Raw genomic sequence first — 88,435 nt, forward strand, 5'->3', positions numbered from 1 at the left:
AACTGGTGACCTACTGATTACAAGTCAGTTGCTCTACCTACTGAGCTAAGTCGGCACATAAACCGTTCTGAGCTTTCGCTCTTATTATTGATTGAAATAAATCTTTTCAATAATATTTTAAATAATGGTGCTTCGTCTCGGAATTGAACCAAGGACACGAGGATTTTCAATCCTCTGCTCTACCGACTGAGCTAACGAAGCATCTTTTTTTACTTTTCAACTCTGTCTGAATCTTTTCGACTTAGCTAATAAAGTATTGTTTCATTCTTAATTAACTCTGTCTGTTTTTTCAGACCGAGTCAATGAAGCAGGAACGAGGCGTATTAAATAGATTTTAGAGTCTATCGTCAACCTATTTTTACAGATTTATTAAGTTTTTAACGTGTTTGCTTGTGCTTTGAACGTTAAATGCTTTAAATCTGAACACCTCGTTTAAGTTTAATTAATCTTTAGGTGTGAAGCCTTCAATCTCTACATCTTTATCTTCAAACAAATAACCGACCATTGCTTCTTGAATAAGTGCACGATCTTCTGCTTTCATTAGGTTTAATTTCTTTTCATTAATCAGCATTGTTTGCTTGTGTTGCCATTTCGTCCATGCTTCTTGGCTAATGTTATCAAAAATACGTTTACCAGTTTCACCTGGAATTAATTGAAATGCTAAACCTGGCGCTTCTTTTTTTAAATAAGTACAAAATACAGTACGAGACATTATTTATTCCTTGTGCGTGATTTTAGTAACGGTGTTTAATATCTTTTTAGTCGCCGCCGCTAATCCAACTTTTTGTGGTTGTTGTAAGTTATACCAAAGCTGACCATTATGTTCCATGATTTGTTCAGTTTCTTGCTGACTAAATTCAACTAATATTGGCGATATATCAAAATGATAGTGGCTGAATGTATGGCGAAAAGTCGCAAGCTCTGTTGCTTGATAATCAGTAATTCCAATCTCTTTTAAACTATTTAATGCCGATTCACTGTCGATAAATTCGGGGAAGCACCAAAGGCCACCCCAAATCCCCGTCGGAGGACGTTGAATAAGCTGTATAGACTTCTGTTTATTTCTTAATACCAACATCACTGCCGTTTTGGTCGGGATTTTTTTCTTAGACTTAGGTGTTGGGTACGCCGTCATACTATCGTCAGCTAATGCTAAACAATCAGTAGAGACAGGGCATTGATCGCACTTCGGTTTACTGCGAGTACAAATCATTGCTCCCATATCCATCATCGCTTGGTTAAATACCTTCGTATCTGTTTTAGGCGTGAGTTTATCGGCTAATGTCCAAAGTTGGTTTTCAACTTTCTTTTCACCTGTCCAACCTTCAATTTTTTGATGGCGCGTTAACACGCGTTTTACGTTACCGTCTAAAATAGAAAAGTGTTTATTCAACGTTAATGACAAGACAGCACCCGCAGTAGAGCGTCCGATACCGGGTAATGCAATCACATCATCAAATTCTTCAGGAAACTTCCCATCAAACTGGTCACGAACGATTTGTGCCGCTTTGTGTAAGTTGCGAGCACGTGCGTAATAACCTAAACCTGTCCAATGATGTAATACTTCATCAATAGGGGCATTAGCTAAATATGAAATTGAAGGAAAAGATCGCATAAACTTATTAAAATAAGGTATTACGGTCGCTACTTGAGTTTGTTGTAACATGACTTCACTAACCCATGTTTTATACAAACTTTTATCTAACTGCCATGGTAAGGTTTTACGGCCATGTTGTTGGTGCCAATCATTGATTCTTTGGCTAAAATGCAACTCACTCACTAGAAACTCTTCGATAATAATGGGGGGGCTATAGTCTAGCAGAGTTGCACAATTAATATAACATTGCATAATGCACTGCTAATTAGCCCAATTACAGTTATAGCTGATCAATTTAAAGGTAAAAAAATGACAGAGCATGACCAGTCTGCGACAGATAATGGAACAGAAGAAAACAACATTGAAAACACGAAAGAGAAATATATTCGTAGAATTCGTTCTTTTGTTAAACGTGAAGGGCGCATGACTAAACGTCAGCAAACTGCAATTGATGATCTATGGCCAACAATGGGCGTTGATTACCAAGAAAAACAAATCAATTTTAGTGAGTTATTTGGTAATGATAACCCTGTCGTATTAGAAATTGGTTTTGGTATGGGCAAGTCATTAATTGAAATGGCACAAAGTGCGCCAGAGAAAAATTTCTTAGGCATTGAAGTACATGGTCCTGGTGTTGGAGCTTGTTTAGCCGATGCGGGTGAAGCTGGCGTAACTAATTTACGTGTAATGAATCATGATGCGGTTGAAGTGTTAGAATTCATGATCCCAGATAAAAGCTTATCTACATTCCAATTATACTTCCCTGATCCGTGGCATAAAGCGCGTCATCATAAACGCCGTATTGTGCAACCAGAGTTCATTGAAAATATGCGTCCTAAATTAGCGATTGGTGGTGTTATCCACATGGCGACTGATTGGGAAAACTACGCAGAGCACATGTTAGAAGTATTAAAAGCTGCAACAAACTTTAAAAATACTAGCACAGAAGGTGATTATGCACCTCGCCCAGATTGGCGCCCACTGACTAAATTTGAATCTCGTGGGCACCGTTTAGGTCATGGCGTGTGGGATTTACTGTTTGAGCGTGTTAGCTAAGCTATGCTCGTTGCCATTCAAGGTGCAACATTTAGCAAGCGGTGAAGTGAACTGATTCTAGGCAGAAAGAGTCAACGCAAACGACTGAATAAAGTACCTTGAACGATATCGGGTATATATATCAAAGTAATACCTATATTAATTCAGCGTTTACTTAAAAGTTGACAAGTTAAGCGAGTATTGTTCATCATCAATGCTCGCTTTTTTATTGTTTACTTTTTAGGTTGTTGAAAATGACGATGAATCATCATATTGAAAATCCGTTAATTTGGCCGTTATTAACTTTAATTAAAGAGGCTCAAGAAAGTTGTCAAATTCATCATTTAGCGAGCGAGTTACAAAAAAAAGGGTTATTAAACGATTTAGATAATGACCCGAATAAAGCCTTGTTCAAAAGAAACTTCTTGTTGATGAATGCCTTGTATCAATTACAAGAAATACTATTACCTGCACAATGGTTGCAAGTTGAAGTAATGAACATCCTGCTACTTGAACATCCCCCCACTAATATTGCTATTGCATTAGATAAAGAAGGTGCATTACGTAGGTATTATTTAGATTGGCATAATTTTGAAACAAACGCTGATGAGATAGAAGCGATGTTGACTGGTTTTTGGGATCGTTATCATCAAACCATTACTCCTGCTATCAACTCAATTGATAAAGCGAATGCATTCAAGGTATTTGGATTGAATCATGATGCCTCACCACAACAGATACGCCAACAATGGCGACGGTTAGCGCTTGAGTTACATCCTGATAGAACCAACGGAAACAAAGAAAAATTCCTGAAAGCCTGTGAAGCATGGCAAGTGTTAAAAGAATAGCTTAGTTACAAAGAATTATTTACAGGGGGACTTAATTTTTTAAAATTTCCTTTTTTTTTGCACAATTTTGGGTTTTCTTAGTGCTATGATCTACGTCTGTATAATTCGAACTAATAAGTTTTAATCGCTAGTATTACCACAGAATGCTTCATATCAAACTACCTTTACAATAAGCAAAATGACAATGGTTTCATCACTAAAATTTATTTACTTATTACGATAGCGATGGCCGTATATAAACATAAGTTTTTCGCTTTATCAGTAGATTCTTGGTTTACTCGATATGATAAAGATGTCCGTATTAGCTGAGGGTGATAAACCTTTTACTTAAGAAAGATTCAGTCAAACTCAAGGGAACTACAGAAAAAGTAAGCAATACCAATGAACTCTTAACTGAGAGCTATTAAACGTAATGAGTTCTTTTTTTTTTGCTAACATGCGCTTTATTAATAACGACTTACTGATCAAAGGTAATTAAATGTGTCATTTTTTCATGATGAACTAGACTCTTTTACCGTCCTTATATGAAACATTACATACAATGAGTAATACTACTATGGCGTTATCCACTAAAATATATTCGTTTTTTACCTGTTTAGTCAGTTTCTTATTAATATTTTCATCTCCATCTTCTGCTGAAGATAATTATCAAAGTTATTCATTAAGGTTTTCTACTGAAGTTGATAACACAACAGATACTGATAGTAGTAGTTATTCGACGAGTATTTCCACTTACATCATTGGTGGAGATGATGCTGTTCGAGAATATCCTTGGATGGTGGCGCTTTACAAATCGGGTAATTTTATTTGTGGTGGCGTATTAATTAGCTCTAATTGGGTGGCAACAGCTGCCCATTGTGTTTATGAAAGTGATGACGAAGATGGTAATGCAACGGCTTACGACGCGTCCTATTATAGCCTTGTTATTGGCGAGTCTACGCATTACTCATCAATAAGTTTAGCGGAGTCTGCGGGTGTTACAGTTCATAATTTGAGTCGTGTTGTCATTCAACCTAATTATGATGACGATACGGTTGATTATGATGTTGCATTGCTTGAATTAGATGCTTCTTATTACCAGCCTGGACCTGCCCTTACGATAGCGACTCAATTTAATGCGATTGAGGAAGGCGATTTACTGACTACGGTTGGTTACGGTGTTTTGTCGGTAGATGATAATGCAACATCAGCAGAAAAAATTCCAACAACCTTACAAGAAGCTGATTTGCCTTATGTACCTGAAAACCAATGTTATTGGAGTTCATATAATAGGACGACAGACAACATGTTTTGTGCAGGTTATTCAGACGATACGAATATTGATAGCTGTTCAGGTGACAGTGGTGGTCCTGTATTTAAAACGCTTGATGGGCAATTAAGCTTAGTGGGTTTGGTTAGTTGGGGAGCTTCAACTTGTTCAGACAATCCTGGGGTTTATACCAATATTAGTAACTTACGTAGCTGGATTTTAGAGAATATTGACGGATTGCAAGTGGTTGAAGAAGGTGTTGCTCGATACGATAGTGATCAAGGTACTTTTTCTGAAGGTTTGATCAGCGTTTATCAATACGGTTCAAATCTAGAAAGTTACTTAGATATTAATGGTTTAACGTTTGATGATGATACTTATGCAGATAGTTTAAGCGTTAGTGATCACTGCAGTAATACTTACCTCTATTCAACTGTAGATAACGAAGCAAGTTGTCAAATGACATTCGATTTAACAGATGTGATTGACGAAGATACTTTGTTTAAAGCCACCTTACTAGTGAACGACGATAGTGAACTAATAGTGGAAGATGACTCAAGTGATGATGAGGTTATTGTTTCAGGTGATAGTTCAAGTGACAGCGCAGATGATGACTCAACTGATACTGACAATACTGATGATACAACAGACAGCGATGTTACTGAGTCAACGGATGTTACGACAACGTCATCGAGCAGTTCTAGCGGTGGTAGTTTAGGTTTCATCTCTTTATTTGCATTGGGTTTGGTAGCTTGGCAGCGTAGAAAGCTGATGCTTTATAATTATATAATGAGTGATAAAAATAATGACTACGAAAAAACAATATAATGGAAATTTAGTTACCGTTTTTTAGATATTACTTTTTATGTGAGTTCGTTAGAATATAATTCTATGCTCTACAAATAATAAAACCTCCTTTATTAAATTAACTTAAATGCGCTTTATTTCAGTGTAAATAAATTGATATATTTTTAATTTAATAGATTTAAAGCTCATTTTAGGTAATTTAAATATAATATTAAATGGCTTTTAATATTATAAATTAAAGCTATTGTCGAGTGTGCTTTACCCTCTTAAAATTAATTATGTGGTCGAACTAGAATATTTATTAGCAATCTCTGCAGCTAAAATAGCTGTTTTATGTGTGATTTCAGATCGTGGATCATTTAAATATGATGCGGTAAAAAGTATATCGTTAGGTACCCATCCAGGATCAAATACTTTAATTCGTTGATCATTTATAAAACGTTGTGCAAGTTGAGCTGGCAATGCACCAATGCCAATTCCAGAAGCTATCATTTCAAAGCTCGTTGAAAGAGAATTTGAAGGAAATATTTGCCCTAAGGAGCCATAACGATGCATTAGTTCCGATACAATATCTTGATAAGGACGGGAGAGTCGAGAAAATGAAAATATAGGTGATTTAGAAAGGTCTGGTGACTCCTCATTAATACTACAAAACCAGTTTAATTTAAATTTAGGCAGTATAATATTCTCAACATTACCTTCTGGTAGTGGCCCCATCAAAAAAGCTAAATCTATATTCCTAGATAATAATTGTTCTCTTAAATTAATTGTTACATCGACTGAAAGTTCGATAACTAGTTTAGGATATAGTTTTCTTAATGCAGCTAGGAAATCGGATAGCCATGATTGTGCAACCGTTTCTGCAACCCCAATACGAATAAGGCCTTTCACTTCTTCAGTTGGTGTTAATTCTGATTTTATTAGCTCCATATAAGATTCTATTTTTTCTGCATGAGACCTTAATAAAATACCTTCTGTCGTCAAAACAACACCTGTTTTATGACGTTCAAAAAGTTGTACTCCTAACTCACTTTCTAGCGCATATATACGAGCTGAAATAGCTGGTTGAGATAAATTCATTTCATGCGCCGCTCGTCTAATTACACCAAGTTTTGCGACCCATAAAAATGTTTTTAATTGATCGAATGTCATATTTTTTTCTCATTCTTTAATTTTATTAAATATTTACGTGAAAGGTTTAAGTTATCAATAATGATAAAATAATATAGTTTGACATTATCACGTTTAAACTCGAAACTGAATTCGAGTCTTAAAGAGGTTAGAAAACACTCAGAGTAAAGTTAATATTTTAAAAAACTATTGATAAAGGAAGAGAATATTATGACCAAATGGAATTCAAAAAAAATTATAGCTGGTTCAGTTTTTAGTGCGATATTATCCATGAACGTAAGTGCAAGTGAGACACTTTCTATAGTAGGAAGCTGGAGTAGTTTACCGCTTAATAAACTTTACGAGAATCCTTTTTGGAATGAAACCATTCCAGCTGATAGTAAAGGTGAATTTAAAGTTACGATGACAACCCTTGATCAAATGGGTATTGGTGGTTCTGATGTATTTCGAATGCTTACAGATGGTGTTTTTGATATAGGTATGACTTCCGCCGATTATGCTGTCTCAGATACACCAGCTCTGGAAGGGTTAGATGTTCCGTTAATTGCAAATACTGCGTCTAAAGCGAAAGAAGTTGTCGATGCAGCTAGACCAATGATAGATGATATTTTTAAAGATACTTTCAATGCTAAAGTCTTAGCGATTGTTCCTTATCCTCCTCAAGTTGTTTTCTGTAATGCTGAAGTTAAATCATTAAGTGATCTAGCTGGTTTAAAAATTAGAGCATCCGGACGTATGACGGCAAAATTTTTAGAAGCGCTTAATGCTCAAAGTGTCAATATCGGGTTTGGGGAAGTGCCTGGAGCATTACAACGTGGTGTTATTGATTGTGCCGTAACAGGTGCTGGTTCTGGCTATAGTGCTGGCTGGTGGGAAGTAACCACACATTTGATGAATCTACCACTTGGTGGATGGGATCCTGTCGTAACTGCTATGAATCTGGATAAATGGAATTCATTAAGCGAAAAAAATCAGAACTTTATTCAAGAGTCAGTTAAAAGTAAATTTGAAAAGCCAGTCTGGGACTCTGCTCAAAGTGCTTTAAATGATGATATTGCTTGTTTAACAGGCAACGATAATTGTTCTAAAGGAGATGTTAGAAACTTAACATTAGTCGAAATATCTGAGCCAGACATGCTAAAAGCGAAAGATATTTTAGAAAGTAAAGTACTACCAGAGTGGGCTGAGCGCGCGGGAAGTGAGTGGATTCAACGATGGAATGAAACTGTCGGACAGGTAGCGGGTATAGAAATTTCAGCGAATAAGGCTCAATAGTATGATTCGCATTATTTCTTTTTTAAAGAAAATTAATAATGGGATAGCAGTTATCGCAGGTCTAGCTTTGTTAGCCTGCATTACGCTTATTATCCTTGATATTGTATTAAGAGAGATCGGAATCTCTTTTAGTGGGTCAGAAGAAATTTCTGGTTATGTAATGGCTGCTGTTACTAGTTGGGGGATATGTTATGGATTGACCGCTAAAGCGCATGTTCGAATTGATTTTTTACGTGAAAAAGGCAATTTATTAATTAGCTCCTTATTCGATTTAATCGCTTTAGCTGCACTATCTTACGTGGCAGTTTATTTAGCATATTATGCGATACCAGTATTAAGCAAAACTCTCAAATCTGGTGCGTTATCAAACACGGCAATGGAGATCCCTCTTTATTTACCTCAAAGCATTTGGTTAGCTGGATGGATCTGGTTTGCTATTTCTTCTTCTGTACTGTTAATCATATCAATAATATTAGTTATCCAAGGTAAATATGAAATTGTGGATAAGAATATCGGCACTGGAGGTGATTTATGATTTTATTTACTTCAATGGGACTGTTGGGATTATTAGCTCTTTCTATCCCAGTTGGTATTGTATTGTTTTTATTGGCTTTTGGCGTAGATACTTTTTTTAGTCCTTTTCCTTTAATGAGGGGGTTAGGGCAAATAGTCTGGTCATCATCAAATAATTCAACGTTGATAGCGATTCCTTTTTTTGTCTTAATTGGTGAGATTTTACTTCGTAGTGGGGTAGCTCAAAGAACTTATGCCGCTTTGAATACATGGGTATCTTGGTTACCGGGTGGATTGATACATGCCAATATTGCTACCGCAACAATGTTCTCAGCAACCTCTGGTTCTTCTGTCGCTACAGCCGCTACAGTCGCAACGGTCGCTACACCACAAGGTGAAAAATTAGGTTACGACCCTAGACTTTTTACTGGCTCTATAGCCGCTGGCGGGACTTTAGGTATTTTAATTCCCCCTTCGATTAATTTAATTGTTTATGGTTTCTTAACCGAAAGCTCTGTTCCTAAGTTATTTTTGGCAGGTATTGTCCCTGGTATGATGATGGCGCTGCTTTTTATGGCTATTACTATTGTGTTATGTAGTCTTTATCCTAAATTAGGCGGTCCAAAACAACATAGCTCTTGGTCTGAAAAAATTGTTGCTCTCAAATCTCTTTCACCCATTCTTTTTCTATTTTTAAGTGTTGTCGGCTCTATTTATATGGGGTGGGCAACGCCAACCGAAGCTGCTGCTATTGGTGTCGTTATTTCATTAGTGATTTCGTTTGCTTACTCAGTTATATCAACTGAAATGTTAATTAAAAGCTTAGTTGGAACGGTTAAAATAACATCAATGATTATGTTAGTCGTTATTGGTGCTTATGTACTTAACTTTGCATTAACAGCTTCAGGATTTGGGAGAGCTCTACAAGAACTGTTACAAGGATTGGGGTTAAGCCCTATCGGTACTTTATTAGTTATTATATTAACTTATATTATATTGGGATTTTTTATTGAAACGCTGTCACTAATGGTAGCGACAATTCCTATCGTTGTTCCAATCATTATTCAAATAGGCTATGACCCAATTTGGTTTGGCATATTAATGATTATTTTGGTTGAGATGGCTCTAATAACCCCTCCAGTCGGTTTGAACTTGTATGTCGTTAATTCGGCTCGTAAAAACGGTAAAATGGCAGATGTGATTATAGGCAGTATTCCTTACGTCCTAATCATGTTGTTTATGGTTTTCTTACTCATCATGTTCCCTAGTCTTGCTTTATATTTACCAAACAACTATTAAGGATTTATATGTTATTTACTATTAATGGAATTGAAAGTGATTTTAAAATTAATCATCTTGTTATTGCAGGTTGGACAGCAAGAGATCAAAAAGCTGTGCAGGAGCACATTGATGAATTAGCTGAAATAGGTGTCGCTCCACCTTCAAATGTGCCGCTTTATTACCGTGCTTCTAATTTATTAGTCACTCAGGATGATTTGGTTGAAGTGGTTGGAGAAGGGTCATCAGGAGAAGTTGAACCATTAATCATTAAATCAGGTGGTAAATTATTTTTAGGTATCGGCTCTGATCATACTGATAGAGAGTTAGAGGTACAGTCAGTTGCCTTTTCTAAACAAATTTGTCCAAAACCAGTTTCTAGCCAACTGTGGAATTTTGAAGAAGTAAAAAATCACATTGATAAGCTTGAAATGCAATCATGGTTAGATGAAGGAAAAGGCTGGACGTTGTATCAGACAGGTACATTGGCATCTATTCGACCTTTAATGGAGCTTATTGAAAAAGCAGATTTGAAAGAAAATAGTGCAATGTTATGTGGTACTTTTGCTGCAATAGGCGGAGTACGTAAAACACCAAAATTACGAATGTCTCTTTTTGATCCTGTTTTAAATCGTAAGATAGAAGCGCAATACAATACCGTCGAATTACCTTCTGTAAAATAAGTCGGCATAATATTACCTATTTCAGAGAGTTTTATAATGAAAACATTATCTAAATTTCCTTGGGAAGAACGTGATTTAGCAATGCAAATAGCTAAATCTCAAAAGCTTATTGAGAGCCAAGCTAGTAATATTTTTACCGAATTATTTGATATGTATGAAGCATCAACTTCTTCTGGTTTAACTAATAACTCGGTAGGCGAACAATATTTAAAAAATGCGATAATATCAGTTAAAGATTTATTTGATGTAAAAGGCTATAAAACAAAAGCTGGCTCTACTTTTTTAAATGATGTCGAGCCTGCAATTGAAGATGCAGATGCAGTAAAAAGCTTACGTAACGCGGGCGCTGTGTTTTTGGGTCATACTAATATGACCGAACTAGCTTATTCTGGATTAGGGGTAAATCCACATTACGGTACGCCACTAACGCCGCTTTATAAAAATGAAAAACGTATTGCAGGTGGCTCAACAAGCGGAGGGGCTGTTTCAGTTGCCTTAGGCGTTGCCGATATTGCGTTAGGCAGTGATACAGGAGGGTCGTTGCGGATCCCTTCTGCATTCTGTGGCGTTACTGGGTTTAAACCTTCTCAAAATAGTGTTTCTAGAAAAGGAAGTTTACCGCTTTCTTCAAGCTTAGATAGTATCGGACCGATAGCTAATACAGTATCTGAATGTGAAATAGCATGGGCAGTGATGTCTAATACTGTTGTGAATAATCCTGTCGCGGAACAGGCGCATTTTGTTGTACCTAGTAATTTTGGTATGGATTTACTTGATGATAAGGTAAAAAAAGCATTTCTAGAAGTCGTTAACATTTTGAAGCAGACTCCTGGAGTGCGAGTTGAAGAGAGATCTTTACCTTTTTTAGACAGTTATAAATTACTCCCTGTGTGGCAATTCTCAGCGTTCGAAGCAATGAATTATTATACTGAAAATTATAGTATCGATCTTGATGAGCTTGATCCGAGAGTCGCTAGTCGTTTAAAGCGAGCAAATGCGATTGATGAAAAGCAATTTTTAGTTACCTGTGAACAAAGAAAGTTATTAATAGAAAGGTACAAAACAGAAGAAAAAGAGGCTGTATTATTATTGCCGACTGTTGCGATATTACCTCCTAAATTAGATCAATTAATTACTGATGAAGATTATGATCGTACTAATCTTTTATGTTTACGTAATACGACTTTAGCAAATGTGCTTGATGGCTGTAGTTTATCTTTACCATATCAATATCAAGGTGATCATATTGGCGTAATGTTGACGGCTAGTAATGGAGATGATAACAATCTACTATCATTATCTAAACTGTTAGAGAGTATTATTCTTAAATCTTATTCTGATACGAAATAAAAATAACATTAAATAATATAAAGCCTCAATTGAGGCTTTATATTATCCCTATCCCTATCCCTATCCCTATCCCTAAATATCTTTATTTTTTAAATCAATATTATAAACCGCAAAACCTAGCGCATCTTTTTCATTACGTTTGGTTAATTTACGTTGTGTATTTTCTGTAATAAATCACCGTTATCAACCAGTAATGTATTGTCTACTTTGGTACGTGCAATGTTAATAAGGCTAGCCGTTCGAGCAAGGCCGATAGTGATATCTTGCTTTGTTTGATAATAATAATAATCATAATCCATGGCATTGGCATGAATATCAGATGTTTCAAGGATACGTAATGTAGCTGAGTAACTATCATTAGTGGTATCACTAACCTATCAAGTTGAAATTAAATGTTATTTTTAAACTCTTTTAAAACCATGCTTAACAGCTATTAAAAAGAACTAGGAACAGTTTAAAATAACTTAAGAATATCTAAAAATAGCTATGAGAAGTTAAAAATAATCAGGCATGTTTAAAAAGTGGCTAATAACCTTTAATAAGCAACACACATTGGTGTGTCAGCGATGGGATCTTTAATGACTTTTGCTTCAAGTGAAAATACATCGCGTAAAAGCTGCTCTGTAAATACTTCTTCAGGTTCACCTTCTGCTATCACGGCACCTTCTTTCATCACCACTAAATGATCACTATATCGGCAAGCTTGGTTAAGGTCGTGTAATACCACTATCACGGTTTTTCCTTTGTTTTTCATTGCTTGCATTAACTTCATTAATTCAATTTGATGGGATAAATCTAAATAAGTGGTTGGCTCATCAAGCATGATGATGTCAGTGTCTTGTGCGAGGATCATGGCTATCCATGCGCGTTGTCTTTGGCCACCAGAGAGTGATTCAACGGCTTGCGTGGCAAATTCACTAACTTGCGTTTCTTGCATCGCCGCATTAACGATATTCTTGTCTTGGTCGCCTAATTTTCCCCAATGAGAAATATAAGGCGAGCGTCCGTATTCAACTAAACGTTGTACCGTAATGCCTTCTGGGGTAATTAATATTTGTGGCAATAAAGACATCTGCTGCGCTAACTGTTTATCGGCATAGCTGCTTAATGGTTGGTTATTGAGTAAAACTTGCCCTGCATTAGCTTTATTAATACGAGCGAGTGCTTTTAATAAAGTAGATTTACCGCAGCCGTTAGGGCCAATTAAAGCCGTAATCTTTCCCTTTTGTAGTGTCAGGTTAAGATCGTTGATGATGACTTTATCACCGTATGCAATCGTGAGGTTTTCAGTTGAAATCATTACCAAGCCTTATAGCGTTGCAGTAAAAAAATAAAGTAGGGCGCACCGATTAAGGACGTTAATACACCTGCAGGTAATTCTAAAGGAGGTTGTAAACCGCGTGCTAACGTATCAGCAATAATCAACATTAACCCGCCAAGTAGCGCAGAACTTGGAATAAGATATTTATGATGATGTCCAAATAACATACGTGCAAGATGTGGTGCTAATAAACCAATAAAGGCGATGGTACCTGCTACTGCAACACTAATACTGGCGAGTATCACCGCAGTTAACAATGCCATTAATTGTAGTTTTGATGGGCGAATACCTAAGGACGTTGCACAATCTTCACCAAGTCCCATCACATCAAGGCGCCATGCTAGCCAAAAAGCAAAGGGGATAATAACTGCTAACGTTCCCCAAATAAGAGGAACTTGTGTCCAGTTTCGTCCCCATAAACTACCTGTTAACCACACCATGGCCGTATTAATTTCAATAGGGTTTACAATCATTAAAAAATCGATGCCGCTTGATAAAAAGGTACTGATCGCGATACCAATTAATGCCAATCTCATCGGCGTTGGGCGGGTTTTGTAAGCAATGAATAAAATGATCGCGGCGGCGATTAACCCACCTGACAGTGCCGTTAATAATAATAAATAAACCGGGGCAGCAGCATAAAAAACTAATAAAGTCGTTGCAGCTAACCCTGCACCTGCACTAATACCCATTAAGTCCGGAGAAGCGAGAGGGTTTCTAATCACACCTTGAATTAATGCGCCTGATAACCCTAACCCTGCGCCGACACCCAGGGCGAGAAAAATTCTTGGTAAACGGTATTGGTTAATAATAAAGTCATATTCACCTCGCTCGAATAAGGTGTGAATGATATCTGCCATTGAAATATCTGATGCACCAACAAATAAACTGGTGATAGCAAATAACAGAACCAATGAAGATAAAATGAAAAAATATAATGACGGTAACTTCATCGTTTTCATGACATTTTATTCCGAATGGTCAGGTACACAAAAAATGGAGTGCCAATTAAAGCAGTGATCACGCCAACCGGTGTCTCTGCAGGAAAAGCAATACCGCGCGCCAAAGAATCAGCCCAAGCAATCAGACAGCTTCCAATTAATGCACTAACAGGTATGAGTAATAGAAAGTTATTATTAACCAGTCGTCTCGCAATATGCGGCACTATTAGACCAATAAATCCAATCGGACCGACAACAGCAACGCTCGACGCAGTTAATAAAACAATCGCGATACAGGATAAAAAACGGGTTAATCTAATATTGATACCTAAACTAACGGCAATATCGTTACCTAATGCTAAGAGATTTAAGTTTTTAGCAACATAAAATGCAATTAACAAACCCAACAAGCTGGTGGGCCATAATGACTGCCAATCCTGCCAATCGATATTAGCCAGTGAACCTGATAACCAAGTAATCACACTATAAGCTCTTTCATCGGCTAAAATAACGGCGGCACGGGTGACACCAATTAATAATGCGTTAATGGCAATGCCTGCTAGTACCAATTTTAAAGGGTTAGCGCGATCAGAGAAAAAGCCACCTAATAAAATAACTAAGCCCCCACTCACCACTCCTCCAACTGCCGCAGCGAGTAAGGTCGAAACGTCCCCTAAAATATGTATACCAATGCTCGATAAAGCAATGAAACAAGCAGCGCCTGAATTGATACCTAAAACAGAAGGTGAGGCAAGAGGGTTACGTGTTAGCCCTTGCATCAAAACACCCGCGACGGCGAGATTTGTGCCAATCAACATACCTGTTAATAATCGAGGAACACGGGTTGTCGCCAGTATTTGTTGCTCGATGCTGGTGTCATCAAAGTGAAATAAGTAAGCGTATACATGTGAGAAATTTAGCGAAAAGCTTGACCATGCTATTAGTGAATAACTGAATGTTAATACTAAAAGGATAGGCACAATCAACAATGCAATGTAATGACGAGTAGAGAGGAACATGATCTGTGGTTTACCTTACATAAGATTTAATCGTCATTTATTTGTTAAGGCGCAACGATAAAAATCAGCATAACCCATAGATTGAGCATTCTATTTTAAATGAAAATAACAATCAATATCAAATAAAAGTATTATCTCAAGCAAAAAGGCTTTTGGGACTTGCAGATGATATAGCTTATCAATATCATTCGCAAATGGGGTCATCAATAAACTAAATGAACCCGAATATCTTATGTAGAAGGCCGTAAACGGATTTTCTCTCAACTTACACTATAACAATGAGCAGCCTCAATGAAATTTGCTATTAACCCTGTCACCCAAAGTCTTGTCCTGATTTTAGGATTATCATCGTACAGCTATGCTGAAGAAGTAACAGAACTCGATACCATGATTGTTGTTGGTCAGCAAAACTCTTATCTAAATCCAGAAGTTAGCACGGCGACTAAAAGCAATGTTGATCCACTAGATACGCCACTAACGGTTAACGTTATTAATCAGCAATTTTTAGAAGATATTAGAGCTGAGTCATTGGAAGATGCTTATGGTTACACTACTGGCTTAAGTCGTTCGGGGACTAACGCAAATAGTTTTACCTTACGTGGTATTGCTTCTGACCTTAACTCTATCCAAGTCAATGGTTTACCTGGTTTAGCTTCTCGTTTTGGGTCGCCTACCACAGCAAATGTTGAGCAAGTAGAAATACTAAAAGGCCCTGCATCTATTCTATATGGTCAAATTCAACCGGGTGGTTTAGTTAATATCATCACTAAAAAACCACAAGATGTTGCCTCTCTTCGTTTTGATGTCTCTAGTAACAGTTATAGCACTGGGGTAAGTGAATTCGGTGAGGATAACAGTTTTACTGGGACCGTCGATGCAACTGGGCCACTTAACGATCAAAAAACGTGGTTATATCGTTTTATTGTGAGCGCTGAAGATACTAACTCATACCGTCAAGATGTTGATACTCAAAATTACTACTTATTCCCAACATTAACCTATCGTCCGAATACCGAGACTGAAGTGACTTTCGGCTTAGAACTGCAGTCGGAAACGCGTGTACCTGATGATGGTTTAGCTGTGTTAAATCATGATATCAACCAAATTTCATCCTTTGATACACATTACCAATCCGCTGATGATACTGCTGAAGATAAAGGGTTGGTGGCTTTTGCGACTTTCAATACGATGGTCACGGATAATTTTGATGTGACCGTGGATTGGCGAAGTGTGTGGCATGAAGATACGCGTTCAGTGTATGAAACAAGAAGCGTAGATAACGATACAAATACCGTTACGCTACGTGATCGCGATAATGAAAACGAACGTCAATATCATTTTGTTGATGCAAGAACCACAGGTAGCTTATGGTGGGGTGGTGTAGAGCACCAATTACTAGCAGGTGTTAATGTTGGGTACGAAGAGCGAGATTTTAAACGTCAAACGAATCCGACAAGCGATGTTGATTTCTATGACCCAGATGATTTAACGAGCCGAACAGGTAATTACACCACTTTAAACCACCGCGTGACTGAATTTGTTAACTACGGTGCTTACCTTCAAGACACTATTTATTTAAATGAGTCTTGGACGTTAATGGCGGGTTTACGTTATTCACGTCAAGATGTGGATTTTGAAAGAGTCGATACAGGATTTACAGATTCTAGCTCAAGTGATGCATTTGTGTCGCAAGGCGGTATTGTGTATCACCTAACTGAAGCGACTTCATTGTACGCAAGTTACGGAGAAAGCTTTAACCCAAATAGCATTGAAGACAAAGATGTAAATGGTGATAACTTTGATCCAGAAGAAGGGCGTCAATATGAAGTTGGGGCTAAAACTAACCTATTTAATGATAAAACTAATCTAACCATTGCTTATTTCGATATTAAAAAGACCAACGTTGTTGAAGAAAATTTAGTGACTGGTGAAGATGAGCTATTAGGTGGCATTAAAAGTACAGGTGTGGAAGTAGAGTTGTTAATGATGCCAGTGGAAAATTGGCAGATTAAACTAGGTTATGCTTACGTCGATGCACGAATCTCTGATAATCCAGATGACAATATCGAGGGGAATCGTACTCCAGCAAGTGCATTGCATGATGCATATGTTTGGACTAAATATAACTTCCCATACCAAATTGCTAACGGGACGGTCGGCACAACATTAGGTGCTAACTATGAAAGTTCTCGTTATACCGATGAGGACTCTACTGATCGCGTTAAGCTACCTGGTTACACTACTTTTGACCTTGGTCTGCATTATGAAATTAAGCAATATCGTGCATCGTTGAATGTTGAAAATATATTTGATGAAACCTATTACATTGCAGGTTCTTCAGATAGTAGTATTTACGGAGGTGACCCACGTAATATTACCTTTAGTTTATCGGGTAAATTCTAATTATGTTGGTAGCCGTTTTTCAGCGAATAATTTTAACGTTGATACTGATTTGTAGCGTATTTTCGGTGCAAGCCAGTATTGAAGTGAAGCATGAGTTAGGCACCTTGGTATTACCTGGCGCGCCTAAACGTATTGTCGTATTAGAATATTCTTTTATTGATGCGTTAGCGGCTATTGGCATGTCACCGATCGGCGTTGCTGATGATTTAGATCCTGAGCGAATTATCCCAGAAGTACGAGATTTACTAGAACCTTGGACGTCAGTTGGGATGCGTTCACAACCTAGCTTAGAAGTGATTGCTAGGCTAAAACCAGATTTGATCATTGGTGATGTTTATCGACACCGAGTAAGTTATGAGGATCTTTCAAAAATTGCGCCGACTATTTTACTAAAAAGTCGAGGTGAAAGTTATTTAGATGCACTTAAATCAGCTGAAATTATTGGTAAAGCCGTCGGTAAAGAGCAGGAAATGCTTGATCGTATAGCGCAACATAAACAGTTAATGGATGATTATCGCCTACGATTCAATAATGCTGAGACAATGCAATTTACGACGGTTAATGAACGTGGAATGTGGATGCATGGGCCATTATCTTTTACTGGTAGTTTATTTAATTATCTCGGATTAAAAGCTGCGTTGCCTGATTTAAAAGACAGCCACTTAATTCAAGCGAACTTAGAAGTATTACTGCGTGTTAACCCAGACTGGTTGTTTTACGTAAGAAGTAAGCCAGTTACTGTACTTGAAAGCTGGGAACATAATCCATTATTTAAACTATTAAAAATTAGCAAAACCCATCAAATGGTAGAAGTCTCATCTGCACTTTGGTCTCTTAATCGCGGTATGTTGGCGGCAGAGGGGATTGCTAAAGAGTTGGATAATATCGTTAATAATAAATCTAAACCTGACTCTTAGCGTTGGACCTAGGGCATAAATAATAGGTCTAGCCTTAACGTTAGACCTTAATCCTAAATAATAAGCTTAACCTTTAATGATAGACCTAATTTTTAACGCACGCTTAGCGATTCAATGGACTATTGATTTAAATCATCCATCCCTTAAAAACCTCTAAAATTATCAAATAATGTGCTCTAAGCATGATGTTGAGGCAAGTTTTAGGACTAATATGATTAAGGTAGAGTTAACTAAGGAGAATACTGATGAGTTATAGTCATATTTTAGTTGCCGTTGATTTTGAAGAAGATAACCAACAGGTTATTGATAGAGCAGTTAAATTAGCAAAACCTTTACATGCTGATCTGTCGCTAGTGCATGTTAATGAAGTCATCAATGAAATTGGGTTCACTGGATTGATGGATTTAGATGTGGCTAATTTATCTTCTCACTATAGTGTTGATGATTTAAGCGCAAGGTTAAACAAGTTAGCAGACAGCATTGATTATAAAGTGAAACATAAATACGTAGTTAATGGTGACATAAAGCATAGTTTAGAAGGGCCTGTACAAGAGGCGGGTATTGATTTAATTATATGTGGACATCATCATCATTTTTGGAGTCGTTTAAGTCCGACAGTAGGTGGGCTTGTTAATACGTCACCCGTTGATTTATTGATTGTTGCGTTAATTGATTGATATAAAAATTTTGCTCAAAAGCTTTGCTACAAAAGTATCGTTGTAAAGGCATTGCCTCAACTTATTGGCATAAAGCCATTAATATAAACGCTATTAGATAAAAGGCATTAATAGGAATCTATTAATGCCTTTTTGTTCGCTGTTATTCGTAAGACGTTCAGTTAACGCTTACCAACCTTAACTGCCCACCACTCCGCCGTCATCTTTTGTGATTGCCACAATCGTTGAACGAGGTTTATTATCGCCACCAGCAGGGAAGTGACCGCTAGGGTGCTGAATACCCACAAACATGGTTTTTTGATCTTCTGAGAAAGTTAACCCTGTTACTTCAGAACCTATTGGCCCAGTTAAGAAGCGACGCACTTCACCGGTCATTGGGTCGCCACATAACATTTGGTTGTTACCTTGGCCTGCGAAATCACCTTCGTTTGAATAGTTACCATCAGTTTGAATCCATAAACGACCTGCTTTATCAAAGCCAATACCGTCAGGGCTGTTAAACATATTATCTTCATTGATGTTGGCACTACCTGCGTATAAATCACCTTTATGAACCGTTGGGTTACCAGCAATTAAGTATAAATCCCATTTGAACGTATTGTCTGCATGGTTACCATCAGTCGGCATCCAACGTACTATTTGTCCATAGTGGTTTTCAGCACGAGGGTTTGGCCCATCTACATCTTGACCTTCTTTAACACCGCGGTTTTTATTGTTAGTCAGTGTACAGAAAACATGTTTATTATCTGGATGAACAGCAATCCATTCAGGTCTATCCATGGTGGTTGCTGACACTTGTGTTGCGGCTTTACGTGCAAAAATCATCACTTCAGCTTGGCTATTAAAGCCATTTTCTTTGGTTAAGCCGTTTTTACCGTAAGTTAACTCAATCCACTCACCATCGCCCTCTAGTTTGTCGGCATGCATATTAAACTTAGCAACGTATAACGTACCTTCTTCCAGTAGTTGACGGTTAGCACTGTCATTGCCTGCTTGGTATTTATGCTTAGAAACAAATTTGTAGATATGCTCGCCACGTTCATCATCACCTAAATACACAACAGCGTGACCATCATCATTGATAACAAAAGCTGCATTTTCATGTTTGAAGCGACCTAATGCAGTACGTTTTAATGGCGTTGATGTTGGATCTTTAGGATCAATCTCTACGATCCAACCAAAACGGTTTGGTTCATTTGGGTTTTTTGCAAGGTCAAAACGCTCATCAAAGTTATGCCATTGATATTTACTTTGAGTTGCTTCTACACCGTAACGCTTGTAGTTGTCATCCAGTGCGACTTCTTCTTCTGCACCAAAGAAACCATTAAAGTTCTCTTCACAAGTTAAGTAAGTGCCCCATGGTGTGTGGCCATTTGAACAGTTATTAATAGTACCAAGTACTTTTTTCCCCGTTGGATCTGCTTTGGTTTTTAATAAATCATGACCTGCAGCTGGGCCTGTTACGTGCATTTCAGTATTGGCTGTAATACGACGGTTAACTTTACCTTTAGGATCCATTATCCATTTACCGTCTTTTCTCACTAGTTCAACAACAGTTACCCCTAAGGCAGCTTGTGCTTTTTTAACATCATCAGCGGTCATTGCTTTGCCTTGATGATCAAATAGGTATTCGTAGTTTGTATATTCATTATTTACAGCAAGAATGGCATGGTCTTTTGATAATGGAAATACACTCATACCATCAGTATTGTCACCAAATTGCATTGCTTGTGCTGTTGAATCTTGTTTACCATTTGCATTGAATGCAGGTGCATTGGTAAAGATTGGGTCACCCCATGACATAAGGTTGCTGATGCTGTAGCCCTTTGGAACGATGACAGTATCATTAGTAGAAGCTGGCACTTGCATGAAGTTTAATAACTTACTATCCATATTCGCAGCGATAGCTTTGGCTACAGGGTTTAACGCTAGAAATGCACCTGCACCAACCGCAGCGGTTCCCATTAGGAAGCTACGGCGTGATAAACGTGCATCAATCATGTTACTAAAATCAGTTTCTTTATCTAATAAATCCGTCATCGTATTGCCTTATTTATTGGGGGGAACAATACCAATCACACTAATTAACTTATCTATTTTACTGGTTAAAATAATTTATTTATTCACTGCTATTTTCGTAAAGGGATAGACCGTTGCGAAACTTACGCTTTAAACTAAATCATTTTTTCTGCGTAAAATGTAAAACTCTTATTAATATAATGGGTATAAGTAAAACGAGCTTTAGACTAAAGCAGAAATATGACAGGTTTATTACGTTTGATTATTTGGAGATCATTAGACATCGCTGGTGGTTTTACTTCTCTTTCATGAGCTTAATTAATTCATATAAAAATTCATATAAACAATCCATATAAATTAAAGAAGCAGTAAACCCTAATCTTGTTATTAACGTATTAGTGTTTTTAAGTGAAAACTGAATGGGATGTTGATAATGGTATTGAGTGATAGCGAAGAGTCTAGAGTGATTGAAATGGCGTGGGAAGATAGAACCCCTTTTGAAGCTATTGAAGATCAATTCGGTTTAGATGAAAAAGCCTTAATTAGCTTTATGCGTAATAAATTGAAGTTGGGAAGCTTCAAGCTATGGCGCAGTAGAGTGACGGGCAGAAAAACCAAACACTTAAAATTAAGATCACCAGATATAGACAGAGCTTATTGTTCTACTCAATACAAACACAGATAGTTAATCTTTTAGTGGTTAACCGTCTGTATTTTATCACCTGTACTTTATCATCTGTACTTTACAGGTAACCTCTAATGTATTTTAAATTGTTGGGCAGACTGACTCTCTAAAAACGCAGTCCCTATTTCATACCCCATTTTATAATCGGCCATCAGAGCCTGATCGCTACTACCTAATAGGCTGCTTGCTAATTTTTGTGGTGGCGCAATCTCAATCACTTTCGCATCTTCTGGTGGAGTATGAATAAATTTAATGGCGTCGTTGTAAGCATTTTCATGACCAGTAATAATATCTAACACCTTAGGGCATGAGTTGGTTTTACATACCCAAGATTTCAACTTGTGTGCCCAAGGTGAACGAATACTGCGGTTCGCAGGGGCTGTACGCAATACAATGATATTCTTTGCGCCACGATCATAAGCCTCTTGAATAGGAATAGGGATGGCAACGCCACCATCAACGTAATTCACATCTCCAATCGCGACCCCTTTTTTGTATAAATAAGGTAGAGCGCTTGATGCTTTTAACATAGTAAGCCAGCTGTCAGCGGTGGGTTCAAGAAACGCTGGACGAAACCCTTCCATATTGGTGGCAGAGAAAAGCAGTTGGCGACCCTGTAATTGATTTTGTGCGCAATTCATATTCAGTTGGTACTCAGGCTCGGATACGCGGTCAAAATACCAATCAAGATCCATCGCGTTACGCTTTGAAAAAGAACGCTTCATATTAAAAAAATCAGGGTGTCTCGATAACTGCATGATAGAACGTTTAGCGTATCCCGCTTGTCGTGTCATATAAGTTGATAGGTTTTGAGCGCCAGCTGACGTCCCAATGAGTAATGAAAAAGGGTTAAAGTCCTGTGCTAACCAACTATCCAATACACCGGCTGTAAAAATACCACGTTGTCCGCCACCTTCAACCACTAAGGCTGTGCCTTTAATCGGTGCAGTTGCAGGACAGTTTGGTGTATTAAATGATTTATTTTCTAGTGTTGGTTTCATGAGACTTCCCTATTTGTTTCGTACAATATACTTAAACTTTATAAATAGGTTAAATCGTTTTATTTTCTTAAATTGATAGGTCTTGGTTATTATAAAAATAAAAGTTAATTTTACCCATTAAAGTTATTGTGAGTTTGCTTATCAGAAATTAGGTAAAATCAATACAAAAGGGAGCGGGTGTTGTAATATCTCTCAATAACTTATTTACATATTAAAATCAGTTTATTGTAATTAACGCTTATTACACTTAATTTATTGAGTAATAAAAACAACCGTTTAGCCAGTTTAGACTCAATTAAAAATTTTACTTATTAAAGAAGAACAACATGACCCAATCTAAATTATTACCATACCGACTACCGTTATCTATTTTTGTTTTCTTTATTGCCTATATGGCATTAACCCATACCCCATTAGGTTATATCTCTTCGTTGACGAGTCAGTTAATCGGTTATTTTTATAGTGCGTTTGATGTGGTAAAAGAAACAGAGCAAGTCACGTTAATTTATGCACTTTTAGCGGGCGTTGTAGGGCACTTCTGGTTTAGTAAATTGTGTAAAGTAGACGTTAAAGCAAACCAGAAAACCTTACTAAAAGGATTAGGTGCCTTAGTATTAATTATCCTAGCCTATGGTTATAACTTGGTGCAACAAGCCTAAAAAATTAACATTAAAAAGTACTTCTTTTTAGCGTAATAGGGTTTATTAGTTTGTTTAATGAACCTTATTCTCCTCATCAATCTATTTACAAAATGACTTGTAGAATGACGTATAAAATAGCTTTATAAATAATGTTATTACTTACTTTTTTATTCTATTAATATTTAATCTGCTTAATTTTCTACTTTAATTATTCACTTTAATTATTATTTTAAATAATTTTTTAAAATAAATTCACCCACTTTATCATCAATTAAAAATGCCTTTTAATCTCGATTTTTCCTTTTTATATTGTCAGGTAAATACGTGTAATCGTTTGTTAATTAATAATAAATTAAATTATTTTTAGCCTATTAAAATTTGATCCCATACCACTATTTCCAATCGTCTCCCTTAAAGTTATTGTTACTTTTTGTCATTAATTGTCATATTATTTTTAAATAATTATTGACTATCTACCGATAGGTATATAAATTTATAGGCACTTAGCAAGTAAAGCACCTCCTCATAGACTGCTATTTTTGCTGATATTTTTTACATACTAAACATCAACTTTATAATTTTAAAACAGGGATTACGATAATGATTGGATATACAACGATTGGTTCAAAAGACTTAGATAAAGCAGTTTCATTTTACGATTCATTACTTGAATTAGTTGGTGGTAAAAGAGTAATGGAAATGGACCGTATTAAGTTTTACGGAACAGATGCTGGTGGCGCGATGCTAGCTGTGTGTACACCGCACGACAATAAAGAACAAAGTTGTGGTAATGGCCAACAAATTGCTATCCCTGGTGGTTCAATTGAAGGTGCACAAGCGCTTTACAATAAAGCGATTGAATTAGGCGCTACTTGTGCCGGTGAACCTGGTCAACGTTTTGACTTCTTCTATGGTTCGTATGTTTTTGACCTAGATGGAAACAAACTTTGTTTCTTCCATATGACATAAGTCAGCACTAAAGTAGCTGATATAAAGTAATTTGAGTCACTTTACATCACCTTGTACAAGGACCAATGCTCTTATAGCTTGTGTAACTATTTGATTAGTTTATATAACCGATAGGATCATCGTCCTTGTTCATTTTCTGCCTTCTCTAAGCACAGCTTTACCTCATATCTAAAACCACCTTTTTAAAGCAATATAGACTTAGCTTGTTCGCTAGAAAAAATCCCCCAACCGTGAATAACCTCAACTCTGGATAAGCAAAGCGATACAACACCGCTATTTCCGCGTATTTCTGCGTTAAATTATTTCTCAATAACCCGTTATTGCTTCAATAATTCGCCTTGAACTACGCAAAACTAACGGCACTGCATAGTAATACCAATCACACTAATTAACTGATCTATTTTACTTGTTAAAATAACTTATTTCTTCGTTGTAAATTTCGTAAAGGGAACAACCATTTAGCTCAATTTACGCCTTAAACTAAGTCATTTTTCCTGTGCAAAATTTAGATCACTTATTTAATGTAATCGGTATAAAAAATAATACCTTCTGATTTTAAATATAATGCCGCTTTCATTAACCAGAGTTGAGGTTAAATAATTAAACTCACTAAACATTATTAATCTATGCATTACTAATATAAGCAATACTTAGCCTTATTATATTAATCCAACTCTACGTAAATCTATTTCAAAGCTAACCGATATGTATGTCAACACTATAGCTGTTTTAGTCTTTATAGGAGGTGGTGTGATAACTGTTGAGCAATGGCGCAGGTGACGTTGGATTGTTGTAATCGTTGGGCTGAGATAGCTGAATTTATATCGCTGGGTTGCATAACGGAAACGGAGCGATACCAGTTTAGTTACATAGGCTTATTTGCATAGGTTTAGTTACATAAGTATAGCGGACATAACAGAATAGCAGAGCTGGTGAGCTAGTGAGTTGGGCTTTATAGCGTCGTGTGGGTAGGAAAGTAGTTGTTCTTTAACGTCATTGATTCAAACAGTTATTAACTCACCAGTTACAAACCATAAGTAAGCTATGTTGATTCGTTAAAAAGAACAACTATTTATGCGGATTAATATGGGCATTTAATTGATCTGCATACGCTGTTGTTAGGCATTTTGCACGCGTGAAATTTGATTTTCAACATCCGTAATATGACCTGATTTTACCCAAACTTTAGCGCCATTCTTACCTGATTTAATAGTTAAACTCGTCTTTTCTGGAGTACGTAACCAACTGTGTTTAAGTAAAATATCATCGCTTTCTTGGATTGAGCCTTCAAGTATAAATAATTCAGCGCCACCTAAAGCGTCTAACGTGTATTCTGATGTCATGTCGAAATGCAATAAACTCACTTCTTCAATCTCATCTTTATACAAAGGCGTTATCGACACACCTTTATGGTTAGGTAACGGTACTTGTCCCATCTTATTCATTTGTAACCGCACATGGGTTCTATCTTCAGGTTGAAACTGCCAAAGTTTTACTAACATAACGCAACCTTGCTCTGAACCAGGCTGATGTTTTGATTGTGGTGGGTTTCTTATATAAGAGCCCGCTGGAAAGCTGCCATGCTCATCTTGAAATACACCTTCTAGTACAATAAATTCTTCTCCGCCTGTATGCACATGCTCAGTAAATTCACTGCCAGGATCGTAACTTACAATCGTCGTAGCCCTTGCGACTTCTGCACCGACTCTATCCAGAGGTTTTCGGTTAACGCCTACCATTGGAGAGGCTATCCACTCTTGTGATTGACTGTGCACAACTGCACGTTGACTAAAATCCGCCGCTATTTTCATCTTGTTCCCCTAAAGTCTTACTTAATATTTTTTTAAATACACTATGTTATATATCTACCAGTAGATAGTTATATTCTCTAGCGTATAATAAGTCAACTTTGAGCATTAATTATTATTGCTTCAAGTATTCAGTGATGTGTAATAATACTTGTAAATAGCAATGCACTGCTTGATAATTTCAGGTTCATTGATAGGAAATATAACCATGTCTAAAAAAGAAGCACTACTAAAAGCTGCTGAAGATAAAGTTCGTCTTGGTGGCTATAATAATTTTAGCTTTCGAGAAATTGCTAATGAAGTTGGCATTAAAAGTGCGAGTGTTCATTACCATTTTCCTACTAAAGCAGATTTAGGCGCTGAATTGGCTCATCAATACACTAATGCCTTTTTAGGTGCGTTAGGTGATGTGGACGACATAAAGGCTAACAATCAAAATCCTATTGACGTTTACACCCAATTATTTAGAAACGCGTTATTAACCGATAACAAAATGTGTTTATGTGGTTTGCTAGGCGCACAAAATGAAAGTTTACCGGACAAAGTGCGCCTAGAAGTAAAACGATTCTTTGATTTAAACTTAGCATGGTTAGAGCAAGCACATGTTGCCAACGGTGAAAGTGAACCATCACATGCTGCTATCTTAACCGTTAGTTTGTTAGAAGGCGCAATGATGATCAGCAAAGCGCTGAATGACCATAGCTACTTTAAACTGGCGACCAAATAACCTATAAATCTCCTTTTATTTGCACTTAATGATTCGTCGATTTAATACGTTAAGTGCAACTTCCTCTAATTAAGTTTATCGACTTAACGTCTTAAAGATAGATCCTAAAAAATTAAGATTCCTCTTTTCAATATCATCATAAATTATTATTTTTTACTTAACTTTCATTTACTTACCTTTTTATTCTTTATATTGAAGAACAAACCGAAAACACTTTCTATAAAAATTAAGTTGACAGCGAACGACTAATATTGCAACCTATCTATCTAATGGTAGGTTGTATTTTATGTTATTCTGGAGAAAGGGTATGAGCGATTACATGACTGAGAAAACAAAGCTTCATTTTATTAAAGCTGAATCTACGGCGGTGCCCGTTATTAATTACTCTGGCTTCGATGAACAGCAAGAATACAGTGATGATTATATTTTTCAGGAAACAGAAGTGATTGATGCTCGCTTAGCCAACCCTGAACAAACCTTTAGTTTAGACAAAGAAGGTTTTGAACTCGCCAGCTTTACACCAAACGAAGTTGACTTCTTAACGCCAGAAATCGTTAAATCAGATTATTACCCACAGGTTGAATCGCTTATTAAAAAGCAAACTGGGGCAACCGATGTATTCGCCTTTGACCATACCGTACGCCGTGGCATTAAAAACTCTAATCGTCATCCTGCTTACCATGTTCATAACGACTACACGCATGAAACAGGGCCAATCAGGGCACAATCAGTATTAGACGAAGCCATATTAAAACGCTTTGCTGGGAAAAGAATGATCCAGATAAATGTATGGCGTTCTATTGCAGGTGTTGTAGAGAAAGATCCCTTAGCATTTTTAGACTTTTCAACGTTAGATTCAAAAGATCTAGTGAAAGCGAAAATATCATTTAACGATATGCATTCAACAGAAAAGCACCAAGGCGAGATTTTTGCCCTTAAAAAGAATAACAATCAAAAATGGTATTACTATCCAAGAATGGATGGAACAGAAGCCATTTTAATAAAAGGGTTTGATAGTGACCCTTCTTATTCACGCTTTGCCATGCATACCGCTTTTCCGTTATTAGGGCAGGGCGATAGTGGTAAACCAAGACAAAGTATTGAAACAAGAACCTATGCTTTTTTTGATATTTAAGGTTGATTGATTGTTAGTTTGAAAGCAGCTATTCATAGTCTGTGTTCTGTTTTTCGTTTAATAGAGCAACGACCATTGTAGAGTCATATCATGATAGCTCAATAGCGATTGCGATGCCAAATGATAGCATCGCTTAGACTTATGCTGAACGATATGCGACTAAATTCAAAGTACCCATCGTTAAGCAACCTTAGATGTAGATTGAATTTTAAAGTTATTGTTTTTAATAAAATATTTTCATTTATTAATGAAAAGTTCATCCAGCGCGTTGTTGCGCTGAATAAACTGACATCAAACACCTTGTTTATTACGACAAAGCTTTATCGTTTAGTGAAAACCTGAGATCTCACTTAACTTATTAAATGAAACTGACTGTTTATTGCTTGCTCGCGCAAGGGAATAATGGCTTGATATTCAGCGCTGTTATACCAGTTTTTTGCACTTTCTTTATCTGGAAATTCAATCACTGCTTTGGATTGAAATGCCGCATCTCCATGAATGACTTCAATTGCACCTTTTGCAATAAAATGACCCGAGAATGCTTGTAACGTACCTGCAGCCAATGCACTGTATTCTGCTAGTTTCGTTTTATCTAATGCAATGACGTCTACTATCATTAATGTTTTCATTGTTTTTCCTTTTAGGTTATTGGTGTTGACATAGATTAAGAAAAAAAGAGATAGTTAACAATAACCATAAAATTAACTAACTGTTTAATAATCTGAACAATCAGATAGGCAATGCGATGAATAATATAAAATTAGCACCATTAGTATTAATATTTTCAGAGGTTGCTAAAAGGCAATCTTATACTGCTGCGGCGAAGCAATTAGGACTCAGTAAGTCGGCGGTTAGTCAGCAAATAAAACGATTAGAGAAAGAAGTTGGACAGCAATTATTAGCTCGTAATACGCGTGGAATGACGTTAACACCTGTAGGCGAACGGTTATTAACACGTAGTGAGTTGTTAAGTGATCAATTAACCCTTACCTTTCAAGAATTAGAAAGTGCGAAAGAACAACCAAGTGGCCTCTTTAAAATATCAATCCCTCCTTTTTTTAAGAAAGACATTATCATCCCAGCCGTTGCTCAGTTATGTATTGAATATCCTCAAATCGAGCCTGAAATTGTGGTGACTGGAAAGTGGCAAGATTTGATTGAACATGATTTGGATGCAAGTATCTTTGGCGGCAATCTGCAAGATTGTAATTATCGCGCTTTATCAATCGGTAAAGTAGCTGAAATTTTCTGTGCATCACCTCGTTACATCAAAAAAAATGGTCAGTTGGTAGTGATGGATGATTTATTAAACCACAAATTTATTGCCACACCTTGGCAGCAAGATGTTATCAAATTTTTTGATGAGAAAAAAAATGAATTTGAATTCCCGTTACCTCATTATGCTAAAACAAATAACTTAACCACAGTCTTAGAAATGATCATTCATGACATGGGCATTGCACTGTTTCCTGAATTTCTAGCACAGTCAGAATTAGCTAATGGACAATTAATACATGTTTTACCTAAGGTACAAGGCAGGGCATGGAACTTCTATTTCTTGCATCGTTATCAAGGTGAAAAGCCAATACACGTGACACGTTTCTATCAATTGATTTGTTATTACTTTACCAAGGCAAATAGCAAGTAATATTGTTTTAATAATTGATTGAATTATCATTTTCACACGGGAACATCTGCGCTAATCAAAGTATCGCGGTTATTTTTAGCTGTGTTTTCGCCCTGTCGGCAACATCCTTTCTTTTACCAGAAAATAAAGGATACAAAGAAACTGGCCACCGGATCGCTTTCTTATCCAACCGCTAATTATACCAATGGAATTAAATAAGTGATCAGAGATTGCTCAGGAAAAATTAGCACTAATAAGGCGTGAGTTGTAGGAGATAGTTGTTCTCACTTCAAAACTCACAACGCAGTTAGGGGGGATTTTAACCAGCAAGAATGATCACCTTATTAATTCTTTTGGTATTATCTTTCTTAACGCACCAGTTCATACAGCACATCCATGTGCTGAATGAATTGACAGCAAACGTCCTGTTTGCTGTTGCTGAAAGTCATTTATCGTTTGGGAAAGCTCAACGGTGGGGGAGTTGTAGCCACATTGAGCATCGTTTTTCTTGGCATTTTGTGGAAAAGTATTTTTAAAAGGCAAAAAATCTAAGCCCGCTATTTTTTAGCCGTTTTGAGTTTTAGTTCGTCTACGCTCGTTGTGGCAGTTTGATTGTTATTAGCAGTGTTTTCACCCTGTCGGCGACACCCTTTCTTTTACCAGAAAAGAAAGGGTGCAAAGAAACTGGCCACCGAATCGCTTTCTTATCCAAACGCTAATTGCCTTTCCTAACGCACCAGTTCATACAGCACATCCATGTGCTGAATGAACTTACAGCAAACGTCCTGTTTGCTGTTGCTGAAAGTCATTTATCGCTTGGGAAAGCCCAACGGTAGGGGAGTGGTAGCCACATTGAGCTTTGTTTTTCTTATGAGTTTGGTGGAAAAGCATTTTTAAAAGGCAAAAAATACCCAATCCCATTCTTTTTTAGCCGATTTTAGTTTTGCTTCGTCTGCGCTCATCGTGTCAGTTTGACTTTTATTAGCAGTATTTTCACCCTGTCGGCGACACCCTTTCTTTTACCAGAAAAGAAAGGATGCAAAGAAACTGGCCACCGGAGCGCTTTCTTATCCAAACGCTAATTGCCTTTCTTAACGCACCAGTTCATACAGCACATCCATGTGCTGAATGAACTTACAGCAAACGTCCTGTTTGCTGTTGCTGAAAGTCATTTATCGCTTGGGAAAGCTCAACGGTAGGGGAGTTGTAGCCACATTGAGTATCGTTTTTCTTAGGGTTTTGTGGGTAAGCATTTTTAAAAGGCAAAAAAACATACCTAACTCTATTCTTTTTTAGCCAATTTTAGTTTTGCTTCGTCTGCGCTCATTCTGACAGCTAGCTATTTATTTGCAGTGTTTTCGCCCTGTCGGCGACACCCTTTCTTTTACCAGAAAAGAAAGGATGCAAAGAAACTGGCCACCGGATCGCTTTCTTATCCAAACGCACCAGTTCATACAGCACATCCATGTGCTGAATGAACTTACAGCAAACGTCCTGTTTGCTGTTGCTGAAAGTCATTTATCGCTTGGGAAAGCTCAACGGTAGAGGAGTTGTAGCCACATTGAGTATCGTTTTTCTTGGGGTTTTGTAGAAAAGTATTTTTAAAAGACAAAAAACAAGACTTGACCCCGCTAGTCTTTATATTCAGCACCAACAGAGAAGTCTAGTTACCAATACATTCAATTATAGCTTTCTATGACGTGCTTAAAAAAGTATAGATAGTAATTAGTCCAACAATAATTCCGACCCAAACACCTATTTTTTCATACCATGGTTTTTCTGAAGATGTAGATGAATTGTTAATAGTATTTGCATCATTGTTATTTACATTACCATTTAAATTTTCAATTTTATTGGGATTGATATTACCATTATTGCCGATAATTACATTTTCACTATAAATTTTATATCTTTCTCTGTCTTCACTATCGTCGTTTTCCATTCCATACTCCCCTAATAATTCATTAATACTAATATCATTGCCATTATCACACTCAATAGTTCTTTTCCCCATTTTCTTAAATTTTTGAATCTTGCTAAATAGATGAAAGCTAGTATTTCCACTTTCCTTACACTCTGAGCATATGCAAGGAATTCTTTCTTCAACTTTAGGGTGGTTTAATGATTCATGTATTACTCCAATGTCTTTTCTTATTATAGCCAGAAGTCCCTTGGGGTCTTCACCTGAAATATTTATAGTGATCGTTTTGGCAAATGGATCGCATATTATTATTGCATTTGTATCTTCGAATGCTATATATACTCCATTTTTCCAAAATTTATCTTCGTGAATAATGTCGTGCTGACGGACAGTAAATCGAGTAATAATTCCAGCAGGCATAAAAGCATAATGATATTGAAAGCAAAGATTATCTTGGTAGTTCCATTTAAAATCTACTTGCGTAGGATTCAATAATTCAGGGAGAATGAACCCTTTGTTATTAGGCAGTTCAAAACAAAGTTCAAATTTTTTCATTAATTCTATTAAAAACATATGGCTCTCATCGGCGTAGTCTTTCCATATATTAGTTAATTCTTCAAAATTAAAACTGCCATGTTTTTCTTGGATATTACAATTATCTACAACTGCATATACTGAATCAGTAGCCCATTCAGGGTTCAATACTACATACTTTTTCAGTATAGGATTATCTTCAAAATGAAGAATAACGCCTATGTCATGGTAGTATTTCGCTATACGAGCTGCTTTTTTATTATCTATATTAAAGTCCGAACAAATATTTAGGTATTCTTTATAAGTAATATAATGCAAATCTTGTTTCGACTCTAATTCGGTCCTTATTTTTACCCACTGCTTCATTAGCTTCTTTCCAATCATCGGCAGTGACCCCATCTCTTTATAGATTCTCTCTTTTAGCTCATCTATTCCAAAATCTTTTAACGCACTGACTTTATGAAATCCAATGACATTTGGAAATTCTTTTTGAATTGCAATTTCATCAATTGCTTTTTGTCGGCTATCACACTTATTCATAACAACTAGGACTGGAGAGTTATTGCTAAGTAATTTTATAATGTTTAACCAATAATCGAAATGAGTGACATCTTGGTCACTTCTTGCTTCCCAAATAAATAAGTATAGTGAACTACTAGTTAAGAAAAATTGATGAGTAGCATGGCAAATCGCTTGCCCTGCAAAATCCCAAAGGTTAATTCTAAAGTTATTAATATCGGGGGTATTTACCATCCATTGATGTATATCGATTCCTTGAGTCGAAATATTAGGAGGTGTTTTATCAAATATTAGACGATTGGCTAAATGTGTTTTTCCTACATCTCCCTCCCCAACAATTAATAATTTTCCTTCATATAGGCTGATAGAGTCTTCAGGTTTACTTTCTTTAAATTCGTCAAAATAGTCTAAAACAGCCTCTTTCCCATCGGCAACTATTTCAACGGGGGGTTCTTCAAAAGGGTTTCCATAAAGATTGATACCTACATTAGTACCTTTTCCATCCCTACCGCCCTTCCAAATAAAATTTAACTTTAACGTACATATCCAAATGGGTAATTTAGTGATTAAATTTCCATCAATAGATATCTCTTTTAATAAAGGCATATACTGAATACACTCAGGGAATTCTGAGAGTTGATTCGAGTTAAACCTTAAAACTCTCAAGTTACATAGCTGTTCTAAGGTGCTTGGTATTTGTGTAATATTATTTTTATCAAAGATTAAAGTAATTAATGATTTGATTGCACTCACCTGTTCTGGGAATATTGTAAACTGATTATTAGAACAAACTAAAGCGTGTAATTTATTTAACTTAGCTATGGATTTGGGTAATTCGAAGAGACAATTACCGTTTAATTCTAAACCTTTTAACTCTTTTAAATATGAGATTTTTTCTGATAGATTTTCTAATAGGTTATTTGCAATGGATAATCTATTCAAAAGTGGTAAGTTGTATATCGTTTCGGGTAATTTTTTTATATGATTAAAATCAGAGATAAGTTCTGTTAAAGAAGCTAAATTACCAATAGAGTTTGGAATACACTCAATACGGTTATGACTTATGTCGAGGTGATTTAGCCCCGTTAGCTCTCCGATGTTATGAGGAATATCGGTAATAATATTTGAGCTGACATCTAATTTTTTTAAAAGAGGTAAGTTGCAGATAGTAAGTGGAAGTTTTGTGATGTTATTACCACTTACCCATATTTTTTTGAGAGACACCAATTGGCCTATTTCATCAGGTAATTCCTGTAATTTATTACTTCCAAGTCCTAGTAATTCCAAACGACTTAATTTTGATAATTCTCTAGGAAGTTTCGCTATTTGATTCCCACTCAACCAAAGTTTTTGTAATGAAATCAGCTCACATATACAAGGAGGGACTGATGTTAGTTTATTTGCTGAAATTCGTAATTCTTTTAAATTTTTAAGATGTTTAATTTCTGCAGGAATTTTTTTGATGTCATTCTGGTTGAGATCTATTTTTTCTATAAACCTGAGTTTACAGATTAGAGTCATATCCGAGATGTTTTTTCTAGGGAGACCGAGCCCGATTACTCTGCCGCCTTTTAATATATAACCAATAGTGTTTTCAACATTCTTTTTTTCAGTTAGTTGTAAGCCATAATAGTGTTGAATTTCGTCTAAGATAGACTGTTCTTCAGGTAAAATGTCCACTGGCATAAAAAGTGATCCGTAAGTAAATAATTAGTGCTAATAAAGTAAAGTAAAATCCTTAATCATTCATCATTTTACTAGTAAAAATTTGATATTATTTGTCTTTTTGTATCCTCTGAAGAAAAGTACAAATAAGTAAAAATAAAATATGGGCTTTCTTCTATCAATGGTGTTAAAAAATTATAGGTTTTATAGAAAATATAACTCACTATTCTCTCCCGTTCTATTCTTGATCTTCCCCCGCTTTAATGGTGGAAAGACGGAATAGTTTAATTTGATAAATTAGATGTTACTTTAGTGTAATGAAGCTCGAGATCAAGCGATTAAATGAAAATATAAAATCTTTCTCATGTGGAAAGGCGGGAAATTCCATATTTACTGTAGAAACACGGAATAGAGTTGTTCTATAGGTAATAAAACCTTACTCAATGCGGCTACAAATCCCCGCCGTTGAGCTTTCCCAAACAATTAACTCATTTTAGTAAAGCCAAACAGGATGTTTGGATTAGTTGAGGCTAGTGCATGGATGCACGTCCGAAACGGTACGTTTAAAATGTGTTGATTGATTGGGTTAGAAAGCGATTCGGTGCCAGCTCTCTTTGCTTACTTTCTCTGCTGGTTTAGAGAAAGTAAAGTCGCCGACAGGGCGAAATACCAAGCAAAGAATAATCAAGCTGCATCAATGAGCACAGACGAGCCAATACTCATAATGGCTATAGTATTTCCGTTGAGCGCAGACGAACTAAACTCTTAATCTTCATCGAATAATATAAAAATAATCCTGTTGTTACGATAACAAAAAAAAGGCCACCTATATCACTATAGACGGCCTACTAATATATAAATTACTTTAGCTTTAAATGTTTTGGCCACCCAAAACCACACCTAAGCTATGCCCAAGTTACACCTAAACTAGGCTACCTGCTCTGCTTTAATGTAATTCACCAAATCATCAATGCTAACTACTGGCATATCGTGCTGCTGTGCAAACTTCACCACTTCTGGCAAACGTGCCATCGAACCGTCTTCATTGCTTAACTCACAAATAACACCGGCGGGAGCAAACCCTGCTAATGTCGCTAAATCAACGGCTGCTTCTGTATGTCCTCTTCGCACTAATACACCACCTTCAACTGCTTGTAGTGGAAAAACATGGCCTGGTCGAGAGAGGTCATCTGCTGTTGCGTTTGGTGCGACTGCGGTTTTAATGGTGGTGACACGATCTGCTGCAGAAACGCCTGTTGTTACGCCGTGTTTCGCTTCGATACTAACAGTATAAGCAGTGGTATTTTGGCTGGTGTTGTTGCTGACCATTTGTGGAAGTTGTAGCTTTTGAGTGGTTTTTGTTGGTAAGCATAAACACACTATGCCACTGCCTTCACGGATCATCATCGCCATTTGTGGGGTTGTTAATGTTTCAGCAGCAAAAATAAAGTCACCTTCATTTTCTCTGTCTTCATCATCTACCACTAACACGCCTGAGCCGTTTTTGATTGATTGAATTGCATTTAATACACGAGAATGTGCATCACCGAATAAACTTAATAGAGACTGACTCATGGTATTTCCTTTGAATAGTTACCAGAATCAGGGCATTGAGAATGGCATCATCCAACAATTAGATGATGTCAATTAGCACTACAAATGTAGTGCTTTGGTTTCTCTTTCATCCGGACTTTAACCGTCGGCTCTGGAATTAAACCAGATCTGCTGACCTTTATTGCTACTATTCTTACGTTTGTTATTGCGTTAAATAATCAATAAAGCGCTCGCGGGCTCACCTAATAGGTTTACCGCCGGTGGGGAATTTCGCCCCGCCCTGAGAATTGCTAAGTTAAATTAGCGGGCAGATTTTAACGCTTACTGAATAAGGAAGATAGTTGAAATAGAAGATAGTTGGAAGAATGGCATTATTCTGACTTAATAGCACAGAGATGAAGCAGATGAACCCAATTTTTAAATGAGATCGAACAAAATAAAAAGCCATAAGTTTGGGCTGACAATAAAAAAGGCCTGCTATATCGCTAAAGAAGGCCTTACGCTTAAAACTAAAACTAAAACTAACTCAATACGTTAATTTTATTTTCAATTTCAATTTCAATTTCAAGTTTAAGCTTATGTTGGATTAGCTTAATGTTAAATCTATCCAGTTCAGATTCCAATCATCATCTGTTGCTGTTAAACGTAATGTTACCTCGCCTGCTGGTAAGGTGATGCTGTCTGACTGGGTTTCCCAATTAGCCCAACCACCTGTTGATTGAAGGGTAGTTGACGTTTCTGTCACTCCATCTACTTGAACATTGACTGCGCTGTCATCAATACTCGCGATACGATATTCAATAGTGTAGGTGCCTGCTGTTGCTACGGTTATTTGATATTCCATATAATCGCCGCTATCAATCCAACCTACATTTAGGTCTCCGTCACTATCAATGGTTGTTTCTGTTTGAATACCTGACATTGCGCTGTAATCTTCAGCTTGAATACGTGCATAGCCTTGTTCATCAAAACTACTTTCAGAACTGCTAGTGGTTTCATCTAAGGTAAGATCTATCCAGTTAATGTTCCAGTTATCATCTGTTGCAAGTAAACGAAGGGTGATATCACCTGCAGGTAAGGTAAGCGTGTCTAATTGTGTTGTCCAAATGTCCCAACTCCCTGTTGATTCAAAGGTGGTGGTGAGCACTGTTTCGCCATCTACTTGAACTTCTACAGCGCCTTCAACATCAATGCTCGAGATACGGTAGGCAATGGTGTAATCACCTGCTGTGTCTATCGTCAGGCTGTATTCCATGTAATCGCCAGCGTCAATCCAGCCTACATTTAAGTCACCACTGCTGTCAGTGGTGGTTTGTGTTTGAATACCAGACATCGCGCTGTAATCTTCTGCTTGAATACGCACGGTTGTGTCATTACTGTAATCACCATCATTAACTTCAACGGTAATACTCGCTGACACAGTTCCATCATAGCTACTGACGGTGATGGTTGATGTACCTGTTGTTAGTGCTGTCACAAGACCATCTACTACTGTCGCCACTGCGGTATCACTTGATTCCCAAACGATGGCATCATTATCTACATCAGTAGGTAATAAAGTTGATTCTAGTTGTGATGTTTCGTCACTACTAAGGCTTAAGCTACTTTCAGATAAGGTAATTGATTCAGGTGCGACATAAGGGTCATCAACAAATCCACCAATAGTGATTTTTACTGATTCAGGTGTTGTGCTTTGTATTGTTGATGAGTAATCAAATACATCATCATAAGCAAAAGCATAGGTTTCACCTTCAAAGCTAATGTCTTCAGAGTGGAAGAATGCAACATATTCGTTGTGCGTTGTGGTGTCGCTAAAGTAAGTACTAAGATCTGACCATTCTAATAGTTCACCACTTTTAGCATCAAGGTCGATAGCACCACGGTTGAATGCTGCACTAAAGTGTTTTTGAATGTTTAAATCCGCATTAACATCTCCGGTACTTTCTACATCTTCAGCTAATACGCCACTGGCTTCTAAAATTTCTAGCGTGTCAGGTTTCGCGGAGATCATGCCGATGGTGCCATCACTTTCATTGGTAAAGATGAATTGATCATCAACAACAATGCCAGACCAAACGCCAGCATCACCAATGCTTAAGTACATAGGTTCATCGGTATAACGCGCCCATACAGCATCAACATAATCAGAGAAATAGCTACTGTCACTTTCTCCATCTTGGAAAGAGGTGCTTTTTGATGGGTTTAAAATAATGCCTAAGTCTTCGTCAAGCGAACCTTGAAAAGCCTCTCCGACACGTGAAGTCCATTCTTCAAGAATATCTTCGTGGGCTAATACTTCACCAACACGTTTATAAAAACCGTCTGTGCCCCAAACTTCAAGGCCCATTGGGTATTGATATGCATCTACGCGTGTTGTATTTGTCCAAAGGCCATTATCACCATAGGTTAATTCAACTAATTCATATCTGAGGTTTAGGTTAGGATCTGAATCATTTGATAATGAAGGCGCTGAATAACCACCGCCATCACCGAAAAAGTAGAGGTAAAGCGGTGACTCAAATGAGATGAAAATGCGCACTGAAGAAATAAGCGGCATGTTAATGGTTTTATCTGGGATCTCGCTGAGTAAAGTGAAAACATCTGCATACATCGCGTTTGCACCTGGACCATAATTACCATTATAAACAGGCCCTTTTAATGTGTTGTTTTCCACTGACATTTCATTCACTTCGCCAGTGGCCATATCTATCCAAACGTCGGTATCATCTACTTTACCCACAAGGGCTACATAGACTTTTTCATCGCTAAATTCTGAAATATTATTGATGACGTAGGGAAGGGGTAATGTTTGTGCGGTGACTTTACTGATGAAAAAGCTACACAGTAAAACAAGTAACATTGGTATCACGGTTTGCATTTTCTTTTTGATTATCATGTCATTTATATCCTTAGGTTATGAGTAGTTCTATCTTGAGTTTTAGGACTAGTTAGTTCCATTCAGTGGGATAATTCATGCTGATAACAATCGTAATGAGAAAATGGCTGTGATTGTTGAGTTTAGTTTTTTAATGAAATGTATGCCGCTCCAATGGCATAGATAAACCTGCATTTTAAGGTTTATTAAAAAGCTAATGATAAGCTTTATTAAACAGTTAATAACGGCAGAAAAGCACCGTTTTTTTCATAATAAAAAAGGCTGCTTATATCACTATAAGCAGCCTTCTTAATATTGAAAAGCTAAGTCATATTACAACTCAGTCGTATTGAAACTAAGTTGTATTAAAACTAAGCCAGAAATATAACGTTATGGTGTTATACCTCTATAGTAATTAGCTTAAAGCTCAATCACTACCACTTCACCATCAATCGTTAACTCTAAAGAATTACCCACTAATTTATGTGACACTTCAGTTTTAGGGCCGTTCAATTTACTTGGTACTAACAGCGTTAAAATATTGTGTTCTTTTTTCGCTTTAAACTTAGCTTCAACATGGCGGTGTACTTCAAGGTCAGCGTATTCAGCTGGGTCAACTTCACCAAAACCTTCTACGTTTTCAATTGAAAGTAGGTCGTCTTTACAATCGTTGATGAATGACACGTCTAATGTTGCGTTTTCACCAATGATTTTGAAAGAATCCGCTGCAGTTTCAGTTTTGAATGTGGTGTGCAATAACCAAGTCAGATCTTGTTCTGATTTAATCGTTGCAGCATCACGCATTACAAAGACTTTACCTTTAGCAAACCAGATTTTACGTTTGTAAGATTCAAGAGCTGGGTTGTGGAATTGGTATGAAGTTGATGCATCACCTTCAACAAATAACACGTCAGATTCTGTATCGTAATCACTGATTTTACCGCCAGCTTCAATACAGTAACGATCTTGATGTTCGCCTTCAAATTTCGTTGTTGTGTTCTCAGCGTACTGACCTTTTCCATCAAATAATGGTAGGTTTTTAGAGAAGGTACGACGACGCCATTTGATATGCATATCAACACCGAAACCACCGTAGTAACCTGTGATAGACGCTAGCGTGTCACCAAATGCATGTAATGTGTATGCGTTTTGGTCACCGTGTGAATGGCTGATTGAACCAAATGGGCTACATTTATAAACCATGTGGATATGCTCTTCACGGTTTGTCATGTTGCTGTGGAATGCTGCCCAACCAGTGATTGGGAATACTTTTAGTAGCGGCTTGTTAGAAGGCGCAACTTCAGGCATATCGTTCCATAGGTAATCAAAACGTAGATCGTCGTAACCAAAGTCCCACCAACCGAAGTTGTAGAATTTTGTATGTGCTTCAGTATCACGTGCTTTTAATTGGTTGTAGTACCAAATGTATTCAGGCTTGTTGTTTACACCAGCAAAATGTTTGATGTTGTAAGCGAGTTTTAGACCTGGGAAATCACCAATACTTGATTGGTCACAGAAGCTTGCACGTTTAGAGTGAACAGGCATACAGTACATGATGAAATCACCTGTATTTTTGTAGAACTCTTTGTTGAACATGTTGATAGAGGTGTAGCTTTTTAGTAGATCAAAAGACTCCCCCAAGAAGGCCATTTGTGTGTTCCAGTAATCTGGACCTTCAGCCCATGCACCATCTTTACCGCCCCATGGTGGGTAATGCGTTGCATAGTATTCAATACCGTATTCAATGTATTCACGTGCTTTAGGGTATTCATTGTAAAGTGCGATACACGTTGGAATAACCGCTGAACTGATACTACGAACACCGTGACTGTTTAGTGGGTTAGCTAGTAAATCGACAGTCACTTTAAGGTGATGCATGATTTCTTCTAAACGTACGATCAGTGCTTGTTTTACTGTTTCACGTTCTTCATCTGTGAAATAAGCGTGTAACCAGTCAAAACCCCACGCCATTGACGCGATAACACGGAAAGCTGCTTCATCGTTGTAACCACGAGAAGTCACACCTTCTGGATCGTAAGATGCTAAGGTTAATGTCCATGCTTTTGCTTTTGCGATGATGGCTTCATCTTCTAACACGATACCTGCGATTGACAGGTTACGAGTAGCATTGAACGCTTCTTGACAGCTAACGTACATTTGACGCCAGTAAGGACGCCATAATGAAGCCTTACCAACGGTTTCTTCTGGGTAAGCTTGTGGTTCTGCATAAGGTGCAACGTCTAAGAATTTATTCGTAGAGTTGTTCATGAACGCATCAAATTTGCAGTAGCTAGCATCGTTTTTAAGATTTGCTTTGAATGCGGGAAGATCTTTACTTTGAACTAATAGGCGAGGGTGCTCAACGCTTAAGTTATCAAGGAAAGAAAGATCAATGGTAGCTTTTTCGACTTTAACTGGCATCACATCAATCAGGTTACCTGCAGACTTATCGTTTTCTAGTTTGATCGCTTTAATGGCGTCAAAAGACTTGTTAGACATTTAAAACCTCTACTTATGAAATTAATAAACTTTTATGTGCCTTTAAATAGTGTTTTATTGAACGTCGTATTTAAAGGTATTTAAATTAAATATACAGTCTAAATGAGCGTTGAAAAGCAGGTTTTATGTGTTAAAACGCACTCTATTGTAGAGCAACAAGCTTTAGCTGTAATGATAAGACCTGTAGCAATCACGGTCTTAGCGATAGCTAATTTATATCATTTGTATTACTTAATTACAATAATGTGGGTGTTGTTCAATTCCAATTTTAGGGGTCGATCACAAGGAGGGAATAGAGATATAAAAAGCAGTTCATTAAGGTTCAATATTTGAGCTTGTTTAATCTTTTTTTGAAAGGTGTTCGGAAGTTGTTTAGAAGGGGATTTGAAAGTCGTTCGTAGCCGTTTGTAAGATGATGAGTAGGTAGAGGGGCATTTGTATATTGATGGTGGTATTTTGATAGTTTCATCCTAATGAGATAGGTGTTTTAGCTGTTACCTCAATTCTACTAAAAACAAAAAGCGAACAATTAAGTTCGCTTTTGATATTCAAAGAATCGTAATGTTAAGATTCTTTTATGATAATTTATCTAATTTGTTTTCTATTTCTTGGATCTTGTTATCTACCACTGACTGTAAGTGTTTTAAGTCCGATAGAACCTGTTGTTTTAACTCTTTTTCAGTACTTACTTGTAAGCTTAAGCTATCTAACTCTTTAATTATCTTATGTAGCGTTGGGTTGATTTCAGATAATTCAGTTGTGCCTTGGATATGTTGGTTATGTTGGCCACCACTTACTGTTTTTATTTGACGCTGAAATTTATATTTGCTGCTACGGCCTATCAACATGCCAGTACTTTTACGGAAATATACTTTTAAAATATCTTTATCGCCTTCTTTGCGTAACGAATAGCGTTTGATATTTTCTGGATTGCGGATCCCGATGTCTCTAAGATTTGGATACATGACTTCTCCTTAAGTATATTTTCGATAGTAGTTTATTTGTCTTTAGTGTGAACTATCACAAAAAAATATCAATTCTTATTCTCTAAAATCCAGAATTTATAGTGATATTTCTAATATATCCTTGTTATTAATCAATATCTAACCTTGGTCAATACAGTGGAAAGTAGAGAGAATTGAGCTGTATTGAAAGCAGAGGACTGGCTGGTAAAAGTAGGGTATTAGCCGTCGTGTTATTTTGTTGGAAGTACATCAATGTAGTTGAGTATTTTTAGTTGGGGATTAGGCCGTTTTTTGTGATTTTTTGATTGGAGGTTAAACCGTTTTGTTGCGATTTTTTAATTGGAGGTTAGGTCGCTTTTTGTGATTTTTTAATTAAAGGTTATCTGTTATCAACTAAAACCAGAGAATCCATTGCTCTGATTTTAGTTGTATTAAAAATAAAGAGGAAGGGCCGTTGCTACTTTTTAGCTTCCCATATTCCTGGCTCTATTTTTTTATCTAGTTCTGGTATTTTAGTTCGGTCGAAAGTAGGTACTTTACCTGCGGCAAGTTGTTGATTGTAATCCTTCGCTAATTTAATCACTTCATTAGACAGTAATAAAATAGCAACAAGGTTAACAATCGCCATCAAACCCATTGATACGTCAGCTAAAGACCAAATAACACTGTTGCTTTGTGTTGCGCCAAACAAAATCATACCTAGTACTGCAATACGCAAAATGATCAGACCACGTGTATTTTTATGTTGTAAAAATACGAGGTTTGTTTCTGCGTAAGAGTAATTTGCAATGATTGATGTGAAGGCAAAAAAGAGTAATGCAATCGCAACAAAAGAACCGCCCCAATCACCGACTTGGGTATCCAGTGCACGTTGTGTTATTTCAACACCACCCATTCCTGAGAATGATTCTAAACCGCCAGATAATAAGATAATCGATGCTGTTGCTGTACAGATAATAATGGTATCGATAAAAACACCGAGCATTTGTACATAACCTTGTGAAGCAGGATGTGGCGGATAAGGCGAAGCGGTTGCAGCTGCATTTGCTGCGCTACCCATACCCGCTTCATTTGAGAATAAGCCACGTTGCACACCTGTCATGATCATTGCACCAAATGCACCACCAGCGGCTTCTTGCCAACCAAAGGCTGAATCAAGAATAAGACTAAAAATACCAGGCAGTTCAGTGATGTTGATTAATACAACGTAAGCTGCGATAAGTAAGTAAACTAATGCCATTGCTGGCACAATTTTTTCAGCTACTTTTGCAATACCACGAATACCGGTAAAAATAACGGCTGCCGATATAAGCGCTAAAATAATGCCGACAGTTAATTTATCAAATTGGAATGACTCATGTAATGCGGCTGTAATTGAGTTTGCTTGCACTGCATTAAATACTAAGCCGAATGCAATGATCAGGAAAATGGCAAATAAGCTACCCATCCAACGTGCGTTTAAACCTCGTTCCATATAATAAGCAGGACCGCCTCGGAAGTTACCTTCTTCGTCGTGCACTTTATAGGCTTGAGCCAGTGTGCTTTCAGCGAAGCTTGTTGCCATTCCTAATAATGCAATTAACCACATCCAGAAAATAGCACCCGGGCCACCTACAGTAATAGCGATTGCTACACCTGCTAAGTTACCTGTGCCTACGCGTGCGGCTAAACTGGTTGATAATGCTTGGAAAGAAGAGATGCCTTCTTTGTCAGATTTTCGGCTGCCTTTCATGACAGTAAAAGTATGAAAGAAATGACGGAATTGAATAAAACCTAATCTTATTGTGAAATAAATCCCTGTTCCGATTAATAAATAAACGAGGATTTGCCCCCATAATAAACCATTCAAAGTATTGAGAAGCGTTAACATAAGGATACCTTTTTATTATATTGCGCGAGTCCCTTTAAATTATTAAAACGCAATTGGATAATGAATAAGCGCGCGATATTAGCAAATATCATGTTGTTTTGCTGATTTTTATAATTGAAAGGTAAATTACTTAATAAAGCGCTTATTATTCACTCATATTTTATAGGAAATGCAGAAGTGAAGCAGGTGTTTGCGTGGTAAAAGCATTGTGAGGGTTATATTGATGGGTGTTGATACCTGTGATGGACTTTATGTTCATATTGGTACAGAAATAGATATCGCTTAATATTTTAGCTTTTTCGTCTTAAAAGAGGGCTTTTAATCACAAATCTCTGATTAAAAAACTCATAGAGTGTTTGTTATTTAATCAATTGTATTGATGTTTAATGTATAATATCTTTTAATTGTGAATCTATATTCATTTTACTTCATTGACCCTTTACTTATATTTTATAAGTTTAGCCTCTAATGAAGCGGATACAGAATCAAGTTCAAGGATGATATGCCCCGCTTACGACATAGATTAAGCCTAAGAGTAGTGACTCTTACTATAACATTAGCAATTATGACGACGATCGTAGGGATTTCTGGCATTTTTTCATTAGAGGAGTTTCAGGAAGAGTATGGCAAAGTAAAAGATCATAACTTTGAAATGCTGCTTAATATGACCAAGTTAAAAGTTCAAAGCAATGAAGTACTGACTGCCACTACAGATATGTTTTTAGCTGAACATGAAACTGACCTACAAATACTCAATTTTTATATCGATGGAAGGATGGCTTGGATAGATAAATTATCAGAAGAGCTTGCTGATCGTGTCGATAATGTTCAAGAATTATTTATTTTTAAGTCTCGTTTATATATACAAGTGCAAGTTATTTCTGATGAGATGCTTAATAAAATGGCGTTATTAAAGTCGTTATTAATTGAATATAAAAAAGTGGAGAAGTATAAGCGCTCACAAATAAAAGAAGGTAATTCAGATATTGCGTTGGCGGTTGATAATATCATGTCGCTTTTTAATTCAATGGATCAAAAAAGCCTATTAAGTCAGGAAAAACCTAAGACAGAGGAAGTTAAACAATTTATTTCACCACTTAAACACACCATTTCAGAACAAGAATATAAACATATAACGGCATTATTTCTTGAGCAGCCTTCTCTTACTTTTGCTTATCAGCACTATTTAGCACAGCTTGAAGTGCTCAACGTGCTTAAATCAGAACATGCACAGCTAAGTAAATCGATTGCTTCTGTTACTGGTGAAGCTATTTTAATGGCGGAGAAAAACTTTTTAAATAATTTGAATAAAGCTGAAGAAAAAATATCGTTACGCAAGTCTGATTTGTATGTGCTTATGTTCATCTCTTTTGCCATTGCATTAGTCTTGGTATTTTTACAAATAGGCTTTTTACGTCGAGTGCATCTTATTCGTAAAATCATTGATGCAGGTGATGCCAAAAGTCAATTTCAAATCCCTATTAATGGAAGAGATGAAATTAGTGAAATGGCTAAGTCAGTTAAAAGCTATATCGAAGAAATATTAGAAAAAGAGCAACAAGTTTCTGAAACCAATAAAAAGTTAGAACACTTAGCGATGCATGATGGATTAACGGGTATTTATAACCGTCGTTATTTCGATGCCAAACTCGAACAGGAACACATTCGTTATTTACGATATAAAGAACCTTATTGTTTAGCTATGCTGGATTTGGATTTCTTTAAAAATATTAATGACACTTATGGCCATGATATAGGTGATAAAGTCTTAATTGACTTTACGGATAGAGTGACTAAACAATTGAGAGAGACAGATCTTTTTGCTCGTTTAGGTGGGGAAGAGTTTGGTTTGTTAATGCCACTTACCTCTGAGATCAATGCTCTCATACTGATGGAGCGAATTAGAAATCATATTCAATCTATACCGTGTGTCGTCAATAATTTTCGTATTGATTATTCTGTCAGTATTGGATTAGTTGAAGTCAAAGAAATTAATGACATGCATGATGTGTTGAAACAACTGACTTTGGCAGATAAAGCCTTGTATGAGGCGAAAAGAACAGGACGAAATAGGGTTCATGTTTATCAAGGAGAACAGTTGATTACTCCTCAAAGAGCATAGACGTTTACATCGTTATGCTTCTACTATATCCGTCATCATTCGAGGTGCAAAAATCAGCAATTCGCCAACTCGAAAACCAATACTGTGTTGTAATATTCGATAAGGGCTTGCCATTGTCATCACATTAGGCCTTATTGTTTTGGTGTCTGAGTTAACGACTGAATAATGGATCTTGATTGGTAACGGGTATATAAACTCTATCTAATGAGCCATTTAAAATCGTCATTTTAAATGGCGACTTCAAATCGCTATTTTTCTTTTAAGTTTTCTTTAAAAGCATTGAGCATTTTAAACAATAATTCAATTTTAACGACGATAGCGGGTAATTGCTTCATGTAGTGTTCTTCTGTATCTGTTTGAATCGCTTGTAAATCTGCTGCTAATTCTTCTACATACGGTAAAAACGTATCTGCATGTTTTGTAAATGGCGTATCGTCTGCAAAAATATGGGCGAAACCAGCTGTCTTTTGCTTACGCAATTCATTTAAAGCTTGGTCAGCATCTACCGCTCGGTGGTAAATGATTTTAATGTTTTCTTGAAGCTGTGCTTGCACGCTTTCTTTGCTCATCATTGTCTCCTGTGCAACTTAGTCATTTAACTTTGTCACTTAATTTAGCTACTTAACTTGGTCATTTAATAATATTGGTCATTATAACGAATGTATTAAGGTTTTGCTTTGTTGTCCTGCAATTTCTCTACTTAAGCGCGGCACTAAATAACCGGGTAGTTCGCTTTGCATGGCTTTGTGTAATTGCTGTGCTTGTTTTTCAACGATATCAAAATGTGCCGCACCTTGGACTTTATCAAGTAAAAACAGATAGTAAGGTAAGATATTGACTGAAAATAAAGCTTCACTGAGTGCGACAAGCGATTCAACATCATCATTCACACCTTTTAATAGTACGCTTTGGTTCAATAACTGGATGCCAGCTTGATGACAACGTTGCATCGCTTGTGCGAAGTCATCGTCAATCTCTTGTTGGTGATTAATATGCAGTACTAAGACGATTTTGAAGCGGCTTTGTTGTAAACGATCGGCCAGCGCTTGAGTGATACGAGAGGGGATCACGACAGGTAATCGAGTATGAATGCGTAAACGTGTTAATTGTGGTAACGCTTCTAGTTGCGTTAGTAATTCAAATAACTGTTTATCTTTACTCATTAGTGGATCGCCACCACTGAGGATCACTTCATTTACGTCAGGATGTGCTTGTATATAATTAATAATCTCGACTATCTGAGATTTGTTAATATTATTGTCAGCGTAAGGGAAATGACGTCTAAAGCAATAGCGACAATTGATCGCGCATCCTGTTTTTAAAATGAGTAAAACACGGCTTTTATATTTGTGTAATAAACCTTGTTGATTGTTATTTTGTTCTACTAACGGATCCGTTGTAAAACCCGATATTATCAATTCTTCATCGTTTATCGGTAAGACTTGTTTTAATAAAGGATCGTTAATATTGCCTTTTTGCATTTTCTTTATGAACGGTAAAGGCACCAACATTGGGAATTGTTTTCTCGCAAGTTGACTAATTAGGTCATTTTCCTGCTCAATCTCCAATATTTCCAATAGTTGTAGTGGATTTTTAACCGCATTCGCGAGTTCCTTTTGCCATGTTGGCAAGTCAGCGGTATTATTCACGTTAATTATTTCAGGCATTTTTTATCAGTTTAGTAATAGAGGTTATAATGGCAACATATAGTACCAGTGATTTTAAAGGCGGGCTAAAATTCATGCTCGATAATGAGCCATGTGTGATCATGGAAAACGAATATGTTAAACCTGGTAAAGGCCAAGCATTTAGTCGTGTTAAATATCGTAAGCTAATATCTGGCAAAGTGGTAGATAAAACATTCAAATCAAATGAATCAGTTGAATCTGCTGATGTCATGGATTTCGACTTAGCTTATCTTTATAACGATGGTGAGTTCTTCCATTTTATGGATAACGATACATTTGAACAGATTGCTGCTGATGCAAATGCAGTGGGCGATATGGACAAATGGTTAGTAGAACAAAATATTTGTACTATCACTACTTGGAACGACGCACCGATTGCTGTTATGCCACCTAACTTTGTTGAGTTAGAAGTGACTGAAACAGACCCAGGTCTTAAAGGCGATACTGCTGGTACTGGCGGTAAACCTGCTACGTTATCAACAGGCGCAGTTGTTCGTGTTCCTTTATTCATCCAAATTGGTGAAACCATTAAAGTTGATACACGCAGCGGCGAATATGTTGGTCGTGTAAAAAAATAAGTATTGAATGCATTAGCGATTGTTAATGTTTCATCGAAAAAGAAAAACCAGCATTCAGCTGGTTTTTTTATGTGTGGTGTTTTTTAATCGTCACAATATTAATGCAAAGCTACTGAGTTAGCATCTGCAATAATAAGGTAAAAACAAACACACTGACGGCGAATGCGAATCCATAGCAAATCACCTGTTGCCAATCTCGACCACGCTTAATGCCAAGGTCATGTAGTGAATGAAAAATACGATGTAACGTGTGCCATAAAGGTAATGCGACTAATACCAAGATGATAGCTGCGCCATACCAACTACTGGCAAATACGTGTAACTTATCGTAGCTTAGATGGTCAGCATCAATTATGCCTAATGGAATTAATAACCCTGTCACTAATACCATTACTGGAGTGAGAAATGCCGTTAGCATGCCGCCAGCACCAAATAGCCCCCAAAAGACAGGTTCATTTGAGCGAATATACTTTTTCTCTTGTAATGTATTGGTTGTTGGTTGAACGTTCATGGAACCTCCTTTAAAGCATGATGACGATTAAGCAAAAGATAGTAACAACAGTAAATGTTATGTAGTGACCCGCTACAATCAATTTTCCATCTAATGGTTTACCTTTGATATAAAGGTCGACTGCTTTCGGTGCTAATGAAAACCAAGTAATGGTGTGGTACAAAGCAATCAATAGCACTAGCAGATGGAAAACGATTGAAACTGGGTGTTGTAAGGCACTTAACCAAGCATTGAAGGCTTCTTCTCCTTGGCTTAAACGGAAAACTCCCCAAGCTAAGATAAGGCTATAGAGTGTGATGAAAATACTGCTACCTTCTCGAATCATATATTTGCTGTAAAATATATTTTTTAACCACCAGTCATTGTTCATTTCACGTTGATAAGGTTTACGTTTACTCATTTTATTTACTCCAAAATAACTTCACGTTAAAGCATTCGCTTCTTTATTGTCTCTAATATTAGCAATGTGCTTATCACATTAATCAGGTTTGAACATGCCAATTAAATAGTCTTTACTGCTCTCGACTTTTAATAATTGGATAGCAGCAGCGGGGTCAACTCCCTTAGGGCAAACTACTGAGCAATAACCAACAAAAGTACATGACCATACGCCTTGCTCTTGGTTTACTATTTTCATTCGTTCTGCACTACCAGCATCTCGGCTATCTCGGTTATATCGTGCTAATAAAGCTAATGCAGCAGGGCCTATGAAATTTTTATCTAGCCCATACTGTGGGCAAGCCGAATAGCATAGGCCACAGTTAATACACATGGAAAATTTTGCATATTTTTCCATTTGTTCAGGGGTTTGTTGGTAAGTGCCTTCCGATAGGCATTTATCATCGTTTGCAGGAATAATGTAAGGTGTAATTTCTTCTAGTTTTTTAATGAAATCATCCATTACCACAACAAGATCACGTTCGATCGGGAAGTTAGCTAAAGCTTCAAGTGTCACTTTTTGTGGATAATAGTCTCGTAGGAACGCCTTACAACCTAGTTTTGGTATGTTATTAACCATCAACCCGCAACTGCCGCAGATAGCCATTCTGCAAGACCATCTGAAGCTGATACTGCTATCTAAATGATCTTTAATATATTGCAGTGCCTCTAAGATTGACATATCGGGGTGGTAGGGGATTTCGAACAGTTGTAGAAACGGTTTCTCATCTTGTTCTGGACGATAACGAAGGATCTCTATTTCGATGGCTTTATCGACGACTGCTTGTTGAGCATGAGTAGCTTGAGTTGACATGATCATTTCTCCTTCGTTTCAGAAGCTGCACCGTATACTCGTTCAGCAGGCTGGCTTCTGGTGATAGTGACATCGGAGTATTTTATAATGGGTGCTTTATCCGCTTGATAGTAGGCTAATGAGTGTTTTAAGAAATGCACATCATTGCGTGTATTAAACTCATCAATACGTTGATGTGAACCACGCGATTCTTGGCGAGCAATCGCACTATGGGCAATTGCTTCTGCGGTATCTAATAAATAACCTAACTCAATGGCATATAAAAACTCTGTATTGAAGACGCTGGATTTATCATTTATTTTAATGTGTTGATAACGCACTTTTAATTCAGCTAATGTATCAATCGTTTGCTGCATTGAGGCTTGTGTTCGATAAATACCAACACCTTCCTCCATACAATCACCCATTTCTTGGCGTATATCGGCCATTTTTTCGCTGCCATTACTGTTTAATAAAGCTTCTGTTCTAGCGATGATCTTTTGTGCTTTTTCTTGTAGTGGTTTAATTGTTTGATGTTCTGTTTGCTGGGCATATTCCGCAGCTTGTTGACCCGCTAATTGTCCAAAAACAGCGAGTTCTGACAGTGAGTTTGACCCTAAGCGATTTGCACCATGTAAGCCGACTGAAGCACATTCTCCAATGGCATATAATCCCGTTAAGCTGGTGGCTGTTTTAGCATCAGTTGCAATACCGCCCATCGTATAATGCACGGTTGGTCGAACTGGGATTGGTTCATGGACAGGGTCAACACCGACATAAGCTTTAGCGAGTTCTCGAATAAAGGGTAATCGTTCATTAATTTTAGCTTCACCTAAATGACGTAAATCGAGATAAACCACATCACCTCGGTCGCCAGTGATCACATTGCCTTTTTGTTGTTCTTGCCAGAAGCATTGGCTTATTTTATCTCTTGGGCCTAATTCCATGTGTTTGTTTTTAGGCTGTCCAAGCGGCGTTTCAGGCCCTAGAGCGTAGTCTTGTAAATAGCGGTATCCATTTTTATTGATTAATACGCCGCCTTCACCACGGCAACCTTCCGTCATTAAAATACCTGAGCCAGGTAAACCAGTTGGGTGGTATTGTATGAATTCCATATCTCGCAATGCAATACCGTGTCGGTAAGCGAGAGACATTCCATCTCCAGTGACGATGCCGCCGTTGGTATTATAGGTATATACTCGACCTGCACCGCCGGTAGCCATGATCACTGATTTTGCTTGAATGAGTTTTGCTTCACCTTCTGCAATATCCAGAATGACCATGCCTTGGATTTTGTTATCTTCAACCACTAAATCAAGACAAAAGTGTTCATCAAAGCGTTTTATTTTAGGGTGTTTAAGGGAGGTTTGGAAAAGGGTATGCAGAATATGAAAGCCACTTTTATCAGCGGCAAACCAAGTCCGTTCTTTTTTCATTCCACCAAAAGCGCGAACATTAATATTACCGTCGGCTTTGCGGCTCCAAGGGCAACCCCAATGCTCTAATTGGGTTAACTGCTTCGCTGCGTTTTCTACAAAATATTGCACTACATCTTGTTCACACAACCAGTCACCGCCTGATACGGTGTCATCGAAATGTTGATCTAATGAATCACTGTCTTGTACTACACCGGCTGCACCGCCTTCAGCTGCAACAGTGTGACTACGCATGGGATATACTTTGGATATAAGCGCGACATTAAGCAGTGGGTAGTTTTCAGCGATTTCTATAGCCGCTCTTAACCCTGAACCACCTGCACCGATAATAGCGACGTCTGTTTTGATTATTTGCATAATTTTCTCCAACAAAATGACAAACTGCTTAATATTTAGTCTATCAGTTAGCTTGGAGAAAACTTTGATCGAAACAAGGTTAAGTTAAAACTCTTATGAACAACATAAATTAAGTGCTTAACTCGTTAATAAAATAGTTCAATTTTACACTTTGAATGATAGCGGGTATAGATTCCAGAAATGCCAAAGGTTAGGTAAACTAGGCTTTTAAAAAAGGAGCTCCAATGAACTGGTTACCAAGTGCTTCGCTGGCACAATTAAGTGCGCGTGCGACTATGTTAAAAACGATTCGAGATTTTTTTAGCGACTTACAAGTTTTAGAAGTTGAAACGCCTTCTCTCAGTCAAGCTGCAGTGACCGATGTACATCTTCAATGTTTTAAAACACAGTTTGTTGGTCGTAATATTAGTGATAAGCCGTTAGTCGATGGTGGTGTGCCATTATATTTACAAACCTCACCAGAGTTTCAGATGAAGCGTTTATTAGCGGCTGGTAGCGGCTCAATTTATCAAATATCAAAAGTATATCGAAATGAAGAATCGGGACGTTTTCACAACCCTGAGTTTTCTTTGTTAGAGTGGTATAAAGTCGGTTTTGACCATCATCAATTAATGGATGAAATGGCCACGTTATTAATGTTGATTCTGAAGTGTAATACGCCAACGCGGTGTAGTTACCAAGAGGCCTTTTTATCTATTTTGCAAGTTGATCCATTAACGGCAAGTATCGAAGAGCTGAAGTTAGCAGGTGCACATTTGCAGTTAGGTGGCGTGCTTGATAATGAAACAGATAAAGATACGATTTTACAGCTGTTATTTTGTATCGCGATAGAATCTAAAATAGGTCAAGACGAACCTTGTTTTGTTTATGATTTTCCTGCCTCACAAGCGGCTCTCGCTAGAATTAATACACAAGATGATCGTGTTGCTGATCGTTTTGAGGTGTATTATAAAAGTGTTGAGTTAGCGAACGGCTTTCATGAACTCAATAACAGTGAAGAGCAATTAAAGCGTTTTCAAGCGGATAATCAATTACGAGTAACGATGGGCCTGCCGGAAATGCCGATAGATTATAAATTTGTCGCTTGTTTAGATCATTTACCTGATTGTGCAGGTGTCGCTTTAGGCTTAGATAGATTGTTAATGCTCTCTACGGAACAAAAACACATTAATGATGTATTAAGCTTTAGTGTTGATAATGCGTAAACGTATTACATTAACACTGTCGATAAGATAAGGGATTAAAATGGCAAGGTTGTGGCTAACGGATAAAAGCTATCCTATTTGGAGCTATGTTTTACGTATTGCTTATTGGTTGATGGCGATTTATTTATCAAGCCTGTTTTTGCAAGCTTATCAAGATCAAAGCTGGTTTAAAGTTGGCTTGATAGTGATCAGTATTTTGTTTGTGATCATCTTTTTAGTGTTCACTCGTTTTATCGACCGATTTTTAAAGGTGCCTGTAAAGGACTGATGCTACAATGAAAATAAGCAGTTTAAGTGTTCAGTGTAAAAATGCTAATCACTTAATCATGTTTCGTATCACTATCTATTATTTAAAACTGAGGTGTGTATGCCAATCAAAAAAGTACAATCTGAATTTAAGAAATTATCTGATGTGTTATCTGAAGGTTTAGTTGCAGATGAATGTACCGCAGGTGAATTACAAAAAGTACATGACCAATTACAACAAGCCATTATGTCTGGTGATCCTGCTCAGTTAATTCGCGATAAGAAAATATCGCAACAATTATTAATGTTTGAAGAAACAAACCCAGTTGTTGGTAAAGTTGTTAAAGATTTAATGAATGCATTATCAGGAATGGGTATTTAATTGAGATCTATCTTTTGAGAAGTCTTTCTTGAAAGGTAGCTTTTTAAGGTTTGATATTTAAAGTGAATATTTAAAACTAAGTATACAACTAAATATACAAAAGAAGTAAATCTGAAAATATAGACATAAAAAAACCGACACTAGGTCGGTTTTTTAATATCTTAAATAAAAGGCAAATTCTTAAATAAGAATTAAAGCGCTTTAATTTTAGCAGAAAGACGGCTTTTCTTACGAGCAGCCATATTTTTGCTGATCAGACCTTTAGTTGCGTAAGCATCTAAAACTGATTGTAATTTAACGAACTCAGCCGTAGCTAGTTCTTTGTTTGCAGCTTCGATTGCAACAACAACTTTCTTGATGAAAGTACGCATCATTGTACGACGACTTGCATTATGTTTACGGCTTTTTTCAGATAATAAAGCACGTTTTTTAGCAGACTTGATATTAGCCAAGACCTTAACTCCTAAATTCTGTATAACAAGGGATAATCAAAGGTCGTGGAATATGCCTTGTAACACGTATATTGTCAAATGGTTTCTTATTAACCAATAAAATAACTGGTAACGAACCAGGTGGATGGTTAAACTGCGCGCATTTTATACTCAACCCATTGCAGATGCAAATGCAGAGTCGAATGTTTTGACGATATATTGCCTGTTAAATCTATTAAATTTAACTAAAGCGTGTATTTTGTCATTCTGAATCTCATCTTTTAGTGCGTTGAGTGTTATTCCATTTTAGTCTTTAGGAAATCAAGTGTGAGTAAAAAGCTAATAAAATCAGGCATGATCGTAAGTTCTATGACCTTAGTATCTCGTATTTTAGGGTTAGTTCGCGATATCGTTATTGCAAATTTGATGGGAGCAGGGGCGGCTGCAGATTTATTTTTCTTTGCTAATAAAATTCCTAACTTTTTACGTCGTTTGTTTGCAGAAGGTGCATTTGCACAAGCTTTTGTTCCTGTATTAACCGAATATGAAAAAACACAGTCTCGAGATAAGGTAAAAGAACTCATTTCTGCTGTTTCAGGTACTTTAGGTACTATTATCACCGTTATTACCATTTTAGGAGTTATTGGTTCTTCAGTGATCACTGCATTATTTGGCTTTGGCTGGTTTTTAGAGTGGTGGAATGGTGGCCCTGAAGCTTATAAATTTGTATTAGCGTCAGACATGTTAAAAATTACTTTCCCGTATTTATGGTTTATTACGTTTACTGCTTTATCAGGTGCGATTCTTAATACGTTAGGGAAGTTCGCTGTCGCTGCGTTTACACCTGTATTTTTAAATATTGCGATTATTTTCTGTGCTGTGTTTCTCTCTCCACAGCTCGCTCAACCTGAAATTGGTTTAGCGATCGGTGTTTTTATTGGTGGTTTAATACAGTTCTTATTCCAAATTCCTTTTTTGAAAAAAGAAAAATTGTTAGTGAAACCAAGTTGGCAATGGCACCACCCAGGTGTTGTTAAAATCCGTACCTTAATGATTCCTGCTTTGTTTGGGGTGTCAGTCAGCCAAATAAACTTGTTGTTAGATACTTTTATTGCCAGCTTTTTACAAACGGGCTCTATCAGCTGGTTATATTACGCTGACCGTTTATTAGAGTTTCCGTTAGGGCTGTTTGGTATTGCGATTGCGACGGTTATTTTACCAAGCTTGTCATCTTCTCATGTTAATAAGTCTGCTGAAGGTTTTTCTAAAACCTTAGATTGGGGCATTCGCAGCGTGTGTTTTTTAGGTTTTCCTGCGATGTTAGGTTTAATCGTGTTAGCAGAGCCCATGTTGCGTGTTTTATTTATGCGTGGCGAGTTTGATATGCAAGATGTCAGTATGTCGGCGATGAGTTTGTGGGCTTATGCCAGTGGCTTATTAAGCTTTATGTTAGTTAAAGTCCTCGCGCCTGGCTATTACTCGCGCCAAGATACCAAAACACCGGTTAAATTTGGTGTAATAGCGATGGTGAGTAATATGGTGTTAAATGTCATCTTTGCTGTGCCTTTTGGTTATGTTGGGTTAGCGATTGCAACTTCATTATCTGCGACTTTAAACGCTGGCTTATTATGGTTTGGCCTTTATAAAAGCGGTGTTTATCAAGTGCAAAAGGGTAGCTTGGCTGTATTAATACGCATTATTGCATCAGGTTTAGTGATGGTCGCTGCGTTGTTATATATGACGCCGAGTCTTGTTATGTGGGTTGGTTTTGGTTTACTTGAGTCAATAATGCAATTAATCGCTTTGATTTTAGGTGGTGCCGCTATTTACTTGGTGAGCAATTTTATTTTTGGATTGCGTCTACGTCACTTTAAAGTCGATCGTTAATTTAAAGTAAGTCGTTAGAATTAATGTTAAACCGTTAAAATGAAAGCTGATTACTTTGCAGCCTTAATATATAATCAGCTCTTTTATATTTTCAACGCTATTTTTGGCAATTATTTATGACATTATCATGGAATTAATACGCGGAATTCATAATCTACAACATCAACCTCAAGGTTGCGTGTTAAGTATTGGCAATTTCGATGGCATTCATCTTGGCCATCATGCCGTTTTGTCTCGCCTGCTAAAGGAAGCTAAACGCTTACAAGTGCCTGCGACGGTCATGACTTTTGAGCCTCAACCTGCTGAATTGTTTGCAGGTAAAAATGCGCCTGGTCGATTAAGCCGTTTGCGTGATAAGTTCGTACAACTTGAAAAATTAGGTTTAGATAGCTTACTTTGTGTGTCTTTCACGCATAAATTTGCCAATCTTAGTGCGAATGATTTTATTGAGCAGTTATTAATTAAAAAATTAAATGTTAAGTTCCTAGTGATTGGTGATGATTTTCACTTTGGTTACCAACGTTTAGGTGATTTTGCACTGCTAAAAGAAGCGGGCGAAAAATATGGCTTTGAAGTCGTTGATACAAAAAGCCTGTCGCAAGATGCTTGTCGTGTTAGTAGCACTCGTATACGTAGTGCATTAGCAAAAGGGCAATTACAACAAGCAGAGCAAATGCTAGGTAGAAAGTATAGTATTGCTGGCCGTGTTGGACATGGTAAGAAGTTGGGCCGTACAATAGGTGTTCCAACTGCAAATTTATTTTTAAAGCGTCGCGTTTCACCTGTTTCGGGTGTGTTTGTTGTGTCAGTACTGGGTGTTGGTGAAGAAGGTATTGATGAACAAGTTTATCGTGGCGTTGCAAATATTGGTTGTCGCCCGACCGTTAATGGTGAAAGGCAGCAATTAGAAGTACATATATTTGAGTTTGAAGGTGATTTATATGGACGCCAACTTGAAGTGTTACTTGAGAAAAAATTGCGTGATGAAGTGCGTTTTGATTCATTCGCGGAACTAAAAGTACAGATTGATAAAGATATTCAGCAAGCTAGAGAATGGCATCAGCTTAATTAATAGAACGTTAGATGGAATAAAACCGATGAGTGATTACAAAAGTACATTAAATTTACCAAAAACTGGTTTCCCGATGCGTGCAAACTTGGCTAATCGTGAGCCTAACATGCTTAAAAATTGGTACAAACAGGATCTTTACGGAAAGATTCGTGCTGCCAAAAAAGGTAAAAAAACATTTATTCTGCATGATGGTCCTCCTTATGCAAATGGCGATATTCATATCGGTCACTCGGTTAATAAAATTCTAAAAGATATTATTGTTAAATCTAAAACATTATCTGATTTTGATGCACCTTACATTCCAGGTTGGGATTGTCACGGTCTGCCTATCGAGCTTAAAGTTGAGCAAAAGCATGGTAAGCCAGGTAAAAAGTTAACCGCTGCTGAATTCCGTGTTAAGTGTCGTGAATACGCTGCGCGTCAAGTTGACGGTCAACGTAAAGACTTTAAACGTTTAGGTGTGTTAGGTGAGTGGGATAACCCATACCTAACAATGAACTTTAAAACGGAAGCAAATATTGTTCGTGCATTAGCGAATATCATTAAAAATGATCATCTACACAAAGGTTCTAAACCTGTTCATTGGTGTACAGATTGTGGTTCTGCATTAGCGGAAGCTGAAGTTGAATATGAAGATAAATTATCGCCTGCTATTGATGTTGCATTTAATGCCGTTGATAGTGAAGCACTACTTGCTTGTTTCGATAAGCAAGCTGATGACTTTGGTCAAGGTGTTATTTCTGCTGTTATCTGGACAACAACGCCTTGGACATTGCCTGCTAACCGCGCCATCGCATTAGCTGCAAAAGTTGAATACTCACTAGTAGCCGGTGGCGGACGTCGTTTCATTTTAGCAACTGATCTTGTTGCTGATTGTATGGCCCGTTACGGTATTGAAGACTTTACTACGTTAGCTATCGCAACAGGTGCTGCGTTAGAGAAACAATTATTCCAACACCCATTCTTAGAGCTACAAGTACCAACGATTGTTGCTGACCACGTGACTATCGATGCAGGTACAGGTTGTGTTCATACTGCACCGGGTCATGGTCAAGACGATTATTCTGCTGGTTTGAAATATGACTTAGAAGTGGCAAACCCTGTTGGCGATAATGGTGTGTTCCGTGACGATACTGAATTCTTTGCTGGTTTACATGTATTTAAAGCAAACGATAAAGTATTAGAAGTATTAACTGAACGTAATGCGCTAATCCATCACGTTAATATTAAGCACAGTTACCCACATTGTTGGAGACATAAAACACCAATCATCTTCCGTGCAACGCCACAATGGTTCATTTCTATGGATCAAAAAGGGCTACGAGACAGTGCATTAGCAGAGATCAAAGATGTTAAATGGATCCCAAGCTGGGGTCAAAACCGCATTGAAAAAATGATTGAAGGTCGTCCTGACTGGTGTGTTTCACGCCAACGTACATGGGGTGTGCCAATCACGTTATTTGTGAATAAAGAAACTGATGAATTGCACGAAAACTCTATTGAAATGATGGAGCTTATTGCACAAAAAATCGAAAAAGAAGGCATTCAAGCTTGGTTCGATTTAGAGCCAGAATCTATTTTAGGTTTTGAAGCAGAACAATACCGCAAAGTAACTGATACATTAGATGTTTGGTTTGACTCTGGTACAACGCACGCCTCTGTTGTTGCGGTACGTGATGAATACACTAAAGAAGATGGCACACAAGCAACTGCTGATTTGTATTTAGAAGGTTCAGATCAACATCGTGGTTGGTTCCAATCTTCACTACTAACTAGCACTGCAATCAATGGCGTTGCTCCTTACAAAGAAGTGTTAACGCATGGTTTTGTAGTGGATGGTGACGGCAAGAAAATGTCTAAATCACTCGGTAACGTTATGTCACCGCAAACAGTGATGAATGACCTAGGTGCTGATATTTTACGTTTATGGGTAGCTTCAACGGATTATACGGGTGAAATCACCGTTTCTGATGAAATCCTAAACCGTAGCGCAGACAGCTACCGTCGTATTCGTAATACGTCACGTTTCTTATTATCAAACTTAAATGGTTTTGATCCGCAAACTGATTTAGTGGCACCAGAAGAAATGGTTGCGCTAGATCGTTGGATCGTGGCGAAAGCATTAACGATGCAAAATGAAGTGATTGAAGCATACGATAACTACAATCTGCATGTTGTTTACCAAAAACTAATGCACTTCTGTTCAATTGACTTAGGTAGTTTCTACTTAGATATTATTAAAGACCGTCAATACACAGCGAAAACAGGCAGTAATGCTCACTTAAGTTGTCAGACTGCGCTTTACCATATTGTTGAATCATTAGTGCGTTTAATGGCGCCTATCCTAAGCTTTACTGCCGATGAAATCTGGGGCCGTTTACCAGGAGAGCGTAATGAGTTTGTATTCACTGAAACATGGTACGAAGGTTTATTTGGTTTAGCTGACAATGAAGTGTTAGATAACGATAAATGGGCTCAAATCATTGCGGTACGTGCAGAAGTTAATAAAACATTAGAGCTAGCACGTAAAGATGCAGTGATTGGCGGTGGATTAGAAGCTGAAGTGACTTTATATGCATCTGAAGAAATCAGTACATTATTAAGTACGTTAGATGATGAGTTACGTTTTGTCTTAATCACATCACAAGCCGCTGTTAAACCATTAGCAGATGCACCTGCTGAAGCAATCGCAACTGAACTTAAAGGTTTATCTGTACTCGTATTAAAAACTGAAGCCGCTAAATGTGACCGTTGTTGGCATCATCGTGAAGAAGTTGGCCAAGATGAGAAGCACCCAGAGTTATGTGGACGTTGTATTACTAACGTTGATGGCGAAGGTGAAACGCGTCAGTTTGCTTAATTAAGCAATGACTTTGTGAATTAGTTTGTATTAAACGCCTTAGTTATGAAAATGATTTAAGGCGTTTTTTTTAAACTTTTTATTGGAAATACTATGACTCAAACATCATCACCCGCTATCTTGAAACCTCGTTCAGGTTTACCTTGGTTATGGCTAACAATAGTGGTTTTATTGATCGATCAATTAACTAAATATTTGACGGTAGAAATGCTTGATTTATACCAGTCATACGAAGTGCTATCCTTTTTTAATTTCACCTATGCGCGTAATTATGGTGCTGCTTTTAGTTTTTTAGGTGATGCCGGCGGTTGGCAAAAATACTTGTTTAGTGGCATTGCATTTGTTGTTTCAGCTTATTTATTATATTCCATGAAAACAACCAGTGCTAAAGAACGTTGGATGAATAGTGCTTATGCATTAGTGTTATCGGGTGCTATAGGTAATGTATTAGATCGTTTAATCTTTGGTTATGTTGTCGACTTCTTAGATTTTGATTTAGGTTTTTACCGTTGGCCAACCTTTAATGTTGCAGATATTGCTATTTTTATCGGTGCGGCAATGATTATTATCGACTCATTATTTTGGGCTGAAAAGCGCGAAAAACAAAAAATTAAGGACAGTAGTAATGACAGTTAAAATGGCAAATGAAGCGGCAGTTAATAAAAATGAAAGCAAAACTATCGGTGCAGATAGTGAAGTGTTAATGCACTTTTCAATTAAATTATCTGATGGTTCTGCAGTTGATAGTACTAAAGTTGATAATAAGCCTGCTAAATTTGTAATGGGTGACGGTAGCCTAACGCCTGGTTTTGAAGAGTGTTTATTAGGTTTAGTTGAAGGAACATCTGAAAGCTTCACTTTAGCGCCAGAGTCTGCTTTTGGTTTGTCTAACCCTGATAATTTTCATTATGTAGACCTCAGTAAATTCTCAACGGACGTACCGGCAGAAATCGGCACCATCATTACCTTTAATCAACCAGACGGTACTGAACTGCCTGGTATTATTCGTGAAATTGTTGCTGATAGTGTGACGGTTGATTTCAATCATCCTTTAGCAGGCCAAACAGTTACTTTTGAAGTTGATGTGTTAGAAGTTTTACAAAAGTAGTTGTTATTCGTTATGTGCTTAAGTATTTTCTAGTGATGTGCTAGTCATATTCTTCGGTATATTATTAATAAAATCTGCCCATTACCTTATTAATCAAAATGTTATATTGAGAGTGTTATGAAAATTATTTTAGCTAACCCACGTGGCTTTTGTGCCGGTGTACATCGTGCGATCAATATTGTTGAGCGTGCATTAGAGCTATTTCCTACGCCAATTTATGTGCGACATGAAGTTGTACATAACCAATATGTCGTTGATGATTTAAAAGCGCGTGGTGCTATTTTTGTAGAAGAACTTGATGAAGTGCCTGACGATAATATTGTTATCTTCAGTGCTCATGGCGTAGCACAGAGTGTGCGAGAAGAAGCTAAACGTCGTGAATTGAAAGTATTCGATGCAACTTGTCCGTTAGTCACCAAAGTCCATATGGAAGTGACGCGTGCTAGTCGCCGTGATCAAGAATGTATTTTGATTGGTCATCATGGTCACCCTGAAGTGGTGGGCACAATGGGGCAATACGATAGTAAAAAAGGTGGTATTTACTTAGTTGAGTCAGCGGAAGATGTTGCATTGCTTGACGTTAAAAACGCTGAAAGTTTATGTTATAGCTCTCAAACAACTTTATCGGTAGATGACACTGCAAATGTTATCGATGCTTTACGTGTGAAGTTCCCTATGATTGAAGGGCCACGTAAGAACGATATTTGTTACGCGACACAAAATCGCCAAGATGCTGTTAAAGATCTTGCTGATAAAACAGATTTAGTTTTGGTTGTGGGTTCTACCAATTCATCAAACTCAAATCGTTTACGAGAGAAAGCAAATAGCGCTGGCGTGAATGCTTATTTGATCGATAATGAGTTTGATATTCAAAGTGAATGGTTTGAAAATGTAGCAAGTGTTGGTGTCACTGCTGGTGCTTCTGCTCCTGATATTTTAGTGCAAGCTGTGATTAAAAAATTACAAAAAATGGGTGGTGATGTTGTTGTTGAAAACCCAGGTGTAGAAGAAAATACTGTGTTTGAAGTGCCTGCTGAATTGCGTATTAAACAAATAGATTAATAGAGAGCTTTAAAATATTTTATTTTCAATTATATAAAGCTCTTTGTTAGCTAAGTAAAGGTAAGTCGATAACTAATGATGCCAGTATAATATTACTGGCATTTTGTTTCATGAATCACTTTGTATAGAAAAACATATCTTCTAGCAGTTCCAACATTGCTCTGAAGAAGTTGTTTCATTAACGAAACTTGCAAGAGATCCTGCCGAACTATTATTCATATCCCAACTCCTTGCACCAGTAGATCTTAAAAGAAGTACGCCATCCCCTTCCTGTGCACCATCAGGCTCAGCGCCTATTATGTAGCTAGAAATACCAGCAGAAGTTATTTTCAAGTTATAATAAGTAACTGTTCCATCAACAGGTGTTTTAGTTGAATATATTCTAGGAGCACCTGTGTCTGCGCTTCCAGCAGCCGCACTCGCGTATGTGCCAGTGGTTGTGTAATGTCTTTCCATTGCTTGTGCTAAACCTTGTAATGCTGCTTGGGCATCAGCACGACGAGATTTCTTTATAGAGTCTTGATATGAAGGGTATGCAATCGCCCCTAATATGCCAATAATTGCAATTACAATTAACAATTCTATTAAAGTAAAACCATTGTCTTTTTTCATTTCTTTCCTAGTTATATCAATTGAAGTGAATAAATGGGTTATTTTAAATAACCCATTTATCGTCATAAAATTAATACAATTAACAGCTATTTGTATTTGATGTTGCACTGCTGATTATCAATTAGAATTAAGTGATCTACTTAGTACAGTTAGTATAATAAACTCATTATACTTATTATTGGACTAATTCTTCCCATGATAAACGCCCCTCTTTTTCAGTTCTTTCAATATTTATAGCTTCTTCATTCAAATTACCATCAACATCATTGCTATAAATTGTATTGCCTAAAATAGCGATATCACCTGCAATCATTGCAGTGTTTACTTTAGTACCTGCGTGGCTTGTTAAGTCATCACCGTCAACATCACCATCATTGTCAATATCATACGTATTGGTGGTTTCATCGAAGACGTTATCATTGTTTATATCAAAAACAGTATAATCCGGTGCTTTACCCGTATTTAAATCTACTGCCATAATCCAACTTTCACTGTTAGACGTACAGATGTCACTGTTTGCGATCGTGGGAATAACCGTATTAAATAATAAAACATTATTGGTAATCAATGTATTAGAAATAACACGTTCACCAAGGTTAGTAGGGAATGAAGTTGAATTTGCTTGATCTTCAAAGTCAAAATACCAACCACGACTACTCGACCAAGGTATTGATGAACCGCTGATGACTCGTGTTGTTGAAGTTGAATATAATTCTCTTGGGGTTAAATTGGTACGAGTTTGTACGCCTGTTCCATTATCTAAAACGCCATAATAACTCATCAGGTCAGTTGAGTTTTTATCTGCTTCTTCAATATATTTACCCGTCCCAAAAAACACCAGGATATCTGGATCGCCTGATTCTGGATTTGTATTGTTAGCAACAATTGGCGCAGTGGTAATTGGTTGGGCTGTACCGCCAATTTCAGCAGTAAACAAAGGCTTAGATACACCGCTGGTATTTTGATGAGCAATTTCCCAGTTTGTATCACTACTGTTGCTTACATCAAATGCCCACATGTTACCCTGTAAATCACCTGCATAAACACGATCAATAACACTGTCACCATCAAGATCTACTGCTCGAGGTGTAGATAATCCATTTGGTGTGCCAGTACTTCCGGCGCCTGTATCTATTACTTTGTAATTGTTATTCTTAATCCATGAGCTTTCGCCATTTTTGTCGATATATATGATGAATAACTTGGCATGTCCATCACCACTATTGTTGTAGCCATTACCTACAATAGCTACCCATTCACCATTTGCCATTTTTGCAATGGTAGGTTCACCATAAATATAACCAAAGTCTGGATCATCATCACTACCAAACTCCCATAATGACAACAAATCCGCATTAGCAGGTACGCTAGCATCAAATGTAGTTGGATCTGTAATGTCTAAAGCAAATAATCCTTTTCCGCCGCTGCGCAATCCGCTAACAAGTACAGTGTGCCAAGCATCATTAAAATAAACATCGCTAACGGTTGGTGTTGAGTCAACATAAAAGCGATGTTCATAATCAGAGTTAGCTAAGTAGTGCAGGCCTTCTTCTGCATCATCAGATGCAATTAAACTTGGAATATAAGCAAATTTTTCTTCGCCATCAGCAGCATTAAAGCCATGCAACATACCATCGTTAGCACCAACATATAACATTTCAGTTCTGCTTATGTTTTTGAAATCAGAGTAATTTTGACCTGTACCATTTCCACCAAAAGGTACTGGATCTGCCGCATTATAATTAGGCCAATTTAGCTCTGGTGTACTTACATTTACAACGGTTGAGTTAACTATATCTCCAAGCCTGCTGCTGCGTTCGCGGTAGTTTGTTGAAGCAGTTCCTACATTTGTAATCATATCTCCTTTTAAATAATTAATTAAACTACTAACACCGATAAGGCCTAGAGGGCCCGTTTTAAGGTCTGCAAGGAGATTCGGAGCTGAAGCTATATTTGCGGTATTAAATACAATACCTTGTTTGGTTGATGAGTTATAACTGAATATGTTTCTTGTATTATAATCTGTTAAAGCATCCAATTTAGTGGCTGCATCCCAAGTTTCTGATTGAATTGTACCAGAGGTAGATAAGTCAAATTCTTTTAAACTTCCTGACCACTCTCCACTATCAAAACTTGCTGCATAGATTGAACTACCAGAAGTTAATTGACTTGTGTTAAAAGAGACACCAGAACCTGCTGCAAGCTTATCGACGATGCTATTTATGACATTTTGGAATGCGGCAACCAATTCATCACTATTATTAGCCGTTAAATATTCTCCGCCACCTTCTGTTGCTGCACTTCTTATAAGAGAGTTGTTAGTCACTTGTGTATCTGCAAAACCAACCATATAAGTCGTGACGTTATTTGTACCTTCAGTGAGATCTGGTCTGAGATCTATTTCATACATTGCACGTGTTACATCATCAACGATATCTCCACCATCAAAATAGTTCTTCATGTCATTACTAACACTCGTATCATTTGTAGGGATGCCATCTGTCATTGCCACTACATAACTGCTTTGGCACCAGTTTGTAATAACATCTGTCGTAGGTGAGCTTGAGTTACTAGGGGCATGTGAAAAAAAACTACTTGTATTTACAACTTTTTCTGTTTTATTAATGCCAATATTATCAGGATGAAGTGTGAGTTGACCTGATACACTTCCACCAGCTCTCTGCGCAAAATAGTGACCTAGACCAGAAAGTGCCCCTCCTAATGGTGTGCCACCACCGTTTGTAATTGTCCCTATTGCATTTTGTAATGTGGTTACATCACTGTTCGTTTCAATTGATGTTATATTTTCTTGAATCTTTGCACCGTTGCTTCCGTTATAAGTTGCTAAACCAACACGCATCCCTATTAAGTCTTCGACCATGGTTGCTGCGGAAGTTCTAGCTATTTCCATACGGGTTTTAGTGCCAGGTTTTCTATCTTCATTTCCAAAATTATCTACAGCAGTGTTCGTACTATTAGAAAAATACCAGTTTAAGTAATTGCCTGTGTATTCCGATGCTAAATAACTACTTGGCGAACCTCCTGAATCTCCAAGGAGACGAGCAGTATAAATAGTGTCATCATTAAAACATTTTTGAGTTAAATTATTAGTACCGCGGTTATTTCCTTGCCCAAAATCATAGTTTGAACCATTTCTATAGAAATAAATACGACCATCAGATCTAATGCGAATATCAATTTGTCTATTATTATCCAATTGTTTCGAAGAAGGGCAATTATAATAATCAATATTTTCATCGTAAGGGCTATCAGGAACAATATTACTCATAGAGCCTGAAGTATCTAACAATATCATCAAGTTAGGTTCTACTGATGATGATGTTATTAAAGGATCTGTTGGCAAATCTAATTCAGCTGCGGTTGCTGTAGATAAAGGGGATATAATGCTGATTGCTAGTACTACCGCTTCGGCAACTAATGTTGTGGTAAACAATTTTTTCATTCTCGTATTCCTTTACGCTATTAATAGGTTAAAAACGTTTTGCGTAATAACCTACAACCATTCTTGCGGTATTACCGTCTCTACCAGCTGAACGAGAGACAATTTTAAAACCATGAATATCACCACCACCAGTGGTTTGGCCATATCCCGTTATATTAAGTCCCGATAAATCATCATCTAATGTAAGTACTCCAAGGTACTCTACAAAATATCGCGAGACTAACCCTGTACCTGCTGTTTCAGTGGTAGCTGCAAGGGTTAAATTATTTGTCCAAACGGCATCAGAAAATAGATCGTTTGGGCCGTTGTTCTCACTATATAACCCTCCAGAATCTGTAAATGCAGCAGTGCTTGTTAAGTTTTCAATCATATTTTCTGCATCTTTTAGACCTGATTCTGCCATTTCCAAAGATATATGAGAGTTACGTATTGCCGAAGTCATTTTTTCTTGTATTAATGTTGATTGTGTCCCTGATATAACCAAAACAGTTAATATAATGAGTATGATTAAACTGACAACTAATACGGCTCCAGATTGTTTTTTTTTCATGTTTTAGGACCTATTGTAATGTTCTATTACGTATATTCGCTGTTGTATTATATGTTCTCTCTAATGATGTACCCTGCGCATTATCACCACTTTCTGCAGTAATACTTACTCTAATAGAAAGTACTTGATCAATATCAGTAGGTGTAGCGGTAAAAATGTTGATTGAACCATCTCCACTAGTATCTTCACCATACATAAGTTGTAAGTTATTGACTCCTCTAACTAACTCGTTAGCAACGCCATTATCAGCTCTATATAAAGAGTTACTACTAGAGTTATTCTCACCAATAAAATAAACTTTTGTGTATGGGCTTAATATTTGAGCATCTTCTCCGTAAGTATGAGATAAATTACTGCTTACATTATCTATACCTGTAGAAAGAGTACCTACAGCATGACCAATTTGTGCATTTGTAGAGGTAGTTTGTTCTGTATTTGAAAATAAATCAGCTTCTCTACAATCACTAATTAAAATAACGTGACCTTGAGGAATACTATTGCTTATACTTACTTGAATGGTTTCATCGGTTGCAGACATAGGAGCATTAATTTTTACTCCCGAAATACTGGTTGCCCCACGGAGTGTTAGTATATCAGTGTTATCTATAACATTAACGCTAGAAATAGTTTGTGATGTCACATCATTTTGACCATTGATCGCATGCCCTGCAGTAGGTAATATCGAAGGGTTGTAACCAGAACTAGGACTTGTATCTAAGTGATTTGAAATTTCGCTTATATCATCTATACAGCCCCAATAATCAGCACCACGAATATCGCGTACTATCAATTCAGTGGCTAATCGACCGTTTTCTTGTACTCGAGAAAAGTTATTTTGTAAATGAACGCCCTGCATACTGGCTGAAAAGATTTCGAGGACTGCTAATAAGACTAATAATCCAAGAGAAATCGATATCATTAGTTCTATGACTGAAAAACCTGATTGGGTTAATGGGTTGCGATTATGCTTTTTTAAAACCTTCATAGTTCTCTCTATCTTAAGCTCGAGTCTTATCTCTAATTACTAAATAGTGTTAATGACTTTATATCTGAACACTTAGAGTAAAACTGGCATCATCAACTTGACCACTAGAGTTTGTGCGTTGCTGTTCTTTCCATGTTATTGTTATATTGTACAAAGATCCTACTTTAGTCACTGTTCCTTTGCCTTCTGGTAGACCACCATTTATTACTGCTGATTGTATTAATCTATTCCATTCAAAACCATCAAGCTGTGCCATTAGCGTTGGAGTACAATTTGTACAACCAGGATCGGAAACCGTTGATTGGATATTATCATAACCACTTAAGCCCTCTCTATTAGAGCGAATTCGTTCACTCATATCATAGGCATAAGTTGTCGCTAAAGTTTGAAACTGAGTATTGTTAATATTTTTTAAGCTAATCATTTGAAGTGATGCTAACCCTAGTAAACCCACTGCTAGTACAAAAACAGCAACCAATATTTCTATCATTGAGCTACCAGTTTGATCTTGTTTAATTGTTTTCAAGTTATACACAAGTCACACTCTCTGAAAAAATAACACCAGAAATTAAAATTGAAATTTGCATCCCTTTTTCTCCAGTTCGATCATCACAAATTTGTAATACATCATTGTTGTTAACTTCACCTGTTGCATTAAAAGTAAAGGTCGTTTGTGTACTTGATACTGTCGTTTCACCATCAAATGCAGGCCATACACGTAGTACTTCATCATTAGACATTGTATTCACTGCATCTATATTTGCCCAAACAACAATACCTTTTGTCCAGTCTCCATTAACTTGATTTATATTGACTGGTTCACCACGTTTTATGGCTTCTGTTCGTGCATAATTGAATGCTCCAATCATGCCATTAGCATTTGATATCATATTGCTATTACTGATGGCACTTTTAAAACTTGGAACCCCAATAGCTAATAAAATAGCTAATATAGATATAGTGATTAGCATTTCAACAAGGGTAAAACCTGATTTTTTCATAAAATACTCTTCAAATAATTAAACCCTTAAATAATGAACCAAATAGCTATAAATAAACTTGTCTTGTACGATAACTATTTTATTTTTAATTTCAAAGATTTTATTTTTATGATTCTATATGAAATAACTTATTTATCATCAACCTGTGAGTTATGACGTGATTTTATTAAGTGAGGGTGTTTTTGAATTTTTCGTTAGCTTATAGTCTATTGTCTATTTATTCCAGATTTAAAATATCGGGTTTAATATTAATTAACTGATCTACTTTACTTGTTAAAATGATTTATTTCTTCGTTGTAAACGTCGTAAAGGGAACAGCCATTAAATAATTAATTTCTTTTAGTTAATTCTCTGTCAGACGATTAACGAAGTGAATCTTTGAAAGGCCTCAATTTACACACTAAATTAAGTTGTTTTTCCCATCCAAAATCTAGAATACTTATTTAATGTCATTGGTATAAGAATGCTTTTAGTTAATAATATTTTTTATTGATATACCGAACAATGATATATCTGTCAGTGATATATACGACAAACTTTTAATAATAATGATTGATACAATGAAGTAAGTTAAATTAACGATGAAAGTTTTTTTTATTGATTTGTTAATAGTGTAATATTAGAGATCATATTCAGCCTGAAGATCATGGCACAGAGTGATTTATTGAGATCTTTTCGAGATTTAGAACATTTTACTTTGAAATCAACATTAAGAGTTTATTATGAAAAAAATAGAAGCAATCATTAAACCATTTAAAATGGACGATGTACGTGAAGCACTTGCGGATATTGATATCACAGGTATGACAGTCTCAGAAGTAAAAGGCTTTGGTCGTCAGAAAGGGCATACTGAACTATATCGTGGTGCAGAGTATATGGTCGACTTCTTACCAAAAGTAAAAATCGAACTAGTAGTAAAAAAAGAATACGTAGATCGCTGCATTGAAGCAATCATGAAAACAGCACAAACAGGTAAGATTGGTGATGGTAAAATCTTCGTTACTTCTGTTGAACGTGTTATTCGTATTCGTACAGGCGAAGAAGATGGTGAAGCAGTTTAATTTTTTATGAATTGATTTTTCGCTATAAATGGACAATAAAAAAGGAGAACTCAGTTCTCCTTTTTTATTGTCCATTTATAGCGAAAGTTACTGTTGATTTTTATTTTGTATAATTACCAGTCAAAAATGCTAAATGATTCGCTTCTTCTAACCACTTTACTGTCTGGATAATTTAGTTTCAGCACTGATAATGCATTTTTCTTGGGTTCTTCTAAACCTAGCTCATCGTATGCTTGAATCATTATTTCTAATGCGTCTTGTACTGACCTAGTGTCAGGATAGTTATTTAACACTACCTTACTACGGTTAATCGCCGCTATATAAGCTTCTCGTTTAATATACCACTCTGCAATAGCTACTTCATAACGCGCAACACGATCTTTAATGTAGATCATGCGTTGCTGTGCATCTTTTGCATATTCACTTTGAGGGTAGTATTTTAAAACATGGTTGAAGTCTTTAAAGGCTCTTTGAGAATAGCTTTGATCGCGGTTGAAACGATCTATACCAAATAAGTTTTGGAAGAATTGATCATCAACCGTTAAATTAGTTAAACCACGTATATAATAGACATAATCCAAATCTTTATGTGTTGGGTTTAAACGAATAAACTTATCGATATTAGCTAATGCTAAGGCCATTTCACTACGTTTATAGTAAGTGTAAATTAAGTCTAATTGCACTTGCTCTGAGTGTGGACCAAATGGATAGCGGCTATCCAGTGCTTCAAGGATTTCAGATGCTTTTTCAAAATTAGCTGACTCTAATGCTAAGGATGCGTCTTGATATAATGCAACGGGAGGCTTATCTGCAACCTTTGGTTTACTATTTTTTTTAGATGAGCAGCCACTAATGACAATGGCGATGAAAAAACTGGTCGTTATTAGTCTAAGGATCTTATTCATAAGTGTTATAATGTCGGCCAATATTAAAAAGTACAGTATCGACTATCGTCGAAAGAAATAAAAGTAAAAAAAGATAAAATGTGACAAGATAATACTGTCAGACTAAATACTTTTTAAAAATCAATTACAATAGCACAAAATACAAAGAAGAGAGCACTATGAGCCAAGCAATAAACCTAACTGCAGAAGTTACAGATGAACAGTTAGGATTTCGATTAGACCAAGCGGTTGCCGCATTGTTCCCTGATTATTCTCGTTCACGTATAAAAGAATGGATTTTAGCGGGCCTGGTACAAATTGATGGCACAGTTTCTTTAACGCCGCGTGAAAAAGTATTTACTGGTCAAATGTTAGAAGTAAATGCAGTATTAAAAGATGAAGTAACTTTTGTTGCACAAAAAATTGAAATTAACATCGTTTATGAAGACGATGATATTTTAGTTATCAATAAACCTGCTGGGTTAGTTGTTCACCCAGGAGCTGGTAACGCAAGTGGCACATTACTAAATGCCTTGTTATACCATTACCCAAGTATTGCAGAAGTGCCGCGTGCAGGTATTGTACATCGATTAGATAAAGAAACATCTGGTTTGATGGTGGTTGCTAAAACAGTACCAGCACAAACGCATTTAGTGACAAGTTTACAAGCACGTCAAATGACACGTGAATATGATGCTATTGCTTCAGGTTGTTTTACTGCTGGCGGTAAAGTTGATGCACCTATTGGTCGTGATAAAGTACATCGCACTAAAATGGCTGTTAATCCAACGTCTGGTAAAGATGCAATAACACATTACCGAATTGCTGAAAAATACCGAGCTCACACACGTTTACGTTTACGTTTAGAAACAGGGCGTACTCATCAAATTCGTGTACATATGATGTCTATTGGACACGTATTAGCAGGTGACCCGGTATACGGTGGTCGTCCTCGTCCACCAAAAGGTGCTTCAGCAGAATTAAGTGAAGTATTACGTGGTTTTAGACGCCAAGCACTACATGCAACTATGTTGCGTTTGGATCATCCAATCACAGGTGATGAGATGGAATGGCATGCTGAACCACCAGAAGACTTTAAAGTGTTAGCTGCCGCATTACGTGCTGATACTATTTCGCATGAAAATGAACTCGATTTATAATCTGTTTATATGCAATTAATTAAACCTAATTGGGCAGCACCTGCCCATGTTCATGCTTATTCAACGACACGATTAGACGGTGTTAGTGAAGGTGAGTTTGAAGGGTTGAATTTAGGAACACATGTTAATGATAACCCTCAACATGTGTTTCAAAATCGCTTGTTACTATCTAACCAGTTTACTAATGCACCTGATTTTTGTTGGTTAAATCAAACTCATAGCCATGATTTGGTTAAGTTATCAGCTTCTTCTATTCAAAAGCTAGATGCAGATGCGAGTTGGATTGATACTAACCAACGAACGTGCGTGGTGATGACAGCAGATTGCTTACCTATATTAGTTACTGATAAACAAGGTAGTTTTGTTATTGCTATTCATGCTGGTTGGCGTGGTTTGTGTGACGGCATTATTGAAAAAAGCATTCAGAAAGTCAGTGATGAATTAGCGATTAAAAGTGAACAACTATTAGTTTGGTTAGGTCCTTGTATTGGCCCTACGGCTTTTGAAGTGGGTAATGAAGTACGTGAAGAGTTTATTGCTCATAATATTAACGCGAGTAGTGCTTTTGTTGCCTCTAATGGGAAATGGTTAGCAAATTTACATTTATTAGCTAAACTAAGGCTTGGTGATTTTAAAGGTGTCACTATCACCGAAAATGAATCATGTACTTTTAATGAGCCAAGGTTATTTTATTCTTATCGAAGAGATGGAAAAACAGGCCGCTTAGCCACTTTTATTTGGTTAGATTAACATCTTGTTGAAGCAAAAAATGTTGGACTGAGTAGGTTGTATTAAATATGTTCTGATTAGCATTTTATGATTGAATCTTTCTTTTGGTGCTTCCCATTATGCCATTAAGCTCTTTTTAGATGCTCTATCAGACTCTTTAATTATTTCCTATAACACTCCTTATTAGAACCTTTGTTAGCGCCTCTTGTTTGGAATAATTAATACTTTTAATTGTTCATAATTTATTCAATATATTCTTCTTGTGACCTTGATATTTATTGCTAACCCCCCATCTATATAAGTGTAATCATTTCGGGAGAAATTAGTATGCGTTTAGATAAATTAACTAGTAAATTTCAATTAGCTTTGTCCGATGCTCAATCTATTGCATTAGGTCGAGATCACCAATATATAGAAGCGACACATGTATTGCTGGCCATGCTTAATCAAGATGGTGGCGCAATGCGTAGTATCTTGTCTGATCTTGAAATTAATATAAATCTACTGCGTTCACAGCTATCAACTATTTTAGATAGGCTACCTAAAGTATCTGGTATCGGTGGCGAGATTCAAGTCTCTAGTCAGCTTGGTAATACCTTTAATCTTTGTGATAAATATGCACAAAAAGCGAAAGATAAATTTATTTCATCGGAAATATTTTTAGTCGCGGTATGTGAAGATAAAGGCGAATTAGGGCAAGTATTAAACAAACTTGGATTAACTAAAAGTAAAGTTGAAAGCTCTTTAAAGAAAATTCGTCAAGGACAAACTGTTACTGATGTAAATGGTGACGGTCCTGAACAAGCATTAGAAAAATATACTATCGATTTAACTGAGCGTGCTGCTGCAGGTAAGCTCGATCCTGTTATTGGTCGAGATGATGAAGTACGCCGCATTGTACAAGTATTACAACGACGTACTAAAAATAACCCCGTTATTATTGGTGAACCAGGTGTTGGTAAAACGGCCATTGTAGAAGGATTGGCACAACGTATTATTAATGGTGAAGTCCCAGAAGGTTTAAAAGGTAAACGAGTTTTATCTTTAGATATGGGGTCTCTCATAGCGGGCGCTAAGTACAGAGGTGAATTCGAAGAGCGCTTAAAAGCTGTTTTAGCAGAGCTCAATAAAGAAGAAGGGCAAGTCATACTCTTTATTGATGAATTGCACACGATGGTTGGCGCCGGTAAAGGTGATGGTGCAATGGATGCGAGTAATATGCTTAAGCCTGCACTAGCTCGTGGTGAATTACATTGTGTTGGTGCCACTACATTGGATGAGTACCGCCAATATATTGAAAAAGATGCTGCATTAGAGCGTCGTTTTCAAAAAGTAATAGTCGATGAACCGAGTGTAGAAGACACTATTGCAATATTACGTGGCCTGAAAGAGCGTTATGAGTTACATCATAAAGTACAAATAACAGACCCAGCTATTGTGGCTGCAGCGACATTGTCACATCGTTATATCTCAGACCGTCAGTTACCCGATAAAGCAATTGATTTAATTGATGAAGCGGCTTCTAGCATTCGCTTACAAATAGACTCTAAACCTGAAAGCTTAGATAAACTTGGACGCAAAATTATCCAATTAACCGTGGAACAAAAGTCACTACAAAACTCATCTGATGAAGCGAGCATCAAGCGCTTAAATGATTTAGAGCAAACTCTAAAATCAAAAGGTACAGAGTACAAAGAGTTAGATGAAATTTGGAAAACTGAAAAAGCGGCGTTATCTGGCACGCAAAATATTAAGCAAGCTTTAGAACAAGCGCGTTTAGATTTGGAAGTGGCTAGTCGTGCATCTGATTTAACGCGTATGTCTGAACTGCAATATGGACGAATTCCAGACTTAGAAAAACAATTAGACCTTGCATCTCAAGTTGAAATGCAAGAAATGACACTGTTAAAACATTCAGTAACAGAAAATGAAATCGCCGACATTCTTGCTCATTGGACAGGTATCCCTGTGTCTAAAATGCTCGAGGGAGAGCGAGATAAACTATTGAAAATGGAAAAATATTTACATTCTCAAGTGGTTGGACAAAATGAAGCGATTGAAGCCGTTTCAAATGCGATTCGTCGTAGTCGCGCTGGCTTAAGCGACCCTGATCGTCCTATTGGTTCGTTCTTATTTTTGGGTCCTACCGGTGTTGGTAAAACAGAGTCTTGTAAAGCCTTGGCCAATTTCCTATTTGATAGTGTTGATAATATGGTACGTATCGATATGTCTGAATTTATGGAAAAACATGCGGTTTCTCGTTTAGTCGGTGCCCCTCCTGGTTATGTAGGCTATGAAGAGGGTGGTTACTTAACTGAGGCGGTTCGTCGTAAACCTTATTCAGTTATTTTATTAGATGAAATAGAGAAAGCACATCCAGATGTGTTTAATATTTTATTACAGGTATTAGATGATGGCCGTTTAACTGATGGTAAAGGGCGCACGGTTGATTTTCGTAATACCGTTATAATTATGACGTCGAACATTGGATCTGAAATTATTCAAGAAGCATTCCCTCGGGCTTCTTATGATGACGTTAAAAATACATTATTAGGGATATTAGCAAAACAATTTAAACCTGAGTTTTTGAATCGTATTGATGAAACAGTAGTTTTTCATCCTTTAAGTGAAAAACACATTAAATCCATTGCGACGATTCAACTTCATGCATTGCAAGCACGACTTAAAGAAAGAGGTTATCTACTTACATTTAACGATGCTTCAATAGAATTGTTGGTCGAAGCGGGTTATGACCCAATGTATGGCGCTCGTCCATTAAAAAGAGCGGTACAACAACTATTAGAAAATGCATTAGCACAGAAAATATTATCAGGAGAGTTAAGTCTAGGTAATAATATTCTAGCTGATGTGGAAGATGGAAAAATAGTGTTTGTACAGTCATAAGTAACCATGACTGACGTTATCAATGGGGCTGCTTAGGCAGCTCTTTTTGTCTTTATAATATCTAGTATTGAATTTTTTAGTTAAGCTAAAAATTAAGACTAAAGAGCTCAGGTCGTAAAGTAAAGCCCATACAATTTTAAAACTAGCTTATTTTATTTTTTAAAGTAAATCTTGCAGTAATGAAACCAATGGTTAGTTCTTATCGAATGTTACAATGCAGTATTGATTCTTCATCTTGAATGGTGATGGGTATATATGCCATTGACCACAGTACCAGTGACTTGGTAATCATTATTGAAAATAGCTAGGTTAGCGATTTTACCTGAATGAATACTGCCTAGTTTATGGTTAACTGAAATTGCTTTGGCCGGGTATAGCGTGGCCATTCGAATAGCTTCATCTAATGGTATGCCAACAAACTTAACGCATTGTTGTATGGATTCAATCATAGTGACTGCTGATCCACCCAAGGTGCCATCTTCGCCAAAACATTTACCGTCTTTATAATAAACAGTAGTGCCAACAAAATCGAATTGATTGCTGAATCGTTCGATATCTGCTCCTGCAGGCGCAGTTGCATCGGTCACTAATATTAATTTATCACCCATGATTTTTTTAGACAGTCGAACATTGACATAATCAACATGAAATCCATCAACAATAATACCTGCATAAATATTGTTATCATAAACGGCACCTACTATGCCTGGCTCTCGACCTGTAATTGACGACATAGCATTGAATAAATGTGTAGCGCAAGAAGCCCCATGTTTGATTGCGTTTGTTGCTTGCTGGTAAGTACCGTTACTATGACCTAAAGAAACCACAATACCTGCATTGCTTAACTGAGCGATCACATTATCAGGCGTCATTTCGGGCGCAAGAGTAATTTGACTAATGATGTCTGCATTGGCACAGATAAGATCAATCATTTCAGTATTGGGCTCTCGTATAAACTCTGCTCGGTGAATACCTTTTTTTACCAAATTAATATAAGGACCTTCAAGATGTAAACCTAAGACTTCATTATCTGTTATCTGCATATATTCACGCACTACATCTAATGCTTTTTTCATTCTTTCATCGCAGTCTGTGATAAAAGTGGGAAGGTAGCTAGTGGTACCAGATTTTAAATTGGCAGCCTGCATTGTTAACAGTGTTTGTTGTGTCTCAGCACCATTAAACATAACACCACCACAACCATTGAGTTGTAAGTCGATAAAGCCAGGTGTTAAGTTGTTGCCATTTAAATCTATGCAACGATTATCGGAAGGGAGTTCATTGATAGGAATGATGCTTTTGACCAATTCATTTTCAATAATGACTGCATGATCAACAAGAATGGATTCAGTTGTGTAGATCACGCAATTAGTGAGTGCATACATGGAAAACAGCTCCGTTTAATAAAACAAATTGATATGTTCAATGATTTAGTAAGTACTGAAATAGGCATGTTCTAAGTCATTTAATGGGGTTGAGCTATAAGCCATGAATATGTTCAGCTTCTAATTCCTGAAAATACTTAAGCGTTTTCACTTTAAGCTCCATGGTTGATTCCGCATCACAGACAATAATTGCTTTTTGATGTAATTGTAAGGCGCTAACCGTCCACAAATGATTAACACACCCTTCAACTGCGGCTTGTAGCGCTAGTGCTTTATGGCGACCAGTGACAAGCGTTAATACTTCTGTTGCATCTAATAACGTAGCAACGCCAATGGTTAATGCTAACTTGGGCACTTTATCGATATCGTTACCAAAAAATCGGGAGTTAGCAATTCTAGTTTCTTGCGTTAGTGTTTTAATTCGAGTGCGAGAAGCTAATGATGAACCGGGCTCATTAAATGCGATATGACCATCGCTTCCTACACCTCCCATAAAGAGATTGATTTTACCGTAGCTTTTTATTTTATCTTCGTAGCGTTGGCATTCTGCTTCTAAATCGTTAGCTAAGCCATTTAATAAGTTAATATTTTGCGGTTGTATATTTACATGGTTGAAAAAATTATTGTGCATAAAGCTGTAATAGCTTTCTGGATGTGAAGATTCGATACCGACGTATTCGTCCATATTAAAAGTCACTACATGCTTAAAGCTAACTTTTTCTGCTTTATATAATGCAATCAAATGTTCATAAGTTGCTAATGGAGAGCTACCAGTCGGCAAGCCTAATATAAATGGGCGATTTTTTGTTGGAGAGAATTTGTTAATTTTGTTCACAATATATTGAGCGGACCAACGGCCAACATCGGATAAATTTTTAAGTGGAATTAAACGCATTTTTTCTCCAAATAGTTAAAATTTAAGCTTAATTCTTCTTGTAAGTTAAGTTTAATGGTAATGCTTGTCTTGTTTTTTTTCAAGTTGAACCTTGAGTGATCTGCGTCACATAATAAACTCATCGAGTTTGCGGGCTTTGATAAAAACTTTAGAGTCATAACTTAGCTAGATTATTAAAGTCTTTGTATTTAGAGGCTTTCTTTAACGAGTTAAAATGGATAATAATCAATGTGAATTAAGTTTACATCTCAAGGGAGAGTGACAATGAATATTTTAGGTTATATGCAGAAAGTAGGTAGAGCCTTGATGGTACCAGTAGCCGTCTTACCTGCTGCCGCCATTTTAATGGGGATTGGTTATTGGATTGATCCTAATGGTTGGGGAGGTGACTCTCAGCTTGCTGCTTTTTTAATTAAAGCAGGCGCGGCGGTCATCGATAATATGGCATTGTTATTTGCTGTTGGTGTTGCCTATGGACTGTCTAAAGATAAAGACGGTGCTGCTGCTCTTTCTGGGTTAGTGGGTTGGTTAGTGGTGACTACTTTATTATCCCCTGGTGCTGTTGAACAAATCACTGGTGTTGCTGCAGATGCTTCTTTCGGTAAAATTGAAAACCAATTTGTTGGGATTTTAGTCGGTATTATTTCTGCTGAATTATATAATCGATTTTCAGATGTTGAGCTGCATAACACATTAGCGTTCTTTTCTGGTCGTCGTTTAGTGCCTATCGTCGTTTCTATAGTGATGATTGCAGTGTCATTTGTCTTAATGGCTATTTGGCCACTTATTTTCTCTGGTCTACAACACTTTGGTGAAACGATTGCTGGTATGGGGGATATTGGTGCAGGCATCTATGCTTTCTTTAACCGTTTATTGATTCCTGTTGGTCTGCACCATGCTTTAAACTCCGTATTTTGGTTTGATGTGGCAGGTATTAATGATATCCCGAACTTTTTAGCGGGTCAGGATACTATTACTAAGTTTGCTGCTGAAGGTAAAACGGCTATTGGTACTGTTGGTATGTATCAAGCAGGTTTCTTTCCTATCATGATGTTTGGTTTACCTGGTGCTGCGTTAGCTATTTACACAACGGCAAAAGCAGAACATAAACAGAAAGTCGCTTCTATCATGTTAGCTGCCTCTTTAGCTTCATTCTTCACAGGCGTCACGGAACCGTTAGAGTTTTCATTTATGTTTGTTGCGCCATTACTCTATATTGTGCATGCAATTTTAACAGGCGTATCAGTCTTTATTGCCGCTAATATGGAGTGGATTGCTGGTTTTGGTTTTTCTGCTGGTTTAGTTGATATGGTACTTTCTTCGCAAAATCCATTAGCAAAACAATGGTATATGTTGCTAGCACAAGGTGTTGCCTTCTTTGCTATTTATTACTTTGTTTTCTTAGCATTAATTAAAGGGCTTAACCTTAAAACACCTGGACGAGAAGATGCTGACGATGAAGCTATCAATGTTGTTGCTGAGAGTCGTGACGATAGTGATAGTTTAGCCAATGCATATGTGGTGGCATTAGGTGGAATGCAGAATATTGAAGTGATTGATGCTTGTATTACTCGTTTACGTCTCACGCTAAAAGATCGCAGTATTATTAAAGAATCCGATCTAAAAAGCTTAGGGGCAATGGGAGTCGTGAAACTAGGAGAAAATAATCTTCAAGTTATCATCGGGCCACAAGCTGAAAGTATTGCAAATCGTATGAAGCTATCAGAGTAGTGGTTAATTAGTTCATTCAACAGGCACTCATTGAGTGCCTTTTTTTGTTTTTAAGTTTAGTAATACTGATTGGATTAAGCCAATTATACTGATTAACTGATCTATTTTAAGAAAGAAAAGTGGTTAAATTTGAGACGTAAATATAGCGAATATCTGTTCTTTTCATTAAACTCACAATACAAAAAGAAGTTATTTTAACCTTCAAAATAGATCCGCCATTTATTCTGGTTGGTATTATTACCATATATCCCTACGATACCTCCCATTTGTTATTATTTCACTTGAGCTTAGCGCTAGAATATACGATGATTGCCCCTTTATGAATCATGTATTTTAGAGGTCACAATGTCTGAACTGGAAACACGCCCAAGTAATTTTATTCGCACTATTATTGAAAACGATCTTGAGAGTGGTAAACACCAGACAATCCATACACGCTTTCCTCCTGAACCGAATGGTTATTTACATATTGGTCATGCTAAATCTATCTGTCTAAACTTTGGTTTAGCAAGAGATTACCCAAATGCAGCCTGTAACCTACGTTTTGATGATACAAACCCGGTTAAAGAAGATGCTGACTATGTTGCTGCTATTGAAAAAGACGTAACGTGGTTAGGTTTTGAATGGCAAGGTGATGTGCGTTATTCATCTAACTACTTTGAACAGCTTTTTGATTATGCTGTTGAGTTAATTGAAAATAATAAAGCGTATGTTTGTGAGTTAAATGCTGAACAAACACGTGAATACCGCGGTACATTAACGTCTGCAGGTAAAGATAGCCCATTCCGCGATCGTCCTATTGCTGAAAGCTTAGATCTGTTTAATCGTATGCGAGCAGGTGAGTTTAAAGAAGGTACTATGATGTTGCGTGCCAAAATAGATATGGCTTCACCTAATATGAAAATGCGTGATCCGGTTATTTACCGTATTCGCTTTGCACACCATCACCAAACGGGTGACAAATGGTGCATCTACCCAATGTACGATTTTACACATTGTATTTCGGATGCAATCGAAGGTATTACGCATAGTTTATGTACCTTAGAATTTGAAGATCATCGTCCATTATATGATTGGGTTTTAGCGAATATCAGTATTGAGTGTAAACCACGTCAAATAGAGTTTTCTCGTTTAAATTTACAATACACATTAACGTCTAAGCGTAAATTGAATGCATTGATTGAAGAAAATATAGTGACTGGTTGGGATGACCCTCGTATGCCAACTATTTCAGGTATGCGTCGTCGTGGTTATCCTGCTGCTTCATTACGTGAATTCTCAAAACGTATTGGTGTAACAAAGCAAGAAAATACGGTTGAGTTTGCTTCATTAGAAGCTTGTGTTCGTGAAGACTTAGAAGCTAACGGCGCACGTGCTATGGCTGTACTTGACCCAATCAAAGTGACCATTACAAACTATGAAGAAGGTAAGTTAGAGCAATTAAACGCACCTGCTCATCCTAAAGATGAAAGTATGGGCACACGTATCGTTCCGTTTTCTCGTGAGTTATACATTGATGCTGCTGATTTCCGTGAAGAAGCCAATAAAAAGTATAAGCGTTTAGTACTTGGTAAAGAAGTACGTTTACGTAATGCTTACATGATCAAAGCGGAAGAGGTGATTAAGGATGATGCAGGGAATATTACCGAAATCCTTTGTTCATATGACCCGACAACATTGGGTAAAAACCCTGAAGATGGCCGTAAACCAAAAGGGGTTATTCATTGGGTAAGTGCGGCATCAAACCATCCTGCTGAATTCCGTATTTACGATCGTTTATTTACGGTAGAGAACCCTGCTGCAGTTGAAGATATCCACACAGTTATTTACCCTGACTCATTAGTGATTAAACAAGGTTTTGTAGAAAATAGTTTAATCGATGCTAAAGCTGAAGTGGCATATCAATTTGAGCGAGAAGGTTACTTCTGTGCAGATAGTAAAGATTCAAGCACAGCTAAGTTAGTCTTTAATCGTACTGTTGCATTACGTGACTCTTGGGCTGGTTAATTTAAACTAATCTCAATTCTGAAAAAAGGTTTACTGAAAAGTAAGCCTTTTTTATGCCTATCAATTAATTTTTTGCTGGTGGCTAGAGCCATACTAGCTGATGGCTAGGCTCATACTAATAAATATTTACTGGTATTTTCTTCATTCACTTTTGATACGTTGCTATATCAAATAAGCTTTTTAAAAGTAAGACTCTCAATGAATATCAATGACTTTCAAGTAATTGAGCTAACGTTATAGTTTCTAATCCTCCCATCTTATTTAATTGAGCCAATAGTAATTCAGCGCAAGCTAATGCGTCTGTTAATGCATTATGTGCGTTATAGATAGGCAAATTATAGCGTTGTCTACAGGCGTTCAAACGTAAGCTGCCTGTATTTAAAAGTTGATGTTTACGAAGTTGCCTTCTTTTATCAATAAGTAATGTATCAATTGCGAATAACGGCAACGGTTGTAGACCCATTTTACGTAATGATTGCTGTAAGAATTGTAAATCTAATTGTGCATGATGTGCGACTAATACTTTGTGTTGGCACTGTTCAAAGAGCCACTCTAGCGCCTCTTGTTGTGTTAAAGCATTGTTTAAGTCTTTATCTAAAACGCCATGAATAACAGCGCTTTGGCCAACACTGCCTTGAATTTTTATGAATTTATGCTGTGCAAATTTAGGTTGTATTTGGCCATTAATAATAGGAATAACACCGATGCTGACCATTTGATCTTTCTTCGGGTTTAATCCTGTCATCTCAATATCTAATGCGAGTAAATCAGTTTTTGAAATAGATTGATTAAGGTTTGTTAACAGATATTGATAATGGATTTGTAAGTATTCAGGTTTCCCTAACTTATTATTGTTAATAAGTCGTTTTAATTTTTTATTTAACCACCATTGTTGCAACATTAAAATTGTCTTAAAAATTTGTGCTTAACGGTACCTTGGGCTTCATGAATGACTTTAAAGGCATCTTTTAATTGGTGTCTGACTAATGATGAAAGGCTATCAGGCAAAATATAATTAGAGACTGGTTGCGTGTTATTAAATTGCTGTCCTTGATTCGTAAGACGTTTATGAGCAATAAATTCCCAAGAGTCTAATAAGTTCATTGCAATATCCTTATCGATGGCTGACAACGCAATTAATGCCTCAATACGTTTGATTGTATTCACTTCTTCTACTCCTACAGATAAAGCATAGATCCTGACAATATCATTAATGAGTGCATTACCTTTATGTTTTAAATCGATGCCTTTTACTTCACTACCATCTCGTTCCAGTACAAAACTACGGAAGAAACCAAGTGGTGGGGTTGATTGCAATACATTTTGGCTAAGCGCAGCAATGAATATATCGTTGTTTTTTGTATTCTTTAATACAGTGGTTTGTAATTGCTTAAATAAACTGAGATTACCAAATACAGGTCTCATATCAAAGAAGATCGTTGCATTTAATAAGGCGCTTGGATCGGGTGTTTTAATCCATTTAGAAAATGCTTGTAACCATTGTTGCAATGTTAATTGCCACTTTGGGTTTTGTGCCATGATATTACCAGGGCAAAATGGGAAGCCACATTCATTCAGGGCGCTACAAACATATTCTGATAATTGTTTGAAATAGTCTTTTTCTATTTTAGTCGCTTCTCTTTCTAGTATTAATGCATTGTCTTGATCTGATCCTGCCATTTGATCTTGGCGACCTTGAGAACCAAAAGCGAGCCAACAGAATGTCATTGGTGCTGGTCCTAACTGTTCTTGCCTTAATGCAATTAAGCGACGTGTTAATGAATCTGTCACAGAGGTGAGTACTCGACCTATCTCCATTGCTTTAGCATCACTGCTAATCAGATTAAATAATAGATCGGGTATTTTTTGACTGACTTGAATTAACGACTCTAAACTATTTTGGCGATCTATTTGACCAATTAACAATAAAGGTTGAGAACTTTGACTACGGATTAAATCAGTACTCGTAATAATGGCAATGGGTTTATTATCTTTTACGACGGGTAAATGATGAATATTATTTTCACTCATTTTTAACATGGCTTCAAAAATCAACGCTTCAGGCTTAATCGTTGTTGGGTGTTCAGTCATTGCTTGCTCGACTAATAAAGCACCTGTCAGACCCTTAGCCAATACACGGTTACGTAAGTCTCGATCGGTTAAAATACCGCATAGTTTATCTTCATTGACGACAATCAGTGATGAAAGACGTTTCTCTGACATTAATAATGCTGCTTGATGGATAGTTGCATCACGAGTAATAGTAGTGAGTTCTCGTGACATAATATTAGTGATACGGGCGGTGCTAATATGATTATGTTTAAGTGAGCCTTGATTACGTAGACGTTTAGCAAAAGCTTGATTAAAGAAGCGATCAAAAGAATGACAATTGGCTCGTAATTGGTCGAACATAACGGCGGGCAAATGATAAACTAAACCATCTTCTAAGATATGGACTTGATTAACGACTTTCTCACCCGAAAGTATGCCACTAAATCCAAAGTATTGACCTTCGCCTATTCGATCAATTAATTCACCTTCTTGCGTACTCACTTCAAAAGCACCACTACGAACAATGTAAAGTTGTGGATCATTACTATCAACATGTACTAATTTCTGCTGTTGACTGTAATAAGCAATGGTCAATACCTTACAACATTGTTTAAGTGTTTGTTCCTGCAATGAATCAAAAGGTGCTAATTTACGCATGAAATCAAAAATGGGCTGTAATTCACTATTATCCATATGTACCTAATTACCTATTATGTGGGCTGATAGTTAACTCATAACAGTACTTAATAAAAAGATGTTTGATAAAACCGTATCTCTTTAAAAGGATATGATAAAAGTCACTTTATAAATGGTCATTTAGCTAATAGTTGCTCCGTTTATCTTCTTTTATAAAGGGGCTCCTATAAAAATACTATTATAAAAAGTAATGAAAAAAAAAGCGCCGAAGCGCTTTTAACATTTAATCGATTTTAATGATCTTGTGCTTCACCTGCTCCTTTAGGGAAACGAATTGATTCGACCATATCAACCACGGCTTGCGGTGTTGGTGACGTCATTTTGCAGACTATAATAGCGACTGCAAAGTTAACTAGCATCCCTAACATACCTATGCCTTCTGGCGATATGCCAAATAACCAGTTTTCAGATACATTTGCAGCAGAATTTACAAATTTAAAGTAAATAATATAAATAGTTGTAAATGATAAACCAGCTAGCATGCCGGCGATAGCCCCTTCTTTATTCATCTTCGTTGAGAAAATACCCATCGTAATAGCAGGGAATAAAGAGGAGGCGGCAAGGCCAAAGGCAATGGCCACGACGGCGGCTACAAAACCTGGTGGATTAATACCAAAGTAACCTGCCATGATGATACCGGCACCTGATGCCATACGCGCATACATTAACTCCTTATTATCAGAGATATTGGGCATTAAGTTCTTTTTCAATAAATCATGAGAAACAGACGTTGAAATAACTAATAGTAGACCTGCGGATGTTGATAACGCCGCTGCTAGACCACCTGCAGCCATTAACGCAATCACCCATGCTGGTAAATTTGCCATCTCTGGTGTTGCCAATACGATAATGTCACGGTCAACATTCATCTCATTTCTTTCATCATTTGAGTAGAACATCTTGCCGTCGCTATTCTTATCGTCCCATTTGATTAAGCCTGTTTTTTCCCAGTTTTCAATCCATAGTGGCGCTTCGGCATGTGGTACACCTTGGCTTTCTGGACCGTTGATTGACTGAATCATGTTTACACGTGAAAAAGAAGCTAACGCAGGAATAGTGGTGTACATAATCGCGATAAATAATAATGTCCAACCAGCAGAACTACGTGCATCCCTTACTCTTGGTACTGTAAAGAAACGGACGATTACATGTGGTAAACCGGCCGTACCAAACATTAATGCACCTGTAATAAACAGTACATCAATCATGTCTTTAGAGCCTTCAGTATACTGAGCAAACCCTAATTCTGTAGAAAGACCATCCAATTTATCAAGTAAATAAATACTTGAACTATTACCCGTTGCATCCAGTAATTCTGCACCGAACCCTAATTGAGGGAAGATATGGCCTGTCATCATGATTGAAAGAAAAACAGCAGGTACCATGAAAGCAAAAATCATGACACAGTATTGCGCTACCTGAGTATAAGTAATCCCTTTCATGCCACCTAAAACAGCATAGAAAAATACGACACACATACCGATATAAACGCCGGTATCAACTTCTACTTCAAGGAAGCGAGAGAATACAACACCTACGCCACGCATTTGACCTGCAATATAGGTAAAGCTGATGAAGATGGCACAGATAACTGCAACAGTACGTGCTGATTGAGAGTAGTAACGATCACCAATAAAATCTGGCACGGTAAATTTACCAAATTTACGAAGATAAGGAACCATCAAAAGTGCAAGCAGTACATAGCCGCCAGTCCACCCCATAATGTATACGCTACCATCATAACCAACGAAAGAAACAATCCCCGCAAGTGATATAAATGAAGCCGCTGACATCCAATCCGCCGCGGTTGCCATACCATTTAAAATGGGTGGAACACCACCGCCTGCTACATAAAACTCTTTTGTTGAACCTGCTCGTGTTTTAATTGCAATGCCGATATAAACAGCAAATGTAACCCCAACTACCAAATAGGTTAATGTTTGAACATCCATTTTTTTACTCCTTATTATTCGTCAACACCATATTTTTTGTCGAGGGTATTTGATTTTTTTACATAGACAAAAATCAATATTAAAAAGACGTAAATGGAACCTTGTTGAGCGAACCAAAATCCTAATTTAAATCCCATAAAACTGAATTCATTTAATATATCAACGAGTAATATGCCGCACCCAAATGAAACAAAAGCCCAAATAACCAATAATTTGATTACCAGTTTGAGGTTTTCGTTCCAATATCCCTTTGCTTTATCTGAATCTTCAAAGCTCACTGCCACTCTCCTTAATCTTACTAATGAGAAAGAAACTAAAGCTAATTACATTATTTTGTATTTTAATTAACCATCAATTAAACAAAAAATAAGCATTCACTTTTAATCACTTATTAGTTTTACTGAGAAAGTTATTTATCTTCTAAGTAAATGTGTTGTTAATACTATGTTAATTTATTTACTTTGCTACGGAGAGATAAAGAGCTAGATCATGTTTTACCGAATAAAAAGTGAGCAGTTAATCACATTAGCTATCTATAATATTGTTTTTGTGAACAAAGATTGTTTTATGAATGATTTTTTATTCAACAGTAAATACGTAATTAACGATCTCTAAGAAATCACTTAAAGTTAATTTAATTGATTTTTTATGCACTATTTGTGATTTTAAATTCATAACTATACAATTAGTAATAGATTAACTAGGCTCTCATTCAGAATAAATATAAAATCAATTTACATGCTAGGATTTAAGTAATAGTAATTAAATGATTAATAAAACAAAAAGCCACATAGCAATACAGCCAATATAGATTTTAGATGGATAAATACGTTATGGAATTCGAAACAATGTTAAATGAGTTAGCGAGTAAAGATGGATCAGATCTTTACTTAGCGACTGGTGCGCCGCCTTCTGCTAAATTTCAGGGATCACTTATGCCTTTAAGTGATGTTTGTTTTAAACCGGGTGAAGTTGGTGAAATCGCTAATGCAATAATGGATGAAGAACAAAAAGCAGAGTTTGCCCATACATTAGAAATGAATCTTGCCATTTCACTAGCAGGGATAGGGCGTTTCCGTGTCAATATATTCAAACAGCGAAATGATATTTCGATCGTTGCTCGTAATATTAAAATTGAAATTCCTAAGTTTGAAGATTTGAGATTACCTGAAATACTAAAAGAAGTGATCATGTCTAAAAACGGTTTGGTTTTGTTCGTTGGTGCGACGGGATCGGGTAAATCAACCTCATTAGCCGCATTAATAGACCATCGTAATACTAACTCTTCCGGCCATATTATTACTATCGAAGATCCTGTTGAGTTTGTACATAGACATAAAAAAAGCATTATTAATCAAAGAGAAGTAGGGGTTGATACGCGTAGCTTTCATGCCGCATTAAAAAATACCTTACGCCAGGCGCCTGATGTTATTTTAATCGGTGAGATACGTGATAAAGAAACTATGGAGCATGCCTTAGCTTTTTCTGAAACAGGACATCTAGTGCTTTCTACATTGCATGCGAATAATGCAAACCAAGCAATAGATCGTATCATTAACTTTTTTCCTGAAGAGCGACGTTTACAATTATTAATTGATTTAGGCAATAACCTTCGATCTTTTGTTTCACAACGTTTGGTTCGCACTATTGACGGTAAAAGATGTGCTGCTATTGAAGTTATGATGGGTACATTAACTATTCGAGATATGATCAAAAGAGGTCAATTTGAAAAGCTAAAAGAAATAATGGAAAAATCTAAAGAGTTAGGTATGCAAACTTTTGATGGTGCATTATTTGAATTAGTGAATGAAGGTTTGATTACTAAAGAAGAAGCGATTAAAAACTCTGACTCTCCAACCAACTTAGCACTTAAATTTAAGCTAGATAAAGGTAATGGCGAAGAGGCAGAAGAAGGTAATACAAAACCAGTCAGTAATCTAAGCCTTGAAGAAGATCGTCCCAGTATGCCTGATATAAACGATCTCACTTTTTCATAATTTATCATTAATTATTTATCTAAAAATAAGCGCTTCGGCGCTTTTTTATTATAAAAAATTTAATGAAAAGCTCATAGAGTGCTTATACCAATCACACTAATTAAGTTATCTATTTTACTTGTTAAAATAACTTATTT

At 36.9% G+C, this 88,435-nt stretch carries 72 protein-coding genes, 1 tRNA gene, 1 pseudogene and 1 riboswitch; of the genes and pseudogenes, 35 read left to right on the plus strand and 39 right to left on the minus strand.

Annotation, left to right across the window (positions count from 1 at the left end):
• Nucleotides 1–125: 125 nt before the first annotated feature.
• The 3 genes from V6255_RS07620 to mutY form a co-directional block, all read right to left on the minus strand.
• Nucleotides 126–201: transfer RNA gene (locus V6255_RS07620), tRNA-Phe, on the minus strand.
• Between the two features lie 241 nt (nt 202–442).
• Complete coding sequence (locus tag V6255_RS07625; protein WP_341627609.1) at nt 443–712, minus strand: oxidative damage protection protein; 270 nt, start codon at nt 710–712, stop codon at nt 443–445.
• A 3-nt stretch (nt 713–715) separates the two neighbouring features.
• A complete protein-coding gene (gene mutY, locus V6255_RS07630; RefSeq protein WP_341627610.1) occupies nt 716–1,849 on the minus strand; it encodes an A/G-specific adenine glycosylase in 1,134 nt (377 codons plus the stop codon).
• A gap of 57 nt (nt 1,850–1,906) precedes the next feature.
• Between mutY and trmB the strand changes: the two genes are divergently transcribed.
• From trmB to V6255_RS07645, 3 genes are all read left to right on the plus strand, one after another.
• A complete protein-coding gene (gene trmB, locus V6255_RS07635) occupies nt 1,907–2,653 on the plus strand; it encodes a tRNA (guanosine(46)-N7)-methyltransferase TrmB (RefSeq protein WP_341627611.1) in 747 nt (248 codons plus the stop codon).
• Between the two features lie 233 nt (nt 2,654–2,886).
• Nucleotides 2,887–3,480: a DNA-J related domain-containing protein gene (locus V6255_RS07640; RefSeq protein ID WP_341627612.1), complete on the plus strand. Its 594-nt coding sequence runs from the start codon at nt 2,887–2,889 to the stop codon at nt 3,478–3,480.
• Nucleotides 3,481–4,021: 541 nt separating this feature from the next.
• Entirely contained in the window at nt 4,022–5,557 is a 1,536-nt protein-coding gene (locus V6255_RS07645) for a serine protease (protein ID WP_341627613.1), read from the plus strand.
• 255 nt (nt 5,558–5,812) lie between these two features.
• Here V6255_RS07645 and V6255_RS07650 read toward each other — a convergent pair whose 3' ends face one another.
• A complete protein-coding gene (locus V6255_RS07650; RefSeq protein ID WP_341627614.1) occupies nt 5,813–6,688 on the minus strand; it encodes a LysR family transcriptional regulator in 876 nt (291 codons plus the stop codon).
• A gap of 189 nt (nt 6,689–6,877) precedes the next feature.
• Between V6255_RS07650 and V6255_RS07655 the strand changes: the two genes are divergently transcribed.
• The 5 genes from V6255_RS07655 to V6255_RS07675 are packed head-to-tail and all read left to right on the plus strand — an operon-like array spanning nt 6,878 to nt 11,766.
• Nucleotides 6,878–7,942: a TRAP transporter substrate-binding protein gene (locus V6255_RS07655; RefSeq protein WP_341627615.1), complete on the plus strand. Its 1,065-nt coding sequence runs from the start codon at nt 6,878–6,880 to the stop codon at nt 7,940–7,942.
• Between the two features lies 1 nt (nt 7,943).
• Nucleotides 7,944–8,477, plus strand: coding sequence for a TRAP transporter small permease (locus tag V6255_RS07660; RefSeq protein WP_341627616.1), 534 nt, complete (start codon nt 7,944–7,946; stop codon nt 8,475–8,477).
• Nucleotides 8,474–9,754, plus strand: a complete 1,281-nt coding sequence (locus V6255_RS07665; RefSeq protein ID WP_341627617.1) for a TRAP transporter large permease — start codon at nt 8,474–8,476, stop codon at nt 9,752–9,754. Before V6255_RS07660 ends, V6255_RS07665 begins: the two co-directional genes overlap by 4 nt.
• Before the next feature lie 8 nt (nt 9,755–9,762).
• Entirely contained in the window at nt 9,763–10,416 is a 654-nt protein-coding gene (locus tag V6255_RS07670; RefSeq protein WP_341627618.1) for a DUF2848 domain-containing protein, read from the plus strand.
• Between the two features lie 36 nt (nt 10,417–10,452).
• Nucleotides 10,453–11,766 carry an amidase family protein gene (locus tag V6255_RS07675; protein WP_341627619.1) on the plus strand — a complete coding sequence of 438 codons (1,314 nt, stop codon included), beginning with the start codon at nt 10,453–10,455 and terminating at the stop codon, nt 11,764–11,766.
• A gap of 164 nt (nt 11,767–11,930) precedes the next feature.
• Here V6255_RS07675 and V6255_RS07680 read toward each other — a convergent pair.
• From V6255_RS07680 to V6255_RS07695, 4 genes and pseudogenes are all read right to left on the minus strand, one after another.
• Nucleotides 11,931–12,110, minus strand: a pseudogene (locus tag V6255_RS07680) (hypothetical protein); the annotation flags it as partial.
• 191 nt (nt 12,111–12,301) lie between these two features.
• A complete protein-coding gene (gene fecE, locus V6255_RS07685) occupies nt 12,302–13,066 on the minus strand; it encodes a Fe(3+) dicitrate ABC transporter ATP-binding protein FecE (protein WP_341627620.1) in 765 nt (254 codons plus the stop codon).
• Entirely contained in the window at nt 13,066–14,049 is a 984-nt protein-coding gene (locus V6255_RS07690; RefSeq protein WP_341627621.1) for a FecCD family ABC transporter permease, read from the minus strand. The genes fecE and V6255_RS07690 overlap by 1 nt, the downstream gene beginning before the upstream one ends.
• Nucleotides 14,046–15,047, minus strand: a complete 1,002-nt coding sequence (locus V6255_RS07695) for a FecCD family ABC transporter permease (RefSeq protein ID WP_341627622.1) — start codon at nt 15,045–15,047, stop codon at nt 14,046–14,048. The genes V6255_RS07690 and V6255_RS07695 overlap by 4 nt, the downstream gene beginning before the upstream one ends.
• A 291-nt stretch (nt 15,048–15,338) precedes the next feature.
• Here V6255_RS07695 and V6255_RS07700 point away from each other — a divergent pair, with 291 nt between their 5' ends.
• The 3 genes from V6255_RS07700 to V6255_RS07710 all read left to right on the plus strand — a co-directional run bounded on the left by V6255_RS07700 (nt 15,339) and on the right by V6255_RS07710 (nt 19,044).
• Nucleotides 15,339–17,450 (plus strand): TonB-dependent siderophore receptor, encoded by a 2,112-nt coding sequence (locus V6255_RS07700; RefSeq protein ID WP_341627623.1) that lies wholly within the window; start codon nt 15,339–15,341, stop codon nt 17,448–17,450.
• A gap of 2 nt (nt 17,451–17,452) precedes the next feature.
• Entirely contained in the window at nt 17,453–18,367 is a 915-nt protein-coding gene (locus tag V6255_RS07705) for a Fe(3+) dicitrate ABC transporter substrate-binding protein (protein ID WP_341627624.1), read from the plus strand.
• Between the two features lie 245 nt (nt 18,368–18,612).
• On the plus strand, nt 18,613–19,044 hold the full coding sequence (locus V6255_RS07710) for a universal stress protein (RefSeq protein ID WP_341627625.1): 432 nt from the start codon (nt 18,613–18,615) through the stop codon (nt 19,042–19,044).
• 177 nt (nt 19,045–19,221) lie between these two features.
• Here the strand turns inward: V6255_RS07710 and V6255_RS07715 are convergent, their stop codons facing one another.
• Nucleotides 19,222–21,084, minus strand: a complete 1,863-nt coding sequence (locus tag V6255_RS07715; protein WP_341627626.1) for a PhoX family phosphatase — start codon at nt 21,082–21,084, stop codon at nt 19,222–19,224.
• Nucleotides 21,085–21,496: 412 nt separating this feature from the next.
• Between V6255_RS07715 and V6255_RS07720 the strand changes: the two genes are divergently transcribed.
• Complete coding sequence (locus V6255_RS07720; protein ID WP_025563365.1) at nt 21,497–21,748, plus strand: TIGR03643 family protein; 252 nt, start codon at nt 21,497–21,499, stop codon at nt 21,746–21,748.
• 71 nt (nt 21,749–21,819) lie between these two features.
• On the opposite strand, the gene V6255_RS07725 is transcribed toward V6255_RS07720, so the two are convergent.
• On the minus strand, nt 21,820–22,749 hold the full coding sequence (locus V6255_RS07725) for a patatin family protein (protein ID WP_341627627.1): 930 nt from the start codon (nt 22,747–22,749) through the stop codon (nt 21,820–21,822).
• 326 nt (nt 22,750–23,075) lie between these two features.
• On the opposite strand from V6255_RS07725, the gene V6255_RS07730 reads away from it, so the two are divergent.
• Both V6255_RS07730 and V6255_RS07735 read left to right on the plus strand, forming a co-directional pair.
• On the plus strand, nt 23,076–23,408 hold the full coding sequence (locus tag V6255_RS07730; protein ID WP_341627628.1) for a hypothetical protein: 333 nt from the start codon (nt 23,076–23,078) through the stop codon (nt 23,406–23,408).
• 582 nt (nt 23,409–23,990) lie between these two features.
• Nucleotides 23,991–24,359 carry a VOC family protein gene (locus V6255_RS07735; RefSeq protein ID WP_341627629.1) on the plus strand — a complete coding sequence of 123 codons (369 nt, stop codon included), beginning with the start codon at nt 23,991–23,993 and terminating at the stop codon, nt 24,357–24,359.
• 1,118 nt (nt 24,360–25,477) lie between these two features.
• Here the strand turns inward: V6255_RS07735 and V6255_RS07740 are convergent.
• Entirely contained in the window at nt 25,478–26,170 is a 693-nt protein-coding gene (locus V6255_RS07740; RefSeq protein ID WP_341627630.1) for a cupin domain-containing protein, read from the minus strand.
• A 205-nt stretch (nt 26,171–26,375) separates the two neighbouring features.
• On the opposite strand from V6255_RS07740, the gene V6255_RS07745 reads away from it, so the two are divergent.
• Both V6255_RS07745 and V6255_RS07750 read left to right on the plus strand, forming a co-directional pair.
• Nucleotides 26,376–26,894 (plus strand): TetR/AcrR family transcriptional regulator, encoded by a 519-nt coding sequence (locus V6255_RS07745; protein ID WP_341627631.1) that lies wholly within the window; start codon nt 26,376–26,378, stop codon nt 26,892–26,894.
• 307 nt (nt 26,895–27,201) lie between these two features.
• A complete protein-coding gene (locus V6255_RS07750; RefSeq protein WP_341627632.1) occupies nt 27,202–28,029 on the plus strand; it encodes a CmcJ/NvfI family oxidoreductase in 828 nt (275 codons plus the stop codon).
• A 350-nt stretch (nt 28,030–28,379) separates the two neighbouring features.
• On the opposite strand, the gene V6255_RS07755 is transcribed toward V6255_RS07750, so the two are convergent.
• Complete coding sequence (locus V6255_RS07755; protein WP_341627633.1) at nt 28,380–28,658, minus strand: DUF1330 domain-containing protein; 279 nt, start codon at nt 28,656–28,658, stop codon at nt 28,380–28,382.
• 116 nt (nt 28,659–28,774) lie between these two features.
• On the opposite strand from V6255_RS07755, the gene V6255_RS07760 reads away from it, so the two are divergent.
• On the plus strand, nt 28,775–29,677 hold the full coding sequence (locus V6255_RS07760) for a LysR family transcriptional regulator (protein WP_341627634.1): 903 nt from the start codon (nt 28,775–28,777) through the stop codon (nt 29,675–29,677).
• Nucleotides 29,678–30,790: 1,113 nt separating this feature from the next.
• On the opposite strand, the gene V6255_RS07765 is transcribed toward V6255_RS07760, so the two are convergent.
• The 7 genes from V6255_RS07765 to V6255_RS07795 all read right to left on the minus strand — a co-directional run bounded on the left by V6255_RS07765 (nt 30,791) and on the right by V6255_RS07795 (nt 44,058).
• Entirely contained in the window at nt 30,791–30,922 is a 132-nt protein-coding gene (locus tag V6255_RS07765) for a hypothetical protein (RefSeq protein WP_341627635.1), read from the minus strand.
• Nucleotides 30,923–31,349: 427 nt separating this feature from the next.
• Nucleotides 31,350–34,316 carry a COR domain-containing protein gene (locus V6255_RS07770; protein ID WP_341627636.1) on the minus strand — a complete coding sequence of 989 codons (2,967 nt, stop codon included), beginning with the start codon at nt 34,314–34,316 and terminating at the stop codon, nt 31,350–31,352.
• 906 nt (nt 34,317–35,222) lie between these two features.
• On the minus strand, nt 35,223–35,870 hold the full coding sequence (gene ribB / locus V6255_RS07775) for a 3,4-dihydroxy-2-butanone-4-phosphate synthase (protein WP_160060322.1): 648 nt from the start codon (nt 35,868–35,870) through the stop codon (nt 35,223–35,225).
• 94 nt (nt 35,871–35,964) lie between these two features.
• Nucleotides 35,965–36,141, minus strand: a riboswitch (FMN riboswitch).
• A 294-nt stretch (nt 36,142–36,435) separates the two neighbouring features.
• On the minus strand, nt 36,436–38,745 hold the full coding sequence (locus tag V6255_RS07780) for a beta-1,3-glucanase family protein (RefSeq protein WP_341627637.1): 2,310 nt from the start codon (nt 38,743–38,745) through the stop codon (nt 36,436–36,438).
• A 399-nt stretch (nt 38,746–39,144) separates the two neighbouring features.
• Nucleotides 39,145–41,223, minus strand: a complete 2,079-nt coding sequence (locus tag V6255_RS07785) for a DUF4962 domain-containing protein (RefSeq protein WP_341627638.1) — start codon at nt 41,221–41,223, stop codon at nt 39,145–39,147.
• A 575-nt stretch (nt 41,224–41,798) separates the two neighbouring features.
• Entirely contained in the window at nt 41,799–42,188 is a 390-nt protein-coding gene (locus tag V6255_RS07790) for a DUF3461 family protein (protein ID WP_341627639.1), read from the minus strand.
• Nucleotides 42,189–42,645: 457 nt separating this feature from the next.
• The gene (locus V6255_RS07795) at nt 42,646–44,058 is read right to left on the minus strand and encodes an alanine/glycine:cation symporter family protein (protein ID WP_341627640.1); all 1,413 of its coding nucleotides are present in this window, start codon (nt 44,056–44,058) and stop codon (nt 42,646–42,648) included.
• A gap of 538 nt (nt 44,059–44,596) precedes the next feature.
• On the opposite strand from V6255_RS07795, the gene V6255_RS07800 reads away from it, so the two are divergent.
• Nucleotides 44,597–46,180: a GGDEF domain-containing protein gene (locus tag V6255_RS07800; RefSeq protein WP_341627641.1), complete on the plus strand. Its 1,584-nt coding sequence runs from the start codon at nt 44,597–44,599 to the stop codon at nt 46,178–46,180.
• Nucleotides 46,181–46,428: 248 nt separating this feature from the next.
• Here the strand turns inward: V6255_RS07800 and V6255_RS07805 are convergent, their stop codons facing one another.
• Nucleotides 46,429–46,749 (minus strand): hypothetical protein, encoded by a 321-nt coding sequence (locus V6255_RS07805; protein ID WP_341627642.1) that lies wholly within the window; start codon nt 46,747–46,749, stop codon nt 46,429–46,431.
• 81 nt (nt 46,750–46,830) lie between these two features.
• Nucleotides 46,831–47,847 carry an EF-P beta-lysylation protein EpmB gene (gene epmB, locus V6255_RS07810; protein ID WP_341627643.1) on the minus strand — a complete coding sequence of 339 codons (1,017 nt, stop codon included), beginning with the start codon at nt 47,845–47,847 and terminating at the stop codon, nt 46,831–46,833.
• Nucleotides 47,848–47,876: 29 nt separating this feature from the next.
• Here epmB and efp point away from each other — a divergent pair, with 29 nt between their 5' ends.
• A complete protein-coding gene (gene efp / locus V6255_RS07815; protein WP_160060330.1) occupies nt 47,877–48,446 on the plus strand; it encodes an elongation factor P in 570 nt (189 codons plus the stop codon).
• A 109-nt stretch (nt 48,447–48,555) separates the two neighbouring features.
• Here the strand turns inward: efp and frdD are convergent, their stop codons facing one another.
• The 4 genes from frdD to frdA form a co-directional block, all read right to left on the minus strand.
• Nucleotides 48,556–48,957 (minus strand): fumarate reductase subunit FrdD, encoded by a 402-nt coding sequence (gene frdD / locus V6255_RS07820; protein ID WP_341627644.1) that lies wholly within the window; start codon nt 48,955–48,957, stop codon nt 48,556–48,558.
• Between the two features lie 10 nt (nt 48,958–48,967).
• Nucleotides 48,968–49,357 carry a fumarate reductase subunit C gene (locus V6255_RS07825; protein WP_341627645.1) on the minus strand — a complete coding sequence of 130 codons (390 nt, stop codon included), beginning with the start codon at nt 49,355–49,357 and terminating at the stop codon, nt 48,968–48,970.
• Between the two features lie 78 nt (nt 49,358–49,435).
• Nucleotides 49,436–50,209, minus strand: coding sequence for a succinate dehydrogenase/fumarate reductase iron-sulfur subunit (locus V6255_RS07830; RefSeq protein ID WP_341627646.1), 774 nt, complete (start codon nt 50,207–50,209; stop codon nt 49,436–49,438).
• A 2-nt stretch (nt 50,210–50,211) separates the two neighbouring features.
• Nucleotides 50,212–51,981, minus strand: coding sequence for a fumarate reductase (quinol) flavoprotein subunit (gene frdA / locus V6255_RS07835; RefSeq protein ID WP_341627647.1), 1,770 nt, complete (start codon nt 51,979–51,981; stop codon nt 50,212–50,214).
• A 224-nt stretch (nt 51,982–52,205) separates the two neighbouring features.
• Between frdA and epmA the strand changes: the two genes are divergently transcribed.
• From epmA to V6255_RS07850, 3 genes are all read left to right on the plus strand, one after another.
• Nucleotides 52,206–53,186: an elongation factor P--(R)-beta-lysine ligase gene (epmA, locus tag V6255_RS07840; RefSeq protein ID WP_341627648.1), complete on the plus strand. Its 981-nt coding sequence runs from the start codon at nt 52,206–52,208 to the stop codon at nt 53,184–53,186.
• Nucleotides 53,187–53,226: 40 nt separating this feature from the next.
• Nucleotides 53,227–53,454, plus strand: coding sequence for a hypothetical protein (locus V6255_RS07845; protein WP_137297692.1), 228 nt, complete (start codon nt 53,227–53,229; stop codon nt 53,452–53,454).
• 99 nt (nt 53,455–53,553) lie between these two features.
• Nucleotides 53,554–53,814 carry a DUF4404 family protein gene (locus V6255_RS07850; RefSeq protein ID WP_137297691.1) on the plus strand — a complete coding sequence of 87 codons (261 nt, stop codon included), beginning with the start codon at nt 53,554–53,556 and terminating at the stop codon, nt 53,812–53,814.
• Between the two features lie 191 nt (nt 53,815–54,005).
• Here V6255_RS07850 and rpsT read toward each other — a convergent pair whose 3' ends face one another.
• Nucleotides 54,006–54,266 carry a 30S ribosomal protein S20 gene (rpsT, locus tag V6255_RS07855; RefSeq protein ID WP_028867309.1) on the minus strand — a complete coding sequence of 87 codons (261 nt, stop codon included), beginning with the start codon at nt 54,264–54,266 and terminating at the stop codon, nt 54,006–54,008.
• 306 nt (nt 54,267–54,572) lie between these two features.
• On the opposite strand from rpsT, the gene murJ reads away from it, so the two are divergent.
• The 6 genes from murJ (at nt 54,573) to ispH (ending at nt 62,234) form a co-directional block, all read left to right on the plus strand.
• Nucleotides 54,573–56,132 carry a murein biosynthesis integral membrane protein MurJ gene (gene murJ / locus V6255_RS07860; RefSeq protein ID WP_341627649.1) on the plus strand — a complete coding sequence of 520 codons (1,560 nt, stop codon included), beginning with the start codon at nt 54,573–54,575 and terminating at the stop codon, nt 56,130–56,132.
• 127 nt (nt 56,133–56,259) lie between these two features.
• The gene (gene ribF / locus V6255_RS07865) at nt 56,260–57,204 is read left to right on the plus strand and encodes a bifunctional riboflavin kinase/FAD synthetase (RefSeq protein ID WP_341627650.1); all 945 of its coding nucleotides are present in this window, start codon (nt 56,260–56,262) and stop codon (nt 57,202–57,204) included.
• A 25-nt stretch (nt 57,205–57,229) separates the two neighbouring features.
• Nucleotides 57,230–60,064 carry an isoleucine--tRNA ligase gene (gene ileS, locus V6255_RS07870; protein ID WP_341627651.1) on the plus strand — a complete coding sequence of 945 codons (2,835 nt, stop codon included), beginning with the start codon at nt 57,230–57,232 and terminating at the stop codon, nt 60,062–60,064.
• Nucleotides 60,065–60,157: 93 nt separating this feature from the next.
• Nucleotides 60,158–60,700 carry a signal peptidase II gene (gene lspA, locus V6255_RS07875; RefSeq protein ID WP_341627652.1) on the plus strand — a complete coding sequence of 181 codons (543 nt, stop codon included), beginning with the start codon at nt 60,158–60,160 and terminating at the stop codon, nt 60,698–60,700.
• The gene (gene fkpB / locus V6255_RS07880) at nt 60,690–61,172 is read left to right on the plus strand and encodes an FKBP-type peptidyl-prolyl cis-trans isomerase (protein WP_025564872.1); all 483 of its coding nucleotides are present in this window, start codon (nt 60,690–60,692) and stop codon (nt 61,170–61,172) included. Before lspA ends, fkpB begins: the two co-directional genes overlap by 11 nt.
• 117 nt (nt 61,173–61,289) lie before the next feature.
• The gene (ispH, locus tag V6255_RS07885) at nt 61,290–62,234 is read left to right on the plus strand and encodes a 4-hydroxy-3-methylbut-2-enyl diphosphate reductase (protein ID WP_341627653.1); all 945 of its coding nucleotides are present in this window, start codon (nt 61,290–61,292) and stop codon (nt 62,232–62,234) included.
• A 141-nt stretch (nt 62,235–62,375) separates the two neighbouring features.
• Here the strand turns inward: ispH and V6255_RS07890 are convergent, their stop codons facing one another.
• The 6 genes from V6255_RS07890 to V6255_RS07915 form a co-directional block, all read right to left on the minus strand.
• Nucleotides 62,376–62,846 (minus strand): type IV pilin protein, encoded by a 471-nt coding sequence (locus V6255_RS07890; protein WP_341627654.1) that lies wholly within the window; start codon nt 62,844–62,846, stop codon nt 62,376–62,378.
• 175 nt (nt 62,847–63,021) lie between these two features.
• Entirely contained in the window at nt 63,022–66,309 is a 3,288-nt protein-coding gene (locus V6255_RS07895) for a pilus assembly protein (protein ID WP_341627655.1), read from the minus strand.
• A gap of 28 nt (nt 66,310–66,337) precedes the next feature.
• The gene (locus tag V6255_RS07900) at nt 66,338–66,859 is read right to left on the minus strand and encodes a pilus assembly PilX family protein (RefSeq protein ID WP_341627656.1); all 522 of its coding nucleotides are present in this window, start codon (nt 66,857–66,859) and stop codon (nt 66,338–66,340) included.
• A 10-nt stretch (nt 66,860–66,869) separates the two neighbouring features.
• Complete coding sequence (locus V6255_RS07905) at nt 66,870–67,844, minus strand: PilW family protein (protein ID WP_341627657.1); 975 nt, start codon at nt 67,842–67,844, stop codon at nt 66,870–66,872.
• A gap of 58 nt (nt 67,845–67,902) precedes the next feature.
• Nucleotides 67,903–68,370, minus strand: a complete 468-nt coding sequence (pilV, locus tag V6255_RS07910; protein WP_341627658.1) for a type IV pilus modification protein PilV — start codon at nt 68,368–68,370, stop codon at nt 67,903–67,905.
• Nucleotide 68,371: 1 nt separating this feature from the next.
• Nucleotides 68,372–68,845 (minus strand): GspH/FimT family pseudopilin, encoded by a 474-nt coding sequence (locus tag V6255_RS07915; protein ID WP_341627659.1) that lies wholly within the window; start codon nt 68,843–68,845, stop codon nt 68,372–68,374.
• Nucleotides 68,846–69,567: 722 nt separating this feature from the next.
• On the opposite strand from V6255_RS07915, the gene glnB reads away from it, so the two are divergent.
• Nucleotides 69,568–69,906, plus strand: coding sequence for a nitrogen regulatory protein P-II (glnB, locus tag V6255_RS07920; protein WP_025564863.1), 339 nt, complete (start codon nt 69,568–69,570; stop codon nt 69,904–69,906).
• A gap of 113 nt (nt 69,907–70,019) precedes the next feature.
• Here glnB and V6255_RS07925 read toward each other — a convergent pair whose 3' ends face one another.
• Nucleotides 70,020–70,811, minus strand: coding sequence for an outer membrane protein assembly factor BamD (locus V6255_RS07925; RefSeq protein ID WP_341627660.1), 792 nt, complete (start codon nt 70,809–70,811; stop codon nt 70,020–70,022).
• Between the two features lie 158 nt (nt 70,812–70,969).
• Between V6255_RS07925 and rluD the strand changes: the two genes are divergently transcribed.
• The 3 genes from rluD to clpB all read left to right on the plus strand — a co-directional run bounded on the left by rluD (nt 70,970) and on the right by clpB (nt 75,583).
• A complete protein-coding gene (gene rluD, locus V6255_RS07930) occupies nt 70,970–71,950 on the plus strand; it encodes a 23S rRNA pseudouridine(1911/1915/1917) synthase RluD (protein WP_341627661.1) in 981 nt (326 codons plus the stop codon).
• Nucleotides 71,951–71,959: 9 nt separating this feature from the next.
• Entirely contained in the window at nt 71,960–72,700 is a 741-nt protein-coding gene (gene pgeF / locus V6255_RS07935) for a peptidoglycan editing factor PgeF (RefSeq protein ID WP_341627662.1), read from the plus strand.
• 306 nt (nt 72,701–73,006) lie between these two features.
• A complete protein-coding gene (clpB, locus tag V6255_RS07940; RefSeq protein ID WP_341627663.1) occupies nt 73,007–75,583 on the plus strand; it encodes an ATP-dependent chaperone ClpB in 2,577 nt (858 codons plus the stop codon).
• Nucleotides 75,584–75,813: 230 nt separating this feature from the next.
• Here the strand turns inward: clpB and nagA are convergent, their stop codons facing one another.
• Both nagA and nagB read right to left on the minus strand, forming a co-directional pair.
• A complete protein-coding gene (gene nagA, locus V6255_RS07945; protein ID WP_341627664.1) occupies nt 75,814–76,968 on the minus strand; it encodes an N-acetylglucosamine-6-phosphate deacetylase in 1,155 nt (384 codons plus the stop codon).
• 94 nt (nt 76,969–77,062) lie between these two features.
• On the minus strand, nt 77,063–77,863 hold the full coding sequence (gene nagB, locus V6255_RS07950; protein WP_341627665.1) for a glucosamine-6-phosphate deaminase: 801 nt from the start codon (nt 77,861–77,863) through the stop codon (nt 77,063–77,065).
• A gap of 264 nt (nt 77,864–78,127) precedes the next feature.
• Here nagB and nagE point away from each other — a divergent pair, with 264 nt between their 5' ends.
• Nucleotides 78,128–79,594, plus strand: coding sequence for an N-acetylglucosamine-specific PTS transporter subunit IIBC (gene nagE / locus V6255_RS07955; protein WP_341627666.1), 1,467 nt, complete (start codon nt 78,128–78,130; stop codon nt 79,592–79,594).
• A 345-nt stretch (nt 79,595–79,939) separates the two neighbouring features.
• The gene (gene glnS / locus V6255_RS07960) at nt 79,940–81,601 is read left to right on the plus strand and encodes a glutamine--tRNA ligase (protein WP_341627667.1); all 1,662 of its coding nucleotides are present in this window, start codon (nt 79,940–79,942) and stop codon (nt 81,599–81,601) included.
• 205 nt (nt 81,602–81,806) lie between these two features.
• Here the strand turns inward: glnS and V6255_RS07965 are convergent, their stop codons facing one another.
• The 4 genes from V6255_RS07965 to V6255_RS07980 all read right to left on the minus strand — a co-directional run bounded on the left by V6255_RS07965 (nt 81,807) and on the right by V6255_RS07980 (nt 86,579).
• Nucleotides 81,807–82,502, minus strand: coding sequence for a 3'-5' exonuclease (locus tag V6255_RS07965; protein ID WP_341627668.1), 696 nt, complete (start codon nt 82,500–82,502; stop codon nt 81,807–81,809).
• Complete coding sequence (locus tag V6255_RS07970; protein ID WP_341627669.1) at nt 82,502–84,346, minus strand: DUF294 nucleotidyltransferase-like domain-containing protein; 1,845 nt, start codon at nt 84,344–84,346, stop codon at nt 82,502–82,504. The genes V6255_RS07965 and V6255_RS07970 overlap by 1 nt, the downstream gene beginning before the upstream one ends.
• Nucleotides 84,347–84,582: 236 nt before the next feature.
• Complete coding sequence (locus tag V6255_RS07975; protein WP_341627670.1) at nt 84,583–86,301, minus strand: sodium:solute symporter family protein; 1,719 nt, start codon at nt 86,299–86,301, stop codon at nt 84,583–84,585.
• Between the two features lie 14 nt (nt 86,302–86,315).
• On the minus strand, nt 86,316–86,579 hold the full coding sequence (locus tag V6255_RS07980) for a DUF4212 domain-containing protein (RefSeq protein WP_025564851.1): 264 nt from the start codon (nt 86,577–86,579) through the stop codon (nt 86,316–86,318).
• A gap of 555 nt (nt 86,580–87,134) precedes the next feature.
• Here V6255_RS07980 and V6255_RS07985 point away from each other — a divergent pair.
• Nucleotides 87,135–88,298, plus strand: coding sequence for a PilT/PilU family type 4a pilus ATPase (locus V6255_RS07985; RefSeq protein ID WP_341627671.1), 1,164 nt, complete (start codon nt 87,135–87,137; stop codon nt 88,296–88,298).
• Nucleotides 88,299–88,435: the final 137 nt, after the last annotated feature.

The organism is Psychromonas arctica (genome assembly GCF_038155225.1).
In the GTDB taxonomy this organism is placed as follows: Bacteria; Pseudomonadota; Gammaproteobacteria; order Enterobacterales; family Psychromonadaceae; genus Psychromonas; species Psychromonas arctica_B.

Coding starts and splice junctions, on each gene's coding strand:
- V6255_RS07625 (WP_341627609.1), bottom strand. CDS start 712: ATGTCTCGTACTGTATTTTGTACTTATTTAAAAAAAGAAGCGCCAGGT.
- mutY (WP_341627610.1), bottom strand. CDS start 1,849: ATGCAATGTTATATTAATTGTGCAACTCTGCTAGACTATAGCCCCCCC.
- trmB (WP_341627611.1), top strand. CDS start 1,907: ATGACAGAGCATGACCAGTCTGCGACAGATAATGGAACAGAAGAAAAC.
- V6255_RS07640 (WP_341627612.1), top strand. CDS start 2,887: ATGACGATGAATCATCATATTGAAAATCCGTTAATTTGGCCGTTATTA.
- V6255_RS07645 (WP_341627613.1), top strand. CDS start 4,022: ATGAGTAATACTACTATGGCGTTATCCACTAAAATATATTCGTTTTTT.
- V6255_RS07650 (WP_341627614.1), bottom strand. CDS start 6,688: ATGACATTCGATCAATTAAAAACATTTTTATGGGTCGCAAAACTTGGT.
- V6255_RS07655 (WP_341627615.1), top strand. CDS start 6,878: ATGACCAAATGGAATTCAAAAAAAATTATAGCTGGTTCAGTTTTTAGT.
- V6255_RS07660 (WP_341627616.1), top strand. CDS start 7,944: ATGATTCGCATTATTTCTTTTTTAAAGAAAATTAATAATGGGATAGCA.
- V6255_RS07665 (WP_341627617.1), top strand. CDS start 8,474: ATGATTTTATTTACTTCAATGGGACTGTTGGGATTATTAGCTCTTTCT.
- V6255_RS07670 (WP_341627618.1), top strand. CDS start 9,763: ATGTTATTTACTATTAATGGAATTGAAAGTGATTTTAAAATTAATCAT.
- V6255_RS07675 (WP_341627619.1), top strand. CDS start 10,453: ATGAAAACATTATCTAAATTTCCTTGGGAAGAACGTGATTTAGCAATG.
- fecE (WP_341627620.1), bottom strand. CDS start 13,066: ATGATTTCAACTGAAAACCTCACGATTGCATACGGTGATAAAGTCATC.
- V6255_RS07690 (WP_341627621.1), bottom strand. CDS start 14,049: ATGAAAACGATGAAGTTACCGTCATTATATTTTTTCATTTTATCTTCA.
- V6255_RS07695 (WP_341627622.1), bottom strand. CDS start 15,047: ATGTTCCTCTCTACTCGTCATTACATTGCATTGTTGATTGTGCCTATC.
- V6255_RS07700 (WP_341627623.1), top strand. CDS start 15,339: ATGAAATTTGCTATTAACCCTGTCACCCAAAGTCTTGTCCTGATTTTA.
- V6255_RS07705 (WP_341627624.1), top strand. CDS start 17,453: ATGTTGGTAGCCGTTTTTCAGCGAATAATTTTAACGTTGATACTGATT.
- V6255_RS07710 (WP_341627625.1), top strand. CDS start 18,613: ATGAGTTATAGTCATATTTTAGTTGCCGTTGATTTTGAAGAAGATAAC.
- V6255_RS07715 (WP_341627626.1), bottom strand. CDS start 21,084: ATGACGGATTTATTAGATAAAGAAACTGATTTTAGTAACATGATTGAT.
- V6255_RS07720 (WP_025563365.1), top strand. CDS start 21,497: ATGGTATTGAGTGATAGCGAAGAGTCTAGAGTGATTGAAATGGCGTGG.
- V6255_RS07725 (WP_341627627.1), bottom strand. CDS start 22,749: ATGAAACCAACACTAGAAAATAAATCATTTAATACACCAAACTGTCCT.
- V6255_RS07730 (WP_341627628.1), top strand. CDS start 23,076: ATGACCCAATCTAAATTATTACCATACCGACTACCGTTATCTATTTTT.
- V6255_RS07735 (WP_341627629.1), top strand. CDS start 23,991: ATGATTGGATATACAACGATTGGTTCAAAAGACTTAGATAAAGCAGTT.
- V6255_RS07740 (WP_341627630.1), bottom strand. CDS start 26,170: ATGAAAATAGCGGCGGATTTTAGTCAACGTGCAGTTGTGCACAGTCAA.
- V6255_RS07745 (WP_341627631.1), top strand. CDS start 26,376: ATGTCTAAAAAAGAAGCACTACTAAAAGCTGCTGAAGATAAAGTTCGT.
- V6255_RS07750 (WP_341627632.1), top strand. CDS start 27,202: ATGAGCGATTACATGACTGAGAAAACAAAGCTTCATTTTATTAAAGCT.
- V6255_RS07755 (WP_341627633.1), bottom strand. CDS start 28,658: ATGAAAACATTAATGATAGTAGACGTCATTGCATTAGATAAAACGAAA.
- V6255_RS07760 (WP_341627634.1), top strand. CDS start 28,775: ATGAATAATATAAAATTAGCACCATTAGTATTAATATTTTCAGAGGTT.
- V6255_RS07770 (WP_341627636.1), bottom strand. CDS start 34,316: ATGCCAGTGGACATTTTACCTGAAGAACAGTCTATCTTAGACGAAATT.
- ribB (WP_160060322.1), bottom strand. CDS start 35,870: ATGAGTCAGTCTCTATTAAGTTTATTCGGTGATGCACATTCTCGTGTA.
- V6255_RS07780 (WP_341627637.1), bottom strand. CDS start 38,745: ATGATAATCAAAAAGAAAATGCAAACCGTGATACCAATGTTACTTGTT.
- V6255_RS07785 (WP_341627638.1), bottom strand. CDS start 41,223: ATGTCTAACAAGTCTTTTGACGCCATTAAAGCGATCAAACTAGAAAAC.
- V6255_RS07790 (WP_341627639.1), bottom strand. CDS start 42,188: ATGTATCCAAATCTTAGAGACATCGGGATCCGCAATCCAGAAAATATC.
- V6255_RS07795 (WP_341627640.1), bottom strand. CDS start 44,058: ATGTTAACGCTTCTCAATACTTTGAATGGTTTATTATGGGGGCAAATC.
- V6255_RS07805 (WP_341627642.1), bottom strand. CDS start 46,749: ATGAGCAAAGAAAGCGTGCAAGCACAGCTTCAAGAAAACATTAAAATC.
- epmB (WP_341627643.1), bottom strand. CDS start 47,847: ATGCCTGAAATAATTAACGTGAATAATACCGCTGACTTGCCAACATGG.
- efp (WP_160060330.1), top strand. CDS start 47,877: ATGGCAACATATAGTACCAGTGATTTTAAAGGCGGGCTAAAATTCATG.
- frdD (WP_341627644.1), bottom strand. CDS start 48,957: ATGAACGTTCAACCAACAACCAATACATTACAAGAGAAAAAGTATATT.
- V6255_RS07825 (WP_341627645.1), bottom strand. CDS start 49,357: ATGAGTAAACGTAAACCTTATCAACGTGAAATGAACAATGACTGGTGG.
- V6255_RS07830 (WP_341627646.1), bottom strand. CDS start 50,209: ATGTCAACTCAAGCTACTCATGCTCAACAAGCAGTCGTCGATAAAGCC.
- frdA (WP_341627647.1), bottom strand. CDS start 51,981: ATGCAAATAATCAAAACAGACGTCGCTATTATCGGTGCAGGTGGTTCA.
- epmA (WP_341627648.1), top strand. CDS start 52,206: ATGAACTGGTTACCAAGTGCTTCGCTGGCACAATTAAGTGCGCGTGCG.
- V6255_RS07845 (WP_137297692.1), top strand. CDS start 53,227: ATGGCAAGGTTGTGGCTAACGGATAAAAGCTATCCTATTTGGAGCTAT.
- V6255_RS07850 (WP_137297691.1), top strand. CDS start 53,554: ATGCCAATCAAAAAAGTACAATCTGAATTTAAGAAATTATCTGATGTG.
- ribF (WP_341627650.1), top strand. CDS start 56,260: ATGGAATTAATACGCGGAATTCATAATCTACAACATCAACCTCAAGGT.
- ileS (WP_341627651.1), top strand. CDS start 57,230: ATGAGTGATTACAAAAGTACATTAAATTTACCAAAAACTGGTTTCCCG.
- lspA (WP_341627652.1), top strand. CDS start 60,158: ATGACTCAAACATCATCACCCGCTATCTTGAAACCTCGTTCAGGTTTA.
- fkpB (WP_025564872.1), top strand. CDS start 60,690: ATGACAGTTAAAATGGCAAATGAAGCGGCAGTTAATAAAAATGAAAGC.
- ispH (WP_341627653.1), top strand. CDS start 61,290: ATGAAAATTATTTTAGCTAACCCACGTGGCTTTTGTGCCGGTGTACAT.
- V6255_RS07890 (WP_341627654.1), bottom strand. CDS start 62,846: ATGAAAAAAGACAATGGTTTTACTTTAATAGAATTGTTAATTGTAATT.
- V6255_RS07895 (WP_341627655.1), bottom strand. CDS start 66,309: ATGAAAAAATTGTTTACCACAACATTAGTTGCCGAAGCGGTAGTACTA.
- V6255_RS07900 (WP_341627656.1), bottom strand. CDS start 66,859: ATGAAAAAAAAACAATCTGGAGCCGTATTAGTTGTCAGTTTAATCATA.
- V6255_RS07905 (WP_341627657.1), bottom strand. CDS start 67,844: ATGAAGGTTTTAAAAAAGCATAATCGCAACCCATTAACCCAATCAGGT.
- V6255_RS07915 (WP_341627659.1), bottom strand. CDS start 68,845: ATGAAAAAATCAGGTTTTACCCTTGTTGAAATGCTAATCACTATATCT.
- glnB (WP_025564863.1), top strand. CDS start 69,568: ATGAAAAAAATAGAAGCAATCATTAAACCATTTAAAATGGACGATGTA.
- V6255_RS07925 (WP_341627660.1), bottom strand. CDS start 70,811: ATGAATAAGATCCTTAGACTAATAACGACCAGTTTTTTCATCGCCATT.
- rluD (WP_341627661.1), top strand. CDS start 70,970: ATGAGCCAAGCAATAAACCTAACTGCAGAAGTTACAGATGAACAGTTA.
- pgeF (WP_341627662.1), top strand. CDS start 71,960: ATGCAATTAATTAAACCTAATTGGGCAGCACCTGCCCATGTTCATGCT.
- clpB (WP_341627663.1), top strand. CDS start 73,007: ATGCGTTTAGATAAATTAACTAGTAAATTTCAATTAGCTTTGTCCGAT.
- nagA (WP_341627664.1), bottom strand. CDS start 76,968: ATGTATGCACTCACTAATTGCGTGATCTACACAACTGAATCCATTCTT.
- nagB (WP_341627665.1), bottom strand. CDS start 77,863: ATGCGTTTAATTCCACTTAAAAATTTATCCGATGTTGGCCGTTGGTCC.
- nagE (WP_341627666.1), top strand. CDS start 78,128: ATGAATATTTTAGGTTATATGCAGAAAGTAGGTAGAGCCTTGATGGTA.
- glnS (WP_341627667.1), top strand. CDS start 79,940: ATGTCTGAACTGGAAACACGCCCAAGTAATTTTATTCGCACTATTATT.
- V6255_RS07965 (WP_341627668.1), bottom strand. CDS start 82,502: ATGTTGCAACAATGGTGGTTAAATAAAAAATTAAAACGACTTATTAAC.
- V6255_RS07970 (WP_341627669.1), bottom strand. CDS start 84,346: ATGGATAATAGTGAATTACAGCCCATTTTTGATTTCATGCGTAAATTA.
- V6255_RS07975 (WP_341627670.1), bottom strand. CDS start 86,301: ATGGATGTTCAAACATTAACCTATTTGGTAGTTGGGGTTACATTTGCT.
- V6255_RS07985 (WP_341627671.1), top strand. CDS start 87,135: ATGGAATTCGAAACAATGTTAAATGAGTTAGCGAGTAAAGATGGATCA.